Origin of the sequence: Rhizobium sp. SG570 (assembly GCF_012275345.1) — a bacterium.
GTDB classification, from domain to species: Bacteria; Pseudomonadota; Alphaproteobacteria; order Rhizobiales; family Rhizobiaceae; genus Rhizobium; species Rhizobium lusitanum.
In genome coordinates this window covers 1-115343 of sequence record NZ_JAAZQI010000020.1, presented here as the reverse complement: position 1 = coordinate 115343, position 115343 = coordinate 1, and the positions used below count along the sequence as shown (strand labels likewise).

The following is a 115343-nucleotide window of genomic DNA, read 5'->3' as shown; positions in this document are numbered from 1 at the left end:
TAGTTCTTCATGGTGATCTTCCTCCGCCGTCCCGGCCAAAAATCCGCGCCCGCGCCGGAGCTTGATACTCCAGCGCATGCGCTTATTCGGGCAATCGTCCGCTCCGCGCTCAGATATCGAGCGTACTGTCACGCTCCCACTGCGTGAAATGCGAGCAGTAGGCGTTCCATTCCTGATGCTTGAGCTTCAGATAGGCAGCGGAAAACTCGGAGCCGATCGCCTCCTTCAGGCCCTCGTCCTCATCGTAGGCCCGCAGCGCATCGAGCAGATTGAGCGGCAGGCGCGGCGCATCCTTCACCAGGTGACCCTCCGCATACATGTCGATATTGTGATGCGGGCCGGGATCGGCCTTGTTGCGCAAACCGTCGAGGCCGGCCGCGATGATGATCGCCTGGAGCAGATAGGGATTGACCGCCCCATCGGGCAGGCGCAGTTCGAAACGGCCAGGACCGGGCACACGCACCATGTGAGTGCGGTTGTTGCCGGTCCAGGTCACCGTGTTCGGCGACCATGTAGCGCCCGATGTCGTGCGCGGCGCGTTGATGCGCTTGTAGGAATTGACTGTCGGATTGGTGATGGCCGCCAGCGACGAGGCGTGCTTCATGATGCCGCCGAGGAAGTGCCTGCCTTCGGTCGAAAGACCGAATTCCGCCTCCCTGTCGGCGAAGACGTTGGTCTTGCCGTCATTGCTCCACACGGAAACATGGCAGTGGCAGCCATTGCCTGTGAGACCCTTGAAGGGCTTAGGCATGAAGGTGGCGCGCAGTCCGTGCTTCTCGGCGACCGACTTGACCATGAACTTGAAGAAGGAGTGCTTGTCGGCGGTCTTCAAGGCATCGTCGAACTCCCAGTTCATCTCGAACTGGCCGTTGGCGTCCTCGTGGTCGTTTTGATAAGCACCCCAGCCGAGTTCCAGCATGTAGTCGCAGATCTCGGCGATGACGTCGTAACGGCGCATGACGGCCTGCTGGTCGTAGCAGGGCTTTTCGGCGGTGTCGTATTCATCCGAAATCTTCGAGCCATCGGCGGTGATCAGGAAGAATTCGGCTTCGACACCGGTCTTGACCCGCTTGCCTTGGGCTTCAGCCTGCTTGACGAGCTTCTTCAGCACGTTGCGCGGCGCCTGGGCGACCAACTCGCCTTCCATCATGCAATCGGCCGCGACCCAGGCAACATCCTTCTTCCATGGGAGCTGGATAACGGAGGACGCGTCCGGCACGGCGAAAAGATCGGGATGGGCAGGCGTCATATCGAGCCAGGTGGCGAAGCCGGCAAAACCGGCGCCCTCTTCCTGCATGCCGGCGATCGCCTGCGCCGGCACCAGCTTGGCGCGTTGGCCGGAAAAAAGATCGGTATAGCTGATCATGAAATATTTGATGCCTTTGTCTTTCGCAAAAGCAGCAAGGTCCAGTGTCATTCTCGTTCCCCTTTGGATTTCTCAGAGACACTTCGGTTTATGCGTGAAGCCGCCGGGCTCTTCGGCCCGGTCGGAAATTCAATAGCCTCCCTTGCCCGGATACCAATTCGTGCCGGCAAGTGGAATTTGCGCCATGGCGGCCGCTTCCATCGTCAACGCGCACAGATCTTCCGGTTCCAGATTATGCAGATGGTTCTTGCCGCAGGCGCGCGCGATCGTCTGCGCTTCGAGCGTCATGACCTTGAGATAATTGGCAAGACGACGGCCCGCCGCGACCGGGTCGAGCCGCGCGGCGAGCTCCGGATCCTGCGTAGTAATGCCGGCCGGATCCTTGCCTTCATGCCAGTCGTCATAGGCACCGGCAGTCGTGCCGAGCTTCTGATATTCTTCCTCCCAGCGCGGATCGTTATCGCCGAGCGCAACCAGCGCTGCCGTGCCGATGGCAACCGCATCGGCGCCAAGCGCCAGTGCTTTCGCGACGTCCGCGCCGGAGCGAATACCGCCGGAGATGATCAGTTGCACCTTGCGGTGCATGCCAAGATCCTGCAGTGCCTGGACGGCCGGGCGAATGCAGGCAAGTGTGGGCATACCGACATTTTCGATGAAGACGTCCTGGGTCGCGGCCGTGCCGCCCTGCATGCCGTCAAGGACGACGACGTCGGCGCCGGCCTTCACGGCCAAAGCCGTATCGTAATAGGGACGCGCACCACCAACCTTCACATAGATCGGCTTTTCCCAGTCGGTGATCTCGCGCAGCTCCATGAGCTTGATTTCAAGATCGTCAGGACCGGTCCAGTCCGGATGACGGCAGGCCGAGCGCTGGTCGATGCCTTTCGGCAGATTGCGCATGTGAGCGACGCGGTCCGAAATCTTCTGGCCGAGCAGCATGCCGCCGCCGCCGGGCTTTGCGCCCTGGCCAACCACCACTTCGATCGCATCGGCGCGGCGCAAATCCTTCGGATTCATGCCGTAGCGCGAAGGGAGATATTGATAGACGAGGGTTTGCGAATGGCCGCGTTCCTCATCCGTCATGCCGCCATCGCCGGTCGTAGTCGACGTGCCCGCAAGCGTGGCGCCGCGGCCGAGCGCTTCCTTGGCATTGCCGGACAAGGCGCCGAAGCTCATGCCTGCAATGGTGATCGGGGTCTTGAGAGTGATGGGCTTCTTGGCAAAGCGGCTGCCGAGAACGACTGTCGTATCGCATTTCTCGCGATAGCCTTCGAGCGGATAGCGGGAGATCGACGCACCGAGGAAGAGAAGATCGTCGAAATGCGGCACCTTGCGCTTCGTGCCGGCGCCGCGAATGTCGTAGATGCCGGTCGCCGCCGCACGGCGGATTTCGGCCAGGGTATGGTCGTCGAAGGTTGCTGATTTGCGTGGCGGCGTAAAAGGATTGTGATAGCTCATGATGTCTCTTTCGCCTCAATACGCGTCGGCATTGTCGATGTTGAAATTATAGAGTTTGCGCGCCGATCCGTAACGCTTGAACTCTTCCGGCCTGACACCGCTGACGCCTGCCTTGTCGAGAAGCTCGGCAAGCTTCTCGAGATGCTCCTGGCGCATTTCCTTTTCGATGCAGTCCGAGCCGAGGCTCTTGACCGAGCCGCGAACGAAAAGTTTTGCCTCATAGAGGCTGTCGCCCAACGCATCGCCCGCATCGCCGAGCACGACAAGGTGGCCTGATTGACCCATGAAGGCGGACATATGGCCGATATTGCCGTGCACGACGATATCGATGCCCTTCATCGAGATGCCGCAACGCGACGCCGCGTTGCCCTTGATGACCAGGAGGCCCCCCTGGCCGGTCGCCCCTGCATATTGGCTCGCATCGCCTTCGATGACAACGGTGCCCGACATCATGTTCTCAGCGACACCCGGTCCGGCGGAGCCATGCACCGTGACGTTGCCGCCATCGTTCATGCCGGCGCAATAATAGCCGACGGAACCCTTGATATCGACGGTGACGGGAGCATCGATGCCGACGGCCACCGCGTGATGGCCTCGCGGATTGACGACTTCGAAGGCAGTATCATTGGCACCAGCTGCAAGGCTGTGAAGCATGCTGTTAAATTCGCGCAGCGAGGTAACGGATAGATCGAAAACTGGCATGAAAGAACTCTCTCGATTGCGCCAAGACTGGATTAGGCGGCCTTTTCGTGATCCCAGAAATAGACGGTGGCCGGTTCGGGTTCCCAGATGCGGGCATCCTCGATGCCAGGCAGGTTTACGAGCGCACGATATTCGGAGCCGAAAGCAACATACCGATCGGTTTCGGCCATGACTGCCGGCTTGCAGGCGATGGGATCGCGAACGACGCCGAAGCCAGACTTCGTTCCCACAACGAAAGTAAAGAAACCGTCGAGATCGCTGAGCGCGCCGGTCAGCGCCTCGCCGAGATCCTTGCCCTTGGCCATCTCGGCCGTCAGATAAGCGGCGGCGACTTCGGTGTCGTTCTGCGTCTCGAAGGTCATGCCCTCACGCACGAGTTCGCGGCGCAGGTTGTTGTGGTTCGACAGCGACCCGTTGTGGACCAGACATTGATCGGAGCCGGTCGAGAACGGATGGGCGCCCAGCGTCGTAACCGCCGATTCCGTCGCCATACGGGTATGGCCGATGCCATGCGTTCCGGACATGGAGGAGACGCCGAAACGGGAGATGACGTCCTTCGGCAGGCCGGTCTCCTTGTAGATCTCGATGGCATCGCCGCTGCTCATCACCCGGACATCGGGGCGCAGCGTCGCGAGCGCCGCCCGGCCCTCGTCGAGCTTATCCTTCGCGAGCGTGATGACAGCATGAGTGCTTTTGACCTCGACCGACACCGGCGCATCCAGCGCGCGCCTCAGATCATGCTCGAGGTCGTCGAAGTCCTTTGCCGGGCTGGCCGATTGGATCGTAATCTTCGCCTTGTTGCCGTTGGCGCCGCCGTAAATCGCGATGCCGGCGCTATCTGGCCCGCGATCGGTCATCGTGACAAGCATGGACGAAAGAAGCGAGCCGAGCTCCGGCTCGAGGCTTTTGTCTTTCAGGAAGAGACCCACAATTCCGCACATGATCAGACCCTCCATTTCGCGTCTGCAAAATGGCTATCAGGTCTGTTTTCAGATTTCAACCCAAAAGAATATTTTTTTCTTTTAAGGCAAGTTATTCGGTCTTGCCGCGCTGTGGATAGCTGATAATCGACAGGTATTTGCTCGGCAGTTTCACCAGGACTTCCGGGCCGTGCGGCGCGTCGGCGTCAAAGAACAGGCTATCGCCGGGCTGCATCGGGAAGAGTTGGTCGCCATGGCGATAGATCACCTCGCCTTCGAGCATATAGAGGAATTCCATGCCCTCGTGCTGGAAGGTCGGGAAGACATCGGAATCGGCCGTCAGCGTGATGAGATAGGGCTCGACGATGACGCCGCTGGAATTGTTGTCGATATGGCCGAGCAGATTATATTGATGGCCGGCGCGCGTGCCGCGTCGTTCAAGCTCTATGCCCTGCCCCGCCTTGACGAAGACCGCATTGCGCGGCTCCTCGTAGCGGCGAAAGAAGGCCGTCAGCGGCACGCCAAGCGCACGCGACAGCGATTGCAGTGTCGTCAGCGATGGCGAGATGTTGCCGTTTTCGATCTTCGAGAGCATGCCAAGCGAAATACCGGTGGCCGCGGCCAGGTCCGTCACCGTGATGCCGAGCTTCTTACGATAGGCGCGCACCTCGTGGCCGATCGCCATTTCGAGATTGTTGACCTTCGGCTCGCGAACCGCATGCGGATCCTGCACGAACGCTGGTCGCGTGCCATGCGGATGGTCCTCGCTCGACGTCTTGTTCGGCTTGGTCTTCATTCACGATCCTTTTCCGGTCTTGCCCTGCTGCATCAACTCTATCTTCCCAGTGAAATTTTCTCAACTACGACGAAAACTACGACCGGCGCGTTTCGCTTGGGGCCATATCGTAAAGGTTGCGATAGGCTCGGGAGAAATGAGCGCCGCTGGAAAAGCCGGTGGCAACAGCGATTTCGGAAATGGACAAGGGGCTTTGCTCGAGCAGCCGCCGGGCATGCTGGAGCCTGATACGGCGATATTGATCGAGGAATGTCGAGGCGAGATGCGCGGCAAAAAGCCGATCGAGATGGCGCGGCGTCACGCCGGCGATCCGCGCCATGGCTGCGCGATCCAACGGCATCTCGATCGTCTCCTCCATCTTCTCGAGCACGCTTAGAAGACCGGGATGGTGGACACCATAGCGCTCGGCGAGTGAACCGCGTTGCGGCGCTGCTGGTCCGCCGACTTCCGTGTGGAGATACCAGTCGCTCACACGGCGGGCGAAGTCCGGTCCCATGCGCTCGGAGATCAGCACATGCATCATATCGAGCGGCGCGACGCCACCGCCGCAAGTAATGCGGTTGCCGTCGACGACGAAGCGGGCCTGGCGCGGCGACAGCGTCGGAAAAGACTCGAGCAGCGCCGGCGCATGCTCCCAATGGATGGTGAAGTCGCGGTCCGCCAAAAGCCCGGCTGCGGCGAGCAAATAGGGGCCGCCGGATATGCCGCCGATACGCACTCCTTCGCGCGCCAATTGCCTTAGACAGGCCAAAACCGTTGGATAATGCCAATCTCGCGGCGATCCACCCGCGCAGACAAAGACTGTCCCAAGCCCGGAGCCACGGCCCGGAAGCGGTGCGGCTGGGACGGGCACACCGGCCGACGACAACGCAGGTGCGCCATCAGGTGAGAATGCCGACAGCCGATAGATCTCGCGCCCGGCCAACAGATTGGCGGCGCGCAGCGGCTCGCTCGCCGAGGCATAGGACATCAGCGCGAATCCCGGGATCAGGATGAAGCCGATATGCTGGACGTTTTTCGCGTCGATCGAAGACATGTCCTATTTCTATCGAAATATGTCCCGATTGGGCAAGTCACCATTTCCCGCTCTGTCATCATGAGCGCAATTCCACTTGGATCCATCCATGCGCTATTCCGCTCTCTCCATTTTCCTCAACGGTCTTCGCGGCAATGCCGGCTGGGCTCCAGCCTGGCGTCAGCCCGAACCCAAGCCGCATTATGACGTCATCATCGTCGGTGGTGGCGGCCATGGGCTGGCGACGGCCTATTACCTTGCCAAGACCTTCGGCATCACCAATGTCGCCGTGCTGGAAAAGGGCTATCTCGGCTCCGGCAATATCGGCCGCAACACGACGATCATCCGGTCCAACTACCTGCTGCCCGGCAACAACCCCTTCTACGAGCTGTCGATGAAGCTCTGGGAAGGGCTGGAGCAGGATTTCAATTTCAACGCGATGGTTTCGCAGCGCGGTGTGCTCAATCTCTTTCATTCCGACGCGCAGCGGGATGCCTATACGCGGCGCGGCAACGCCATGCGCCTGCATGGCGTCGATGCCGAATTCCTCGATCGGGAGGCCGTGCGCAAGAAGCTGCCGTTCCTCGATTTCGACAATGCCCGCTTTCCGATCATGGGCGGCCTGCTGCAACCACGCGGCGGTACGGTGCGCCACGATGCGGTTGCCTGGGGTTATGCTCGCGGCGCCGATAGCCGTGGGGTCGACATCATCACCGGCTGCGAGGTAACCGGCATCCGCAGCGAGAATGGCCGCGTCGCCGGCGTCGAAACCACCAAGGGCTTCATTGGCTGCGGCAAGCTGGCGCTGGCGGCGGCCGGCAACTCCACCGTCGTCGCCGACATGGCCGGCCTGCGCCTGCCCATCGAAAGCCATGTGCTTCAGGCTTTCGTCTCCGAAGGCTTGAAGCCGTTCATCGACACGGTCGTCACCTTCGGTGCCGGGCATTTCTACGTATCGCAGTCGGACAAGGGCGGCCTCGTCTTCGGCGGCGATATCGACGGTTACAATTCCTATGCGCAGCGCGGCAATCTCGCGACTGTCGAGCATGTCGCGGAGGCCGGCGTCGCCTTGATACCGTCGCTGACGCGCGTGCGCTACCTGCGCACATGGGGCGGCGTCATGGACATGAGCATGGACGGCTCGCCGATCATCGACCGCACCCATATCGACAATCTCTATCTGAACGCCGGCTGGTGCTATGGCGGCTTCAAGGCCACACCGGCCTCCGGCTACTGCTACGCCCATCTGATCGCCCGCAACGAGCCGCATGAAACGGCGCGGGAACTGCGGCTCGACCGTTTCCGGCGCGGCTATCAGCTCGATGAAAAGGGCGTTGGCGCCCAGCCCAACTTGCATTGAGGACGTGACGAGATGGCAAGCCTGATTTCCTGCCCTCACTGCGGCATTCGCCCCAAAGAGGAATTTACCATCAAGGGTGATGCGAACCTCGGTCGTCCCGCGCCGGATGCCGTTTCCGACGCCTGGTACGACTACGTCTATCTGCGTGACAACCCGAAAGGACGACACAAGGAATATTGGCACCATTCCTCCGGCTGCCGCCGCTGGTTGATCGTCGAGCGCGACACGGTCACGCACAAGGTCCATGGCGTGAGCGACGCAGCGCTCGCCAAGCTCGGAGATCCGGCATGACCAGCTTCCGCCTTTCTTCCGGCGGCCGGATCGACCGCTCCAAGAGCATCCGTTTCAGCTTCGACGGCACGGAGCTGACGGGCCACCCCGGCGATACGCTTGCCTCCGCCCTGCTCGCCAACGGCATTCAACTCGTGGGCCGCAGCTTTAAATATCATCGGCCGCGCGGCATCCTGACGGCGGGCGCGGCCGAGCCTAACGCCCTTGTGACAACAGGCACGGGCGGGCGCACGGAAGCCAATAGCCGTGCCACGATGGTCGAGCTCCATGATGGGCTGATCGCGCGCAGCCAGAACCGCTGGCCCTCGCTCGGCTTCGATATCGGCGCCGTCAACGGGCTGCTGTCGCCCTTCCTAAGCGCCGGCTTCTACTACAAGACATTCATGTGGCCCGCTGCCTTCTGGGAGAAGGTCTACGAACCATTGATCCGCAAGGCCGCCGGCCTCGGCAAGGCTTCCTACGAAACCGACCCTGATTCCTATGAGAAATGCTGGGCGCATTGCGACCTGCTGGTTATCGGCGCAGGTCCGACGGGGCTTGCCGCCGCATTGACGGCGGGGCGTGCCGGCGCACGCGTGTTGCTGGCCGACGAAGGCTTTGCCCTTGGCGGCAGCCTGCTTGCCGATCAAGAGTCGCCACTAGGTGACTTTCTGACGGAACTCGAAAGCCTGCCGAATGTCCAATGCCTGCCGCGCACGACCATCATCGGCTGGTACGACGACAACGTCTTCGGCGCCGTCGAACGTGTGCAGAAGCACGTCGCAGCGCCCGATGCGCGCCGGCCGGTCGAACGCTTTTGGCGCATCATCGCCAAACAGGCCATTCTTGCTACCGGCGCGGAAGAGCGGCCGCTCGTCTTCGGCGGCAACGACATTCCGGGTGTCATGATGGCAGGCGCCATGCGCAGCTATCTGAACCGTCAGGCGGTCGCGCCGGGCAACAGGACCGTTGTCTTCACCACGAACCGGTCAGGCTACCAGACGGCGGCCGATCTTGAGGCCGCCGGCGTCGAGGTCGCCGCCATCGTCGACAGTCGCTCCAAAGCCAGCGAAACTTGGAACGGTAAAGCTCCGATAGTCTCCGACGCCCGCATCATCGATGCGCATGGCGGCAAGCAGCTGCGCCGCGTGACCGTAGCCACTGCCTCGGGCACACAACATATCGAGGCCGATGCACTTGCCATGTCGGGCGGCTGGAGCCCGATCATTCATCTCGCCTGCCATCGCGGCGGAAGACCGGTATGGTCCGACAGGCATGCAGCCTTCCTTGCCCCGGAAAGGCAGGAAGGACTGCTCATTGCGGGCTCGGCTGCCGGTCTTGCCTCGACCGAGGCTTGCCTTGGTGATGGTGCGCGCAAGGCAGCTGAGGCACTCGAGGCGATCGGCTTTGCCAAGGCGGAGCCGGCCTTCAAGCTTGGGGAAGACGTACAGGCAGCCGCCTCGCCGCTGTGGTCCGTCAAAGGTGCCAAGGGCAAGGCCTTCGTCGATTACCAGAACGACGTACACCTTAAAGATCTCGGCCTTGCGGTGCGCGAGGGTTATGGGCATGTCGAGCTTGCCAAACGCTATACGACCAACGGCATGGCGACCGACCAGGGCAAGCTTTCCAATATCAATGCCATCGGCATCCTTGCCGAGGCCCGCGGGGTTTCACCCGCCGAGGTCGGCACCACGACATTCCGGCCCTTCTACACGCCGGTTTCCTTCGGCGCGCTCACCGGCGCATCGCGCGGCAAGCACTTCCAGCCCGCGCGCAAGTCGCCGCTGCATGGCTGGGCAAAGAAGAATGGTGCCGTCTTTGTCGAGACCGGGCTCTGGTATCGCTCCTCCTGGTTCCCCCGCGAGGGTGAAAAGACCTGGCGAGAAAGCGTCGACCGCGAGGTGCTGAATATCCGGAAGAATGCCGGCATCTGCGATGTCTCGACGCTCGGCAAGATCGAGATCTTCGGCAAGGACGCGGCGGCCTTCCTCGACCGCATCTATTGCAACGGTTTTGCCAAGCTGCCCGTCGGCAAGGCGCGCTATGGCATCATGCTGCGCGAAGACGGCATGATCTATGATGATGGCACCACCAGCCGCCTCGGCGACGAGCATTTCTTCATGACGACGACGACGGCGCTTGCCGCCGGCGTGCTGACCCATCTGGAATTCTGCGCTCAGACGCTCTGGCCCGAGCTTGAGGTCTACTTTGCCTCCTCGACGGATCAATGGGCGCAGATGGCGGTCGCAGGCCCGAAATCCCGTGCGATCCTCGCCGAGATCGTTGATGAAGACATCTCGGATGCAGCCTTCGCTTTCATGAGTGCGCGCGCAGTCACGCTGTTCGGCGGCAAGCTCGAAGGCCGGCTTTTTCGCATCTCGTTTTCGGGCGAGCTCGCCTATGAGCTCGCTGTGCCTGCGGCCTACGGCGAGTTTGTCGCCGATGCCGTCATGCAGGCCGGGCAGCAATACGATATCTGCCCCTATGGTGCCGAGGCGCTCGGCGTCATGCGCATCGAAAAGGGTCATGTCACCCATGCCGAGATCAACGGCACGGTTACGCCGGGGGATCTCGGTTTTGCCCGCATGGTTTCGCCGACGAAGGCCGATTTCATCGGCAAGGCCATGCTCGCACGCGAGGGCCTGCAGGCGGCCGATCGGCCCCGCCTCGTCGGCGTCAAGCCGCTCAATCCGGCGACAAGCTTCCGCACCGGCGCCCATATTTTGGCGGAGGGCGCGGCCGCAACGCTGGAAAACGATCAGGGCTATGTCACGTCGAGCGCCTTTTCGCCGAGCCTCGGCCATACGATCGGCCTCGCGCTGGTCAAGAACGGGCCGGAGCGGATCGGCGAAAAGGTCTTGGTCTGGAACGGCCTTCGAAACGAATTTACCGAGGGGCAGCTCTGCAGCCCGGTCTTCATCGATCCTGAAAACGAGAAGCTCCATGCCTGACCTTCCCCGAAAAAAGCCGGTTCTTGCCGGCAAGGCCGCCTTGCAAGGTTCGGACATCCGGCTCGAAGCCCTGCCTGAGGGTCATCTGCTGCATGTGATGGGAGCAACGACGACCGAAGGTCTCGAGGCACATCTTTCTGCTGCAGGCATCAAGGACAGCGCTGTGCGTCCTGCCGGATATCGACAATGGTTCATTGCCGGCAACAACGTGCTTCCCAACGCCCTTGTGTGGGATTTTTCCAATGCCCTTGCCGGTAGCGCCTTCGTCTCGGACCAGCGCCATGGCCGCGTCCGCGTCGGCGTCTCCGGTCTGCGTGCCGCCGAATTGCTGAGCAAAGGCACGGCTGTCGACCTTCATCCGGCCACCTTCCCGCAAGGGCGGACAGCCATGACGCTCTTCGGCCATATATCGCTGCAGGTCGCACGTCCCGGTGCTGACGAGTTCGAGCTGACGGTGCTGCGCAGCTTTGCGGAATCTCTCTACGAAGAGCTTGAGGCGCTGGCACTATCGCTGGGTGCCGCGCGCGTTGCATCCTGAACCATCGGGTATCGAAAACGCACCGGCTATACGCCAGAGACATCAGGCGCTGGCGGCCGTTTTCAGCAATCTTTCGGCGGCCAGGTTAAGGCATTCTTCAAACGCAGTTAGATCGAGAAAGAGCCGATCCGGCGCCACCTTCCGCGTAATGACCGCACCGTTGCGCGCCGCGATGCCACCATCAAGCATCAGATTGTCGGCCATATCGAAATTTTCCAGCGCGAAGCCATCAGGCCCGCGATGGCGGCCGTCGGGACCGAGGCGGACTTCCCCGCCATAGAGGCCGCTGACCCGCTCGAAATGATTCTCGGTGCAGTTGGAAAAGGCAAATGCCGGGCAGCCGCGGGCGCACATGAAGCCCAACTCGAACGCGGTGCCGATGTCGGCCGCAACGCCGCGAAACGGCGTCAGATTGGCAATGATCAGATCGGCGCTCGACATCAGGCTCTCGTTGATGGCGCTGATGGCGAGACCGCGTTGATGCCTCGTTTCGGTTTCCGGGACGGCCAGATCGCCGGGCGAGACAGGGGTAAAGCCATAGCTGCGCGCCAAGGCAATCTTGTGGTCGAGGACTTCCCGCGCATTGGGGAGGAACACCTCAGGACCTGCCAAATATGCTCTCAATGCTTTGCCTTTCCGACAAAATGTTGCACCACGGAAGCTGCGGAACCATATGAGGCATATGACCGATTCAACGCTCTTGCGCCATAGCGAAACGCGCGGCTTGCAAAATCGCGAAATGCGCGCGAGTGCCGTTCCCGACCAATGGCAAGGCGCGTATATTCGCACTTCGAAGCGGGGCGTTGAGACAGCCGATGACAGGCGACAGAATTTGTGGGGTAAAAGAAATGCAATCTTCCATTGCGGCAATTGCCGGCTCGGAAAATGACGACCGTGGCAGCTGGCCGACGAAACAAAGCAAAATACTCGATTGGTTGATGAATGACGTTCGTGAGCAGCGCTTCATCGACAATATTCTCGTCGAGCTGTGCGAGAAGATGCGGGCAATTGGGATTCCGGTTGCGCGATCGACGATGCATTTCAGAACGATGCATCCGCAATGGCTCGGCGCGCGGATCCTCTGGCGCACCGGCATGAAAGAAGGCGATATCGCCACGTTCAGCTACGGTGTCGAGAATACGCCGCAGTTTCTGGCAAGCCCCATCAACGAGATCTTCAACGGCGCAATCGAGGTCCGGCAAAATCTCGAGGTTTCCGACAAGGATCAGTTCGTCTACCCGCTGTATAAGGAGCTATATGCGGAAAGGTTGACCGACTATATTGCCTGGCCGATCTATCACACGCTCGGCAAGCGCCATATCGTCACTTTCGCCTCGGATGCACCGGGCGGCTTCACCGATGAGCACATCACCTTCCTGAAGGATTTGCTCCCTGCGCTGACGATGGTGACCGAGATCCGGCTGAAGAACATCATGGCCCGCACGCTTTTGCGCACCTATGTCGGCCCGCATGCCAGCGAGCAGATCCTAGCCGGCGCAACGACGCGCGGCAGCGGCGCCACGGTCGGAGCGGCCATTCTGATCTGCGATCTTCGCGACTTCACGACCATTTCGGACATGTGGCCGCGAGACGACGTCATCGAGCTGCTCAACGGCTATTTCGACGCTATGGTCGAGCCGATCGAAAAACACGGCGGCGAGATCCTCAAATTCATGGGCGACGGGCTGCTGGCCATATTCCCGCTGAGCGACCCCAACGCCTGCCACAATCTCCTCCTGTCAATCCGCGAGGCGCAGGAAGCGGTGACAACCCTCAACGAGGAAAACCGCAAGCAGGGCCGCGAGGTGCTCCGCTACGGCGTCGGCGTGCATGTCGGCGACGTGATGTATGGCAATATCGGCTCGCGCACCCGCCTCGATTTCACGGTCATCGGCCCGGCCGTGAACATCGCTTCGCGCCTGGAAACGCTGACCAAGGAAGTGAAGCGGCCGGTGCTCCTATCCAAGGCATTCGTCGAGATGGCCGGCTGCCAGCGCGATATGGAAAGCCTCGGCGCCTTCCCGCTCAAGGGCCTCGGCGAACCGGTCGATGTCTTTGCTTTCACCGCAAAAGAGAAGTTGCTGCAGGATGCATGATCGACGGAGAGCCGGGGTTCCTCCCTCTCACGCGGCCGATTTGACGCGGCGCGATTCAGTCGGTTGCAAAACGTGAAAGGTCAAAGGGCTGCCGCTGCCGATACAGTTCCCTATATTGTGAAACGGATCATGACGATAGCCGCCTTATTTTTGGGATCGTTCTGCGATTACAAACGTTAAGTAAGGGTTGATTCTATCGGCTCGACCGGAGGGTGCCTGTCACCCATAAATACTCTGACAAGGAGAAAACAGATGAGAGAAATTCTGACACTGGCGTTTTCAGCCGCATCGTTGATCGTCGCCGGCGCGGCGGTAGCGCGCGCGGCAGACCTGCCGACGAGCTATCGCGAGGAGGAACCCGATCAGCGCAATGGCGTCAAGATCGGCTATCTCGATTGCGAAATCGGCGGCGGCGTCGGTTATGTGCTCGGCTCGGCCAAGGAGGTGGATTGCACCTTCCACTCGACCGTCGGAAGTAAGCGCGTGGAGCATTACAGCGGTGCGATCAGGAAGATGGGGGTCGACCTTGGTTTCACGACTCGCAGCCGGCTCGTCTGGCTCGTCTTCGCTCCGACAGCCGGCTATCATCACGGCTCTCTGAGCGGCCTTTATCAGGGTGCCACCGTTGAAGCGACCCTCGGCGCCGGCGTCGGCACGAACATCCTTGTTGGTGGTACTTCCGGCTCGATCCATCTTCAGACGGTGAGCGTGACGGGCCAGCTCGGCCTGAACGTCGCCGCTACCGGGACTTCGGTAACGCTGACCTCGACCGAGTGAGGTTTTAGGCCGCTGCGAAGCGGCACGAGTTCTATGGCCGCCCTTCCATAATGTTAGGGCGGCCTCTTTTTGTTGATGACCTTGCCGCCAAAGAAATTGCTCGTTGGCTCGTCTGTCGACAACCATCGTCAACGCTCAATCAACAAAGCCCGTTTCTTTTCAAGGGCCTCTGCCCTTATCCTCCTGTTATCTGTCGTCACCGTTCCGCCCCGAAATGGATTAACGGCGATCCGGTATATGGCTATAGCTATTCAATGCAGAAGAACAATTGGAGCCAAGCTCATGACCGATACTGTCACCGATCGCTTCCTTCGCTACGTCGTCATCGACACGCAATCGGACCCGACTTCGGGCACCCAGCCCTCGACTGAGAAGCAGAAAAACCTCGGGCGTATCCTTGTCGAGGAATTGCTGGCGATCGGCCTCGGTGACGCGCATCTGGACGAGCACGGCTATGTCTATGCGACCATTCCGTCCAATGTCGACAAGCCGGTTCCGGTGATCTGCTTCTGCTCCCACATGGATACCGCGCCCGATTTCACCGGCACCAACGTCAAGCCTCAGATCCTGCGGAATTATAGCGGCGGCGATATTCGGCTCGCGGGCGATCCGCAGCAAATCATCCGTGTCGACGACCACCCTGCCTTGCGCGATCAGGTCGGCAACGACATCATAACCTCGGATGGCACGACCCTGCTTGGCGCCGACGACAAGGCCGGCCTCGCCGAGATCGTGGCGGCAGCTCAATATCTCGTCGACAACCCTGATGTGCGCCACGGCACCATCAAGCTCCTGTTTACGACCGACGAGGAGATCGGCCGCGGCGTCGACAAGGTGGATCTCAAGAAGCTCGGGGCACAGTTTGCCTATACGGTCGATGGCGAAACCGCTGGACATATAGAGGACGAAACCTTTTCGGCGGATGGCGTCGAAGTCACCATCCAGGGTGTTGCCATCCATCCGGGCTTTGCCAAGGGAAAGATGGAGAATGCCATCAAGATTGCCGGCGCGATCATCGACAGGCTGCCGAAGGACGTAGCGCCTGAAACGACGGCGGGCCGAGAGGGCTTCATTCACCCGACAGGCGTGACCGGCTCGATGGAGAAAGCGTCACTCGGTTTCATCATCCGTGATTTCAATGATGCCGGTCTGGCCGTGAAAGAGGCGATGCTGGAACAGATCGTCAAGGACGTGATGACAGCCTTTCCCGGCTCCTCCCACACATTCACGGTCAAGCATCAATACCGCAACATGAAGACGATTCTCGATCGGCACCCGCAGATCGTCGACAATGCCGTGGAAGCGATCCGCCGGGCCGGGATGACCCCGGTGCGCGGCAGTATTCGCGGCGGCACGGACGGTTCAAGGCTCTCGTTCATGGGGTTGCCTTGCGCCAATATCTTCGCCGGCGGCCATGCCTTTCATTCCCCGCTTGAATGGGTCAGCCGGCAGGACATGGAAAAAGGCGCAAAGACGCTTGTCGAACTGGCTAAAGTCTGGGCGGAGCGTAGCTAAGCCGGTTCAGACAGGTAAAGTCAGCTCAGAAGAGCGCCCGTTGCCTCAGAAACAAGGCCCCAGGCGCTGGCATTTGTCGCAGACGACCGTGAGATTCACCAGCCGATGCTGGCGACATCATCGATTGCCCGCCTACCTCGGCGAAGCACGGCGCCAGGCGCGTCGGCCGCCTGGCTCAGCAGGTAGCGCGCGCCAGCCAGCGGACGAAACCCGACCCTCTCCTCCACAACAGGAGGCCGCTCATCGTTCACCAGCGGCTGTTCGGTCTGGGCGTATTCCGGCTCTCCCGCGATCAACGGATCTCGCGTTTCGCATTGCGGCAAGCAACGGTCGAAACGCTCGACGCCGCCCGACGATGCGACCTTGGTCTTCGCAATACCGGCGTGGGATGCGACCCGCTTTGCCGTAACGGCAGCTTTTTCCGCCGAGGCAAGCGGCGACGGCGATGGGATCGGTACGGACATCGTTTGTCGTGCCGGGCTCGCATCGACCACGACCTGCGGCCCGCTCATCGCGACGTGTTCCAGGGGTTTGGCACTGCTGATCGCGATCACGCCGCTATCGTCGACGAACCGCATGGCTCGATCGGTCGGAGCGGTTTGAACGATGAGGTAGAGGGCACCGACCACCGTGCCGCATACAGCAAGCCCGGAGCCTAGTCTCCGCGTCATCTCGCTTTGGCCATTCCACCAACTTGCAGGCTGCGTACCCATCGACAGCTCCTTTGGACAGAGATTCCAGAGGCCAATTCACACGAGAACTGTGGCGCAGCTTTTGTCGAAACATGGCTAATTGCGGACCTTTTGCAAAGAAATGTTGACGGACCAGAACCTTCGTTCATCAGGAGACGCGGTTTGTCGGTGGGCAGCGCCCGTCGGCGATGGGCCGAAAGAAGATGATGATGCAAGGCTGCATCATTAAGCTTTATCTTTAAAGTTAATCGGGAATGTCGCAAGACAAGCAAATGGTCTTGTGATTTTAATAATTCGTGGCTGGGCTGAGCCACGATTCCATCTCGAATTCGAAGATAAGATATTATTGTGCGCATGGTATTTACCGCAAAAGAACTTGGTCGCGATGAGCATTTTCTATCGGCCATATTGCAGAGCGCACACGAGCTCATGGCCATTTACAGCGAGAATCCCCGGATAGCGTCGATTATGGCTGCGCAACAGCGATGGCTCATGGCTCATTCGGGCTTTTCTCTTTCTCTCGGCTATCCGGATGAACCGACGCCTGGGCTATATGGCAGCCGGTTCGTCGACTTTGCCGTGAAGCACGGCATTGCCAGCCGCAATACTGCCGCGGCCTTCCTCAAGGAGATGCTGGCCTATAAATTCATCCAGCCGGTGCCGCAGAGTTCGGACCGCCGCATCACGCTGCTGGAGCCGACGGAGCTGACGCGCGAATATATGATGCGATGGATCCATACCCATCTCGTCGTGCTGGATACGCTCGACGGCGGGGACCGGATGGCCCAGGTCGCTATCAATCCGGAGGCTATATGGCGCATGCATCCGATCATCGCCAAGCGGATCATGGATAGTGACATTCTCCGCAATCCCGGCGTTACGTTCAGCCTGTTCAACTGGGCGACATCGGGCGGCGTCGTGATGGACTATCTCATCTCGCGCATCACCTCGGTCGATTTTGCGGCCGACAAGATCCTCATCGGTCCCCTTTCCATGAAGGTGATGCAGAGCCAGTTCATGATTTCCAGAACTCACCTGAAGCGCCTGTTCAAACGGGCGGCGGAATTCGGCAGCGTTGGATGGGCCGGCGCGCCGGGAAAGAGCAGCTTCTGGCTGTCCCACACCTTCGTGTCGGAATATTGGAACTATCAGGCCGAGAAATATGCGATGATCGATGCGGTGAGCGCGGCGGTGCTCAATACACCCGACCGTCTCGACGAAAGATCGCATGCAACCTCGACGCTGACCGCCTGACGCAGGCCTCCAGGGTGCACGTTGCCGGCCGCAGCGGTAACCGCCGACTTGCCCGCCGGGACACGTGACGTCTACTTTGAGGTATTCATCAACACAGCTCAAGCTCTGACTGTCTATGGTCGCGTGTCGCCCCAGACAACGCCGTTACCGGGAACCTATACCGACACAGTGGTCGTCACACTCACCTACTGATACGAAATGCGATATGTCGACGGACCCTCGCGGCTCCCTCATGCCGCATCTGCGCCGCCTGCGCTGCGCCGGCTGGTTCCAACCGTCGATACGGCCGCCGCCGTCTCAGGCATATCGGAGGAACAAACCATATTGCGGCCGCTTCGCTTGGCTTGATAGAGTCGCCTGTCCGCCACGCCCGCCAGTTCCTCCCAAGCCCCTAAAGCGCATTCTGCTCGCCAGCCGACGCCAAAGCTGGCGGTGGCGCGCAACCCATGCTCTTCGCTGATGACGGCGTGGGCCAAGGTCGCGCGCAGCCGCTCCGCTGTTGCCTGAGCGACTGCCTCGGTCGCGTCGCCCAATATAATGATGAATTCCTCGCCGCCATAGCGCGCAAACAGATCCCCGGGGCGCAGACATGGGCTCAATATCTGAGCCGTCCTTTGAAGCACGACGTCGCCGACGGCATGGCCGTACCGATCATTGATCGACTTGAAATGGTCGATGTCGAACATGACGATGCCGAAACCACGGAATCCGGATCGCGGAGCAGCGAGCAATTCCTCGACTGCTTCACTGAGCGCTCTGCGATTAAGCAGACCGGTCAGCGCATCCGTCTGAGAGAGACGCTTCAATTCCTCCGTCATCGATTTGCGCTCCATCTCCAGATGTCGCTTGAAACGCTGCTGCTCCCGCAGAATGTTCAGCCGCAGGAACATCTCGCGCACTTCCCGACCGGCGTGCGGCATCGCTTCGGGCTCCGATAGGTCGCCGGCAGCGATATCGTCAATCTGCCGTATGGCGGCAAGCATCGGCTGGAACAGGGATCGCCTGAGCGCATAGGCCAATCCGGCAACCACCGATATCGCCGTTACGGCCAAGAGCGCCGATATCAGCATGGCTCTCAAGGCCTTCTGCTGTGATTCCTCCAACGACGTCAGCGCGGTCTCTTCGATGAGTTCACGCAACGTCTCCGTCGATTTCATCCCCGGAACATATTTTTGAGTGAACTCCCCCGCCGTTGGCGGGTTGCCTCCATTCAGCTCAAAAGCAACCTGCTGCGCATAGGGCAAGGATCCGGCAAAGTAATTCACCGTCACTTGATCCAGCAGTTGCGCGATAGCCTGGGAATGCAGCGTTGATGGAGCATAGGTCTTCAACAGCGCATTCACTTCAAAAAGGCGGTTCAACTCATTGTCGAACTCCGCCCGGTAGTGCGAGCGGGCCTGCCCTTGCGAGGCGAGCATCATGACTACATAGGATCCCAATCTTCCGGCGCGTTCTCTGAGCGTTCCGGCCATCGAAGTCAGCATGACTTCGGCCCCGGTCTGCGGCGCCTGAGCGATAATCGAACGTCCCGCTACGTCACGGTAATCCTGCGCCCGGTCCGCCGCCCGGAACATCGTCTGTATCGCCTCGGCTATTTGTGTCCCACTCCGCTCGTCGCGCGGAATGGCCGCGACCGCATCGACGGCTTTTCGGCCTGCTTCCAATTGCGCCTTGACGGCCATGAATGCGCTGCTCATTTCCGGCGACGCATCTATCTCCGTCCGGAAGATCGTCTCGATCTTGGCGATATCAACGTCGGTGTCGCCACGGCTCGCTTTCAACGCGGCGGCAAATTGCGGCTGCTGTTCCTCGGAGGCGCCCATAAGGCTGTTCGCCGGCCCCCGCTCCTTCGATATCGTGGCAGCCGCACGCAAGGCGGCATCGAAGCGCTTGAACTCCGTCACCCCGCGCTTGTAGTGGATGTAATCCGACAAGCTAAAGGCAATCGTCGAGCCGGCCATCATCAAGCAAACCATGATAACGGCTATGGCGCCGTTCCACTGTAGCTGTTGAATTCTAAGCCGCGACAATAAGTGCACTCCACCGAGAACCGTTTGATCGAGAATAAACTGCAACTGGTAGAATTTTCGTTTAAGGCACAGAAATGAAATATTTCTCACGAGCTGATGACGAGGTTACGCAAATTGTCAGCCAGTCACGATAGCCTTATGTTTATGCACAACAAAGAGAGGTTTTCGGCGTCATTGGCGCGGCGAAGAACGGCCAAAAAAAGTAGTCGACACCGACAAGGCGATGCGGGCAATCGTACAAAGCGCGAGCGATCGCCGCTGCTTTGTACGACGTGAGTTTTGCCGGGGTCTCTCCCATAGAAGGGAGTTCGCCCGCCTATGGGCCTCCCTTATCGCCCCAGAACTGGGTCGGTGGCTCGAATGCTTATTTGCTGGCGAGCAGGTTCAGCTTGTAGATCTGCGGCGGCTCGGCAAAGAGATCTCCCGCCTGTACTTTTTCCATCAAAGCGGCCGCTACTTTGCCGTCGAGATGGGCCTGCCGGCCCGCTTCATTGTCGAACGTGTCGAAAATGGCGAACTTTCCGGGGCCTTCTTCGATCGCATACCAGCTTGCCGTACCGGGTTCCGCGAGGACCAAAGGCAATGCCGATCGCAGAAAATCGGCAACCTCGGCCTCCTTGCCGGGCTTGGCCTTCAGCGGAACATACAGTGCAAGTTTGCTCATGACCCACCACCTTTCATGTGCGGATGATGTCTCGGATAACGTCAACCAACGTCGGGCGATAGGAACTGTTCCCGATCAGGCAGACCAGAAAGCGATCATCTCTTCAAAGGAAGGTGACCGAAACCGATATCGCGGAGATAAAACTAGTTCTGCACGAATGCCGCCGGCATAAGATTTGCGCGGGCCGAGTAATGTGGTTGTCCGACAACATGCGATATCACCAGCGCGTAGACCAGAATAGAACCGATGACGATGGCAATGCCGTTCACGGGCAGGTTCTTCTTCGACGCCGCGCAGGGCGGGATATCCGGGACATTCGCGCGAGAAGGTCGTCTCCCAGATGTTTCCGCCGTCGTGAAGGGAAGCATCAACTCCTTTTCTATGCGGGCCTGCGCATCGATTTGCTTGCCATATCTCGTCGTGGGCCTGAACTGGATGACTTCGCCCATTTTTCACGCGGTCCCTTTTGCCGCTTGCGGCTATTGGCCATTATTCTCCTGGTTATCGTCAGCATCGCATAGTCGATGCGCACGATGACCTTTTCAGGCCGTTGCTACGATCCTGATCATGGGTAAGTTATACTCCAACAGGACCATGGAAGCGATATCGTTGCGCAAGAAAGCCAGCTGTTTGCGCCATCCTTTCGCAATGTGTGATTAAATCGCCTTGCCGCCTGACGATGGAAAAGATCGGCATATTGCGCGTGGAAGATGGGGATTTTGACGACATCACCGTGCCGGAAGGACATATCCTGCGGCCGTATGTGCTCTACCGCATCGATCACCCTGTCAGCTTGAGCCCGTGATCGGCACCCGCCGCACAAAGCGGGCGCCGAAAGACTGGGCTTAGCGAAGCTCGATGATGGCGCAGCCATAGGCCTCGAGCGACAGAGTGCCGGATACCGACTTGCCGTCATCGAGAAGATTGATTCCGGCCGGGACTTCACTCAGCTCAGCGCGCTGATCGAGGTAATTCTGCAGGAAGAGCAGCCGCCGGTCGTCGTTCTGGCGCATCGTCACTTCGACTCCCTCGGGCAGATCGCCGACGAGCGGCCCGATACCGGCTTCCGCAAAGGTCTTGTCGGCCAGGGCATCGATCAGCTCCGGCGTCAGGTAGGTGCCGAGATAGAACACCCTGCCCTTGCCGACCCGACGCAAGCTCGCCATTGGCTGGCCTTCGGCATAACGGTTCGACCATGTCGCCACGACCTCGACATCGTCGGCGACCGTCAGGTTCTCATAGAAATGAGCCGCATCGATCTCACGATTGCCGAAGGTGAAGCGACGAACGCGCCGATGGGATTCCGCCGGGCGATTAGGCGGGATGACCAGGCCGCCCGACCGGGACATGACGTCGAAAAGACCCTTGGCACCGGGCGCTGCCAGCCGGCCGAAATCCTCCACCTTGACGCCCGTCAGCCGTGTCAGCGACGAACCCGGTGCTGTCTCACGGATGACATGGTTGTTTTCGTCGCGCGTGCCGGTGCGCGCGCCGATGACGACCGTGCCGCCATCTCGGGCAAAGGCTTCGAGCCGCTCGGTCCAGCCGTCTTTCCACATTACCCAATGCGGCACATAGAGCAGCTTCAGCCGAGAGAGATCATCCTCCGGGTGAATGAAGCCGCAGGCAATGCCGCGGTCATAGCAATATTGATGCAACTGAATTGCATCGTCCTGCGGGCTGGGCAGGCCGATCGAATAGGTCTTGTGCGCCTCCTGATTGTCGAAATCCGAGCCGGCGATGCCGACATCCATGCGCACATGGGTTCCGAGGATCTTGTCCTTGAGAGCGGTCATCTCGGTCGCGAAGCGTTTTGCCTCGTCGTAACGGTGGCGCGGCACATCATCGTGGTCGATGAGGCCCATCCAGTAGATTTCCGCGCCGAAATGCGCAGGCCGCCAGCGGAAGAACAGCAGGCCATCGGCGCCGCGCGCAACCGACGACATGGCCATGCGCCGCATTTCGCCAGGCTCCGGCGTCAGCGTGCAGAAACCGGGCTGGCTTCCGAAGCCGGATTGCTGTTCAGGAACGATGTAATTGCCGGAGAATCCGCGGCAGATATCGAGGTGGAGCGCCTGCACCTTGGCGTGGTTGCCGATGCGCTGAAACTCATCGTAGAGCATCGGATAGATGTCATAGCCGACGAAATCGAGATCGGTGGAGAACTGGCCGCGGAAGTCGATATCGCGAAGGCCGCCGAGATTGTGGAAGATGAACCATTCCGCCTTGGTGGCGCGCAGGATTTCCACCTGATCGTGCTGGAAACGCGCCGTCGCGAAGGCGAGGAAGCGGTGATAGTCCTGCACATGTCCTGGGCTCGGGAAGGTCGGGCCGAACTCGATGGGAAGCACGACCTGACCGAAATCGTCATAGGCCGTCGCCCAGAAATCGCCGCCCCAGGCGAAATTGAGCTTGTCGATCGTCCCGTATTTATCGGCGAGAAAGGCCTGGAACTCCGAAAGTGTCGCCGGGGAGAAGGATTCCGGCATGCTGGTATTCAGCTCATTGTCGGTCTGCCAGCCAATGACATGCGGATTGTCCCGATAGTGCTCCGCCATCGCCTTGGTAATGCGCTTGCTGTGCTCGCGGAACACCGGGCTTGCGGTATCGGCATGCTGGCGCGAGCCATGGCTCATCGTCCGGCCGTTGCCATCGACGCGAAGGATTTCGGGATGGGCGGCCGTCAGCCAGCGCGGCGGCGTCGCCGTCGGGGTGCACACGATGGTGTCGATGCCATGACGCGCCAGCACGGCGATTGCACGGTCGAAAAGATCGAAATCGAAGGTGCCGAGCTTTGGCTCGAAGAGATGCCATGCGAACTCACCGAGACGCGCGACATTGAAGCCGGCCTCGGCCATGCGCTTGGCATCGCGCTCCCAATAGCTCTCGTCGACATGTTCCGGATAATGCGGCGCGCCCACAAGAAACCTGTCGGTCTTGATGGTCCGCCATACGGAAAGGTCGTTCTTACTGCTCTTCACTGACACGGTATCAGGCTCCTGAACTGTTATTTGTCGAGAATTGGCTTGCGGACGGTGATGGTCCGCTCGTCCTGGGTGGAAAACAGGTAGATCTCGCGCGGGTCGATGCTGAGGCTGACCGATGCATCGGCATTGATGCCGGCGACATGGCCAACCTGCACGGTGATGTTGCCGGTGCCGCTTTCGGAACTGACACATTGCAGCTCGCCGGCATCGATATAGAGGATGGTCTCGCGACCCAGATGCTCGACAAGACCGACACGGCCGGCAATCGCCGCACCGGCCGGCCGAGCATCCGCGACCGCGATATTCTCCGGCCGGATGCCGAGCGTCAGCTTTGCACCCTTCTCGACCGACGAACCGGCCGCCAGTTCGACGGCGACGGGCGCCAGACCCAGGGCGGAAACCGTAACCGAATTTCCTGTGACCCGATCGACTGTGACGGGGAAGAAGTTCATCCGCGGCGCACCAAGGAAGCCGGCGACGAAGAGATTGATCGGATTGCGGTAGAGTTCGAGCGGCGAGCCCACCTGCTCGATGATGCCGCGATTGAGAACGACGATGCGGCTTGCCATCGTCATCGCCTCGACCTGGTCATGCGTCACATAGACCATGGTCGCGCCGAGTTCGGCGTGCAGGCCGCTCAACTCGACGCGCATCTGCGTGCGAAGCGCTGCATCGAGATTGGACAGCGGCTCGTCGAACAGGAAGACGTCGGGCGAGCGAGTGATGGCGCGGCCGATCGCGACGCGCTGGCGCTGGCCGCCGGAAAGCTGTTTCGGTCGCTTGTCGAGCTGATCGGTTATCCTGAGGATCTTCGCGGCGCGTGCCACGGCCGCATCGATCTCCGCCTTCGGCCTTTTTGCCATGCGCAGACCGAAACCCATATTCTCGGCGACCGTCATATGCGGGTAGAGCGCGTAGGACTGGAACACCATGGCGATGCCGCGATCACCGGGCTCGGCCGTGCTGACATCGCGGCCGTTGATCATGATCTGGCCGGAAGAGATCGTTTCCAGCCCGGCGATCGACTTCAGCAGCGTGGACTTGCCGCAGCCTGATGGCCCGACCATGACGATGAATTCACCCTGCTCGACCGAGAGATCGATGCCGCGCAGCGCATGATAAGCGCCGTAATTCTTGTTGACGTGACGAAGTTCGAGACTGGTCATGCTTCAGGGCTCTCAAGGAATGGATTGGCATGAGGAACGGCGTCGGGGATGGCGGACAGATCGCTCATCCCTTCACCGCGCCCATGGTGAGACCGGCGATGAAATGCCGCTGCATGAGGAAGAACATCACGACCGGAGGCACGGCAACGACGATCGTGCCCGCCGAAATCAGGTTCCAGGCCGAAACCCATTCGCCGCGCAGATTGGCAAGCCCAGCCGTCACCGGCTTCACCGTATCGCTGACCGTCAGCACCACGGCCCAGAAATAGTCGTTCCAGACGAAGGTGAAGATCAGGATGGCGAGGGCGGCCAGTGCCGGCCGCACCAGGGGTACCACCACGTGAACAAGCGTCTGGAACGGCGTCGCGCCCTCCGCCCTCGCCGCCTGGAACAACTCGTCCGGCAGAGCGGCGATGAAGTTGCGCATGAACAGCGTCGCAAAGCCCGTCTGGAAGGCGATGTGGAAAATGACCAGCGCTGCCGTGGTGTCGTAGAGGCCGATACGCACCATCAGGTCGCGCACGGGGATCATCATGATCTGATAGGGCAGGAAATTGCCGCCGACGAACAGGGCAAAGACCAGCATGTTGCCGCGAAAGCGATAGCGCGCCAGGACGAAGCCGGCGAGCGTGCTCAGGATCAGCACGCCGATGACGGCGGGTATGGTGATTGTCAGGCTATTGAGGAAATAGCGCGCCATCGGTGTCTGGGTGAAGACGGAGGTGTAGTTATCCACCAGGCCGAATTGCGTCGGCCAGCCCCAGAGATTGCCGCCCATCACATCCTGCGTCGAGCGGAACGACGTCAGGATGATGGCAAAGAGCGGGCACAGCCAGAGGATCAGGATGGCGAGCACGGCGATGAAATAGAAGCGGCGACGCCAGATGGCATCTTCAGGGATCGGGCGCGGATACATCAGGCCCCTCTTTCTTCGATGCGAATGATGCGCGTGAGATACCAGACGATGAACACCGCCATGATCACGAACAGGACCGAGGCGATGGCCGCGCCATAGCCGAAGCGATAGGAGAAGATCGACTGTTCGAACATCTGGTAGGCCAGCACTTCGGAGGAGCCGAAGGGGCCGCCCTGCGTCATGACCGAGACCATGTCGAAGGATCGAAGCGCGCCGACGACGGTGACCGCAATGGCGATGAAGGTGACCTGTGTCAGCTGCGGCAGGACGATATGGCGCAACATGTTCCAGCCTCTTGCACCGTCGACCCGTCCGGCTCCGATCAACTCCTCGCTGAGGCTGTTGAGACCGGCGAGATAGAGCACCATGCAGAAGGCGATCTGCGGCCAGAGCGCTGCGATGACGATCGCAAAGGTGACGAAGTGCTCGTCGGAGAGAACCGCCGGCGCGGCCGCGCCGAAAAAGCCGAAGATCAGGGCGAGCAATCCGAGTTGCGGTGTATAGACCCAGGTAAAGACGACGCCGACGGCGACCGAGGCGAGCACCAGCGGAATGAAGAAGAGCGACTTCATCAGCCGCATGCCGCGGATCTTCTGATTGACGAGCAGTGCGATCGCCAGCCCGATGGGCGGCGCCGCCATGAACATGACCAGCCAGATCACATTGTTCTTCAGCGAGACGTAGAATTGCGGGTCGTTGAACAGCTCGACATAATTGCCGAAGCCGATCCAGACCATCGGGCTGAAGCCGTCCCAATCATGCAGGCTGATCCAGAGGCTTTCCACAGCCGACCACAGGATCACGACGGAGAAGAGAACGGCCGCGGGCAAAATCAGCAAAGTCGGGGTGAGCCACCAGCGATGGCGGCGCCAGAACGTCATCATTTTGTCCTCTTTCGGTATGGGGAGGCGGAGCAACGGCCCCGCCTCCCGGTCGCTGGGAGGAAGGCTAGATCTTGTAGATACGCTTACGCGTACCCTCGAGCCGCTGCAGAATGGCGTTGCGCCGTTCGGGCTTTGCCATGAATTCCTGGAAGCCGACGAGCCCGGCCTGGGCCATGTCGGGATCGCTGTCGCGGTCGTAATATTGCGATGTGCCCTGCACCGTCTTCAGGGCCTCGACTGCGGCATTGACCAGCGGGTCCTTGCTTGGCGGCAGGTCGTTGCGCGGCGGCACGTTGCCGCCGGGTACCAGATAAGGGCCGAGATTTTCGGGGCGATAGAAATAGGCGAGGAACTCGCGCGCGCCCTGCTTGTTCTTGGCATTAGCCGGGATATGCACCGAATTCAGCGAAAATTCCTCGAAACGACCGACCTTCGCATCGATTGTCGGGAACGGCGCGAATGCGAGCTGATCGAGATCCTCCTTCGGAAAGGTGGAGCGCACGAAAGCGCCGAGATTCATCATGCCCGCCTTCTTCTGCGACAGCAGAGCACCCGCCTCCTGCCAGCCGAACGAGGTGTTGTTCGGCGTGAAGAAATCCTGCTTGATCAGGGTCTCCCAATTGTCGAATACCGGCTTCAGCGCCGGGTCGAGATAGCTCATCTCGCCATTCATCAGCGCCATGTGCTTGTCGAGACCGTTGATGCGCAGGTTCATCTGGTCGAACCAACCGGCCGCCGGCCACAATTCCTTTGTGCCCATGGCGATCGGCGTCAGGTTGGCGCTCTTGCACTTGGCGCCGAAAGCCAGGAAATCATCCCAACTCGCCGGAACCGTCGCTCCAAGCTGACTAAAGACATCCTTGCGGTAGAACATGCCCCAAAGCGTTCCGCCGGTCGGCAGCCCATACTGCTTGCCGTCGACGGTAACTGAGCCCGCGGCGGGGCCGAGCACGTCCTTGTATTTCTCCTTTTCGAAGAGATCGGAGATATCATCGAACAGGCCGCGCTTGACGAAGGCGCGCATGCGGTTTCCCGAAAACCAGAAGCAGATATCGGGCGCGCCGGCGACCAGATAGTTGCGGATCGCCGTTTTGTGCGCCTCGTGATCCATGTTGTTGACCACGACCTTGACGCCGGCCTGCTTGCCGAAATCGTCGGCGATCTTGCGCAGGATCGCCAATGCATCGGCGTTGTTTTCGTCCGAAATGATGTTGACGTCCTGTGCCTGCGCGATGGCGGGCATCGGAAAACCGGTGAGCGCCGCGACGGACGCCGCCCCTGCACCCTTCAAAAAGACACGCCGGCTCGCCGGCCTTCCAAGCAAATTGAAAGTCATTTGAAACTCCTCCCGTTGTGATGTCCACCCTCACCCCTGCTCAGCCAGCCGTACGAACACGCGGCGGGCGCCCCTCCTGCCCTCCCACGCACGGTCGCAACAAACCTGCCGCGGCAATGCATTTGCATCGCCCGGAACTTTCGGTTCGAGAAACCTTGTCCTATTGCTGACTTCTTCGTGCTTGCGCACGAGCCGGATGTTGATCGACGGGTGAAGTTATGCATAAGTCTGAAACGGACGCAATAATTAATTTACAAAATTAAGAAAGAGAAATCGTGAAACTGAAAGGCGACCAGAGCACGTCGCGAGCCCTGAACCGGCGGCTCATCCTGAACCTTCTGAGGCAGGAGGGGCCGAAAAGCCGCGCCGAAATAGCGACGATCACCGGTCTTAGCCCGGCCGCCGTCACCTTCGTCATTGCCGATCTGATCGAGGAAGGACACGTCACCGAAGGCAAGGCGGTGGCCGGGCTTTCGGGCCGGCGGCCCATACCCGTCGAGATCAACTACACCAACGGGTTGGCGATCGGCTTCAAGCTGATGGTCGGCTCGGTGGAATGCGTCGTGACCGATCTGGCAACCAACCCGCTTGCCTCCTGTCGACTGACCCTTATCGATAACGAGCCGGAGAATGTAGCGAAGACGCTGGCCGAAGCCGTGCCCATGCTCGTTGAAGCCGCAGGGCGCCCGCAAGCGCGACTGGCAGGAGTCGGTATTTCCGTGCCCGGTGTCATCGACAACGGTCAGGCCATCTGCGTGCGCAGCTTTCGTTTCAAATGGAACAACGTGCCCCTCGCATCGATGGTGGCGCAAAGGGTCAAGGTGCCTGTCTGGCTCGAGGACGATACGAACGCCTATGCCATCGCCCAACAGCTTTTTGGCCTCGGGCGGCAATATCGCGATATGGCCGTCCTCGCCATCGGTGTCGGCATCAGCTGCGCGCTGATCGTCGATGGAAAGCTCTACCGGGGTGCCCATGGCGCGGCCGGTAAATTCGGCCACACCTTGCATGAGGAGAACGGGCGGCTTTGCGAATGCGGCAAGCGCGGTTGCCTGATGGCCTATTATTCGGAGCCTGCCATGCTGCGCACCTGGCGCGAGGCGACCAGGCGTGACGACAGCCAAAACCTCTCCGATATGCTGGAGGCAGCCAGAGCCGGCGATGCAGAGGTCAGCAGGATCCTTGGCGAGGCAGGTGCCGGGATCGGCAAGGCGCTTGCCAACCTCGTCAACATCACCGACCCCGAGGTGATCGTTGTTGGGGGCGAGGCGGTTTCATTCGGCGATGCTCTTTTCGACCCTCTGAAATCAAGCATGGCTGCCCGCACTTTTTTTGCCTCACCGCCGCTGCTGCCCGATTGGGAAGACAATTCCTGGGCACGTGGTGCAGCAGCCCTCGTCACTCAGAAATTCTTCGACTTCGAGACATCAGGCGGGACGATGGGGAGCAGTGACGCTGATACGACCACGTCGGCGGCATAGAAAACGGTGATCGCCGCCATGCTTGCTGGCAACAGAAAGCGAGCACGCACCCCCAACGGTTCGGTCTTGCATCGCCTGCCCTTTCACGCGACAAACGCCAGATGAGCGCCCCTACAGTCCATCCCTTCGCCTTCGACCCGACCTACGGCATGCAGCTAAAGCAGTTGCTGGCCATCATGCCGCCGGAGGCGCCTGTTGGTTTCGACGATTTCTGGCGGAAGCGCTACAGCGCGGCGATTGCCGTCGATCCGCAACCGAAGCTTCGCCGCAGTAAACTGCGCCACGACAACTGGCACGTCTTCAACATCAGCTACACGTCGACAGGCTCGTTTCAAATCAACGGCTGGCTTCTCATTCCCCGCCAAGGCCGGGTGCGGCGCGGCCTTGTCGTCGGACATGGCTACGGCGGGAGAGACCAGCCCGATCTTGATCTGCCGCTGGAGGAGACAGCGGTGCTGTTCCCCTGTTTCCGCGGCCTGTCCCTCAGTGCCTGCCCGCAACTTCCACCGGATGCGGCCGAACACGTCCTCAGCGGTATCGAAAATCGCGATACCTACGTTATCGGCGGCTGCGTCGAAGATCTCTGGCTCGCCGTATCGACACTTGAGACACTCTATCCCTGGATTGCCGGTCAAATCGGCTACAGCGGTATCAGCTTCGGCGGCGGCATCGGGGCTCTGGCAATTCCCTTCGATGCGCGCATCGACAGCGGCCATCTGGTCGTCCCGACCTTCGGGCATCGGCAGCTTTGGCTGACGCTGCCAACGGTCGGCAGCGCCCAGTCCGTCCAGGCCTATCAGGAGAAGCATGGAAGCGTGTTCGAGACTTTGCGTTTCTTCGATGCAGCGATCGCTGCAAGCCGCATCAAAGTGCCGATGCTCGTAGCCCCTGCCCTTTTCGATCCCGCCGTGGCGCCACCCTGCCAGTTCGCCGTCGCAAATGCGCTACAGAAATTTAACGAAATCTTCATTCTGGATGCCGGCCATTTCGACTATGCTGGCATGGACGAGCAGAATGCGCGTCTGCGTGACAAGGTGGGGCGACTTTTCAAGGTGTCATGAACCGGGAATATCTGCGCTGGTACAGCCCACGGCTGGATCGAGACATGGAGCTGCTGGTCTTCGGCCATGCCGGCGCCAAAGTGCTGATGTTTCCCACGAGGGATGGACGTTTCTGGCAATATGAGCAGATCGGGATCGTTGCCAGCCTTGCGGAAAAATTGAACGCCGGACATCTGCAGCTCTACTGCATCGAAGGGCTCGCCAAGGAAACCTTCTATGGTTCCCATCGGCATCCGGCCGAGCGCATCCGCCGGCATGGGGCTTACGAGGACTATATACTGAACGAAGTTCTGCCGCTTATGGCGCAAAAGAACCCGCATGAATGCACTATCGTCCATGGCTGCAGCCTCGGCGCCTTCCAGGCTGCCAGCCTGGTCTTCCGCTACCCTCACCTCTTCCGCAAGCTCGTCGCTTTTTCCGGTCGTTATGACCTGACGATGCAAATCGAATCCTTCGGCGATCTGTTCGACGGCTATTATGACGACGACATCTACTTTCATACGCCGACGCATTTCCTGCCGGGGCTGAATTGTGATTGGCAGCTGGAAAAGCTGCGACAGGTCGATATCGTCTTGACGATCGGCGATGCCGACCCTTTCCTGGACAACAATCGCCATTTGAGCCGGCTTCTGGCTGACAAGCAGGTCAGCCATCGATTGCATGTCTGGGACGGACGCGCGCACCGTGCCGGCGCGTGGCGCCGGATGGCACCGCTCTACATTTGAGCACGGCCCCAAGGCTTGATCAGCAATTGCTGTGAATGAACCTAGATCAGACCAACGGGGATGGGTCTGATCACCTTGCGCGCGCCATAGTCACGCTCATGCGATTTGCGGTGCTGTTGCTCGTGGCTTGTGGAGAAGTCGATAAGAATGCGCTCCACCATGCCATCCGGATAGGTTCCGGTGTCGTCGGTCTCTACCTCCGACTGTGCAGTGACGATCTTCAAATTCATCTCGATTCCTCCGGCTTGGCACGGAAACCCTTGATTCCATGGTTTGTTCCACTAGTATCCGCACAATTGTTAAAAAATTAACTACGTCCGTTAATCAAATCGGGCGCTGCGGTATCGACCTTGAACGGCTCGCCGGATTGGAACATTGTTGCAATCTTGGCGTTCAATCTCCAACTGGATTGGAGGGCTTGATGTATCGATCCAAATCGCCCAGCACACGGCGCCGGTTGCAGCCGCCAATGCAATTCTCATCGACTTCGACCTCTTTCGGTTCCAGATCCTGTTAGGGATTCCGGCCGCGCCTTTGCATGCCTTCGATCAATCACTGTCAAATCGGCGGATAGACTGGAGCAGATCATGGCCATTCTCATAACATCGATCATTCTGTCGCTTATCGGGCTCGCGCTCGGCGGCGGCGGGCTTTGGCTTGTGCTGCTCGGCGGCAGCTTCTTCTACCTTCTCGCCGGCCTCGCCTTTCTCGCGACGGCGATTTTGCTCTCCATGCGCAAGGCGGCCGCGCTCTGGCTCTATGCGATTTTCGTAATCGCCGCGCTTGGCTGGGCCATATGGGAGGTGGGGTTCGACTGGTGGCAGCTCGGTCCGCGCGGCGGACTCATCATCCTGATCGGACTATGGCTGCTGACACCATGGATCCGGCGCCCACTGGGGTTTCGCAGCCTTGATGGTGTCCACTATGGGGCCAATCCCTGGCCGCTCGCGATACCCCTGATCATCGCCGTTCTCATTGCAGTTTATTCCATGACGACCAACCCTCACGACCTCTCAGCCGATCTGCCAACGACGGTGGTGGCGAACGCTCCCATGGGAGGCAATGGGCCGAATGGCGAATGGCATCAATATGGCCGCACATCTTTCGGCCAGCGCTATTCGCCGCTCGACCAGATCAATGCGCAGAATGTCGCCACCCTCAAGGAAGTGTGGCGTTACCAGACCGGCGACGTGAAACGCCCGGACGATATTGGCGAGACAACCTATCAGGTCACGCCGCTCAAGGTCGGCGACACGTTGTTCCTGTGCACGCCGCACAGCCTGGCGATTGCGATCGATGCCAAGGACGGCAAGGAAAAATGGCGTTACGATGCGAATGCCGGGATGAACCCCAATCGCCAGCATCAGACCTGCCGCGGCGTCTCCTATTATCACGACAAGACCGTCACCGCCGGAGCGCCTTGCGCAGACCGCGTCTACCTGCCGACCTCCGACGCCCGGCTGATCGCCCTTGACACAGCCAATGGCAAGGTCTGCCCGAGCTTCGCCGATCAGGGCACGCTCCATCTCGAAACCGGCATGAAATACAATCCGGCCGGTTACTACTATTCAACATCGCCGCCCGTCATCGTCGCAGACAAGATCATCATCGGCGGCGCGGTCAACGACAACTATTCGACGCAGGAGCAATCCGGCGTCATCCGCGCCTTCGACGCCAGGACCGGCGCACTGCTCTGGAACTGGGATTCGGGCAACCCCGACCAAACGGCACCCTTGCCCGCCGGGCAGACCTATACCACCAATTCGCCGAACAGCTGGTCGATCTCCAGTGCCGACGAAGCGCTCGGCATGGTCTATATCCCGCTTGGCAACCAAACGCCCGATCAGCTGGGCATGGGACGCAGCGCCAATGTCGAGCGCTTCTCCTCATCGATGGTCGCGCTGGACATCAACACGGGCCAGCTCAAATGGGTGCAACAATTCGTCCATCACGATCTCTGGGACATGGACGTACCGGCGCAGCCCGTGCTCTTCGACCTGACAAAGGCCGATGGCTCCGTGGTCCCCGCGCTCGTCGCCTCGACCAAACAGGGCGATCTATACGTCCTTGATCGTCGCACTGGCGCTGCGATCATTCCCTTTAAGGAAATCCCGGCGCCTGGCGGCACCATTCCGGAGGATCACGCTTCTCCAACGCAGCCGATCTCGGATCTGACCTTTTCGCCGCCCCCGCTGCAGGAAAAAGATATGTGGGGCGTCTCGCTGTTCGATCAGCTTGCCTGCCGCATTTCCTTCCATCGACATCAGTATGAAGGTCGATACACGCCCCCGTCGCTGCGTGGCTCCATCATCTATCCCGGCAATTTCGGCACTTTCAACTGGGGCAGCGTCGCCGTCGACCCGGAACGCCAAATCATGTTCGGCATGCCGACGTACCTGGCCTTCACGTCGCGGCTCGTGCCGCGCGCCGAGATCCCGCCGAAGGGAGCGGGGGACAAGGGCAGCGAGCAGGGCTTGAACCGCAACGAAGGCTCTCCTTACGGCGTCTATATGGGGCCGTTTCTCGGGCCACTCGGCATTCCCTGCCAGGCGCCGCCCTGGGGCTACGTCGCCGGCGTCGACCTGAAGACCGGCAAGATCGCCTACAAGCACAAGAACGGCACCATCTACGACATGACGCCGCTGCCGCTGCCCATCAAGGTCGGCGTTCCCGGTATCGGCGGACCGATCGTCACCAAGGGCGGCGTTGCTTTCCTGGCTGCGGCCGTGGACGATTATCTGCGGGCCTACGACGTGACAAGCGGCAAGCAGCTCTGGCAGGCGCGCCTGCCGGCGGGCGGCCAGGCAACGCCGATGACCTACACCGCCAGCGACAATAAACAATATGTCGTCATGGTGGCCGGTGGTCATGGCTCCGTCGGCACCAAGCCGGGCGACTACGTCATCGGCTACACCCTGCCATGAGTTGACCTTGAAACGGGCGGGCCTGCTCGCCCCCTTTCACCTGAAGCTTGCAGTCAGTTCTTCGAAGAGCGGACGCGGCTCGACGTGCCATTGCCTTCGGAACTCGCAGGGGGCTCCTCCCAGCCGAAGACGCTGCGGCCGCCATAGGACGAAGATCTGTCGAATTCGCCGACGATGATCTCCTTGAGATCGGGTCCGGTGATATATCGCTCCAGAACTCGGGACTGATCGTCCAGGCGCTTCAGCGCAGCCAGTTCTTCGTCGCGCCCAAGACGCCCCTTCTTCACCGCGGATTTCATCACGCTGATCGTCTCGTCATAGACCTTCAACGGAACTGGAAAAGGATGCCGATCCTTGCCGCCATGGGCGAGCGAAAAGCGTGCCGGATCGGAGAAGCGGCACGGTGCGCCATGAACGACTTCGGCGACCATCGCCAACGCCTTCACCGTCCGTGCGCCAACGCCAGGCGTCAACAGCAGCTCCTCGAAATCCACTGGACCGCGATCGGCAGCCGCCGCGAGATTTCCATGCAAACGCCGCATGTTCACATCCTCCTGACGCACGTCGTGATGTGCGGGCATGATGAGATGCGGCAACATCGGTTGCGCATCGTGTTTTCTACTTACTGGAGCTTGTCCTTCCAGCGCATTGAATTCACGGATAATTTTATCTGGACCCAGTGAAGTGAGGAGATCCAGTTGCCCATTGCGGGAGCGCTCGGCGCGACGATCGGCAAGATTGATGATCTCACCCTGCTCCCTTCCCTCGATTGCCGTATGGGAAGAATCGAGAAAGCTCGTTAGCCCCTCGGACAGCCAGTGATACCGGCGCGCCTGGCGCCGATCGCCGTTCATTCCCTGCTGGACAACAACCCATTTGCCGTCGTCCGCCACGATGAACCCGTGCAGATAGAGATCAAAGCCATCCTGCAAGGCCGCACTGTCGACTTTTGCAATCAATCGACTGGTGGTGGCAAGTGATGTGCCGTCGATGCCGACGCGATCGCCGATATCAACCAATTCACCCGGCGTCTTCCGTGAATGCGAGCCGCGGCCGCCGCAGACATGGATCCCAAGCTCGCCGGAAAGCGGTGTCAGGCCGCGTTTCAACGCGCCGAGGACGCTGGTCGTGATGCCGGAGGAATGCCAGTCCATGCCCATGACAGCGCCAAAGGACTGGAACCAGAAGGGATTGGCGAGCCGACGGAACAGCTCATCGCGTCCGTAATGCTGCACGATCGCCTCGGTGATCACAGCGCCCAGGCGCGTCATCCGGTCTCCCAGCCAGCGCGGCACGCGGCCGCCATGCAAGGGAAGATCAGCCTTTCCAGTTCTGTGTGCCAAGTTCATCACCCACGATCTTCGGAAAGCTGAATGTAGTGCGAACGGCCGATTTGCGCCATCCGCACCGCATTTTATCGAGCCTCACCGGATCCGGGACCGCCTTGCCCGACGAGCGTCAATCGTGGGCGGGATCTTCCCCTGATTATTGACAGTCAGATGGCACTCAAGAGCGACTGCGTAGCAGATAGGAGCGCATTGCCGTAATGCCTTCATCGATATTGACGCGGCCGAAACCTATGCGGAATCGATCGTTCGGCGTCGGGTTGATATCCGAGCGGTAAAGGCTGGCGGGCAACAGCAGCACGCCGGACCGTTCCACCAGATCATGCGCAAAATTCTCCACGCCGTCCGTCCCCTTGTAGCGCGGATAGCAGACGCAGCCGCCATCGGGCGTGTACCAATCGAACAGATGCTCGAACTCGGCAAACAGCGCCTTCAACTTTACCAGATTGGAAGCGATCAGCCGGTTGTTGCGGTCGAGGATTCTGTCGGCATTGAGCAGGGCGATTTTCGCCAGGCTTTCGCTCGGGCCGGCATTGCAGATGGAGAGATAGTGTTTCATCCGCTCCATCTTCAAAATCACGCCGTGATCGCGGCAGGCGATCCAGCCGATGCGCAGGCCCGGCAGTCCATAGGCTTTCGACATCACGCCCAGCGACAGGCCCCGCTCATAGGCGTCGGCCGCCGCCGGCAATACCGGTTTGCCTTCGACGGTCAGGCCGCGATAGACTTCGTCGCTGAAGAGCCAGATGCCATGCCGGCGGCAGAGATCCACCAGCGCATCGAACCGCTCCCTTTCAAGGACCTTGCCTGTGGGATTGTGCGGGAAATTGATCGAAATCAGCTTGGTATTCGGCCGGATTGCCGCGCTGACCGCGTCGATATCGAGCGACCAGCCGTCCTGCGGATCAAGCGCCACGGCAGAGACGTCACAGATGCTCAACGGTATCGTTTCGGACGATTGGTAGTTGGGTGTCACGACGATCGCATGGTCGCCCTTTTCGAGAAGCGCATGCATGGCGATGTAGATGGCCTCCTCCGCTCCGGCGAAGCAAAGGATATCCGCTCGCTGCATCTGCAGATACAGGCCGGCGATGATGTCGCGCAGTGCCGGATCACCGAAGGTCTCCGTATAGCCAAGCCATAGGTTCTCATGAGTTTGTCGCTGCTCCGGCGTCGCCATATCAAGCAGCTCCGCCATCGTCATACTCTGCGCGTCGGAGGCAGTCATGTGATAGCGCGCGCTGAACTCCCACTTCGAAAAATAGGTCTCGAGCTTGAAATCTGGCAGCAGCGGCATGGTGCATTTCTCCGACATCTATGGTGATCGGTACCGATTGGCACCAACTCCCTACGGCCGCAAAACTAGAAGCGAGTTGACAAATTGTCAAATACAGAGTTTTTGTCTATTCCCGTAGCCGGAGCGCAGCGATGCCAGGAAAGACAGCCTCGAACATGCACGGATCGACTGGAAACGAGGACATTATGGTCTTCGCGCCCATTGCCGAGGCGGTGGCGACCTTGCTCAAGCCACATGCAGAAGTCGTCATCCACGATCTGAGAACGCAGACGATCGCCTATATCGCCAACAACCTGTCGCGGCGCGAAGTCGGCGGCTCGTCGCTTGCAGAGTTGAAAGATATTGGGTCTTTGGGCGCAGATGTCATCGGTCCTTATCGGAAGACGAATTTCGACGGGCGCCAACTCAAGTCCATCACCTCAGTGCTGCGGAACACGGCCGGCGAGCCGTTCGGACTGCTATGCATCAATTTCGATATAGCACCGATCGAAGCGGCACGGGACGCGCTGAACCTCCTGGCGGCATTTCAGGGTGCCGGGGCGCAGCCATCCGCGCTTTTCCGCGCCGATTGGCAGGAGACGGTCAACGCCGCGATCGCGGATTTTCTCGGTGAACGGGGGCTGGCCGCCTCCGCACTCGCCAGGGAAGACCACGCCGCCCTCGTCGAGATGCTGGAACAGGAGGGCTACTTTTCCATCCGCAATCTGGTCCCCTATCTCGCCCGGTTGCTCGGCATTTCACGGGCAACCGTCTACAAGCATCTGCGCGAGGCTCGTCAGAAGGAGCTGCAGACGACGAACGCCGCCTAAGGGCTCGGTGGCCAAACGGTGATGGCGAACTCAGGCCGATGCGGAGATCGGAGCAAAATCGCTCATCGCGCCAGAAAAGGACTTCGGTAGGGGCGAGGCATAGGAGCTGCGTTTGCTGGTTGAGAGGCCGAGCGAAACGAGCGCTTCGGCCTGTTTGACCGCCGCGGCCACGCCGTCCACCACCGGGACGCCGTAGATCTCCTGCAATTCCCGCGCAAGATCCGTCATGCCGGCACAGCCGAGCACGATCGCCTCCGCGCCGTCATCGGTGAGCGCGCGTTCGATTTCCGCCCGCAATTTTCCGATCGCGCCGGAAGACGCATTCTCAAGTTCCAGAACCGGGATATCGGAAGCGCGCACCCTGGCGCGACCACCCATGCCATAACGCTGGACGAGGTTATCGATCAGGATCCGCGAACGCTCGAGCGTGGTCACCACGCTGAATCGTTGCGCCAGGAAAGCAGCCGTTGCGACGGCTGATTCGCAGAGCCCGACAACCGGAACATCGCAAAACATGCGTGCCGCCTCGAGGCCGGTATCATCGAAACAGCAGATGATCGCGGCATCGTAGCCTGCGGCCTGCCGTTCCTTCAGTTCGCGCAGCAGGCCGGGCACGGCAAGGGCTCCATCATAATAGCCTTCGATGGAGGCCGGCCCCATCTGCGAGGTGGCGGCGATGATTTCGGTGCCAGAGGCTGCGACCGCGCGGGCCGCTATCGCCGCCTTTTCGGTCATGGAGGCGGTCGTATTCGGATTGATAAGCAATAGGCGCATGATCTCAGCTCTTCTTGGCCTGACGGCGGCCAAGCATGGTCATAATTGCGAGCGCCAGGAGAATGATGGTGAAGGAGAAGAGCGTCGTCACCGTTCCGAGCGCATAGAGCACCGGCGTCGTGACGTTCGTCGTCATCCCGTAGATTTCGAGGGGCAAAGTGTTGTAGGTGCCCGACGTCATCAAAGTACGGGCGAATTCGTCATAGGACAGCGTGAAGCCGAACAGGCCGACGCCGATCAGGCTCGGCGCGATCATCGGCAGCACGACATGGCGGAAGGTCTGCCACGACGTGGCGCCCAGGTCCCGCGCAGCTTCTTCATATGCTGGCGAGAAGCGGTTGAAGACGGCGAACATGATCAGCACGCCGAAGGGCAAGGTCCAGGTCAGATGCGCGCCGAAGGCCGAGGAATACCAGGCGGGTGCAAGACCGCCCTGCTGGAAGACCACGCCGATGCCGAGCGAGATGATGATCGACGGCACCACGAGGCTTGCGACCGTGGCATAGAACAGAAACGTCGATCCGCGGAACCGGCGGCGAAAAGCAAGGCCTGCCAACAGCGAGACGACGACGGTCACGATCATCACCATGATGCCGAGGATCAGGGATCGCTGGAAGGAGGCGCCGAAATCGCCGACCGCCTGCTTCTCGAAGAGATTGGCGAACCAATGCAGCGACACGCCGTTCAACGGAAAGGTCAGGCCGCCGTCTGGACCCTGGAAGGACAGGATGACGATCGCCGACAGCGGGCCGTAAAGGAACAGCACGAAAATGGTGAAGAAGATCGCCAGGACATAAAATTCCAGGCTGCGCTTTTCGTGGTTCATCTCAAAGCTCCTTGCGGATATCGACGATGCGCAGGATGGCGGCAACCATCAGCAGCACGACGACGAGCAGCACCACGGCATTGGCGGCCGCGGCCGGATATTGCAGCAGCGACATCTGGTTCTTCATCATCAGGGCGATGGACGCGCTCTGGCCGCCGGACATCACCTGCACGGTCGAAAAATCCGCCATGACGAGGGTGACGACGAAGATGCTGCCGATCGCCATGCCGGGCTTGGCAAGCGGGATCACCACGTTCCAGAGCACCTGCCATCCGCTGGCGCCGGCGTCGCGAGCGGCCTCGAACAGCGAGCGATCGATGCGCATCAGCGTGTTGAAGATCGGCGTCACCATGAACAGCGTATAGAGGTGCACCATGGCCAGCACGACGGCGAAATCCGAATAGAGCAGCCATTCGATCGGCTTTGGAATGAGGCCCATCTCGATCAGCGTCGAATTGACCAGCCCGTTGCGCCCAAGCACCGGGATCCACGAGATCATGCGGATGATGTTCGATGTCATGAACGGCACGGTGCAGACGAGAAAGAGGATCATCTGGGTCGATGTGCGGCGGATGTGGAAGGCGAGGAAATACGCGACCCAGAAGCCGATGAATAGTGTCAGACCCCAGACAATGACAGTGAATTTCAATGTGTTGAGGTAGGTTTTCCAAGTAACCCATGAACCCAGCGTGTCGGTGTAGTTCGTGGTCAGGAAGGCGGGATAGAGGCCGGCGAAATCATAGTCCCAGAAACTGACCACGCCGATCATCGCGATCGGCAACAGGAAGAAGAAGCCGAGGATCAGAAAGAGCGGCGTTGCCTGGAGATAGGAAACGAGCCTCAGGGGCACGCGAAAGCTGCGCCCTGATTTTGCTGTTGCTTGGTCCGTTTCTGATGAAGCGATCGTCGCCATGGCCCGGTTTCTCCGTTAGCGGCTTCCTCCCCCCAACTTGGGCGGGGAGAGGATTTAATGGGTAGAGGCGGTACCGATTAGGCCGCGATGAATTCGTTCCAGCGGCGGACCATGTAGCGGTCTTCGTCCATGACCGAGTTCCAGCAAGCAACCGCGCCCATGCGGGCCTCGAAGGAGCCGCCGTCGCGAACGGCACCGGCCTTCTCCATGACCTTGCCTTCCGGAGAAAGGATATCGCCCTGCGCCGGCTTGCCTTCGATCCAGTAGCCCCATTCGTCGGCCGACATGAAGCCCTTGGCGGTTTCCATGCAGGCGGAATAGTAGCCCTGGCGGTTGAGGTAGCCGCCGACCCAGCCGGACGTGTACCAGTTGATGTATTCATAGGCGGCGTCGAGCTGGGCGCCCTTCAGATGCGAGGCGAGGCCGAGACCGCCGCCCCAGGCGCGATAGCCTTCCTTGAGCGGCTGGAAGGTGCAGGCGATGCCCTTCGAGCGAACGGCAGCGACAGCCGGCGACCACATCGACTGGATGACGACTTCGCCTGAGGCCATCAGGTTGACGCTTTCGTCGAAGGACTTCCAGAAGGCGCGGAACTGGCCTTCACCCTTGGTCTTGATCAGGAAATCGATCGTCTTGTCGATTTCCGCCTTCGTCATGTTGCCCTTGTTGGCATATTTGATCTTGCCGGCGGCTTCCATGATCATTGCGGCATCCATGATGCCGATCGACGGGATGTTGAGGATGGCGGTCTTGCCCTTGAAGGCCGGATCGAGAATATCGGCCCAGCTGGTGATCGGACGGCCTGTCAGGTCGGGACGAATGCCGAGCGTGTCGGCGTTATAGATGGTCGGAACCATCGTCATCCACTGCGTCGGCTCCTTGGCGAATTTCTTGGAACCCTGGCCTTCGACGAAGCCGACCGTGTGCGGCGCCGTGCCCTGAGCGATGACGCTGTCCGGCTTCAGCTTGCCGTTGATAAAGAGCGGTACGATCTTGTCGTAATATTTCAGCTTCTTGACATCCATCGGCTGCAGTACGCCGACCGGGAACACCTTCTTGGCGATCCAGTATTCGATGTCGGCGATGTCATAGCTGTTCGGCTGCGTGACGGCGCGCTGGGCGGCAGCGTCGGAATCGGTCGCGGTCATTTCCAGCGTGATGCCGAGATCAGCCTTGCACTTCTCGGCGATGGCATTGATGTTCGAAACGCCGGTGCCGAACTGGCGCAGCGTGATGTTCGACTGTGCCCAGATGGTCGGAAAGCCGGTGATGAGGCCGGAGCCTGCGATGGCGCCGGCGGCAGCAGCGCCGGTCTTCAGCAATGAACGGCGGGAAATGCCCTTTGCTGCCTTGGTAGTCTTCGTTTCAGTGGTCATGTCAGTTCCCCTTTTGTGATGCTCAGGATTCATGCGGAAATGCGACCGAGGAGGATGGCATCCTCCATGCCCCAACTCAGAGAGACGGCATCGCCGACCGATAGGAATTTGGCGGCGCTATCGTCGTTGCTTGCGATAACGGTGAAATCGTCGCTGCCGGCGCCGATGACGGTGATCTTCACCGTCGCGCCGCGGTATTCGATGTTGGAGACGACGCCATTGAAGCCGAGGCCCTTTTCGGCGGATTGCGAAAGGCGGACGCGATCGGTGCGGATACCGAAGTCGACCGGCTCTCCGACCTGGCGACCGGCGCCCCGCACGGAAAAGCTTTGTCCTTCCGGCGCGGTCATGGTGATGATGCCGTCATCGCTCGCCGTCACCCGGCCGGACAGCACATTGTGGTCGCCCATGAAGCGCGCAACGAAGGCAGTCGCAGGACGTTCGAAAACCTCTCGCGGCGAAGCCGCCTGCTCGATGCGGCCGTCGTTCATGATGACCATGATGTCGGCGAGCGCCATCGCCTCTTCCTGGCTGTGCGTGACATGGACAAAGGTGATGCCCAGCGTCTTCTGCAGCTTTTTCAGCTCGGCGCGCATGCGGATCTTCAGGAACGGATCGAGCGCCGACAAGGGCTCGTCCAGCAGCAACGCCTCGGGATCGGTGATCAGGGCGCGAGCGAGCGCCACGCGCTGTTGCTGGCCGCCCGAAAGCTGGGCCGGACGGCGGGTCGCATAGGCTTCCATCTGCATGAGCTTCAGCATTTCGAGCGCCTTGGCGCGACGCTCCTCCTTGGCGACACCTTTCATCTTCAGGCTGAAGGCGACGTTGTCGATGAGATCGAGATGCGGAAACAGCGCGTAGGACTGGAACATCATCGCCGTGCCGCGCTTGGCAGGCGGAAAATCGGTGACGACGATATTTCCCAGCCGGACATCGCCCGACGAAATGCTTTCATGCCCCGCGATCATGCGCAGGGTCGATGTCTTGCCGCAGCCGGACGGGCCGAGAAAGCAGCAATAGGACCCTGCCGGTATTTTGAGGCTGATCGCATGCACCGCCGTCGTCGTACCGTAGACCTTCGAAACGGACGCTATATCTATCTCTGCCGCTTTCGACATCATCTTCCCCTTTTGTCTCGGAAAGACAGTGCATCAATCGTGCCAGTTTTGCTGCGCCGCACTAACTGTTTGCGATCTTTGTATTTTTATAGAGATCTAAAATAAACACACTTCACGAGGCAATCGACCGTCTGCACATGAAATAGGCTATTGTCCTCGATAAGTGCAGATAATTGTATACGATTTGACTTTATTTATGCATCAAATTCCGTTTAACTTTTGCAGCAAACCGCGATATCATTTCTCCGATAATCAGGTATGCGATTTCATGAATTCTCAAGCAGACGCGCTGCAGGCGCCCGGCGACTCCACGGAAAACGGTGCACAACAGATCCGCGATGCCCTTCGCGAGGCAATCGTCGAGCGCAGGCTCTCGCCCGGTACGAAACTATCCGAGAGCGATGTGGGTAGCCTGTTCAATGTCAGCCGCACACTGGCGCGCGCCGCCCTGCAGGCTCTTTCCTATGAGGGTCTCGTCAGCGTCGAGAAGAACAGAGGTGCCTTTGTCGCCTACCCTTCCCCCGATGAGGCCAGACAGATCTTCGCGGCCCGCCGTCTGGTGGAGCCCGGCATTCTCAAATCTGCGGCCGAACGTATCACGCCGGCTCAGCTCAAGCACCTGAGGCAGCTCCTCTTAGAAGAAGGGCGGCTGATGAGCGAGCGTGGTCAATCCGCTCGTCGCGCCGAGATCAAGGCATCAGGCGATTTCCATCTGATGCTGGCTTCGATTTCCGGCAACCTCATCATGCAGCGTTTCATGGAAGAGCTGGTCGCGCGCTCCTCGCTGGTGATCGCACTCTACGGCCAGTCGAGCGCCTCGAGCTGTGGCCATGCTGAACATGGCGACATTATCACCGCGCTCGAGCGCAAGGATATCGATACGGCCTGCCATCTGATGCTTCATCATATCGCGCATATCGAAGCCGATCTCGATCTGCGCGAGCGCAAGAGTTTTGGCCTGAAGGAAGCCTTCGAGCGCTAAGGGGTCGCCCATATCGGTGCGGCACCCGAACGATTGAGTTTCAGCAGTGAAGGAGAAAGATTTGAGCGCGATCGAGACGCTTTTTACCCGAGCCAAGCTCGCCGACGGCGCGATAAAGGACATCGGCGTTACTGACGGACGCATCGTTTCGATCGAGCCGGCAGGATCGGCAGTCACAGCGGGCGAGATCGTCGAACTCGAAGGCGCGTTGGTCGTTCCCGGTTTTGTCGAGGGACATATCCATCTCGATACAAGTTTTTATGGCGACGCCTGGATACCGCATAAGCCCTGCACCAATGGCTTCGACGTCCACGAACGCGTCGCATTTCAGGCTGAGAACATGGCGCAGGCAGCGCCCATGGACGTGCGGGCGAGGAACCAGCTCGACCTCTGCATCGCCAATGGCAGCACGCATATGCGTAGCCATGTCATGGTCGACGGCTCCGTTGGGCTGAAATCGCTCGAAACCGTGCTCGCCGTGCGTGAGGAATATCGCGGACTGATCGATATCCAGCTTGTCGCCTTCCCGCAAAGCGGCATTCTGAAGAGCCCCGGCACGCCGCAACTCATGGACGAAGCGGTCGCGATGGGTGCCGACCTCGTCGGCGGCCTTGATCCGGCAAGCTTCGACCGCGATGTCGAGAAGCATCTCGACGTCATTTTCGGTATTGCCGAAAAGCATGGCGTCGATGTCGATATTCACCTCCATGATGGCGGCACGCTCGGCCTGTTCACCATCGAGCAGATCTGCGCCCGCACGCGCGCCCTTTCCATGGGCGGACATGTCGCCGTCAGCCACGCCTACGGGCTCGGTGATCTCTCAAGCGAGGCGGCAAAGTGCGCCGCCACTCTCATTGCCGAGAGCGGCGTTTCCATCATGACCAATGCGCCGGGCAATCACGCCTTCCCGCCAGTCGCCGTACTTCGCGCAGCAGGCGTTACCGTCTTCAGCGGCAGCGACAACATTCGTGACTCCTGGTGGCCCTATGGCGATGGCGATATGCTCGGACGCGCGATGATGATCGGCTATCGCTCCGGCTTCTATACCGATGACGAGCTGAGGGCCGCCTTCGACATCGTTACCGAAAGCGGTGCCAAGGCGCTACGCCTTGAAGACTATGGCTTGCGCGTCGGCGCGAAAGCCGATTTTGTGACGTTGAAGGCCGAGCATGTGCCCGAGGCGGTCGTCGCGGTTCCGAAAGGGCGTTCCGTTTACAAGGCCGGCAAGCTCATCGCCAGAGACGGTGCCGTCCTGCGGAACTGACAAAGCACCGGCATTCAGCTTACGAAAATAAGGTAGCCCGATGCTCGACCTGGTGATTTCCAATGTTCGTATCGCCAACCGCGAGGGCTGCTTCGACGTCGGCATCAGGGACGGCAGGATTGCCGCAATCGAACATGCCTTGGCAACCGATGCACCGCGGCAGGATATGTGCGGCTGCCTCGCCTTTGGCGGCTTCGTCGATAGCCATATCCATCTCGACAAGGCCTGCATTCTCGATCGCTGCCTGATATGCGAGGGAACGCTGGAGGAAGCGGTCCGTGAGACTGCCAAAGCAAAAGCCGGCTTCACAACCGAGGACGTCTACGCACGCGCGGCCCGTGTCGTCGAAAATGCCATCCTGAACGGTACGACAGCGATGCGGACCTTCGTGGAGGTCGATCCTCGTGCCGGCTTTCGTTCGCTGGATGCGATCAGGCAGATCAGGCGCTCCTATGCCTGGGCGATCGATATTCAGATCTGTGCGTTTGCCCAGGAGGGCCTTACGAACGAGCCTCAAACGACGGACATGCTGGATCGCGCGCTCACCGACGGGGCGGATCTCATCGGCGGCTGTCCCTACACCGATCCCGATCCCCAGGCTCATATCACCAGGATTTTCGATCTGGCCGAGCGTCATGGTGTCGACGTCGATTTCCATCTCGATTTCGATCTCAATCCGTCAGGCTCCGCGATCCCGGCGGTCGTGGCGGAAACCAAGCGGCGGGGCTATGGCGGCCGTGTTTCCATCGGCCATGCCACGAAGCTTTCGGCCATGTCGACACAGGCGGCCGGCGAGCTTGCCGCGCGTCTTGCCGATGCCGGGATAGCCGTGACGGTGCTACCAGCAACGGATCTCTTCCTGCTCGGCCGTGACAGGGATCATCTTATCCCGCGCGGCCTCGCTCCGGCGATGCTGCTTACGGCCAACGGCGTCACCGTGACGGCGGCGACAAACAATGTTCTCAATCCCTTCACTCCTTACGGCGACGCCTCGCTTGGCCGCATGGCCAATCTCTTCGCCAATGTGGCGCAACTCTCGCGGGATGAAGATATCGGCAGGGCATTCGACATGGTTACGGCCAATGCCGCCCGCCTGATGCGACGCAACTATGGTCTGGAACCGGGCGCACCCGCGGATATAGTAGTAGCGGACGCTGCCGATCCACTATCGATGATCCGAGAAATCCGCCAGCCCATAGCCGGCTGGAAGAACGGCAAGCAAACGTTCGTACGGCCGCAGCCGCGCCTGTTGCCTCCTGCAAGCTAGGCCACGAATGGGGCCTCACCCGCCTATCGCTTCAACTCCCGCTCGAATTTCTCGATCTGCTGCAAGACCCATGGATCGTCGGCGGAATACTGAATCGTCTCGGCCTCCAGCCGCCGCTGGCGACGACGCTTAATCCAGTCGATGAAAGCGAGAAGCAGCCGCATGCGTATATCCAAGTCTTCAATATCTGCGAGGCCCGACAACCAGGCGTAAGCCGCAAGGAAGCCGGGCCTCGACAACCGCAAGGCGTTGCGGCAACTATCTATTTGCCCGCGCCTAAATGAACGGTAGCTGAACACATTTACACGGAAAGATGGTTTTCTTCTCGGCCTTCGCATCCATAGGGAAGCTTGACGAGCTACAACCCATGCTCTGAAGAAGCCAAAAGCAGCCGGCATCGGCGACATGGTTCAGGGATGAAAAGCTTTTTTATGCGAGCGTACCGCTATCGCCCAATCTGACCTAGCCGAGCAGAATGACCACCGCTAAACAACGCCACGTCGCTTCCGATTTCCCCGGAGCGGCACAAGCTTGGCCTCGCCTTTGCGAGGCCTTTTTCTTTTTGGCAGAGATGTTGCTACCGGCGCGGCTCGCCGCCCGGTGCATAGACCGTGTCCTGTTCGAAACGGAAGACGGCGCCGCAGCGGCAACGCATCATATGCTTGCGCGGGTCGGGCGACGGCCGTTCGGTGGAGAAGCCGCGGGGCATCTCATCGATCTTGAAATCGCGGCTGGGTGCCCGACGGTTGTCGGTCTCGGAAACCTCGGCAAAACCGGCGTGCCCGCATCTCGCACATTCCAGCTTCCGTGAATATCGATCTCGCGCGGCCATTCTCTTCCAACTCGGGGACTCACATTGGGCCCTTTCTATCAGCGCTATCAGCGCTCTTGAAGACCGCGCGATCTCGCTGTCCCGCCTTCTTCCCATCGATCCGCTCAATCTTGATGCCGAACACAGAAAAATTCGGCTCGCCGGAAAAAGAGATTGACCTGATGGCAGATGTCAGACCAATTTATCGACCCATGATCAGGACGATGCTCACACCCCTTCCCTCCATCGACCGGACGCAGCAAGTCATCGACGCGCTGTCGACCTTCATCGAGTCGTCGAAACTCCGGGCGGGCGACCGGTTGCCCACGGAGCGCGAGTTGATGGCGGCGCTTTCCGTTGGGCGCTCGACCATCCGGGAGGTGCTCACCTATTTCCAGGCTCTGGGCGTGATGGAAACCCGCAAGGGCAGCGGCACCTATCTGCTGAAGCCTGTTTCCAAGGGCACCATCCACATGCCCCTGTCACTCGACCCCCCGCATCTGCGCGATGCGCTGCTGCAGACGCTGGAGGTTCGTCGCGGCATCGAATGCGAGGCCGGCATGGTGGCGGCCAGGAAACGCACCGCCGAGGACATCGTCATCATCGAGCAGAAGCTCAACGAGATGGAACGCGTCCACATGGCCAAGGGCACGTCCGGGCCTGAGGATCTCGCCTTTCACCTGGCAGTCTACGACGCCACGCACAATCCGTTGTTCAAGCAACTGCTCGAACAGATGCGCGAAACCTTCGAGCGCTTCTGGTCTCATCCATTCGACCGGCAGGACTTCGCCCGCCGATCCTTTCCCTTTCACCGCACCCTGTTCAACGCGATCGTCGACCAGGATCCCGAAGCGGCGCGCGCCGAAACACTGAGAATTCTCGACGTCGTCGAGGAAGACATCAAGGAAATGTCCAAATGACTGACGGGCTAGAGCCGTTCGATCTTGCGTCCCTCATAACAGCCCACGACGAAGGCAATTTCGCCGAGGCCGTGGTGCCACCGATCTTTCAGACATCGTTGTTCACCTTCTCCAGCTATGACGAGATGATCGCCTCCTATCGCGGCGAGAAGGTGCGGCCGATCTATACGCGCGGCCTCAACCCGACCGTGCGTATGTTCGAGGAAATGCTGGCTAAGCTCGAAGGCGGCGAGGATGCGCTCGGATTCGCAAGCGGCATGGCCGCAATCTCGTCCGCCGTGCTGAGCTTCGTCGAGCCGGGCGACCGGATCGTGGCGGTCAAGCATGTCTATCCCGATGCCTTCCGTCTCTTCGGCACGGTTCTGAAGCGCATGAAGGTCGAAGTGACCTATGTCGACGGCCGCGATGAGGAAGCCGTCGCTAAGGCCCTGCCCGGCGCCAAGGTCTTCTATATGGAGAGCCCGACGAGCTGGGTCATGCAAGCGCACGATGTCGGCGCTCTCGCAGCCCTTGCCAAGAAGCACGGCGTCGTCTCGATGATCGACAACAGCTGGGCCACTCCCTATTTCCAGCAGCCCTTGAAGCTCGGCGTCGATCTCGTCATCCATTCCGCCTCCAAATATCTTGGCGGCCACAGCGATGTGGTGGCGGGTGTGGTGGCCGGCTCGAAGGAGATGATCGCGCGGCTGAAAGCCGAAGCCTATCCCTATCTCGGCGGCAAGCTCTCGCCCTTCGATGCCTGGCTCCTGATCCGCGGCCTTCGCACCCTGCCGATCCGCATGAAGGCACATGAAGCCGCGGCGATGACGATTGCCAAGCGGCTGCAGGAACTCGACGTCGTCGAGCAGGTCTGCCATCCGGGCCTTGCCAATCGGTTGCCTTCCGGCCTCAACGGCACGTCTGGCCTGTTTTCCTTCATCTTCCGTGAAGGCGTGGATATCCGCACCTTCGCCGACCGTCTCAGGCTCTTCAAACTGGGCGTGAGCTGGGGCGGGCATGAGAGCCTGATCGTGCCTGGCGAAGTCGTGCTGCAGCAAAAGGCGCAGCCGAATTCCGCCCACACATTCGGCATCAATCCACGCTCCGTGCGGCTCCATATCGGCCTCGAAGGAACCGAGGCGCTGTGGAGAGAACTCGAGGAGGCGATCGCCGCCGCCTCGTGACGTCAGCAACCCAAAAGGAAAACCTAAAAAGGGGGAACCAAGCATGAAAAGACTGATAACCGCAGCACTCTTCACCGCCATGATGGCCGGCACGGCCTTTGCCGACACGACGCTGAAGCTCGTCGAAGTGATCACCAGCCCGGAGCGCACCGAGACGCTGAAGTCGATCGTCGCCCAGTTCGAAGCAGCCAATCCCGGCACCAAGGTCGATATCATCTCGCTGCCCTGGAACGAAGCCTTCCAGAAGTTCGCGACCATGGTCTCTGCCGGCGACACGCCCGACGTCATGGAAATGCCGGACACCTGGCTTTCGCTCTATGGTAACAACGGCATGCTCGAAAGCCTTGAACCTTACCTGGCGAAGTGGGACCACACGAAGGAACTGACGCCGCGCGCACTCCAGCTCGGCCGCGACGTGAAGAACACCGCCTACATGCTGCCCTACGGCTTCTACCTGCGCGCCATGTTCTACAACAAGAAGCTTCTGAAGGACGCCGGCGTCAGCGAGCCGCCGAAGACGTTGGACGATTTCGTCAAGGCTTCCGAAGCGGTTTCGAAGCTGCCGGGCAAATATGGCTACTGCATGCGCGGCGGGCCGGGCGGCCTGAACGGCTGGATGATCTTTGCCGCCTCCATGGCCGGCGACAACAGATACTTCAAGGATGACGGCACCTCGACGATGAACAGCCCGGGCTGGGCCAAGGGCATCGAATGGATGGTCGATCTCTACAAGAAGGGCCTGGCGCCGAAGGATAGCGTCAACTGGGGCTTCAACGAAGTCGTTGCCGGCTTCTATTCCGGCACCTGCGCCTTCCTCGACCAGGATCCGGATGCCCTGATCGCCGTCGCCGAGCGCATGAAAAAGGATGATTTCGGCGTTGCGCCGCTGCCGAAGGGACCGGATGGAAAATCCTTCCCGACCATCGGCTATGGCGGCTGGTCGATGTTCTCCACCAGCCAGAACAAGGATCTCTCCTGGAAGCTGATCGCAACGCTCGAGGGGCCGGAAGGCAACCTCGCCTGGAACAAGAAGATCGGCGCCCTGCCGGCCTATACGGCGGCGGAGAAGGATCCCTTCTATGCGGGTGACCAGTTCAAGGGCTGGTTCCAGGAACTGGCCGACAAGGACACCGTTCCGACAGTGATGCCGACCTACCTTGAGGAATTCGCCTTCTTCAAGGATTCGCTCGCCATCAAGACCTCGCAGCAGGCGCTGCTCGGCGATATCTCCGCGAAGGATCTTGCCGATCAGTGGGCAGACTATCTGACCAAGGCGCAGCAGAAGTTCCTTGCCAAGAAATAATCCACATATCCGGCGGCGGAGCGATCCGCCGCCGCTCTTGCCCACCTGAAACAGACGGCGTCCGAACGCCGCGAACGGGAACTCTTGCAGATGACTTCGATCACCGACACGCTCGACAGGCGTCACGACCAAAGGCCGTGGCTGAAACGCCTCGCCGACGCCTCGGAGCCTTATCTCTACAGCGCCCCTGCCCTCATCCTCATCATAGCCGTGATGCTGGTGCCGCTGGCGATCGGCATTTCCTACGCATTTCGCGATATCCAATTGCTCAATCCATTTTCGGGCGGCTTCATCGGCCTGCAGCACTTCCGCGACCTCTCCAAGGATGCAGCCTTCTACGGCGCGCTGAAGAACACGCTGTGGTGGACCGGCGCATCCGTCGTGCTGCAATTCGTCTTCGGGCTGATCCTCGCCCTTTTGCTCGACAAGCCCTTCCTCGGCAGGTCGATCGTGCAGGCGCTGGTGTTTCTGCCCTGGGCGGTTCCCTCGTTCCTGGCCGGCCTCAACTGGTCATGGCTATTCAATCCCGTCATCGGCCCGATCCCGCATTGGCTTTACGCCATGGGGTTGATGAGCGAGCCGGGTAACATTCTTTCCGATCCGCACTATGCGATGTGGGGTCCGATCATCGCCAATGTCTGGTGGGGCATCCCCTTCTTTGCGATCACGCTGCTGGCCGCGCTTCAGGCAATCCCGCGCGATCTCTATGAAGCGGCCTCCATCGATGGCGCCGGCTGGTTCGAGCGCTTCCGCTCTATCACGCTTCCCTTCCTCGCGCCGACCATCGCCATCACGGTACTCCTGCGTACGGTCTGGGTTTCCAACTTCGCCGACCTGATCGTCGTCATGACGGGCGGCGGACCGGCCGACCGCACGCAGATCGTCGCGAGCTACATCTTCACGCAGGCCTTCAGGCGGCTGGACTTCGGTTATGCCTCGGCCATCGCGTTGGTGCTGCTGGTCCTGCTGCTTGCCTATTCCATGCTGATCATCCTGCTGCGGCAGACCCTGCTGAACAAGGATTGAGCCATGAGACGATCCGTTCTCCCGACTATCGCGCATCGCCTGGCGATCCTCTGCTACGTCGTCTTCGCGCTCTTCCCGCTCTTCTGGCTGCTGAAGGTCTCAGTGACGCCGAACGACCTGCTCTATACGGAAGGGGTACGCATGTGGCCCTCGCGCACGACATGGGAACACTATGCTTTCGTGCTGCAGCACAGCGACTTCCCGACATTCTTCAAGAACAGCCTGATCGTCTCGGGCTCGACGGCGATTGCGGTGACCATCTGCGCTTCGCTGTCCGGCTATGCGCTCTCGCGCTTCAACTTCCGCGCCAAGTACTGGATCGTGGCGCTGATGCTGCTCACCCAGATGTTTCCGCTGGTCATGCTGGTGGCGCCGATCTTCAAGATCCTGACGCCGCTGCATCTGACAAATAGTCTCACCGGCCTCGTCGTCGTCTACACGGCCTTCAACGTGCCCTTCGCCACCTTCCTGATGCAGTCCTTCTTCGACGGCATTCCGAAGGATCTGGAAGAGGCTGCCATGATCGACGGCGCGACCCAGTTTATCGCCTTCCGGCAGATCATCCTGCCGCTGACACTGCCCGGCATCGCCGCGACGCTCGGTTTCGTCTTCACGGCCGCCTGGAGCGAGCTGCTCTTCGCGCTCATGCTGATCAACGGCAATCAGGCCGCGACCTTCCCGATCGGGCTTCTCACCTTCGTCTCGAAATTCTCGGTGGATTTCGGGCAGATGATGGCAGCGGGCGTCATGGCGCTCATTCCGGCCGCACTCTTCTTCCTGCTCATCCAACGCTATCTCGTGCAGGGCCTGACGGCCGGCGCGGTCAAGGGTTAGTCACATGGCATCGATCGATATCCAGAACGTCAAGAAGGCCTACGGCCATGTGCAGGTGCTGCACGACATCGATCTGAGGATCAAGGATGGGGAGTTCGTCGTCCTCGTCGGCCCATCGGGATGCGGCAAGTCGACCCTGCTCAGAATGATCGCCGGCCTGGAGGACATCAGCGGCGGCGAGATCCGTATCGCCGAGAAGCGCGTCAACGAGCTGCATCCGAAGGACCGTGATATCGCCATGGTCTTCCAGTCCTACGCGCTCTATCCGCATATGAATGTCGCCGGCAACATGAGCTACAGCCTGCGACTTCGGAAGATGGCGAAGGAGAGTATCGCGAAAGCGGTCGCGGCAGCTGCCGCGAAGCTCGGCCTCGATCCCCTGCTTGAGCGCCGCCCGAAGGCGCTTTCCGGCGGCCAGCGTCAGCGCGTCGCCATGGGGCGCGCCATCGTGCGCCAGCCGAAAGCCTTCCTCTTCGACGAGCCGCTGTCGAACCTCGACGCCCGTCTGCGCGAACAGATGCGGGCCGAAATCAAGAAATTGCATGGCGACCTGAAAGCGACATCGATCTACGTCACCCACGACCAGATCGAGGCGATGACGCTGGCGGACCGGATTGTCGCCATGCATGGCGGGGTGGTCCAGCAGGTCGGGAGCCCCCTTGAGCTCTACGACCGCCCCGCCAACCTCTTCGTTGCCGGCTTCATCGGCTCACCCGGCATGAATTTTCTCGATGCGACCTATGAAACGGGCAGCGTGAAGCTGAAGGACGGCACCGTCGTGGCGCTACCGGCGCCGCTAAACTTGCGGTCAGGCGTCAGGGCGACCCTCGGCATCCGGCCTGAGCATGTCGTCCTCTCCTCGGATCAGTCCAATATGGCCGCCAATGTCGAGCTTCTCGAGCCTACGGGTTTCGGCATCATCCTGCACCTTTCGCTGCATGGCCTGCCGTTCAAGGTGTTCACGCTGGATCGCAGTGCGTTGAGCGCCGGTACCCAGGTGAATGTCGCCTTTCCGCCGCAGCATCTGCACGTCTTCGATGAAGAGGGAAAAAGGGCGACCTAAGCGACGACTTTTTTCCTCGCCGGAGCCAAATCGCGCAAACCGATAGAACTTTGACGCGCGCGCGGCTATCTTCTAATGTCGCAGAAGTTTCATTCAAGTACGACACTATGCTCTTCCTTAAATAGACCAGGGAGGATGTCATGCCGCTTAACAATTACGCCGTGCTCAAAGGCAGACCCATCAACAATCGCCTGGCGACCGGCTCGAGCCCGCATTATCAGGTGCTCGTTTCGGAAAATGGAACGCTGTATCGCATCGCGGTCAATGTGCGTTCGCAGGACGGAAGCGAGGTCGAGTTCCTCGTGCGGGACCGCTTTGAACATCCAATCACGGCACAGCTGGCCGGACTGCCGGAAGGATTGCACCCGACGCCCAGCCAACCCGGTGGCGTCGCGCTCGATTTCATTCGCGGCAATCTCATGCAGCCCTGGGAACTGAAACCGCTTCCGATTTCGGCGGCAGGCCCCGACAACGATCTCAACGAAAAGATCGATAGTTACATTCAGCGCGCCATGTCGGACGAACAGGCGATGATCTATGCCTTTGGCGAGACCTGGGGACCGGAAAACAACAAGGCGGATCAATATTTCGGCTTCAAACCCGGCCGCGGCATTCATGACATCCATTTCAATCAGGGCAATCCGAGCGGAAAATACGCCTCTCAGAACGGTCCATGGCAGGACGGCGGCCTGATACTGGAGTTTCCTCGCGAGCAGCAATGGGTCGCGATCTTCATGAAATTCCAGACGCAGGCGTGGCATTCGGACGACACGGACGGGTCCGTCATCGTCGCGCCGAGCCGGGATCATCCGAACCTGCCGCATGCGCCGGTCGACCGTGATGCCATCCCGACCTTCGATGTACCGGACGGGCTGGTGCGCATCATCGCCGCCTATGTCAACGACGTTAAGACGCCCGAACGCGAAACGGTCACGCTGCTGAATACCGCCGATGTGCCCGTCGATCTCACCGGCTGGCAAATCAAGGACAAACAGAAGAACGCGATGCCGCTCGCAGGCTCGATTGCTGCCGGCGCGACGCAGGTTGTCGAGATCCACCCTCCCGTTGCACTCTCAAACAAGGGCGGGATCATCACCCTGCTCAATGCGCAGGGCATCAAGGTCCACGGTGTCTCCTATACCAAGGATCAGGCAAAGCAGCCGGGACGTACCATTCCGTTCCAGGCGTGAGTACGGCTCATACGTTCTTCAGGCATTTCCCGGCACTAGTTCCCTTCGTAGCGCCGGGGTCGCCTGCCATCAGGAAAATGGTTCGGTTGGCCCCTTGGACGGCTGGGTGAACCAACGCGGACCATCCGCCGTCATGTGGATATGGTCCTCGAGCCGGATACCGAATTTCTGCGGAAAGACGATCATCGGCTCGTTCGAGAAGCACATGCCGGCAGCAAGCGTCGTCGCATTGCCGCGCACGATATAGGGCTCCTCATGGATTTCCAGCCCGAGGCCGTGGCCGGCGCGGTGCGGCAGTCCTGGCAGCTTATAGTCCGGCCCCAGGGAATATCTGGCAAGCACGGCACGAGCAGCATCATCCAGACTTGAGCAGGCTGCGCCCAGCTTTGCGGCATCGAAAACGGCCTGCTGCGCTTCGCGCTCGATCGCCCAGGCCTGTTCGAAGGCGCTGTCGCCTGTCTTCAGCTTGTAGGTTCGCGTCAGGTCGGAGTGATAGCCGTCGATGCGGCAGCCGGTGTCCACGAGAATGACATCGTCTTCGCCGAGCGTCTGGTCACCATTGGCGCCATGCGGGAGTGACGTTGCCTCGCCAAAGGACACGATGCAGAAAGTCGAGCCGCCATGGGCGCCCGCCTCCCGATGCCGCCGGTCGATGAATTCCACCACCTCCGAGGCGCGGATTCCCGGCTTGAGCAAGGCATGCGCTTGCTTGTGCACATCGAGCGTCAGGTTCATCGCATAGTGAATGAGCGCGATCTCAGCAGGCGATTTGATCCGGCGAAGGCTATTGATGATCGGCCCGCCGTTCGTCAGCCTTTCAGTCCCGAGCTTGGCCGCCAGAGCGTGATAGAAGAAAAGCGGCATGCTGTCGTCGAGTGCCAGAACACCGGCATCGCCGAGCAGACGTGCGATCAGCGCGGCACTGCTTTCCTCCTCCTGCCATTCGAGAATTTCGGCAGGCAGGCGCGGCAAGGTTTCGACGCGGCTGCGCTCGAAGCCGGGGACGATGTAATAAAGCTCGGTCGGCGTGACCAACGCTCCGAGGAACCGTTCGCTCGCATGCCAGACAAGCCCGGTGAAATAGCGCAGGCTCTCGCTCGGTCCGATCAGCATGCCGGCCAGGCCTTGTGCATCGAGTAGCCGGCGAAGCCTTGAAAGGCGCTCCTGCCTTTCCTCCTGGGTGATCCGGGGTACGGGATGCTGCCACGACATGTCTTCAACTCTCCTCAATGATCCCAGGCGAATGCGCTTTGGTGCCATACACAATGATATCGACACTAGCGACCCTGTATGCAAAATGTCGACAGATAAAATACAGTCATTACCGGCCGCTTGCGTGGCCGGCTTTCAGCCCAGTTTGACCGCCACTGGCCTATCCATGTCACGGGCGACATAATCCTGGATCTGTCGGACGATCTGGGCGGCGTGATCGATCGCGAGCCTATCGGCCTGCTCGACATCGCCGGCCTCGATCGCGGCGATCATCTCTTCATGCTCATCGACATATTGACGCGGCAGGCGGTCATCGAAGGTGGAATAATAGAGCCGCAGGATGCGTCGCCCTTCGTCGAGCAGGCGCGTGAAAAATGTCGTGTAATAGGGGTTGCCGGCGAGCTCGGCGATGGCGACGTGAAACTCGCGGTTCGCCTCGATCATCGCAAAGGCATCGCGCGCAAGCACGGCGTCGGCGAAATCCTTCTGATGGGCGCGAATGGTTCGCATGATGGCTGCATCGCGTCTCTGCGCCGCGCCACGCGTCGTCACCCGATACATCAGCGTGAGCGCCTCGAAATAGGTGGGAAGGCCGGCGAAATCGATCGTGGCGACGATGGTGTTCCTGTTCGGAAGCGTCGTTACCAGTCCGTCGGCGGCAAGGCGAAGCAGCGCCTCGCGCACCGGCGTCCTCGACATGCCGAAACGCTCCGAAAGCCGCACCTCGTCGAGCGGGCTTCCTGGCTCGAGAGCCATGGACAATATCTCCCGCCGCAGCGTCACATAGACGCTCTGCGTGCCGGACCCCCGCACCCGCACATTTTCCGCATCACTCTGCATTCGGATACCCCTCGCAGCCAAGGCTCCAATATTGCCTTTTCACATGCCCCGGCAAGGCCGGCCACCACTTGTTAAACTTTCATGCCACGCTTCTTGAGCTTTGTCGACAGTTTGTATATAAGACCTTCATCTCCAATGAGGATCGAACGATGACGACAGGATGGAAGGGCGTATTTCCCGCCGTAACGACGCAATTCAAGGAAGATCTTTCCGTTGATATCCCCGAAACGCAGCGCGTTCAGGACGCGCTCGTCAACGATGGCGTCAACGGCTTGATCGTCATGGGAACATGCGGCGAGAACAATTCGCTCGACCCCGAGGAAAAGCGCACCATCCTCAAGGCCGCCGTCGAGGTGGTCAACGGTCGGGTGCCTGTGGTCACGGGCGTCTCCGAACTCGATACGCGCCGGGCCGTCGCCTACGCCCGCGATGCCGAGAAGCTCGGCGCCGACGGCCTGATGCTGCTGCCGGCAATGGTCTATGTGCCGAAGCCTGAAGAACTGATCGCGCATTTCCGCGCTGTTGCGCAAGCGACCTCCCTGCCGATCATGCTCTACAACAATCCGCCCGCCTACCGCGTCAACATCGGCGCCGATGTGCTGCAGGCGCTTGCCGACGTGCCGAACATCAAGGCCGTCAAGGAGAGCGCGCCGGATCCGCGCCGCTTCACGGATCTCATTAATGCTTTCGGTGATCGCTTTGATATCTTTGCAGGTTTGGACGATGTCGCGCTTGAGGGCCTGATGCTCGGCGCCAAGGGCTGGGTCTCCGGCCTGACGAGCGCCTTCCCGCAGGAATCGGTGCAACTGGTTGCCGCCGCCGAGCGTGGCGATTGGCAGGAAGCACGCAAGATCTATCGCTGGTTCATGCCGCTCCTGCATCTCGATGCCGAGCATGATCTCGTGCAGTCCATCAAGCTTGCCGAGCAGATCATGGGCCGTGGCTCGGAGCGCGTCCGTATGCCGCGCCTGCCGCTTTCCGGAGCCCGTCGCGCCGAGGTTACCGCGATGGTCGAAAAGGCAGCAGCCACCCGCCCGTCGAAGGTTCGTACCGCCGCCTGATTTTAAACGCCGGCGACCGCTGCGACAGCGGTTGCCGGCTGCCTCCCCCTGCGGCGAAACGATCGGCCCTGTTCGATCGCTAAATTATCTGACAGCGCGGACGCCGCGGGAGTGGTTGACTGCCTCCATCGAAACCAACGGTGGAGGATCACCATGCAAAGCCCCAGCATCACAATTTCATCCGCGCGCATTCGTGTCGGCCTTAAGGTTCGGCGCACGCCCCTCTCTGCCATTGCAGCCGTCGCGCGGTTGCTGATGCACAAGATGAATGAACGGCGCAATCGAAACGCACTTCTGGAGCTCTCCGACGATCAGCTGAAGGATATCGGGCTTTCGCGCGGTCAAGCGGGAAGCGACGTTCATGTTTACAGCCGCTACTAAAAAGCCGGCGCGAGATGTGTTAGGCTCGGGCAGCGGAGCCCTACGGCTCGATGGGGATTGCGGTATGTCACAAATTTCGACGGCTCTGCTGCTGAAGACGAAAACCGTCATGATCCGCGATGTCGTCTGCAATGGCGAATGCCGCCACAAGAGCGACGAGGAATGCGCTCACAAGACAAGCCTCGTCTACCCCTATCGTGGCGTCTTCAAGCGGCATGTCGGCCAGAATGACGTTGTCGCCGAGGCCAATCAGGTCATCTTCTTCAACGGCGGACAAGATTACAGGATCAGCCACCCGGTCGAGGGTGGCGATTCCTGTCTCGATCTGGCGATCGATGAGGCTGTACTCCAAGAGCTTGCGCCGAAGGAACAGGTGCAGGCCGGCGAAGGCGTCGTCTTCCGCCGCCAACGCCGTCGCGTCGACCCGCGCGCGCAGGCGCTCGTCGCCCTTCTTCGCCACGGCCTGAGCCGCAACATAGCCGAAAGCCTCGAGGGCGAGACCTTGGCTCTGACCCTGGTGCGCCGCTCGCTCGGCGAGCGCACCTCACATGCGGCCGGTGCCAGCTTCGGCCGGCAGAAGCTTGTCGATCGGGCGAAGCTCGTCCTGTCTTCCGATCTCGCCCGGCGATGGACGCTCGCAGAGATCGCCAAGGAGGTCGGTGTCTCGCCGGTTTACCTCACGCAGGTCTTCCAGCAGGTCGAAGCCATGCCGCTCTATCGCTATCAATTGCGGCTGCGGCTGGCCCGCGCGCTCGACCTTCTTGGCCGGTACGACGACCTGACCATGCTCGGCCTCGATCTCGGCTTTTCCAGCCACAGCCATTTCAGCGCCGCCTTCAAGCAGACCTATGGCGTGACACCCGCGGAGTTTCAGCGTTCCGCGCAGCTGAAACCGAAGCGCTACATCAATCGCTAAAGATTCCGACAGCGCCGATAGGGCCAACGGTGCTCTCATGACCCTGCCCCGATCGGGGGATCATTCAGGAAAGGGTTATGAGATGAAGAGAACCACATGCGCCGCCTGCGACTGCGAATTGGGTGCAGAGACCATCAAGGTCAACCTCGGCGGCAAGTCGGTCGAGGTCTGCTGCGAGGAGTGCGCCGCCGCACTCAGGGAAGCCGATCAGTCAACCTCGGCTGCGTCGAGCAGCAAGGAATAGAGACGGGACCGAAGCGGCTCGAGCCGCGCTTTCATCGGGCCATTATCATGGAAAGAGCCGCGCCCAAGGCGCGGCTCTTTCCATGATGATTTAAAGGAGAATATGAGCACCAGGGCGTGAGGGACCGCAGATTTCGCCCTTCTGCGTGTCCTCCCCAGGAAAGTGGTAAAGAATTGTTGCCACGGCGCTCCCAGCAAACTTCGTTCGCAACATTCCTTCGCCAGGAAACATTCGGAAATATCGGGACCTATTGCATTCATACGGCCTCGCTAGCCTCAGCATCAGTAAATCGTAATGAAGGTACTGATCATGAGGCAACGACACATCGTCGCAACTTTGTTGATAACAGCCATCGGCGGCATTGCCGTTTCCGCGCTCGCCGCCGAGCCGGCTGCCACGCCCGACACGCAGAAGCCCCCAGGCATCGAGGCGGCGCAACCCATGCCGGGCCGCATGGTGCCGGGCGGTTGGCCCTGCCCGGGCCCGCATCCCGAAGGGCCGATGATGGCCTTCGGCGCCGGCATGCCCATGCCGCCAAACGAGCCGCCCGGCGGCTTCCATCATGGGCAGGATCCGGCTCTCGAGCTTGCGGGCAAGCTGTCGGCCATGGAAACGCTGATCGGCATTCACAGCGCCCAGCTCGATGCCTGGCGGGACTACACCAGCGCGCTGTCGGATTTTCTGGCTTTTCCGAAACATCGTCCACCCGGCCCGCCGCTCCCGGATGACGCTGCTGCGTCGCAGCCCGATCAAGACGCCGACAAGCAGAAGGAACTCTTTGGCGAACTCGTCGCCGATCACGCGCTGGATCGCGCCGCCAAGGCCACCATCCTCAAAGGCAAGGCCGTCGCCCTGCGCAACGTCCTGACTGCCGATCAACTTGCAAAGCTTGAGGATGCGGAACGATCCCTCGTTCCAGGCCCTCACGCGTTCCGCTGATAGACGATCGAGGATTCGACCAGGGAACATCCGACTGCATAGTCACAACAGACCATTTCCTCTCCGCCTCCAACCGATCGAGATTCCCCCCGGACGCCCTCGTCGATTGGAAGGAGCGGCCCCTCAAAGGGCCGAATGGTCCGGGAACGCCCCGCCCGGCGTTCCCGGACCAATGACGCGTGAGCTTCATCGTCCCTTCCCGCAGAAGGAAAGCCGATTGCCTCCTCAAACGCTCCGCCTCCCGTCCGAGCCAGAACCGAGGCCGGCGCACATAATCCATAAACAGGGATAGAGATCTTGCTGATATGTTCGCCTTCAAACACAGGGTTGTCGAATATTGCTGCTGCCATCGCACTCGCCGTGACGTTGACAAGCTGTGTCGTTGGCCCGGACTACCGGACGCCTGGCCTTGCCGTGCCGTCGCACTGGGGCAGCAAGGCCGGAACCAAGCCTGCGAAGGCGCCGCAATTGTCCCAATGGTGGAAGCAGCTCAAGGACCCAACGCTCGATGCACTGATCGAGGAGGCGATAGCCGGCAATCTCGACGTCGCGACGGCCAAGGCAAAGATCCGCGAAGCGCGCGCCACCTATCGCGAGCAGAGAGGCGCTTTGCTGCCGACAGCCGAGGGAACCGCATCGGCAACCCGCACGCGCACATCAGCCGCGGCAGGCGGCGCGACCGATGCTACCTTCTCCACGTTATATGATGGAGGTTTCGACGCCAGCTGGGAGCTCGATCTCTTCGGTGGCAACAAGCGCGCAGCCGAAGCGGCAAAATATGGCGTCGATGCAGCCGACGAGGAGTTGCGCGACACGATGCTGACCCTTATCGGCGATGTCGCTTCCTATTATGTGCAGGCACGCGAATATCAGGCGCTGCGCGATCTGGCCAAGCGCACCGCCGTCTCGCAGCGCAAGAGCGCCGCCCTTACCCATGCCGAATATCTGGCGGGCAGTGCCACCGCTGTCGACACCGCCAAGGCGGACGCTCTGGCGAGCAGCACCGAAGCCGATATTCCGGCCTACGAAATCTCCTACGCCCAAGCTGTTCATCGTCTCGGCGTACTGCTGGGTAGGCCGCCGGCGGCACTTGAGGAGAGGCTCAAGGCCAGCGCTCCCATTCCCAGCCCCAAGATGAGCGTCTCGACGGGCATTCCCGCCGATATCCTCGTCTCGCGACCCGACGTCCGGCTGGCCGAACGGCAACTTGCGCAATATACGGCCAAGATCGGCCAGGCCGAGGCCAATCGCTATCCATCCATCTCGCTGACGGGCGACATCTCCTCGTCCGCCGCCAGCGTCGGCGACCTCGCCAAGAGATCCTCCATCGGATGGTCGCTCGGTCCTTCGCTGACCGTGCCGATCTTCCAGGGCGGCCAGCTCAAGGCGGCGGTCGACGTCGCCAAGGCCGAGCGCGATCAATATTTCATCGCCTACCAATCAGCCGTGCTTTCGGCGATGGAAGACGTCGAGAATGCCGTCGTATCGCTCACCCAGGAGCGATTGAAATACGGCAAGCTCGTCTCCTCCAGCAGCTCCTACAACCGTGCCTCGGATTTGTCGCGTACACTCAACAAGGCTGGCGTTACCGACTTTCTCGACGTGCTCGACGCCGAACGCTCGCTCTACAGCGCCGAGGAAGCCGTCATTCAGAGTCGTGCATCGATCGCCACCGACTATATCTCGCTCAACAAGGCGCTCGGCGGCGGCTGGGACGGCGATGTCGACGTCTCCAAACCCGCGGTGGTCGATACCGACACCGGTCCACATTTGACGATGGCCAAATAATCACATGCTGAACACCCTAGACCGAGAAGCACCGGCGACCATCAATCCGAAACGCGCCGCGGAAGCAGTCCCTGCGAGATCCCCCTCACGCCGAGGCTTCAAACCGATGCGGCTGGCATTTGTGATTTTGCTCCTGCTCGCCGCTATTGGCCTCATCCTCTTCTGGTACGGCTTTTTCGACCGGCAGACATCATCCGCCATTACAGCGCCGGTGACACGCGGCGATGTCGAGGAAGCCGTGCTTGCCTCCGGCACGTTCAAGCCAGTCAAGCTGGTCGCAGTCGGCGCGCAGGTCTCGGGGCGCATTACCGCGCTCGATGTGAAGCTCGGCGATGCCGTGAAGAAGGACACATTGATCGCCGAGATCGACTCGACGACGCAGAGCAACGACCTCAAAATCGCGCAGGCCTCGCTTGCCAACGTCAGGGCGCAGCGTCAGGAGAGCGAGGCCGACCTTGCCAATGCGCAGCTGACCCTCATCCGCCAGCAGACCGTCTTTCGCAACCAGGCCGGCTCCAAGGCCGATCTGGACAGCGCGGAAGCCAGCGTTAAGAAGATCACGGCGCAGATCGCCGCTCTCGATGCGCAGATCACCTCGTCGGAGGTAGCGGTGGAAACGGCGCAGGCCAACCTCTCCTATACGCGCATCACCGCGCCGATGGACGGCACCGTGCTCGCGATCGTCAATCAGCAGGGCCAGACGGTGAATGCGGCGCAATCGGCGCCGACCATCGTCATTCTCGGACAACTCGATACAATGATCGTTCGTACCGAGATATCGGAAGCCGATGTCGTCAAGGTCAAGGTCGGGCAGCCGGTCTATTTCACCATTCTCGGCGATCCCGGCACCCGCTACGACGCCGTGCTGCAATCGATCGAACCGGCGCCGGAATCGATCACCAGCGACACCAGCGTCACATCCTCTTCCACCACGACATCGTCTAGCAGCAGCACGACGTCATCCTCGGCGTCTTCGGCGATCTACTACAACGGCGTCTTCGCCGTGCCGAACCACGACAATCATTTCCGCACCTATATGTCCGCCGAAGTGCACATCGTCCTCGGCCAGGCCAGGAGCGTGCTGACCATTCCATCCTCCGCGCTCGGTGCAAGGCTGGCCGACGGTTCCTACAGCGTTCAGGTCGTCGATCAAAATGGCAAGCAGAATTCCAGAAAGGTTATGGTCGGCCTCAACAACAATGTCACGGCCGAGATCCAGTCCGGCCTGTCGGAGGGCGAGAGCGTCGTGATCGGCGAGGCCATCGCCGCGACGACGAAGAACAGCAACAATGGTGGGCCGCCGCCGATGGGGTTCTGAACCATGGCTTTTCCGATCATAGAACTGCAGGGCGTGCGCCGGGAATACCAGTCGGGCGAGCGCACCATCGCCGTATTGCAGGACATCGATCTGTCCATCGACGAAGGTGAGATGGTGGCTATCGTCGGCCCTTCCGGTTCCGGCAAATCGACATTGATGAACATTATCGGCCTGCTCGATCGCCCGACCGACGGAACCTATGCGATCGCCGGCGCGCAGACGCATCGCCTCGACAACGACGCGCTTTCCAGGCTGCGGCGAGAGCATTTCGGCTTCATCTTCCAGCGCTACCATCTGCTTTCGGAGTTGACCGCGATCGGCAATATCGAAGTGCCGGCAATCTATGCCGGGCAACCGGGCGAGGCGAGACGGGTGCGCGCGGCCGCACTTCTCGAACGCCTGGGCATGGCCGAAAGGGCAGGACATCGGCCAGGCCAGCTTTCCGGTGGCCAGCAGCAGCGCGTCTCGATAGCGCGCGCGCTGATGAACAACGGCAATGTCATTCTCGCCGACGAGCCGACCGGGGCGCTGGATCGACAAAGCGGCGAAGAGGTACTGCGCATCCTTGGCGAGCTGCACGCCGAAGGCCATACGGTCGTCATCGTCACCCACGACATGAATGTGGCCGCCCGCGCCGATCGCATCATCGAGATCTCCGATGGCCGGATCGTTGCCGATAGGCGCACGCGGGAGGAAACTCCCCGGCCTCGCACAGCGGTCGCCAAGGCCGGTTTCGGCAAATCCAGCTGGCGCGAAATGTCTGGCCGACTGGCCGAAGCCTTTTTCATGGCGATGCTTGCACTTAGGGCCCACCGGCTGCGCACCTTCCTCACAATGCTCGGCATCATCATCGGTATCGCCTCGGTCGTCAGCGTCATCGCGCTTGGCGAGGGATCGCAGCGCAAGGTCCTGGCAAACATCAACAGCCTTGGCACGAACACGCTGGAGATTTTCCCCGGCAAAAGCTTCGGCGATATGCGGTCGGGGCGCATAAAGACCCTGGTCGTCGCGGACGCCGACGCGCTGGCGAAGCTCACTTATGTCGCAGCCGTCACACCGACTGTCTCGACGAGCAGTACCGTGCGCTTCGGCTCAACGGAAGCAAATGCGCTGATCAACGGCGTTGGTGACGCCTATTTTACGGTGAAGGGATCAAAACTGGTCGCCGGCCGTCTGTTTGACGCTGACGGTATCAGGCGCATGGCGCAGGACGCCGTGATCGATCAGAACACCGCAACGACGCTGTTTACCGACAAAGGTCTCGACCCGATCGGGCAGACGATCTTCGTCGGCAAGGTGCCTGTGCGTGTCATCGGCGTCATTGCCTCCCAACAGGGCGGCTTCGGCTCCAGCGATAATCTTTCCGTCTATCTGCCCTATACCGGCGTGCAGGCGCGCTTCCTCGGCGATATGTCGCTGCGCAGCGTCACCGTACGCGTCGTGGACGATATCGAAAGCTCAACAGCCGAAGCGGCCGTGACGCAGTTCCTGGAGCGCCGCCACGGCACCAAGGATTTCTTCATTCTCAATACCGACGATATCCGCCAGACGATCACCACCACGACCAGGACAATGACCCTCCTCGTCTCGGCGATCGCCGTCATCTCGCTGCTTGTCGGCGGCATCGGCGTCATGAACATCATGCTCGTCTCGGTATCCGAGCGTATCGCGGAGATCGGCGTGCGCATGGCCGTCGGCGCAAGGCGCCAGGACATCCTGCAGCAGTTCCTGATCGAGGCCGTGCTGGTCTGCCTCCTCGGCGGCGCTTTCGGCATTGCCACAGCGCTCGGCTTCGGCGCCGCCTTCAATCATTTCGCGTCCAATTTCACATTGGTTTTTTCGGCGAGCTCGATCCTTCTCGCCTTCACGTGTTCGTGCGCCATCGGCCTCACCTTCGGGTACCTGCCGGCACGCAACGCCTCGCGGCTCGATCCGGTCGCAGCGCTTTCAAGAGACTGATTATCAAGGGAAATTTTAGGGGTGCCCTCGGAGATAATCCGGCTTCGCCATTCGTGTTGGGGGCGTCATGGCGAAGCCGGTATGCGGGGCGATCAAAGCCTGCTCGAGCCAGGCTTGTGATCGACTGTGATACTACATCAGTCCGCGGCTCGAACATTTCTGAATGTTTCTGAAAGGAGGCATTTTCGAGAAATTTAGTGTCTCGGCTTTGCCAAAGGGCCGGCTTTATTTGGTAAGTTCTGTAACCTTATTATAATACTATCGTCCATTGAAACTTCCGAAAGTCTTACGCAAGTAAATCTTGTTTTTCTGCGAAACGCCAGTCGCAATTCGGCACTCGGTTCGAAAATGCGACCGAGTTGTGCCCACCGCGAAAACTTGGGCGAACGGACATGGCTTAATTCGCGGATTTACCGTCGGCGCTCTTAAATGAAACTACCTGCTCAAGCCCCGTAGGCTGCCGGTTTCGCACGGTGATTTCGCCGTCGAAGCGGGTGACGATCTCATGGGCAATGGCCATGCCGAGACCGGCGCCGGGAAAGGATCTTTGTCTTGCTATGTCGATGCGGAAGAAAGGCTCGAACACCTGATTGAGCCGCTCCTCGGGGATGCCGGGACCGGTATCGATAATTCTGACCACCGCCTTGTTGCCGAGATGCGTCACGGTGACCGTTGCCGATTGGCCATGCGTGGCGGCATTGATGAGCAGATTCCGCAATGCCCTGGTGACCGCCAGCGGCCCCGCAGAGATCAGCGCAGGTTCCAGCTCGCCGCTTTTGACATTCATGTGGATCGCCTGAAGCTCCTCGACGATTTCCTCTACGGCCGTATCGAGCCTAACGCGCTCCAGGCTGTCCTTGGAAATCTCTTCCCTCACCAGGCCAATCGCGCTGTCGGCGATCCTGTCGAGCTCCTCGAGATCGGCGAGCCATTTGCGCCGCTCTTCATCGTCCTGGATGAACTCCGCCCGCAGACGCATCCGCGTCATCGGCGTCCTCAGATCATGCCCGGCAGCCGCCACGAGCCGCATCCGGCTTTCCGTGGAGGCCTTCACTCGGGCCGACAGGCCGTTGAGCGCCTGTGCGGTGACCCGAATTTCACCCGGACCGGTTTCCGGTATATGTGGGAGCGTGCCATCCGGGTTGACTTCGGCCACGGCCCGCTCCAGCAGGCGAAGCGGTTTCATGATCTTCGAAGCCGCGAAGATGGAAACCAGCACGCTGCCGATGATGATAAGGCCGAGCCATCCGACAAGAATCTTCCAGCCTCCCGGCGGTGGACCATGTTGCGGCATCGGCGTGACGAGCCAGCTGCCGTCGGAGAGCTTCAGCGACGCAATCATCTCGCCGGTCGATTGGCGCGATATGATCGCCTCGCGCATGCTGGAAATCCGAAGCAGCGCCTCGACCAGAAAGCGGGACAATTCTTCATCGCGCGGACCGTCGGCAGGCTTGGGAGCGACAATCAACCCCGCCGCGGCAGCCATGGCCCGGTCCTTCTCGGCAAAGGCGGCCAGAACGGCGAGTTGCCGTGCCTCCGGCTCGATCATCATGTCCGGCCTGGGTCCCCGCATGACAAGGCTTGCCACGAAAGACGATGAAATGACGACCAGAACGATAGCCGTCAGCAGGAGCAGCGCCAGACGCGCACCGAGGGATTTCATGGATCGCCCTTGACCGCCGTCACCGGTACGACGAGCTGATAGCCGCCATTGCGGACCGTTCGGAAGACCGGCTCCTCAGCGGTTTCGCCGAGCTTCCGGCGCAGCCGGCTCATCAGGACATCGATCGAGCGGTCGGCGGGATCGCGATCACGCCCCTGCGTCAGGTCGAGCAGCTGATCACGCGACAAAAGCCGCCCCGCCCGCTCGAGGAAGGTCTTGAGCAGATCGAATTCGGCGCCGGTCAGCGGGATCACTTCGCCATTCTCCCTGGTCACCCGGCGGAGCTGCGGATCAAGGGTCATATCAGCGAAAAGATACCGCCTTTGTTCAGGCTCGGAAGACATGTCCTCGTTGGTACGACGCAACACGGCACGAATGCGGGCAGCCAGCTCACGCGGATTGAACGGCTTGCCGAGATAATCGTCAGCGCCGATCTCGAGGCCGAGAATCCGGTCTATATCCTCCTTTAAGGCCGTCAGCAGAATGACCGGAACGCGCGGGCGCCTGTTGCGCAGGTCGCGGCAGAGATCGAGACCTGATCCGTCCGGCAGCATGACATCCAGAACAAGCAGATCGGGGGAGCGCCGATTGAGGGAATCATTGCAGCCGCGGAGGTCGCTTGCCGTCGACACGCGAAAGCCCTGCTCCTCGAGATACCGGCTCAGCAGCGAGCGAATCTCGTGGTCGTCATCGACGATTAAAATATCCGGTGCGGCGATAACAGTCATGGGCTTCATTCCGTTTCTCAACTCTTATACGAACTATCAACTCCATGAAAAGACGGGTTTTGCGGCGCCAATACGGAATTTCTCGCGCCGGAAATGTTGGTTTACAAAATTCCCGACAATAGAAATGTTCAGCAACAAAATCGCATTCATGACGGGGGAAAACGCCTCCGGTGAGATCATCCGCACAGCATACCACGGTTCGAAAAAGTACGATCGGCCGATAGTCACGGCAATGCGCGCTGGATCGGCGGGATCCTGGGCTCAAGGCATCACGCCGCGCGCAGCCATTCGACACTCCAGGCCGAAAGCCGCCCTTCGATGGCGCCGCTGTCCATCATGATCCGAATTTCGATAGGCGCACGCGGATTGGTGACTTCGACGGGCACTGCCGCTTCGAAAGAGCCGGTACCCTGCGGGCAGACGCGCAGCTTGCCAAGCAATTCCGCAGCATGAACTTCCACGGTGAAAATCTGGCCGTGGCAATCCTCGTCGACATCGAAGAAGAATTTGGCGTTCCAGCGGCCGGTCGGCAGATGAAGCTAGGGGCCACAGATCAGGCAACGCGCGCGCCCGGTCGCGACCAATGGCGAACTGGTCGGCATCGCTGTCTGCTAGCCGAAGAGCATAAAATCGAACGATTTCAGGAAACGGTTGGCGACCATCTCGATCGCACGCGCACCGAACTTGCGAAGCGCCGAACTGCACATGAACAAGGCCTTCAACGAGAACAGTCGCAGCGGCCTTCGAAATAGTCGAAGGGCGCACCCGTCAAGGTGCGCCCTGCTATCAAACTATGAAAAAAGTTGAAGGTGGAACCTGCAATGCAGCGGCTATTCGCCGAAGTTTTGCCGGATCAGCCTCAGCGCCAGCCTCTATTTCGACAATTTCCTCGCTCGTAAGCCCACAGGTTTCGGAGAGATCACCGATCGTGTAACCGATGGTTTCGCGAGACTGTCGAACGGCATCGGCGATTTCTTGATGGGGAACTGTAGAAGCCTTTGAACTATCGAGATTGTTCGGAGTAATGGACATGAAATTTCTCCTTCCAAAGTCCGCCGGCAAATCAAGTGCCGGGTGAAGGCGGCTGTTGCAGCCAAGCAGCATCTCGGCCTAAACACGCGGCCGAATGCTCGCTCAATATAGGCATCAATGCGGCACTGGCAAGCGTGGAAGCGCATAGCTGCCAATCCCACAGATCTCGGCTCGTCTGACGCCCTGGAAGGATGATCGGGAGCGTCACACGCTATGGTCACAGCCCGACCGGGTATGCAGCCGATCGACCGGCAATCCTCGCCGCTGCCGAGGTCCGTTCCGGCGGGCAAATTCGCCGAGGAGGTGACTTACCCCAGCGCCTGGCTGGCCAAACCGTAGGTCAGCGGCTTTCCATCGGCAGGCGGACGCCCGTCCCCGTGCAGCCAGACCTGTCGCAGCGACATGCTCGTGACGGTGTCGTGGATCGCAAGTCCGGATCGCATGAGAAATTGCGGGAATGGACCGGTCTGCTGGCGGGTATCGAGGCGCAGGAAGCCGCCGGCGCGTTCGGCGACATACGGTCGAACAACGGCAATCGCCTCTTCGTCGCCCATCGCCACCACGGGGCCGATCACATGGCCGCGCCCGAAGCGGCGACAGAGCGCAAAGGCCACCATATTGTCACCCTGGACAAGCGCCAATCCCTCCGAGATGGCGATGAGACGTTGCAACAGGAGCGTGCGGTCCGCGCCATAGGCGGCCAGATCCAATGCAGCGACCTCTGCCAGGTCGGCCTCGACGATCGGGCGCAGTCGCGTGCCCGGCGGCAAAAGCTCGGCAGGCGGCGCGATTGCCTCGCCTTGGCACTGGTAGACGACCTGCTCGGCATTAAAACCGAGAGACTGATAGAGCCGCTTGGAGGAGCGCGTCGCGTTCAGTCCAAGTGGGCGCGAGCCGGTCTGCGCGATGATATGATCCATCATCCAGCGCCCCGTTCCCAGCGTCTGCAAACGCGGCGAGGTGATCACCATGCCGATGGTGGCGAAATACGGCCCGAAGTCGAAAAGCATGGCGGAGCCGAGCACACGACCGATCGAATCATGCGCCACGATCCCTTGACCCAGCTCGCGGACGATCTGCCAATCCTCCGCTCGATGCGGCCAGCTTACCGACAGCGACAGAGCATGCAGGGCATCGACATCGGCCTTTGCGATATCCCCCATGGTCAGCTCAAACGATTCCAGTTGGATCGAACTGGAATTAGTCATGACACTCCCCCATTCTCGCAGGCACATTAGAGGTGACCCGAATTGCTGCCGGGCTCGGTTTGAATTCACAATTTGCAGGCAACACTGCCTGTATCGGTTGTAGCGTCGCTTACACAACAGAATGCGCTTGAGAGCCCCACAAATACGGAAGATTCCACCAAAGCTGCAACACTTTCAGCAGCCGGTGACATTGCGGCATATTATGTTGATGAAAGCCATCTTTGCGGCGTGGCTACGGGCAAATCAGGATATTCCAGTGATTGAAATGACTCCGGATCAGATTCTTGAACGGCTGGTGGCCTTTCCATCCGTCGTCGGCACGCCGAACCAGGCGATCGTCGGCTGGATTGCGGACTATCTCGAGCAGGCCGGCGCGCGCGTCACCCTGCTCGCCGGGCCGGAAGGTGATCGCTCCAATCTGTTCGCCACCGTCGGCCCGGCCGATAAGCCGGGCTATCTGCTTTCCGGCCACATGGATGTCGTGCCCGCGGGCGAACCGGGCTGGACAAGCGATCCATTTTCGCTGCGGCGCGACGGCGAAAGGCTGACGGGACGCGGTACCAGCGACATGAAGGGCTTTCTCGCCTGTGCGGTCGGCGCGCTGCCGGCAATCGCACGGCGACCGCTCGATCGCCCCCTGCATCTGGCGTTTTCCTATGATGAGGAGGCCGGATGCCGCGGCGTGCCGCACATGATCGCCAGGCTTCCCGATCTCTGCGCTCCGCCCTTGGGATGCATCATCGGCGAGCCGAGCGGCATGCGCGCCATTCGTGCCCATAAGGGCAAGGCGGCAGCCAGAGCCGCGATCGGCGGCCGCGCCGGTCATTCCTCGCGCCCGGATCTCGGCCTCAATGCCATCCACGCGATGGCAGAAATTCTCGACCAAGCCGTCACGACCGCCAGGCGTCTGACAAAGGGACCGTTCGACGAAAATTTCGAACCGCCCTATTCCTCCTTGCAGGTCGGCACCATCCACGGCGGGCAGGCCGTCAACATCATTCCTGATCAATGCACGATCGAGTTGGAGGCCCGCGCTATCGAAGGCGTCGACCCGGTCGGTCTGCTCGCCGAAGTCGAAGCTTGTCTTACCACTTTGATGGATCGCGGCTTTACCGCCGGTTGGGAGGTGCTCAGCAGCTATCCCGCACTGTCGCTGGCCGCCGATGCACCTCTGGCCGGGCTGATGGAAGAGCTGACCGGACAGACGCCGCTTGCCGCCGTCAGCTACGGCACGGAGGCCGGCCTCTATCAGGCCGCAGGCATGCCCGCCATTATCTGCGGCCCGGGCGACATCGGCCGCGCGCATAAGGCCAATGAGTTCATCGAACTCGCTGAGCTCACGGCCTGCGTGCGGATGATCGAAGCGCTCGGGAATCGTCTGGTTCTGTAGGCCATCACGATTGCATCGCAAGACCGCAAAAATCCGCATCGTTATGCGGTCACGCGGCCCTATTTCGATGCATCCTGCCGTGAAGGGCACGGCAAGCTGGCTCAAGCAAACCCGAAGGAAAGCCATGGCCTTCTTATTCAATTCCGATGCCGAACGGGCCAAAATCTTCAAGGCCGCTTTCGCGCGCGAGCTGCCGGGCCTTCCTTTCATCACCGATGCTGAAAGCATCGACCCGGACGCTATCAAATATCTGATCACCTGGACTGCACCCGCCGACCTTGACCGTTATCGCAATCTGGAAATCCTGTTTTCCATCGGCGCCGGCGTCGACCAGTTCTCCCTTTCGGCCCTGCCCGAAAAGGTCAAGCTCGTGCGCATGGTCGAAGACGGCATCACCCGGATGATGCAGGAGTATGTAACGCTCGGAGTGCTCGCTATACATCGCGATCTTCCAGGCTATATCGAACAGCAGAGAGCGCAGAAATGGGCCGCCCGGCCCGTGCGCCAGGCGTCCGACCGGCGTGTCGGCGTGCTTGGCCTCGGCAATCTCGGCCTTGCCGTTCTTGAGCGCCTGTGCCCCTTCGGCTTCCCGCTTCGCGGCTGGAGCCGCTCTCCACGCAGTATCGAAGGGGTCACCTGCTATCACGGGGCCGATCAGTTGCCGGAGTTCCTGGCAGGCACCGATATCCTTGTCTGCCTTCTGCCGCTGACACCCGAAACGCAAGGCATCCTCAACGCCGATCTCTTTGCTGCCCTGCCGCCGGGGGCGGGCCTCGTGCACGCTGGTCGCGGCCCGCAACTCGATGCGGCAGCCCTGATCCGCGCGCTCGACGACGGTCATCTCTGCGGCGCTATCCTGGATGTCACCGACCCCGAACCGCTGCCGGCCGGGCATCCACTCTGGCATCACCCCAGGATCATTCTGACGCCACATGTCGCCAGCGTCACGCAGCCCGAGACTGCCGCAAATGCCGTCATCGCCAACATCCGCCGCCACGAGAGCGGGCTAGAGCCCATCGGCCTCGTCGACCGCAGCCGCGGCTACTGATCACCTCTGAAAGGAACCGCATGTCCCTGCTGAAAGCCATCGATCCGGCGCCGACATTCGAGCCGAAGCAATCCAAGGCCCTCCCCGAGCGGCTGATTTCGGGCGATCCGTCCTTCAAGACCTGGGCGCAGGACAGCGCCCGCGACGGAACGGTCAATACCGGCATATGGGAAGCGACGCCGGGTGAGACCCGCTCGATCAAGGGAGAGACTTTCGAATTCTGCCATATCCTGCAGGGCGTTATCGAACTGACCGAGGACGGCGGCGCGCCGGTTACCTACCGCGCCGGCGACAGCTTCGTCATGAAACCGGGCTTCAAAGGCGTCTGGCGGACGATCGAGACCGTCCGCAAAATCTATGTCACCGTGACCGGATGACACGCGTTGCGGATCTTCCCGTTCTTGAAGCCGAACGAACCGTGCAGCTTCGCTGCGTGGCGCACTTTCAGGCACCAAATCTTGCGCTGAAACATCGGGGACAAACGGGATATTCCGTCGCGACATCGCGGACGCACGACCGAAACTGCCACGGCACAGCCGCTAGACTTGCCGGAACCGCTGGCAAGGAAACACCATGACCCTCAGTTTCGACCCAGACTCCCTCGATCTTCCGAGCGGACATTTCATCGGCGGCCGCTATGTCGCAGCAAGCGGTGGCATAGACGTCCACCGGCCTTCGGATGGCGTCGCTTTCGCGCAATGCCCGATCGCGGGAAAGGACATAGTCGATCAGGCCGTGGACGCGGCCAATCAGGCCCTCAGGACAAGCGGCTGGGCCAGCCTTCGGCCGCGCGAGCGGACCAAGGCTTTGGTGCGATGGGCCGACCTCATCGAGGAAGAAGCTGTCACATTGGCGCGTCTGGAGGCCATATCCTCGACCCGGCCGGTCGGGCAGCTCATCGCCGGCGACATTGCCGTAACAGCCGAGCAGATCCGCTTCTTCGCGGAATTCGCCGACAAGGAAGGCAGCGATCTCGTACCGACCGACGGCAACAGCCTCGGCATGATCATGACGGAACCCTATGGTGTCGTCGGCGCGATCACGCCCTGGAATTTTCCGATTTCCATGGCGGGCTGGAAGATCGGGCCGGCACTTGCGGCCGGCAATGCCATCGTGCTGAAGCCATCCGAGATGACGCCTTTTTCGACGCTCCATATGGCCGAGCTTTCGGTGCGCGCCGGCATCCCCGCCGGCCTGATCAACATCGTGCTCGGCGACGGCCCGACGACGGGGGCTGCGATGACGGGCCATCCCCGCATCGGCAAGATCAGCTTCACCGGTTCGACCGCCGCAGGGTCGGCGATCATGGAGAATATCGCCCGCACGGGCATCAAGCCGATGACATTGGAGCTCGGCGGCAAGAGCCCGCAACTCGTCTTTGCCGATGCGGATATCGCGCTGGCAGCCGAAGCGATCGCCCGCAACATCCTTGCCAATGCCGGCCAGGCCTGCGTGGCCGGATCGCGGCTGATTGCCGAGCGCAGCATCGCCGCGCCGCTGGCCGAAGCGATCCTCGAGCATATGTCCAGGATCAAGCCGGGGCCGACCTGGGACGAGAACAGCCTCTACTCGCCCATCATCTCGGAACGCCAGATCGGACGTATCGACCGGATCGTCCAGGCCGCGATCGATGCCGGCGCGGAGTGCCTGACCGGTGGAACGCAATTGGATCGACCCGGCTATTTCTACGCGCCGACTCTGCTTGCAAGTGTCGATCAGGCCTCCCCCGCCGTCACGGAAGAAATCTTCGGCCCGGTGCTGACCTTGCAGACCTTCGAGGAGGAGGAAGAGGCTCTCGAGCTTGCCGATCACCCGATCTACGGACTTGCGGCGGGTCTCTTCACACGCGATCTTTCCCGCGCCATTCGCGTCACGCGCCGCCTGCAGGCCGGCACCGTCTGGGTCAATCGCTACGGGCGTTCGCGCGACCATATTCTGCCGACGGGCGGCTACAAGAGTTCCGGCATCGGCAAGGATCTCGGCCGCGACGCCTATCTTGCCAACCGCCGCAGCAAGTCCGTGCTGATCAACATCTGAGGAACCGACCATGAAGACCTACAGGATCGCGCTTATCCCTGGCGACGGTATCGGCAAGGATGTTATCGACGCGGCATGGCAAGTCTTGGAGAGAGTGGCCGATAAGACGGGCTTCGGGCTGGAGCCGACGAGCTTTCCCTGGTCCTGCGCCTACTACAAGGAAACCGGGGCAATGATGCCTGCCGACGGAATCGCGACGCTGCGCGGTTTCGACGCCATCCTGCTTGGCGCGGTCGGCTGGCCGGCCGAAGTGCCTGACTCCGTCTCGCTGCATGGCCTTCTTCTGCCGATCCGCAAGGCCTTCGAGCAATATGCCAATATCCGCCCTCACCGGCTGCTGCAGGGGGTCGAAGGGCCGTTGAAAGCCAAAGACTTCGACATTCTTTGCATCCGCGAGAATACCGAGGGCGAATATTCCGGCGCGGGTGGCCGCGTGCATCAGGGCACGGCGAACGAAGTCGCCGTCGAAACCTCGATCTTCACCCGCACGGGCGTGGAGCGCATCCTGCGCTTCGGCTTCGAGCAGGCGCGCATGCGGCGCGGCAAGCTCGCCTCCGTCACCAAGTCGAATGCGCAGAAATATTCCATGGTGTTCTGGGACGAGATTACTGCCAAGGTCGCGGCCGACTATCCCGACGTCGCTGTCACCAGCTACCATATCGACGCCATGGCGGCGCGCATGGTGATGGCGCCGGAAAGCCTTGACGTCGTCGTCGCCTCCAATCTGTTCGGCGACATCCTGACGGACCTCGGGGCCGCGATCCAGGGCGGGCTCGGCTTTGCCGCCTCCGCTAATCTCAACCCGGACCGAACAGCGCCGTCGATGTTCGAGCCCGTGCATGGCTCCGCCCCGGATATCGCCCATCTCGGCATCGCCAATCCGATCGCCGCCATCTGGTCGGCCGCCATGATGCTGGAGCATCTCGGCGAGAAGACTGCCGCCGACGCGATCATGGATGCCATCGCGGCGGCGACTGCGGCCGGCATCGGCACGGCTCCAGGCAAAGACAAGACCGACACCATTACCAAGGCCGTGCTGAACGCACTTAGCTGAACGACAAGGACGCAAGACATGATCGATCTCAAGGACAAGAGTCTGTTTCGCCAGCAGGGTCTGATCGGCGGAACCTGGCTGGATGCTGCCTCCGGCAAGACCGTCGATGTCATCGACCCGGCCTCGCAGACGGCTGTGGGTACCGTTCCCGATATGGGCGAAACCGAGACGCGGGCGGCGATCGAAGCCGCCAATGCAGCCTTTCCCGCCTGGCGCGCGAAAACCCATGCCGAGCGGGCGCAACTGCTCGAAGCCTGGCACGATCTGATGATCGAGAACTGCGACGATCTCGGGCTGCTGCTGACAAGCGAACAGGGCAAACCGCTCGCCGAGGCACGCGGTGAAATCCGCTACGGCGCGTCTTTCGTCAAATGGTTCGCCGAGGAAGCTCGCCGCATCGGCGGCAGCACCATCCCCTCGCCGACGCCAGATCGGCGGATCATCGTGTTGAAGGAGCCCGTTGGTGTCTGCGGCATCATCACGCCGTGGAATTTTCCGAACGCGATGATCACCCGCAAAGTCGCACCCGCCCTTGCCGCCGGCTGCACTGTCGTCATCAAGCCATCCGACTTCACGCCCTATTCGGCGCTGGCGCTTGGCGTGCTCGCCGAACGCGCCGGCATCCCCGCCGGCGTCATCAACATCGTCACTGGAATGCCAACAGAGATCGGCAACGAGCTGATGCGCAACGAGATAGTGCGCAAGATCTCCTTTACCGGCTCGACCCGTGTCGGCGCCCTGTTGATGCGGGGCGCGGCCGACAGCATCAAGCGCCTCAGCCTCGAACTCGGCGGCAATGCGCCGTTCATCGTCTTCGACGATGCCGATCTCGACCTTGCCGTCGAGGGCGCAATCGCCTCGAAATTCCGCAATGGCGGCCAGACCTGCGTCTGCTCCAACCGCATTCTGGTGCAGGACAAGGTCTATGACGTCTTTGCCGAAAAGCTTTCCGCCCGCGTTTCCGCCATGAAGGTCGGCCCCGGTACGCAAACGGGAATCGACATCGGGCCGATGATCAATGCAGCGGCCATCGACAAGATCGAGCGCCATGTCAGCGATGCCGTCGAGAAGGGTGCGACGATCATCGCCAAGGCTTCAAATCTGCCGGAGGGCCGCCAATACGCCGCTCCCATCGTCCTGTCGGGTGCCACCACCAACATGCTGCTGGCAAGCGAAGAGACCTTCGGCCCGGTGGCGCCGCTCTTCCGCTTCACGACCGACGAAGAGGCGATCGCCATCGCCAACGGCACGCCGTTCGGCCTTGCTGCCTATTTCTATACGCAAGGGCTCAAGCGTTCCTGGGCCATCGGCGAGGCACTGGAATTCGGCATGATCGGGCTGAATACGGGCGCGATCTCGACGGAAGTGGCCCCGTTCGGCGGCGTCAAGCAATCCGGTCTCGGACGCGAAGGCTCGCAGGCCGGCATAGAGGAATATCTTGAGATGAAGACCTTCCACATCGGCGGGCTTGCCTGAAAGTCGCCCCCAAGCCGACTTGCGGCACGGACATCGTTGCAGCTTTCTTGGCGACAGGAATTCACGCAGGCTTCGTGAGAAGGCCCCCGGCCAAGGCATGGAATGTCTCGATGGCCTTCGGCAGCACATGCTGCGGATCGTCGCTGGCGGCGACCCAGAGAGCTGCATTGAGCGCAGCGCCGCTGAGAAGCCGGGCGGCCGCCTCCGCGTCGACCGGCTTGAGGACCCTTTGGGCGATCAGACGCTCCACTGTCCGTCTGGTTGCTTGAAGACAGCTGCTTTGACTGGGCCACTTTGACGGATCACCCAATACTGCAGGTCCATCGAGCAGAACGATGCGTTGGACCTCCGGAACGAGCGCCATCTCGATATAAGCAGCGCCTTCGGCGAGCAGGCCCTTCCAATCATCGCCTGCTCGAACGCCGATCTCTTGGGCGCGTAACGCCATCTCCGAGTCGATCTGATCGACGACCGCCGCCAGAAGCCCCCGCTTGTCACCGAAATTATGGTAAAGCGCGCCCCGTGTCAGACCGACCTCGGCGGTCAGCTCGTCCATGGAAGCGGCCGAATACCCTTTTTCGGCGAAGGCCTTTCGTGCGGCCACGATCAACTTGGCCCGGTTCTCTTCCATCGTCTTGACGCGTCGCTTCGCCATCTTGCCCTCGATTTCATATACGCGTCGTATATTAATTTGACATACGGTGCGTATATCGGCTATTTCAGATACGCAACGTATATCAGATGATCCGACAGCGTGTGAAGCTCCCGGATCGCGCTGCGCTCACCGACAGCCCGTCAACGTCTATGAAGAGAGATCGGAAATGACCAAGCGCGAAGCAATCTTCCCTGCCAACCGGCACGCCCTTTACGAGGAACACGGCTATTCGGCCGCCATCCGATCCGCTGACCTGCTTTTCGTGTCAGGACAGGTCGGCAGTCGTTCCGATGGAACGCCCGAACCTGATTTCCAACTCCAGGTCCAGTTGGCTTTCGAAAACCTTAAGGCAACGCTGAATGCGGCAGGCTGCACGCTCGATGATATCGTTGATATAACGACGTTCCATACCGATCCTGAAAACCAGTTCCCAACGATCATGGCCGTCAAACAGAAGATTTTCAGCGCGCCGCCCTATCCGAACTGGACCGCGATCGGCGTGAACTGGCTTGCCGGCTTCGACTTCGAGATCAAGGTCATTGCCCGCATCCCTTCAAAGGCGTGATTCCGGCAATCCTCGACTATTGAAAGCGGTCGAGGGTCTTGTAGTACATGCCGACGAGCGGCAGGAACCAGGGCTTGCCGAAATGCCCGGGAACGGCAGGCCATTCCAGCCCCTTGACCGGGTTGCGATCCGTCTTGCCCAGGATGGCGTCGGCTATGATCATGCCCATATGCGTCGCCATCTGCGCCCCATGGCCTGAATAGCCCATCGCATACCACAATCCGTCGACGTAGCCGGCGCGCGGGAACCGATCCTTGGTCATATCTACCAGGCCGCCCCAGCAATAATCGATCTCGACCTTGGCGAGATGCGGAAAGATCTCGGCAAGGCTGGCGCGCAGGATTTCGCCGCTCTTGGCATCCGACTGCTGATCGGAGGTCGCCGAGAACCTGGCCCTGCCGCCGAAGATGAGCCGGTTGTCTGGCGCAAGCCGGAAATAATTGCCGATATTGAGCGAGGTGACGCAGGTGCGGTTGCCCGGCATGGTCGCGGCAACCTCCGCCTCCGTCAGGGGTCGGGTGGCGATGATGAAACTGCCGACGGGCACGATCCGCCGGCGAAAATAGCCGAAGATCCCCGGGGTATAGGCGCCGGTCGCGAGCAGGACATTGTCAGCCGTAAGCTTGCCGCGCACCGTCGTCAACTCGTGCTTATTGCCGTTGATTCGCCTGTCGATCACCGCCGCATTTTCATAGACCACCGCTCCATGGCGGACAGCCGCCTCTGCAAGCCCGACTGCGTAGCGCCCCATATGCATCATGGCGCTCTTCTTCGACAGCATCGCGCCGTGAAACGAAGCCGATCCGATTTCGGCCTTCAGGTCGCTTGACGTCAGGAGCGCCGTATCCGGATCGATCTCGCGGTGAACCGCCTCGAAATTTCTGGCGATACCTTCGAAATGAGCCGGCTTCGACGCAAGCTTGAGCTTGCCGGCACGGCGGAAATTGCACTCGATCGCCTCTTCCTTGACGATCCGCTCGACCGTATCGACAGCATCGTCGAAGGCTCGATAAAGCGCCTTGGCCCGCTCAACCCCGAGCTCCGCCTTGGCAGCAATGAAGCTGTGAGCGATGCCGTTGTTGAGATGACCACCATTGCGGCCGGAGGCGCCTGAACCGACCGTGTTCGCCTCCAGTACGACCACCTTGGCGCTGGCCTTGGCGAGCTGCCGTGCCGCGCCCAAGCCGGTAAAGCCGCCGCCGATCACCGCGACATCATAATGACCTTCGATCGGCGCTGCACTCTGGCCGGCAAAACGCGGCGCGGTATCGTGCCAGTAGGACTTGAACTGCATTGCCGTCTCCCGTCAGAGCCCGAGAACGCCGGGCAGGCCGGAAATGTCCTTGATCTCGGCGTATTCATAATAAGGGTTTGCGGGCTCATGGCCACGATTGACCCAGACCTTGTGCTTGATGCCGAGATCATAAGCCGACATCAGATCGTAGCGGAAAGAGGAAGAGCAATGCATCACGTCCTCCGGATTGCAGCCAAGCATGTCGAACATGTATTCGAAGGCTTTGAAGCGCGGCTTGTAGGCATTGGCCTGCTGTGCCGTGAAAACTGCGTGGAACGGCGCGCCGAGCTTTTCGACATTGTGCATGATCTGCTCGTTCATGGCGTTCGACAGGATGACGAGCGGAATTTCCTTGGCGACCTTCGCAAGACCGGCCGGCACATCCGGATGCGGACCCCAGCTCGGAACGGTCTCGTAGATTGAGCGGGCATCTTCGGCGTGGAAGGCGACCCCGTTCCTGCGGCAGGTACGCTCGACGGCATTATGGATTACTTCATTATAAGGCTTCCAGTCACCGAGAATTTCGTCCAGCCGGTAGGCGGCGAAGTTCTTGATGAACCGCGCCATGCGCGGCTGATCGAGCTGCTCGCCATAGATCTTCTGGGCCGCCTCGGCCATCTGGAAGTTCGTCAGAGTGCCGTAGCAGTCGAAGGTAATGTATTTTGGCCGGAACGTCGTCATGTCCTTGATCCCTTGCAGAATGCCGTGCTGGCGCTGATCTCGCCCCATCATAGGCAGCCTTTCCCCATCGGTTCACCGCATTTGCGCCGTCGGGAAGCAGAATGTTCTGTATGCTTGTCCTGCTTTGGCAGAGAGTTGCGCGCCTGATGCCTCCAGGCACCGTCATCTCGCCCGGTCGCGCCGCGTTGCCGGCATAAGATGCGGCGGGCGTATCGACGGACGGTGAAAGATACCGCTGCGGCTTCGTCGTCAGGACGATCTTCTTTCCTTGTCGGTCTATCAAAGAGATAAAGCAACAGACGGGAGAAAAGGCCTGTGCAGGCATCCGCGATCGACGTTCGCCCCCTCGGCCAATCCCATCTCCCATCAGCCCTTGCCCTGTCGCGCCAGGCGAGGTGGCCGCACCGGCTCGAAGAGTGGCAAATGCTGCTCGAACTCAGCAGCGGCCTCGTGGCGATCGAAAATGAGAAAGTGGTCGCGACGATCTTCGTCACGCCCTACGGCGCCGACGTCGCGACGATCAACATGGTCATTGTCGACGAGGCCATGCGTGGGCGCGGCATCGGTCGGCGCATCATGCAGGCTGCTCTTGAGATCGTCGGAACCCGCGAGTGCCGGCTCGTCGCAACCGCCGAAGGCCTTCCGCTTTATCAAAGTCTCGGCTTCGAGAGGACAGGCGAGATCGTCCAGCATCAGGGGCCGTTGCGGGCCTGTATCGCGGCCGGGGCGGTCGATCGTGCGACGTCGGCCGACTTCGACCACATCGTCGCTCTCGATCGTCTCGCCTATGGCGCGGACCGCACGGCGCTGCTGCAGGCATTGTTCCACACCGGTCGTCTCGCCGTCTTGCGCAAGACCGACGGCCTGCGCGGATATGCGGCGTTACGCGCCTTCGGGCGCGGCGAGCTCTGCGGCCCGGTCGTCGCGGAAACGGCGGCGGATGCCGAGGATCTGCTGAGCTTCCTGTTTGCGGCCCGACCCGGTGTCTTCATGCGCGTCGATACCGGGGCAGAAACCGGCCTTGCTCCATTTTTGCTCGAACACGGCCTTGCCCATGTCGGCGGCGGCATTGCCATGCGCCGCGCCGCATCACCCGCTCCGTCAAACATTTCAAGCGTTCACACATTTGCCCTGGCGAGCCAAGCCCTGGGCTGAAGAGAGATATCATGCTGAGCAATTCCCTTGTCGAACTCGATCGCGCCCACCTCGTCCATCCGGTCGCCTCCTATCGCGGCCACGAGCGAGCCGGTGTGCGGGTCCTGAAATCCGCCAAAGGCGCTACCGTCACCGACGCGACGGGGCATCAGATGATCGACGGCTTCGCCGGTCTGTGGTGCGTCAACGCCGGATATGGCCATGAGAGCATCGTGGAGGCTGCCGCCCGCCAGATGCGCGAACTGCCCTATGCCACCGGCTATTTCAGCCTCGGCTCGGAGCCGGCCATCCGGCTTGCCGCCGAGCTGGCCGACCGGGCGCCGGGCGATCTCAACCACGTCTACTTCACGCTCGGAGGCTCGGACGCCGTCGACAGCACAATCCGTTTCATCCGCTACTATTACCATTCGCTCGGCAAACCGGCGAAGGATCAGTTCATCTCGCTTGAGCAGGGCTATCATGGTTCCTCGACGGTGGGTGCCGGGCTAACGGCGCTGCCGATCTTCCATGCCGGTTTCGGTGTGCCGCTCGACTGGCAGCACAAGATTCCGACGCACTATGCCTATCGCAATCCCGTCGGCAGCGATCCGCAGGCGATCATCGCCGCCTCCGTCGCCGCTCTGCGCGCCAAGGTCGAGGAGATCGGCGCCGACCGGGCGGCAGCCTTCTATGTCGAGCCGATCCAGGGCTCCGGCGGCGTGCTCGTACCGCCGCCCGGCTGGATGAAGGCGATGCGTGACGTCTGCACCGAGCTCGACATCCTCTTCGTCGCCGATGAAGTGATCACCGGCTTCGGCCGCACCGGGCCGCTCTTTGCCTGCTCCGATGAAGACATCGTCCCCGACCTGATGACAACAGCCAAGGGTCTTACCTCCGGCTATGTACCGATGGGCGCCGTCTTCCTGTCGGAGCGCGTTTACCAGACGATCGCCGATGGTGCCGGGTCCGCGGCCATCGGCCATGGCTACACCTATTCCGCCCATCCCGTCAGCGCAGCGGTCGGCCTCGAAGTTCTGCGCCTCTATGAAAACGGCTTGCTGGAAAACGGCGTCAAGGCGGGCGCTCGCCTGATGGCCGGCCTGCACGAGCTAGCCGCGCATCCACTGGTCGGCGATGTACGCGGGCGCGGCATGCTGGCCGCCATCGAACTGGTCGTCGACAAGGAGCGCAAGACGCCGCTGCCCGCGGCCGCCGATCCCTCGCGCCGTATATTCGATCGTGCCTGGGACAATGGACTTGTCATCCGCGCCTTCGGCAACGGCGTGCTCGGCTATGCGCCGCCGCTCTGCTGCACCGATGCGGAAATCGACGCGATCATCGATCGTACGCGCAGGACGCTCGATCAGACGCTGGAAGATCCGGACGTTCGCGCGGCTCTTGCTTGAGCGCGGCGGCCGAAATACCGCTTTGCGCCCATATTCGCAATTTTGTGCCGCCACAGCTCCGCCATTCAGAGACTCCGGCAGGCCTTAACTGCGAAACTGGACGTGCTGCCACCCTCAGAGCCTAAAAAACGCGGATTTTGAGGAGATAGAACAGAACAAGCGGCAAGATCGGAACAGCATTTTCTTCTGCATTCAGTCGCGCGATCGAAATTGATGGCGCTCATTCGAGGACAGATACTTGGCCAAGAGCTTAGCGGATTTCAAATATTTCACCTTCGATGTCGTCGGAACGCTGATCGACTTCGAGGGCGGCATCAAGGAGTGTCTGGCTGGGATCGCTGAAGAGGCAGGTGTCTCCGTCGATGGCGAAGAGGCGTTGGCACTCTATCGCGCTGCGCGCTATTCCGGCGACGCCGGTCTTTTCCCCGATGATCTGGTCCGCGTCTATATGGTCATTGCGCCGAAGCTCGGCTTGCCTGCCGAAGTGAAATTCGGTGAACGGCTGCGCGATTCCGCTGGCAATTGGAAAGGCTTTGCCGACAGTGCCGATGCGCTCCGCCGTCTGTCCAAGCGCTATCGGCTGATTGCCATGACGAATGCCCGCCGCTGGGCCTTCGAACATTTCTCCAAGGAACTCGGCAATCCGTTCTATGCGGCATTCACCGCTGATGACACCGGCACGGAAAAACCCGATCCGGCCTTCTTCGAGCAGGTCTTCGCCTTCGTCGGCAAGGAGCAGGCCTCGAAGGACGACATTCTGCACGTCGCCCAAAGCCAGTATCACGATATCGGCATATCCCGCCAACTCGGCATGACCAATTGCTGGATCGAGCGACGCCATGCCCAGAAGGGCTATGGCGGCACCATCGAACCTCAGGAATTCACAAAGCCCGATTATCATTTCACCTCCATGGCAGGACTTGCCGAAGCAGCGGAGGCAAGCAAGGCCGCCTGACGGAGTAACGACCCGATACTGAGCCCGCCAAAGACGGGACGACAACTCAACTTCAACAAAAAGGGGAACGCAATGAACGACAAGATCACGAATTGGACCAGCGCAGACGATGCCATGGTCGAAAATGCCATCCGCCGTGGCGCAACTCGCCGCGATCTCCTGCAAATGCTGCTCGCGGGCGGCATCGCCGCTGCGGCCGGCGGGGCGATCTTCGGTCGAGCCTCCGCCGCCTTCGCAGCAACCCCGGTCTCGGGCGGTTCGCTGAAGGCGGCCGGCTGGTCGTCCTCGACCGCCGACACGCTCGATCCGGCCAAGGCATCGCTGTCGACGGACTATGTCCGCTGTTGTGCCTTCTACAATCGCCTCTCCTTCCTCGACAAGAATGGCGTCACGCAGATGGAACTCGCCGAAAGCATCGAAAGCGCCGATGCCAAGGTCTGGACCGTCAAGCTGCGCAAGGGCGTGACCTTCCACAGCGGCAAGACCCTGTCTTCGGCCGACGTCGTCTATTCGCTGAAGCGCCATCTCGATCCGGCCGTCGGCTCGAAGGTCAATGCCATCGCCAAGCAGATGACAGGCTTCAAGGCTGTCGATCCGCTGACCGTCGAGATCACGCTCGTCAATCCGAATGCCGACCTCCCGACAATCCTTGCCATCCATCACTTCATGATCATTGCCGACGGCACGACGGATTTCAGCAAGGCCAATGGCACGGGCGCTTTCGTCTGCGAGACTTTCCAGCCGGGCGTCCGCTCCGTCGCTGTCAAGAACAAGAACTACTGGAAGCAAGGCGGCCCGCACCTCGATTCCTTCGAGTTCTTCGGGATCGAGGACGATTCCGCGCGCGTCAACGCACTCATGTCGGGCGACATCCAGCTTGCCGCTTCCATCAACCCGCGCTCAATGCGGCTCCTGGACGGCCAAACGGGCGTGACGTTGTCGAAGACCACCTCCGGCAACTACACCGACCTCAACATGCGCCTCGACATGAACCCGGGCAGCAACAAGGACTTCGTTACCGGCGTCAAGTATCTGCTGAACCGCGAAGCGATCCAGAAGTCGGCCTTGCGCGGCCTCGCCGAAATCGGCAACGACCAGCCCGTGCCGCCATCCAGCATCTATCACAATGCCGATCTGAAGCCGAAGGCCTTCGATCCTGAAAAGGCGAAGTTCCACTTTCAGAAGTCGGGCCTCTTCGGCCAGTCCATCCCCGTTGTCGCCTCTGATGCAGCAACCTCTTCCATCGACATGGCGATGGTGTTGCAGCAGGCCGGCGCGGATATCGGCATGAAGTTCGATGTTCAGCGTGTGCCCTCCGACGGATACTGGTCGAACTACTGGCTGAAGGCGCCGATGCATTTCGGCAATATCAATCCGCGTCCGACACCGGATATCCTGTTCTCCCTGCTCTATTCCTCCGATGCTCCGTGGAACGAGAGCCAGTACAAGTCCGCCAAGTTCGATAGCATGCTCATTGAGGCGCGCGGCTCGCTTGACCAGGCCAAGCGCAAGGCGATCTATGGCGAAATGCAGGTGATGATTGCCGAAGATGCGGGCACCGCTATCCCGGCCTATATCTCCAACGTCGACGCGATCTCCTCGAAGCTGCATGGGCTGGAAGCCAATCCGCTCGGCGGCATGATGGGTTACGCCTTTGCGGAATATGTCTGGCTCGATGCCTGATCCCTGCCTTCGTACCCGGCCGGTGGTGCTTCGGCGCCGCTTGTCGGGTACAATGCCGGGAAACTGGCACATCCGCTCTCGCGATGGGGATCCGTCATGAACCGCCACGTTCTTTATCTCGTGTTCGGCCGTGTGCTCGTGGCCCTCGTCACGCTGCTCATCGTCTCGTTCACGGTGTTTGCGGCAACATCGATGCTACCGGGCGACGTTGCGCAGATCCTGCTCGGCCAGGCTGCCACTCCTGAAGCAGTCGCCGGTCTTCGCGCCGCCATGCATCTGAACGATCCGGCCATCCTGCGTTTCGTCCGCTGGCTTGCTGGCCTCGCCACCGGCGATCTCGGCATTTCCTATGCCAACAACATGCCGATCGCCGATCTGATCGGCTCGCGGCTCGGAAACTCCTTGAAACTCGCGGCGGCGACCACGCTGTTTTCCGTGCCGATCGCGCTCACCCTCGGCATTACGGCGGCGATGCTGCGCGGCTCGCTCTACGACCGCATCGTCACCATCATTTCGATCGGCGTCATCTCCGTGCCGGAATTCATGGTCGCCACCTCGGCCGTATTGATCTTCGCCGTCTATCTCAAATGGCTGCCGGCACTTGCCTTCGCCAACGAGATCCATTCCTTCGGGCAGATGCTGCGCGTCTTCGCGATGCCTGTAATCACGTTGAGTTTCGTCATATCGGCGCAGATGATCCGCATGACGCGTGCCGCCGTCATCGAGACGCTGAACACGCCCTATGTCGAAATGGCGCTGCTGAAGGGGGCGTCGCGCCGGCGCATGGTGCTGAAACATGCCTTGCCGAATGCACTGGGACCGATCGTCAACGCGGTGGCGCTGTCGCTCTCCTATCTGCTGGGCGGCGTCATCATCGTTGAAACCATCTTCAACTATCCGGGCATCGCCAAGCTGATGGTCGATGCCGTCGCCACGCGCGACCTGCCGCTGATCCAGACCTGCGCGATGATCTTCTGCGTGGTCTATCTCCTGTTGATCACCATCGCCGACATCATCGCCATCATGTCCAATCCGAGGTTGCGCTGATCATGGCCCTTACCGCCTTCACTCCCCGCAAGCTCGGCTTTCGCTTCAACATCGTCGGCATGCTCGGCTTTGCAGTCATTCTGCTATGGGCATTGGTGGCGATCTTTGCACCGCTGATCATCCCCTATTCGATCGGCGATATCGTCGACTTCGATTATTTCGGACCGATATCGGCCAAGTTCTGGCTCGGAACGGATTATCTCGGCCGGGATATCCTGTCGCGTATTCTCATGGGTGCGCGCTACACGGTGGGCATCTCGCTTGCCGCCGTTTGCGTCTCCTGCGTCTCCGGCGTCGCGCTCGGCATGATCGCGGCCGTCATCGGCGGCTGGTTCGACAGCGTGCTCAGCCGCTTTCTCGATGCTTTGAATTCGATCCCGAGCAAGCTGTTCGGCCTCGTCGTCGTGGCTGGTGTCGGCTCCTCGATCCCGGTACTGATCCTGACGCTCGCCGTCATCTACACGCCAGGCGCCTATCGCTTTGCCCGCGCGCTGTCCGTCAACATCAACACCATGGATTTCATTACGGTGGCCCGTGCGCGCGGCGAAGGTACGCTCTATCTCATTCGTTCCGAAATCCTGCCGAATATTCTGGGGCCGGTCATGGCCGATCTCGGCCTGCGCTTCGTGTTCATCGTGCTGCTCCTGTCCGGCCTCTCCTTCCTCGGCCTCGGTGTGCAGCCGCCGAATGCCGATTGGGGTGCGCTGGTGCGTGAAAACATCGGCGGCCTGCCCTTCGGCGCGCCTGCGGTGATCTTTCCGAGCATCGCGATCGCCAGCCTGACGATCAGCGTCAACCTGCTGATCGATAACCTTCCCCAGAAAATCCGGGACCGGAGCAATTGATGGCCAAACTCGTCGAAATCCGCAACCTGAAGGTCGAGGCCAAGACCGATTCCGGCCGTCGCGTCGAGATCATCCGCGGCGTCAGCTTCGATATTCAGGAAGGCGAGATCGTCGCCCTGATCGGCGAAAGCGGCTCCGGCAAGACGACGATCGCCCTGACCCTGATGGGCTACGCTCGCCCTGGATGCCGGATCAGCGGCGGCGAGGTGCTGCTTGCAGGTAAGGACATGCCGAGCCTGTCCGAAAAAGCCAGAGCGAAGATCCGTGGCACGGAGGTTGCCTACATACCGCAAAGTGCCGCGGCCGCCTTCAATCCGGCTCAGACCATCATGGAACAGGTGATCGAGATCACCCGCATTCATGATCTCATGCCGGTCGAAGACGCGAAAGCACGCGCCGTCGAGCTTTTCAAGGCGCTCAGCCTGCCCAATCCGGAGACGATCGGCGCGCGCTACCCGCACCAGGTATCCGGCGGGCAGTTGCAGCGGCTATCGGCGGCAATGGCGCTGATCGGCAATCCGAAGCTCGTGATCTTCGACGAGCCAACGACTGCGCTCGATGTGACGACACAGATCGAAGTGCTCAAGGCTTTCAAATCGGTCATGAAGACCGGTGGCATCGCCGGTGTCTACGTATCGCATGATCTCGCGGTCGTCGCGCAGGTCGCCGACAGGATCGTCGTGCTGAAGGGCGGCGAAATCCAGGAAATCGGCACGACCGAGCAGATCCTTTCCTCGCCCTCCCATCCCTACACGCGGGAACTCCTGGCCGCGTTTGAGCCCAAGCTCTACGCCTCGCCGGCGCAGGCAACCGCCGACAAGACGCCCGCCCTGCTCGAGGTCACGGATATCGTGGCGGGATACGGCCCGATCCAGCCGAACGGCCTGCCGACGGCGGTCGCGCTCAAATCCGTGAGCGTCAGGCTGGAAGCCGGCCACAATCTCGGCATCATCGGCGAATCCGGCTGCGGAAAGTCGACGCTTGCCCGCGTCATCGCCGGGATACTGCCGCCGGTCTCGGGAGATATCGTCTTCGACGGCAAACAGCTCGCCGCCGACGCCAGGTATCGCCGGCGCGAAGAGTTGCGCAGGCTGCAGATCGTCTTCCAGTTCGCGGACACAGCGCTCAATCCGGCCAAATCGATCGGAGATATTCTTGGTCGGCCGCTTGCCTTCTATGGCAACCCAAGCGCCAGGCAGCGCGAAGCCCGCATCGAGCAGCTGCTCGACATGGTGCATCTGCCGGCAGCCATCAAACACCGCCGTCCGGCCGAACTGTCAGGCGGTCAGAAGCAGCGCGTCAATCTGGCCCGCGCCTTGGCGGCCGAGCCGAAGATCATTCTCTGCGATGAGATCACCTCGGCCCTCGATACGGTCGTGGCGGCCGCCATCATCGATCTCCTCAAGGAGCTGCAGCGCGAGCTCGGCCTGTCCTATGTCTTCATCAGCCATGATCTTTCGACCGTGCAGGCGATCTGCGACGAGATCATCGTGATGTATGCGGGCGAGAAGATCGAGCAGCTTTCCTCCGCCGATCTCGCCGGCGGCGCCAAGCACCCCTATTCGAAATTGCTGTTCTCCTCGGTGCCGAAGCTCGACACGGGCTGGCTCGACGGCCTGCAGCAGGACGACGAGTTGATCCGGGCTTTCGCTAGCCGCTGAGATTTGCGAGTTAGACTAACGGCTCAACGCCGGTCAGACCGGAAACAGGCTTGTTAGCGGCATATGCGCCTTGACGATCGGCGATTTCAGCACGACGAAGCTGAAATATTTGTCGATGCCGATCTCCATATCGATCAGCCGCTCCATCGTCGTCTGGTATTCGGCAATGCCGGCGGTAACGAATTTCACCAGATAGTCGTAACCGCCGGAAACCAGATGGCATTCCACCACCGAATCCACCTTCTCGACCGCCGCCAGAAAGCGGGCGAAATCGATCTGGCGATGGTTCTTCAGCGTCACTTCCGTAAAGACGGTCAGTGTCTGCCCGAGCTTGGCGATGTTGATCTGGGCGGAATAGCCGGAGATATAGCCCTCGGACTGCAGCTTCTTGACCCGCATCAGGCAGGGGCTGGGCGAGAGATTGACCAGCTCGGCCAGTTCGACATTGGTGATACGGCCGTTCTTCTGCAGTTCGTAGAGGATCTTGATATCGATCCGGTCGAGTTTCATCGGCACGCTCCGGTTTGCGGATGGCAGAATGGCTGCCTTGCGGAATAATCTTTCGTCATTTTAGGCCGAAAGCCTCGCTTAGCAAGCGGAATCGGGCATGTATACCTCGATATAACGACGTGAAATCCGTGCTTTAACAGAAGAATTCGTAGTCTTGGCACTGCACAGAAGGAAATGCTGTCTGATTGCGATCTGCAGCATTTGCGGACGAAAAGCTCGATTACAATGCTGGTCTGCGAACGGAGATTGCCATGCCCGCCCCCCTTTTTCACATCGAGACCACACCGACACTGCCCGAGACGGCGGATGCGGTGGTCATCGGCGGCGGCATCGTCGGCGTCTTCTCCGCCTATTACCTTGCACGCCGCGGCATGAAAGTCGCACTTGTCGAGAAGGGACGGATCGGCGCGGAACAATCCAGCCGGAACTGGGGCTGGTGCCGGCAGCAGAACCGGGATGCCCGCGAGCTGCCGATGGCGACCAAGAGCCTGGCGCTTTGGGACGCATTCGCTGAAGAGAGCGGCGAGGACGCCGGCTTTCGCCGCTGCGGCCTGCTCTATCTCAGCGACAATGATGCGGAACTGGCCGGCTGGGCACGCTGGGGCGAGTTTGCCCGTGGCGTCGGCGTCACCACCCATATGCTTGACAGCAAGAAAGCCAGCGAATTCGGCGCGGCGACCGGCAAGGCCTGGAAAGGCGGCGTCTTTTCGCCGACCGACGGCACCGCCGATCCCTCCCGCGCCGCGCCCGTTGTCGCCCGCGCCATCATGGCGCTCGGCGGCAGCGTGCATCAGATGTGCGCGGCCCGTGGTCTGGAAACCACAGGTGGCCGCGTCAGCGCCGTGGTCACGGAAGCGGGGATCATCCGCACCGAAACCGTCGTCATGGCGGGCGGAGCCTGGGCATCGTCCTTCTGCCGACAGCTGGGGGTTCGTTTTCCGCAGGCGGCCATCCGATCCTCGATCCTGTCCGTCGCGCCCGGAGCCAAGAGCCTTCCGGCAGCCCTCCATACGGCCGCCGTCTCGGCGACGAGACGAAGCGACGGCGGCTATACGCTCGCCATCAGCGGCAAGGCCCGTGTCGACCCCACCTTGCAGCAGCTTCGCTTTGCCCGCTATTTCGTGCCGATGTTCGCCCGTCGCTGGAAAAGCCTGGCGCCGGGAGGCATGGAGGGATTGAAGGGCGGCCACGAGACCCTTTCGCACTGGCGGCTCGATCGGCCGACGCCGATGGAGCGCAACCGCATCCTCGATCCGCGCCCCGACCGCAAGCAGATCGACCTGACGCTTGCGCGGGCACGCACACTTCTTCCCTCCCTGGTTCATGCCCCCGTTTCGGCCGCATGGGCCGGCTATATCGACAGCACGCCGGATGGCGTGCCCGCGATCGGCGAGATAGCTGCAATCCCCGGCCTGATCCTGGCGGCAGGCTTCAGCGGCCATGGTTTCGGAATTGGCCCCGGTGCCGGACACCTTGTTGCCGACCTCGTTACGGGTGCGACGCCGATCGTCGACCCCAAGCCCTATTATCCGGATCGCCTGAACCGCTCCGCCTGGGGAAAAGTTGCCGATTTCTGACGGGCGGCGAGCCTCAGCCTGAGGGATAGGCGCATTTCTCGCGCCAGGCGACGGGCGTCATATCGGTGACGCGGCGAAACTCGCGGTTGAAATTCGATTTGGTCTGGAAGCCGGCCTCAAGCATGACTTCGGTCACCGGCCGATCGGTTTCAACAAGAAGACGGCAGGCCTCGGCAATGCGGTAGTCGTTGACATATTGCGAGACGTTCTTGGCCATCCGGCGATTGATGGCGCCCGAGATGCGGCGAGACGGTATGCCGGCTCTGCGGGCAAGGCGCTCGAGATTGAGATTGGCGTCGCGATAAAGCTTCTTCTCACCCATCAGCGCCTCGATGCGGGTAATCGTTTCTGCGTCTTCCGCCGTATCCGGAACCGGCGCAACGTCGACAATATCTCTCACGGTCGAATTCCGGCTGGCCGCGGCTGCTGCCATGCCGAGCATGAACAGGCCGAGAAGATTGGCGATGCTGAGGATCTTGCCGACATGAGCGCCCTGGGTCCATTCGAAATCGAACATGACAAGCGCGTCGATCCCCGCCGAAAAGCTCAGCGTCGCCGCGGCAAAGACGAAGGCTCGATGGGTCGGCTGAGCCGTCTCGAAGGAAGCAAGCGGCAGTACGTCGGGGCCGGCGCGCATCAGCCAGAGCAAGGCGCTGGCATAGCCGAGATAGATCAGGATCATCGCGATATCGATCGCCTCGGGCCAGATAATGATCAGCAGCGCGATGATCGCAGGCGGGAAACCATAGAGACCGATGCGCTCGGACCAGCGGCGCGGGCCAGCGGCACCGAGGTGCATGACACCTGCGACAACCAGTGACGGCATGATCGTCGCGAGCGCAAGCGTCAGGCGGCCGACGACCGGCAGATCGTAACCCCAGCGCAAGCCGACAAGGACCGACTGCACGCAGCAGAGTGCCAGCAGCACGAGGAAAGGTCGGTTGGTGGCCATGCCGTCATCCCGCCGCAGCATTGCCAGAAGCAGCAGCAGAAGCAGCAACGCGACGACGAACGGCAACGGCACGAACAGCATGAGACCCCTTCCACGATCAATCGTGATCGGCCGCACTATGACGTGACTCGCGACCTCAGGCGATCCAGATCGCGATCCGGGACGTCCTGAATCGTGATCGAGGTCGCATCCGCTGCCTTGAACGGCGATGTTGGCGACGAAACCCGCTGGAGACCGCGATGAGCGCCGACGCAAACATGGCTACCCGACTTCGTTCCCTGGCAATCGATCGCCCCGACAGCCCGCCCGCCGGCGCTGCGGCAAGCCGACGGCTCGCAATCCGCAGCCTCATTCTGGCGAGCGCGATCGCGATACCGGCAGCCATCGTCTGCCTGCCATCGAAGCTCGCCATCGATACACCAGTAAAGTACTCGTCTTCGATCGCGACCAGTTCCGTATCGCCTGCGACGGCAGACACATCATCGCGGAATGAAGACACCGTCGCAGCCGTACCCATCGCCAGCCTTCCCCAGGCCGTGATCGGCTCCGGCTATGTCGTTGCTGGGCGCATGATCACCTTGCGGCCCGAGGTTGGCGGCAAGGTCGTCTCCCTGCCACTGGATGTCGGGGATCATTTCATTGCCGGCCAAGTCATTGCAGGGCTCGATACGACGACGAGCGAGATCGAGCTGAAGATCTCAAGGTCACAGGCCGCCGCTGCTGTCATTGCCGTGCAGCGCAACCAGATTTCGCTCGCAAAGGCGCAAAGGACCCTGGCACGCACCAAGCAACTCGCCGATCGCGGCGCGGCGTCCCAGAGCAACCTCGACACGGACGAACTCGCCGTTCTGCAGTTATCCAATGATCTCGACAGCACAAGACAGGCAGCCGAGACCGCGCGGCTTCAGGTGGAGAGGCAGGAAAACACCATATCGCTCCATCGCATCGTCGCTCCTTTCGATGGCGTGATCGTCGCCCGGTTGGCTGGTCTTGGAGACATGGTCGCCTCGGGGACGGACGGCGGCGGGCCCAGAGATGGCATTGCGACGCTTCTCGATCCGGCTTCGCTGGCCATCGACGTCGATATCGCCCAATCCAACGCCGCACGCATTGAGGCTGGCCAGGCTGCGATCGCCGTTCTCGACGCCTTTCCCGACCGGCAATTCAAGATGCGCGTGACAACGATCGTACCCGTTGCGTCGATGCAGAAAGGCACCGTGACCGCGCGTCTCGAATTCCTGACGGCGCCTTCGGGCGTGCTGCCGAACATGGCGGCGAAAGTGACGCTGAACCCACCGAGCCTTCAGGCGAAGGCCGAGGAGAAAGGAAACTGAGATGGACGGCATTTTGATCAGCAACGTGCGCAAGGATTACCGGCTCGGGCGCAACACCGTGACGATCTTTTCCGATCTGACCATGACGATTGCGCCGGGCGATTTCGTCGCCATCGTCGGACCGTCCGGGTCGGGAAAATCGACACTGTTGAATCTGATCGGCGGCATCGATCGCCCGGACCAAGGCGAGATCGATTTCGAACATGCCCGCCTCAGCCGGATGAGCGAAAGTGCTTTGGCGAGATGGCGCGCGGCCAATGTCGGCTTCGTGTTTCAGTTCTACAATCTGATGCCGATGCTGACGGCGGAACAGAATGTCGAGCTGCCGCTGCTGTTGACGAGCCTCAGTGCGCGCCAGCGTCGCGAACGGGTCGAGACGCTTCTGTCCATGCTCGGCCTTGCCGACCGGCGACGGCATCTGCCTTCGGAGCTTTCAGGCGGCCAACAGCAGCGCGTCGGCATCGCCCGCGCACTGGCAAGCGACCCGAAACTTTTGCTCTGCGACGAGCCGACGGGCGATCTCGATCGTGAATCCGCCGACGAGGTGCTCGCCATGCTGCGCATTCTCAATACCGAGCTTGGCAAGACGATCGTCATGGTGACGCATGACGACGCCGCCGCCCGTTCTGCCCGGCGTCAACTGCGGCTGGACAAGGGCAAATTCATCGAAGCGGAGGCTGCGTAACCGCCATGCATCGCTTGACGTTCATTCGCCGCGGCATGACGCGCAGACCGGTGCGCAGCGCGCTGCTGATCACCAGCATCGCCATCGCCTTCTTCATTTATCTCGTGCTGACGAGCTTCGAGCGTGGCTTCCTTGGCGGCGAGGTCGAGTCCGAGCGGCTCGTCGTCAGCAACAAGATCGGGGATGCCCTACCCCTGCCGATCAGCTATTACGACAAGATCCTCGCCCTGCCTGGGATTGCCAGCGCAACCTATATGGCACGCAGCCGCGCAACCTATCGCACCCCAAGCAATTTCCTGGGGCTGACGGCGGTGGAACCCGACAGTTTCCCCGCCTTCATCGGCGACGAGTACGATATCTCCGCCGAGACTCTCGCCCGCTTCCGCCAAACCCGCAACGGCGTCATTGCCGGGCGAAGCATCGCCACCCAGGAAGGCTGGGTGGTCGGGCAGAAAATCACGCTGAACACGTCAAGTTTCTTCAGGGCCGATGGCAGTTCGGACTTCGAGTTCGAGATTGCCGGCATATTGGATGGCCGAAAATCCGCCGATACGCATTTTGTGATGGCGCGCTACGACTACATCAATTCGGAGCGCAGCGTCGATCGCGATACCGTCAGCAACTTCGGCGTCCTGCCAAGGAGCGGCGCGCATGCCGACGACGTCATCAAAGCAGTCGATACGCTCTTTGCCAATTCCGCCTATCAGACCCGGACGCGAACCGAGGCTGAATTCATGAGGGATTTCATCGCGCAGTTTGCCGATATAGCGACCATCGTGCGGCTGGTGGTCGGCGTCGCTTTCGTCACCATTCTGATGATCGTCGCCAATACCATGGTCTTCGCTATTCGCGAGCGAACGAAAGAAATCGGCCTGTTAAAGGTGCTGGGCTTCTCGCGCCGCTTCATTCTCGGCAATGTGCTCGCCGAGACATTCAGTCTGTTTGCAGCCGGCCTTGGCCTTGCGGTCTGCCTTGCCTATGCCGCGATCATCCTGCTGCGGGAGCCGCTGCACACGGTCGTGCCGGACATGTCGCTTGCCCCTGCAACCGTGCTGCAGGCCATCGGCCTATCCGCCGTTCTGGCGGCAGCGACTGCCGCAATACCGGCTTACGGCGCCATGCGAGTGCCTCCCCACGCAGCCCTGAGAGAGAAGTGACGACGATGACGACTATCATCAACCAGATCCTTGCCCTTACCGCATCCAATCTGAAATCGCTCCATCGCCGCAAATGGATGTCGTTGTCCCTGGTGTTTTCGGTCGCAATGGTCGTGACCGTTCTGCTCGGTTTCCTGGCAATGTCGAACGGCTTCCGGCTATCCCTCATGCAGGCAGGTTCCCCGGACATCGCCATCGGCCTTGGCAAGGGTGCCGCAACGGAGCTCGGGAGCCGGATCGACATCTCGCAACTTCACTATCTGGACGGTGCAGGCGGTTTCGCGACCAATGCCAAAGGCGTGGCGCTGATATCGCCGGAAATGGTCGTGCCCGTCGATATCCAGCAAAAATCCGGTGTTTCTTCCGCCACGTTGTCCCTGCGCGGCATCGGTCCATTTGGCCTCGATGTGCGACCGAACGTGCGCATCGTCGGCGGCCGCACATTCACACCCGGCACCAGCGAGATCGTTGTCGGCCGCCGGCTCAGTCTCGATTACAAGGGGCTCGACATCGGCGAGAAACTGACGCTCGGCACATCGAAATGGACGGTCGTCGGCATCTTCGACGCGGGCGGATCTGCTTTCGAATCCGAAATGCTGGGCGACCTTGGCGTGGTCCAGACGCTGTTCGACCGGCCCAACCAGATTCAGAGCATCCGTGTGAAACTCGCTTCGCCGCAGGCCTTGCCCGCCCTGCAATCCACGGCGGCCGGCATGCCGCAGATCGCATTGACGCTGCGCTCCGAGCAGGACTATTTCGCAGCGCTCGCCGAACGCACGTCGAAGCTCATCCTTTTGCTCGGCTGGCCGCTCGCCGTCATAATGGCTGTGGGCGCTGCGGTTGGCGCTATGACCACCATGTCCAGCTCCGTGTCGGATCGCAGCACCCAGATTGCCACGGCGCGGGCGATCGGCTTCAGCCGGCGTGCCGCCTTTGCCAGCACCTGGATCGAAGCGATGATCCTGACTGCGCTGGGCTGCCTGAGCGGCATCGCCATTTCCTATCTCGTGCTCAACGGTTGGAGCGCATCGACGATGAGCCTCGATCGCACGCAGATCGGATTCCAGCTGATCCTTTCGCCTCCCCTCATTGGCAAGGCCGCAGTGCTGGCGCTGGCCATCGGCGCGATCGGCGGCGCCGTTCCCGCCATCGCCGCCACTCGGATCCCCTTGCGATTGGCGATGAGCGGCAGAACATGAACCGCAATGCGAGCACACCGCTCGGCTATCTCTTTGCCTTTGCCTTGGATATTTTTCGTTCGGCTGCGAGTAGAAGGCCCTTGAGTTCCGGTTCGCGCACACGGCTCGCCGCTTCGATGAAGGAAACCCATTCGCTGCGGCGCTGGCCACGTTCGGGAAAGTCCTGGAAAATCTGTGCGACCTCGAGCAGATGCAGCTCGACCACGCAAGGAACGTCCTTGCCGTCGTCAAGCTGCTTTACATAGGTGAAATAGCCGAAAGGCTTCTTCTTTACCTTTCCGCGCACGCCGGCTTCCTCAAACGCCTCGATGGCCGCTACCTCATGCGGCTTCTTGCCCTTGATCGGCCAGCCTTTGGGAACAACCCAACGGCCACTTTCGCGGCTGGTGACGACCAGGACTTCCGGTGCATCGCGCTCGGCAGACTTTCTGTAGCAGATGGCTGCATATTGCTCATAGGCGCGGCCGCGAAACAGCGCATCGGTATGGGAGGCGAGTTCGGACAGAAAGCTCCCCGAACGCTTCAAGGCTTTTTCCTGCGCTGAGATGGAAGATGCCATGCCCTCGGCTACCCGTAATAATGCCGCCCGAAGCAAGGCCGGCCCAAAGCCGGTCGGCGCGCGCTCACAAAGATTTTCTGCGACACGCTGCTCTCCTGTCCTGCATGCGACTCTGCCGAAATTCCCAACTCTCAACCCCATGCTGTGAGCCGTTGGCGTGACAGTTTTATGAAGATGGCTGTTAATTGATATGGCGAGCCGTGCAGCGATCGTCGGTCTGCGCCTGGTGTGACAATGCGGCCACGCAAACTGAAAACGGCCCCGTGAAGGAGCCGTTTTGCATTGTGGAGGATTGGCAAAAGCCTATTCGGCCGCCTGCAGCGCCGGCACCTCGATCTCTTCACTCAATTGCCCGGCCATGGCCGCGGCGAACTTCGTTTGATCGAGCTCGTTCTCCCAGCGGGCAACGACGATGGTGGCCACCGCGTTGCCGACGAAGTTGGTCAGCGCGCGGCATTCCGACATGAAGCGGTCGATGCCGAGGATCAGGGCCATGCCGGCGATCGGAACCGAAGGCACGACTGCAAGCGTGGCGGCAAGTGTGATGAAGCCCGCACCGGTAATGCCGGCCGCACCCTTCGAGCTCAGCATGGCCACGAGCAACAGCAGGATTTGGTCACCAAGCGCCAGCGGCGTATCGGTCGCCTGCGCAATGAAGAGCGCCGCCAGCGTCATGTAGATGTTGGTGCCGTCGAGATTGAAGGAATAACCCGTCGGAATGACGAGGCCGACGACGGAGCGCTTGCAGCCCGCGCGTTCCATCTTGTTCATCAGGCCGGGCAATGCGGCTTCCGACGAGGAAGTACCAAGCACCAGCAGCAGCTCTTCCTTGATATAGCGGATGAGCGCCAGGATCGAGAAGCCGTTGTAGCGTGCGACGGCGCCGAGCACGACGAGCACGAAAAAGATGGACGTCAGATAGAAGGTGCCGATCAGGAACGCCAGGTTGGCGATCGCGCCGATACCGTATTTGCCGATCGTAAAGGCCATGGCACCGAAGGCACCGATGGGAGCGAACTTCATCAGCAGCGCAACCATGCGGAAGATCGGCGTGGTCAGTGCCTGCAGGAAGTCGGTAACCGGGCGGCCGCGTTCGCCGGCGGCACCGAGCGCGATACCGAAGACCACCGAGAAGAACAGCACCTGGAGAATATCGCCCTTGGCAAAGGCGCCGACGATCGTATCCGGGATGATGTTCATCAGGAAGCCGACGACCGAGGCATCATGGGCCTGCGCCGCATAATTGGTAACGGCCTTGGTATCCAGGGTTGCAGGATTGATGTGCATGCCAGCACCCGGCTGCACGACGTTGGCAACGATGAGGCCGACGATAAGCGCCAAAGTCGAGAAGGTCAGGAAGTAGATGAACGCCTTGCCGACGACACGACCGAACTTCTTCAGGTCCGACATACCGGCGATACCGGTCGTGACCGTGAGGAAAATAACGGGCGCAATGACCATGCGCACCAGCTTGATGAAGGCATCGCCGAGCGGCTGCAGCGATGTGCCGAGCTGCGGATAATAATGGCCGAGCAGGATGCCAGCAGCAATGGCGGTCAGAACCTGCACATAAAGATGCCGGTAAAAGGGAAGTTTCGCGCGCGTTTCGGCGGCAGCGATGGGAGCAATCATGATGTCCTCCTTTAAGCCCAACCGATTTCTCGGCCCTCCGGGCGACGACTAGAATTCAACAGCCTCCGACTGTTAGGCTTTTCACTGCAACGAGCGTGCCAAATGGGAGGACCAGAAGTAACTATTTGATTTTTCAAGATTTAAGAATCCGCCGCGATAACACCCCTCACAACATGTGCGAAAATCCGCACATCTCGAATTGCGGCGCGCGCGAAATCGTGCACAATATGAGGAATGCTGCAGCGCCCGACCACGGAACGATTTCTGACGCCAGAGCAACTTGGCCGCCGCTCCCGCCGGGTCTGGTTTGTCTTTGCGTTCTTATGCGCAGCCGTCATCGCAGCCGCCTTGTACGGCGCCGGCTTCTACGGCCGCCTCTCCGCCATCGAGACTTTGCAGAGGCAAGGACATACGGATGCGAACCTCAAAGTGGCTCTCTTGCGGGCGGTGCTTGAGCGACCCCGTGCGCTGCCCCTATTGTTGGCCGACGATCAGCAGGTGCGCGATGCGCTTGCCGGGCGACAGGCCGATGATGTCGCCGCCCTTGACCGCAAACTGGAAAGCCTGGTCTCTGGAACGAGCGCCGCGGTTCTCTATGTCACCGGCCGAGATGGCGTCGCGATGGCCTCCAGCAACTGGCGAGAGCCGCTGAGCTTCGTCGGCAACGACTATTCGTTCCGAGACTACTTCCGCAAAGCCATGGAGACGGGAACTGCGGAACACTACGCGCTTGGCAACGTCAGCAATCGTCCCGGCCTCTATATCTCCCGGCGCGTCGGTGACGCCGATTCCGCGCTCGGCGTCGTCGTGGTCAAGATGGAGTTCGACCAGCTGGAGGCTGATTGGAGCGAGACCGGACGCCCGGCCTATGTCACCGACGAGCGTGGCGTCGTCCTGATTACCAGCCTGCCCTCCTGGCGTTTCATGACGACAGCACCATTTTCGCGTGAAGAGGCCGCGACCATTCGCAAGAGCCTGCAATTCGGCGCAGCGCCCCTTTCGCCGCTGCCGATCAGCCGTCCGCAAGCAGTAGGGCCGGATGCGGCCATTGTACGCGCCGTTTTGCCCGGCAGCAGCGCCGCCGAGTATCTGCGGCTGACGACCACGATCCCATCGACACCCTGGCAGCTCGGCTATCTGATCCCGACCGATCAGGCGGTCGCATCCTCCGTAAGGGAGACACGCTTTCTCACCTTGACCGTCCTGCTGCCGATCCTGGCGTTCGCCGCTTTTCTCCTGCGCCGCCGCGACGTCTCCGCCATGCAGATCGCCGTCAACAGAATCGCCCGCGAGGAGTTGGAGCGGCGCGTTCTGGAGCGCACCGAGGATCTCAGTCGCGCCCGCGACCGTCTGGAAGCGGAAATTGCCGACCATCGTGCAACGGAGGCGAAGCTCCAGGGCGTGCAACAGGATCTCGTGCAGGCCAACCGTCTCGCCATTCTCGGCCAGGTCGCAGCCGGCGTCGCCCATGAGATCAACCAGCCGGTCGCGACGATCCGCGCTTACGCGGAGAATGCACATATCTTCCTCGACAGGCAGCAGACCGCGCCGGTCAAGGATAATCTGTCCGCCATCGCGGCGCTGACGGAGCGCATCGGCGCCATCACCGAAGAGCTCAAGGCATTTGGCCGCAAGGGCAGGACCGCGCCGGAGCCGGTGGACCTGAGAATCGCGATCGAAGGTGCGGTCATATTGCTGCGAAGCCGGTTCGCCGGCCATCTCGATGCTCTGAAGATCGAGCTGCCGCCGGTGGGGCTCACCGTCGTTGGCACGCGGATCCGGCTGGAGCAAGTCCTGATCAACCTCTTTCAGAATGCCCTGGAAGCCCTCGAGGGCCAAGATCGGGCAAAAGTCGAGGTCTCGGTGCATGAGACATCCGATGATGTCGAAATTGTCGTCTCTGACAACGGCCCTGGCATTCCAGCGGCAATCCTCGACTCGCTGTTTACGCCGTTCAATACCTCGAAGGAAAAGGGTCTGGGCCTCGGCCTCGTCATTTCCAAGGATATCGTCGTCGACTATGGCGGCCACATCGAGGTCGAAAGCAACGCTGACGGCACCCGTTTCACCATCCATTTGCGCAGGGCCACGACATGAACGACAGTTCCCCGGTCTTTCTCATCGACGATGACAAGGATCTGTTGAAAGCGACGAAACAGACGCTTGAGCTCGCGGGCTTTGCCGTTTCCGCTTTCGCGGCAGCAGGCGATGCCCTCGCCGCCCTCGATCCCGGCTTCGCCGGGGTCGTCGTTTCCGATATCCGCATGCCACAGATGGATGGGCAGGAGCTCTTCGCCCGCATCAGGGAGCGCGACGCCGATCTCCCGGTTATCCTGGTGACCGGTCACGGCGACATTCCGATGGCGGTGCAGGCGATCCAGGACGGCGCCTACGATTTCATCGCCAAACCCTTCGCCACGGACCGGCTGGTGCAGAGCGTGCGGCGCGCGGCCGAAAAGCGCCGGCTCGTGCTGGAAAACCGCTCGCTCCGTCTCGCCGCCGAGCAGGCGCAGGGCGATCTGCCGCTGATCGGCCAGACCCCGGCCATCGAACGCCTGCGACATACATTACGGCAGATTGCCGATACGGATGTCGATGTGCTCGTGACAGGCGAAACGGGGAGCGGCAAGGAAGTCGTGGCAAGCCTGCTGCATCGCTGGAGCCGCCGCGCGAAGGGCAATTTCGTCGCGCTCAATTGCGGTGCCTTGCCCGAAACCGTGATCGAGAGCGAACTCTTCGGTCACGAGCCGGGCGCATTCACCGGCGCGCAGAAGAAGCGCGTCGGACGTATCGAGCATGCAAGCTCGGGAACGCTGTTTCTCGACGAGATCGAGAGCATGCCGCCGGCGATACAGGTGCAGATGCTGCGTGTGCTTGAAATGCGCGAGGTGACCCCGCTCGGCACGAACGAGGTGCGCCCCGTCGACCTGCGCGTGGTGGCGGCGGCGAAAGTCGATCTCGGTGATCCCAGCCAGCGCGGTGATTTTCGCGAAGATCTCTATTATCGCCTCAACGTCGTCACCCTCTCCATTCCGCCACTGCGCGAGCGGCGTGACGATATCCCCCTGCTGTTCGGCTATTTCGCGGAGCGTGCCGCCAGCCGCTTCAAACGCGATGCGCCGGTCATTTCCGCCGCCGTGCGCCGCCATTTGCAGCAGCATGATTGGCCGGGAAACGTTCGCGAGCTGGCGCATTTCGCGGAACGTTTCGTGCTCGGCCTCGAGACGACGGCAATGCCGAAATCGGGCGACGCGCCTGCCACGGATTCCGGACTATCGCTGCCCACCCGGGTCGAGCGCTATGAGGCGGAACTCATTCGCGAGACGCTGTCGCAAAACAATGGCGACGTCCGCCGCACCATCGAAGCGCTCGGCATCCCCAGAAAGACCTTCTACGACAAGCTGCAGCGGCACGGCATCGTCAGGGGCGAATTCGCCGGCTTTGATGGGGATGACCGGCGGAGCTCATAGGCCGCCTGGCGGATGACAGGCTATGCGCTTGCGACCCGCATCGGCGCAACATCGGGCTCACCCGATTGCCGGGCCGCCATGTCGGCCGTTCGATCGAGAACCGTCATCGCCTCGGCAATCAAGCCGGCAAGCGCTTCGGTACTTTCGCAGGCCGCGACGATCAGCGGCGCACTCAGGCAGATTCTAAGCGCACTTGCCGGCATATCGCCAAAATCGGCACAACGAACGGGTTGACCGAGGCGCACCGCCGCCGACCCGCCCTGCTCGACGGCCAAGCCCTTGTAGACATCAGCGGTTTCCGTTGCCGTCAACAGGCCTTCATGGTGAGGATGGCACAGGTAGAAGGAGAAAATCGAAGGGATCTCATCCCAACGAAGAACCGACGTTTCGCCCCACAGATGGCTCCGATCCAACGGCCGGCTGTCCAGGAGTTCGAAGGAAGGATCGCTCCTGAGCCGGATGGTTACCGCTCCGGCGAAGGCAGAGAGAACCGCAATCACCTTCTCCTCGGGAAGACCGGCAAAGCGTTCGAGCTCGAAAAGGGCCGCCTTCCAGCGCAACAATAGACCGAAGTTGGCGCGATCCGGCAGCGATTCGCGTGCTGCCCAGCCTTCCGGCCACTCCGCCTTGCCGCAATAGTCTGCAAGTGCCGCCGGCACGGTGCGATGCCTGAAACGCTCCGAGATTGCCGGCGGGCACAATAGCGCGCCGCTGAAAATCGGCCCGGCCAGGAATTTCGAACCCGTCACCGCCACCATGAAATCACGGGCGAGATAGGCACGAATCGTTGCCGCCGACAGCCGGAACTGGCAGGCATCGATCATGATGTCGAGCACGGCGCCGAAACGCTCCTTCAGGCGCAGGACCGTTTCCAGGCTCGGCGCCAGCAAGCTGGTTTTCGACACGTCCGTCACGACAAGCAGGCACCGGAGGCCGGCCGCGCGGGCAAGCTCGATCAGCCCCCGCAGTTCCTCCTCGACCTCCTCGTCCGTGCGCAGGGAGCCGTCCTTGTTGCGGACGGCTACGGTCGTATTCCGCGTCGCCTCGCCGAGCTGCAGCTCCTCGCCCTTGGCGACGGCCCGTTCACTGCTGACACGGTTCATGAAATGCCGTCCGGACGAGGCAGTCATCACGCCGCTGCCCGTTTCGTTGCCCATCAGCGTGATCGTCATCAGCGCGCGGTCATCCTCGCGCGCCAGAAGTGCCGCGGCAAAGAGATGGATGTCAGTGCCCGAAGTCGCCAATATTGCATCGACGCGCGCCTGCCCCGCAGCCTGATTGAGGTCGAGCAGACGCAGCAGATCATGGCGAACCCTGCCAATCTCGCGCTCATAGATCTCCGTGGCCGAAGCACTTTCCATTTCGCGCGGCAGGTCGGCATAGTAGGCGCCGACCGTGGAAAACGCTGCGGCAGAAATGGTCGAGGCCGTTGACGAGCCGAAGGCGAGGTCGCGCGGACGAGGCGACGGGCCATGGCCATACATATTGAGGCCGGTAGCCTCATCGCAATCCAACCGCTCGTCGCCGCCCGAGATCAGACTTCTTAGAAGAGCCTCCTCTCCTTTGCCCGATCGCTGCAACGGCGCGCCTGCGGCCACGTTCCTGTCCAGGGCACGGTCGTCAACGATTTGCGGCATGGAGAAGCATTCCTCTGGCATCCTGTTCGGAACGCTTTGCATGGGTGCATCGCGCTCAAGTCTGCCGACAGAACCCTGCCAGCAGCCGCACATTAGGCCAAACAAGATGGAGCGAGGCTGACTTGCCGGGCATAATCACCCGGCATTCAGGACCGAACAAAACAAAAAACTCGCGGCTTTTGGGCCGCGAGCTCATGACGATCGAAAGTAAATGGAATGTCAGCCGGCGGGCGCGATCTTGTCCTGCGTCTTCGTGTCGAAATCGCTGGCGTCATGGCGCTCGCGCAGCTGTTCGGAAGGATCGCCGGACATGCGGTTGACCATGCGCCCGCGCTTGACGGTCGGTCGTGCGAATATCTGCTCCGCCCAACGCTGGACGTTCTTGTAATCCTGCACCTGCAGGAATTCGGCTGCTCCGTACTGCCAGCCCTTGGCCAGGCCGCCATACCATGGCCAGATTGCCATATCCGCGATCGTGTATTCGCTGCCGGCAATATATTCGCTTTCGGCCAGACGACGGTCGAGCACATCGAGTTCGCGCTTCACTTCCATGGCGAAACGATCGATCGCATATTCGATCTTCGTCGGAGCATAGGCGTAGAAATGGCCGAAACCGCCGCCGAGATAGGGCGCGCTGCCCATCTGCCAAAACAGCCAGGAGAAACATTCGGCTCGAGCCGGCTGTTCGGTCGGCAGGAAGGCGCCGAACTTTTCGGCGAGATAGGTCAGGATCGACGCCGATTCGAAGACGCGGATCGGCTTGGGGCCACTGCGGTCGAGCAAGGCGGGGATCTTCGAATTGGGATTGACCTCCACGAAACCGCTGCCGAACTGGTCGCCCTCGCCGATCTTGATCAGCCAGGCATCATATTCAGCGCCGCTATGACCAAGCGCCAGCAGCTCTTCGAGCATGATGGTGACCTTCACGCCATTCGGCGTTCCGAGCGAATAAAGCTGGAGGGGATGACGACCCACCGGCAATTCCTTTTCGTGGGTCGGCCCCGCGATCGGACGGTTGATATTGGCGAACTGGCCGCCATTCGCCTTGTTCCAGGTCCAGACTTTCGGCGGCGTGTATTCGGCAGAACCGGTCATGGGCATCCTCTCGTTTTCAGTGAATCGAATTGAGCGTGGTCATCGATGTAGCGCGCTACTTCTGTCGCACATAGTAGCGGCTGTTCATTTTTACGAGAGGAGCACGAGCTGCTTTTTGGATGGCCCTGGATAAAACGAAAAAAGCCTGCCGCGGGAGGAGGTGCGGCAGGCTTTCGACAATAAATGAACAGCGCACGGGAGGAGGAGTGGCGCTGTTCGCGCAGACGACCTTGGGAGGAGGAGTAGGGCGCCTGCAAAGCGAAGGGATGCGGGAGGAGGTGCATCGCTTCGATGAAAATCATAATACCTGGCTTTTGCTCACTTCATAGGCATTTATTTGCAAGGCAGTTATGCGCTATGCGAAAAGCGGAAAGCTCGACCGCATAACATTTCGGCATACAAAACAGTGACAGCCGTCATGCGGACAAAACAAAAGCGCCTGCTCGGGAGGAAGCAGGCGCTGGCAACATGCAGATTGCAGATCAGCGTTTCGAGCCGTTAGCCCGCGATGGCTGCACGGGCAACATTGCGGATTTCGCCGCGATCGATACCCAGGTCATGCAGTTCGCGCGTGGACATGCGGCCCAATTCGGCGACCGTCTGACGGTACTTGCGCCAGTTGTTGAAAGAGCGTGCTACGTTCATGATGATCCCCTTTCCTCGGGCATTCGAAGCTGAGCTGCCGTCCTTGGCGCTCCATTCGCTTCGATGAGAAACATATAGTGGAAGCCCCTCGCCTTTTGCAGCGCCAAGGCTTCACTGCACCCATGCATGAAGTGCATGGGTTGATGCAGAACCTGCAAGGCTGTTCCGGCACGGCCCCCAATGTCTTTGCGATTTATTGATGACAGGGCAGCCTTTGTCTGCGAAAACAACGGCATTGAGAGACAGGGGCGTCTGCTATCCGGCAGGCTGAGAAGCACCCTTTGAACCTGAACCAGATCATGCTGGCGGAGGGAGTCGCTCGGGGTTCTGCAACATCCTATGCCGCCCCTCGCGTCTCGCCCGCCCGAAAGGGGCGATATGCAAGACCAAACCACTGCCGGCACTCTGTTCGGCGCCATGCGGGCGAATCCGCCGCTGGTGCAGTGCATCACCAATTTCGTCGCGATGAACATCGCCGCCAACGTGATGCTTGCCGCCGGCGCATCGCCGGCCATGGTCCATGCCGAGGAAGAAGCGGCCGAGTTCGCCGCCATCTCCGCCGCGCTGACGATCAATATCGGCACGCTGTCGGCCGAATGGCTTGTCGGCATGCTGTCGGCCGCGCAATCGGCAAGACAGGCCGGCAGGCCCTGGGTGCTCGATCCGGTCGCTCACTATGCGACCGCATTCCGGCGCAGGGCAGTCGCGCAATTGCTGGACCTGCAGCCGACGGTCATTCGCGGCAACGCGTCCGAGATCATCGCGCTCGCAGGAGGCGTCAGTCGCGGCCAGGGCGTCGATAGCCGCGATCCCGTCGAGTTGGCCGAGCAATCGGCCAGGCAACTCGCCGAACGGCATGGATGCGTGGTTGCCGTGACCGGTGTCACCGATTTCGTGACCGATGGCCACAAGGCGCGACGCATAGAAGGCGGATCGCCGCTGATGCCGCAGGTCACGGCCCTCGGCTGCTCGCTGACCTGCCTGGTCGGGGCCTTTGTGGCGACTGCGCCCGATAATCCCTTCGATGCGACGGCGGCGGCCCTTGCCGTCTTTGCCCTTGCCGGGGAACAAGCGGGAACCGTCGCCGATGGGCCTGGCTCCTTTTCCTGGCGCTTCCTCGACGCGCTGGCCGCCCTCGATGCGGAAGCGCTTACCGCCAAAGCGAGGATCATGCTCGCATGAAAAACTTCGACCTTTCGCTTTATCTCGTTCTCGATCCGATACTCTGTGCGGATTTCGGCATGGTCGAGACAGCCCGTGCGGCGGTCGCCGGCGGTGCGACCATCGTGCAACTGCGTGACAAGCATGCTTCAACCGCAGCCATGATCGAGACCGGCCTTGCCCTCAAGCGGGCGCTGGCCGGAAGCAACGCCCGCCTCATCGTCAATGACGATGTCGAGGCCGCCATCGCCATCGGCGCCGATGGCCTGCATATCGGGCAGGAAGATCTGGATGCCGGCACCGCCCGCCGTATGATTGGGCCGGAGATGATCCTCGGTCTCTCGGTGGAGACGGAAGCTCTGGCCTCGGCCGTCGATGCCGAGATCGTCGACTATGTTGGTGTCGGCCCCGTCTTTGCCACGCCGACCAAGCCCGACCACAAGCAGCCGATCGGCTTTGACGGCCTTGCCCGCATCATCAGGCTCTGCCCGGTTCCTGTCGTCGCCATCGGCGGTCTCAAGGCCGAACACACAGCCGATGTCCTGTCGGCCGGAGCGGACGGACTGGCCGTCGTCTCGGCAATCTGCGGGAAGGCCGATCCCATAGCCGCCACAGCCCTTATCGCCGAAGCCGTCAAGGAGGCGCGCAGATGATCCGCAACGTCCTCTCCATCGCCGGCTCCGATCCTTCCGGCGGCGCCGGTATCCAGGCCGATCTCAAGGCCTTTTCGGCACGCGGCGTCTATGGAATGGCTGTCTTGACGGCATTGACTGCCCAGAACACGCAAGGCGTTTCCGGCGTCCATCCGGTGCCACCGCAATTTGTCGCCGATCAGATCGAAACCATCTTTGCCGATATACGCGTCGATGCCGTCAAGATCGGCATGATCGCGAATGCTGGGATCGCCGAAGCCGTTGCCGACATTCTGGCGCGACATCGCGATGTTCCCATCGTGCTCGACCCGGTGATGATCGCCAAGGGCGGTGCCGCCCTGCTTGCAGCGGATGCCGTTGACGTGCTCACCCGACGGCTGTTGCCGCTGGCGACGGTGCTGACGCCGAACCTGCCGGAGGCGGCTGCCCTACTGCATGAAGCCGAGGCGAAAAGCCGCGAAGACATGGCGCGTCAGGCGCACGCTCTCGCCGATCTCGGCACGGCGGCAGTCCTCGTGAAGGGCGGCCATCTCGAAGGTGATGAAAGTCCGGACATATTGGCAAGCGCTGACACCCTCACCTGGTTCGAAGCCGAGCGGTTACCAACGAAGAACACGCATGGAACCGGCTGCACGCTGTCCAGCGCAATTGCGGCCGAGATCGCTAAGGGCTTGCCGCTGCCGCAAGCCGTTGCCTCCGCCAAACGGTACCTCGCAGGCGCGGTTACAGCCGCAGGGCAGCTTTCGGTCGGCAGCGGCCATGGCCCTGTCCAGCATTTCTACGCACTTTGGTCTGACATGGAAGGAATATCGAAGTGAACCTGCCCCTCAACGAACAAGTCGTCATCGTCTCTGGCGCCGGACGCGGTTTCGGCGCCGCGATCGCAGCAGCCTTTGCCCGCGAAGGTGCCAAAGTTGCCGTCAACTACCGCACCAGCCGGGAGCCGGCGGAGGTGCTTGCAGCACGGCTTGGCGACCATGCAAAGGCGTTTCGGGCCGACATCCGCAGCCTCGACGAAACAAAGCAGCTCGTGGCAGACGTGACGGCCCATTTCGGAGCCCCGACCACGATCGTCCACAATGCGCTCGCCGATTTCAGCTTCAATGGCGACGTGCGTTCGAAGTTGGACGCACTGAGTTGGGCCGAAATGGCAACGCAGCTCGAAACCGCTCTGCAGGGTGCACTCAACCTGATACAGGCGGCGCGGCCGGCGATGGCGGCGGCGGGCTTTGGCCGCATCGTCACGATCGGCACCAACCTCTTCCAGAATCCGGTCGTGCCCTATCACGATTACACGGCGGCCAAGGCGGCGCTGCTGTCGCTGACGCGGACGGCCGCCGCCGAATTTGGCCCGCTCGGAATTACCGTCAACATGGTCTCCGGCGGCTTGCTGCGCACCACGGATGCCAGCAGCGCCACGCCCGAAGCGGTCTTCGACATCATCGCAGCGAACACGCCGCTGCGCCGTGTCACTACGCCTGAGGAAGCTGCCGACACGGTTCTATTCTTCGCAAGCCCCTGGGCGCGCGCCGTCACCGGACAGAACCTGATCGTCGATGGCGGGCTCGTCTTCGGATAATGATCAGCAGCAAAGCGGCGCGCCGGCCGGCGATCAGAACTCCACTTCCAGTTCGATGATCTCGTCCGGCTCAGCCACGGCCCCTTCGGTCCACTCCCGCATCAGCGGCCAGGCAAGCACTGTCTCGACATAAGCGGCCAGTCTCGGTTCCAGCTCCACCGCATAGGTGCGGAAGCGCGTACAGACCGGCGCATACATCGCATCGGCGACGGTCGGCGCCTTTCCGAACAACCAGGGACCGCCGCTTGCGTCGAGGCAGTCTGTCCAGATCGTCTTCACCCGCTCCACATCGGGGCGTGCGCCCGAAAATATCTTGAAGCTCGCATGCCGCGCCTTGAGATTCATCGGCAGGGCCGAGCGCAGATTATGGAAGCCGGAGTGCATCTCGCCCGAGACGGAGCGGCAGAGAGCACGGGCAACCCGCTCAGTGGGCCATAGTCCCGCCTTCGGAGCGATTTCGCTCAGATAGTCCGCGATCGCCAGCGTGTCCCACACGGTGACATCCTCATGGGTCAGTCGCGGCACGAGAACCGATGGCGATAGAAGAAGAAGCTCCTGGCGGGCCTCATCGTTCATTTCCACCAGCATTTCGGTGAAATCCAGGCCGGCCATGCGGCATAGCAGCCAGCCACGCAGCGACCAGGAGGAATAGTTCTTCGAGGAAATCGTCAGTGTCGCCTGCGTCATCGCGATCCAATCCGTGCCGGACAAATAATGGTCTGCCATAACAATCTTCTCGCATAGCGCGGCATATTGCACTAGCTTTTTTGCACTGCCGCATTTCTCTGGCAGTGCGGGAGACGTCGGCCATGCTCTATCAAGCCTATCAATTCCAGGATGATCTCATTGCGCCCCTGCGCGATCTGGCGCGGCGCCTGCAAATATTCTCCGCGCCGATGTTCTGGGGACCGGCTGGCGAGATGGCGCAGCACTTTTCTGCCGCGCTGGAAATGATCTCCCGCTACGAGATCACCCACAAGCGGCCCGACTTTGCCATCGACGTCGTCAGGGTGGGAAATCGCGACGTACCCATCACCATTGAAACCACGCTCGATCTGCCCTTCGGCAAGCTTCTGCGCTTTGCCGCCGATATCGATACACCGCGACCGAGGATCCTCGTGGTCGCGCCGCTTTCCGGGCATTTCTCCACGCTCCTGCGCGGCACGGTGAAAACCCTGCTTCGCGACCACGATGTCTACATAACCGACTGGGCGAACGCCCGCGATGTGCCCGTCTCCGCCGGACTTTTCGGCATGGACGATTATGTGGACTACATCATCCGCTTCCTGGAGAAGATCGGCCCGGGCGGGCACGTCCTTGCCGTGTGTCAGCCCTGCGTGCAGGTACTGGCGGCGGTTGCCGTCATGTCGGAAGACGGGCATCCGGCGACGCCTCGGACCATGACCTTGATGGCCGGTCCGATCGATCCGCGCGAAAGCCCGACCGAGGTCAACGAGCTTGCCGTGTCCAAGTCGCTCGCCTGGTTCGAAAATTCGCTCATCAGCAATGTGCCGTGGCGCTATTCGGGCGGCGGCCGACGTGTCTATCCTGGCTTCCTGCAGCTCGTTGCCTTCATGGCCATGAACATGCAGCGCCATCAGGACGCCCATCGCAAGCTCTACGAGCATCTGGCCAAGGGCGAGACGGCCGAAGCCGCCAAGATCAAGACCTTTTATGACGAGTATTTTGCCGTACTCGACATGACCGAGGAATTCTATATCGAGACCATCGACCGGGTGTTCCAGAAAGCCGAGCTGGCGACGGGAGATTTTACCTATCGTGGCCAAAAGGTCGATCCCGGCATGATCCGCAAGACGGCTCTTTTAACGGTCGAGGGCGGACGCGACGACATCTGCGCCCTCGGCCAGACCTCGGCCGCACACGATCTCTGTCGATCGCTGCGGCCGCATCTGAAACGGCACCATCTTCAGGCCAATGTCGGACACTACGGTGTATTCAACGGCCGCCGCTGGGAAACGGAAATCTATCCCATCGTCCGGAACATGATCCTCGCGATGGAATAGCGCAGCCGCTCAAGCCCAACCCAGGGTCAGAACGCCGAAGAGAATGACGACGCCCAGCACGATGCGGTAGATCACGAAGGGCCAGGTGGAGAAGCGTTCCAGGAAGCGCATCAAGCCCCAGATCGCCACGAAGGACGAGATGCTGCCGACAATAAGCCCGACGAGCAGCACCGACCACGCCTCCATTGGAATATGAGCCTTGTAGAGCGTGAACAGCTCCTTCAGCCCGGCAAGAGCGATGGCGGGAAGTCCGAGCAGGAATGAAAACCGCGCCGCTTCGTCGCGCTTCAGGCCAAGGAAGAGTGCGCCCGTCAGCGTCGAGCCCGAACGAGAGACCCCGGGAACGAGGGCGCCGACCTGAGTGATGCCGACGAACAGGGCATCCATCAGGGTCATCTGTTCCATGTCCTTCGTATGTCGGCTGTAGAGTTCCGCGACGGCCAGAAGAATGCCCATGACGAGACAGGCGAGACCGATGACCCAGAGGCTGCGAAACGACGTGCCGCAGGCATTGAGCGAAGACGATAGCAGCAGGCCGGCAATGACGATCGGGATCGTGGCGATGATGATGGCAATCGCAAGCCGCATCGCGGGCGAGCGCCAATCTCTCTGCCTGATGGCATCGAGCGATCCGAAGGTGACATAGCGGACATCGCTCCAGAAATAGGAGATGATCGCCGCCAGCGCGGCAAGCTGCATCGCCGCCGAGAACGCCGAACCCGGATCCTGCCAGCCAAGCAAGGCCGGCACCAGGCGCATGTGGGCCGTGGAGGAGACCGGCAGCAGCTCCGTCAGCCCCTGCACAACGCCCAGAAAAGCTATTTTGGCATAACCCAGGGCGACGAAGCCCGTGTCCACGCCCTGCGTACAAACATCAGCCACGTTTCGATATCCTCAGTTCTTAAGTGGGGGGCTTAGCGCCGGAAGGGCGCGATGAACTTTGCTGCGAAACAGTTTTCCGACGCGTTATCGGTGGCACATGTCGAATGCATTACCGATCTCGCGCTCAGAATCGAGGCGACGATAGTCGGGCAGGCTGAACCCTATCTGAAATTATCAGCTTTATTTTCCAAAGTCTGATGGAATTCTAGCTATCGTCCTCGGGCAGCGACTGCATGTAGCGGATGATGCCATAAAACACGACGCAAAGGACGACGGCGCCGATCACATGATGAAGACCATGCAGAATGTTGTGATGATGCCTGACCAGCAGGGAAAGCAGATTATAAAAAGCTATGGCGAGCACCGTCATGACGGGAGCCAGGACAAGCGCCATGTTCCGATGAATAAAATTGATCATCACACACCTCTTCTACATTTCGGCAGATACTACGAAGATTGAGGAAAAATTGCGACAAATATACGGGCCCACACGAACCGTAAATGGCGGGCGTCCTGAAGAAAAAGCGCCTATTTGGTATAAAGGGCGCGCGACCGCTCCAGATGCTTCAATACCGCCGCCTCCGCGCCGTCCGCATCGTTTTCGGCGAGCCGTCCAAGGATTTCCTCGTGCTCGACCAGGGTGAACTTTTCCTTGCCCGTCCAGATCAGCATGTCCGTATGGTAGGTCTTCAGCCAGGCCAGCATGGCTTCGCTGACGGCTGCGAAAATCGGGTTGCCGGAAATCTGCGCGATGCGCGTATGGAACTGCATGTCGGCTGAAATGAACTCCTCGGCATGACCGAGAAAGGCGCGCTGCCGTTCGATGATCTCCTGGAGATCGGCAATATCCTTTTCGGTTGCGCGCACCGCTGCCTCGCGCGCCATGCCGCGCTCGAAGAAAATGCGGGCGCTCTTCAAATGCTCCAGCGAATCCGTCGATTGCGACAGCATGATTTTCGCCGTCAGATCGACCTGCCGGAAGAGTGACTTGGCGGTGAGTTGGAGCACTTTTGCCCGCTCACCATGGGAAATGTTCACCAACCCCATATTGGCAAGTGCCTGCATCGCCTCGCGGATCGCCGGACGCCCAACGCCGAAACGCTCCATAAGGACGCGCTCGGATGGCATTTCGTCGCCCGGCTTGAGTTCTCCCGATGTAATCAACCGTTCAAGCCGATCAAATACTTCGTCGGACAGCTTTCGACGTACAATTTGTTCTACTGGCTGGCCCATGGAACCCCGCTTGCTCAAAGCTTTTCTTTCCTTATGCATTTTTGCCTGCCGTCGAGAAAGCCCATACGGAACAGCCTGCCGGCTAACGAGCAAAAAAAACGTTGCAGAAGTTGGGATACTCATTATACCACTTCACCAGTTTACGCCACGCGAAAATCGTCGGCGAAAGGAGCAGTCAGTCCCTATGACCATCACCATCACCTACCGTATCGAAACGTCAGGCAGCATCGAGGCGATGGCCCGCAAGATTGCCAGCGATCAATCGACCGGCACGTTCGTGGCGGTGCCTGGCGAGACGGAAGAGCTCAAATCGCGGGTGGCCGCCCGCGTCACGGCGATCCGCCCGCTTGCCGACGCCGAGCGACCGACATGGCCGGAAGCTGCCGAAGGTCACGGCCGCATCCGCCGTGCCGATGTCGATATCGCCTTTCCGCTCGATGCGATCGGCACCGATCTTTCAGCGTTGATGACCATCACCATCGGCGGCGTCTACTCGATCAAGGGCATGACCGGCATCCGCGTCGTCGACATGAAGCTGCCGCAAGCCTTTCGCGACGCTCATCCAGGCCCGCAATTCGGCGTTGCCGGCAGCCTGCGGCTGACCGGCGTCAGCGGTCGTCCGATCATCGGCACCATCGTCAAGCCGGCACTCGGCCTGCGGCCGAAGGAAACGGCTGACCTGGTCGCCGAATTGATCGGCTCGGGCGTCGATTTCATCAAGGACGACGAGAAGCTGATGAGCCCCGCCTACTCGCCGCTAAAAGAGCGCGTCGGGGCGATCATGCCGCTCATCCTCGATCACGAGCAGAAGACCGGCAAGAAGGTGATGTACGCCTTCGGCATTTCGCACGCCGATCCTGACGAGATGATGCGCAACCATGATCTCGTGCTGAAGGCCGGCGGCAATTGCGCCGTTGTCAACATCAATTCCATCGGCTTCGGAGGCATGAGCTTCCTGCGCAAGCGCTCCGGCCTGGTGCTGCACGCGCATCGCAACGGCTGGGACGTCTTGACCCGGCACCCCGGCGCCGGCATGGATTTCAAGGTCTATCAGCAGTTCTGGCGTCTGCTCGGCGTCGACCAGTTCCAGATCAATGGCATCAGGGTCAAATATTGGGAGCCCGACGACAGTTTCGTCGAATCCTTCAAGGCCATCAGCACGCCGCTCTTCGATCCATCCGACTGTCCGCTCCCTGTGGCGGGTTCCGGTCAGTGGGGAGGCCAGGCTCCGGAGACCTATCGGCGCACCGGCCGGACCACGGATCTTCTCTATCTTTGCGGCGGTGGCATTGTCAGCCATCCGTTCGGGCCTGCGGCCGGCGTCAGGGCCATCCAGCAGGCCTGGCAGGCAGCTGTTGCTGACATCCCGCTTGATGATTACGCCAAGAACCATCCGGAGCTTGCCGCCTCGATCGCAAAATTCAGTGACGGCAAGGACGCCTGACAGCAATGCCCAATCTTCTTCTCAGCTATTATGGCGACGACTTCACCGGCTCGACCGATGTCATGGAGGCGCTTGCTTCCAACGGTGTCCCGACCGTGCTGTTTCTCGGCATTCCGAGCGCAGCCATGCTGGAGCGTTTCAAGGATTGCCGCGCCATCGGTGTCGCAGGCACCAGCCGCAGCGAGACGCCGGAATGGATGGACGAGCATCTGACGCCGGCGTTCGCATGGCTGAAAAGCCAGGGCGCCGGGATCTGCCACTACAAGGTCTGCTCAACCTTCGATTCCAGCCCGAAGGTCGGGAATATCGGCAGGGCGATCGAGATCGGAAAGATGCTCTTCAACCAGCCTGTCGTACCGGTCATCGTTGGCGCGCCGCAGCTCAAACGCTATACAGCCTTCGGTCACCTCTTTGCCGCCTATCAAGGCCGGGTCTTCCGCATCGACCGCCATCCGGTGATGAGCCGGCATCCGGTCACGCCGATGGACGAGGCCGATCTTACCGTGCATCTGAGCAAGCAGACCTCCCTCCCCGTCAGCCTTGCTGATCTCGCTACCATCGTGGCGGCAGACGCGGACGAGCGGATCGACAGGCTTGTGAAGGGAGATGACGGCATCCTCCTCATGGATGTTGACAGCACGGAAACGCAGGCAGCCGCAGGCCGTCAGCTATGGCGCCTTAAAAACAAGGGCGGCTCCTTCGTCGCCGGCTCCTCAGGCGTCGAATATGCCCTTCTGAACGCCTGGCGCGACGAAGGATTGATCGGACCGAAGCCAGACTTCCAGCAGCCTGGCAAAGTCGAACGTCTCGCGGTCGTCTCCGGCAGCGTATCGCCGACGACCGAACGCCAGATCCGCCGCGCGGTGGCCGACGGCTTCGACGGTATCGACGTCGATCCGCTTGAGCTGGTCGGCGAAGACGCCGAACGCGCCCTAGAGAAGGCAGCCAATGCCGGCATTGCGAGCCTGAAGGAAGGCCGCAGCGTCATTCTCCATACGGCACTTGGCCCCTCGGCCGACCGGGGTGGCGATATCGATCGAATTCCCGGCGCGCGGCACCGCCTCGGGCAGGCCCTCGGCATTCTTCTACGGCGGCTGATCGAACAGGAAGGTCTCGGCCGTGCCGTCATCGCCGGCGGCGATACGTCAAGCCACGCATTGCAAGAACTGCGCGTCGATGCACTGACCACCTTGCTGCCATTGCCGCAGACGCCGGGATCGCCGCTCTGCACGGCGCACGGCAACCACGCACCGACCAACGGTCTGCAGATCGCACTCAAGGGCGGCCAAGTCGGAACCGATGATTACTTTGCGCAGATCCGCGATGGGAGAAGCTCGTAGCCCGCATGCCATTTTTTGACTTAGCCAATGGCATACTCATTGACTCATCATACCACTTACGATACCACGCCTTGAAAGCAAACGAGGTATTATCATGACTGCAATTGCTCTTTTCGGCGCGGGCGGCAAAATGGGCTACCGGCTCGCCAAGAATCTGAAAGGCTCGCGTTTCGACGTGCGCCACGTCGA

Annotated in this window: 110 protein-coding genes, 1 pseudogene and 1 riboswitch (1 of these 112 running past the window's edge); of the genes and pseudogenes, 63 read left to right on the top strand and 48 right to left on the bottom strand. The window is 60.8% G+C overall.

From position 1 onward, the window contains the following. The 7 genes from purU to FHT28_RS29730 all read right to left on the bottom strand — a co-directional run. Positions 1-11, bottom strand: partial view of a formyltetrahydrofolate deformylase gene (gene purU / locus FHT28_RS29760; RefSeq protein ID WP_168598173.1) — the 5' end (the start) only. It extends 874 nt beyond the left edge of the window; 11 of the gene's 885 nt are visible here — the first part of the coding sequence; the start codon lies at positions 9-11; its stop codon lies off the left edge, out of view. Positions 12-109: 98 nt separating this feature from the next. Continuing rightward, on the bottom strand, positions 110-1417 hold the full coding sequence (glnT, locus tag FHT28_RS29755; RefSeq protein WP_047640661.1) for a type III glutamate--ammonia ligase: 1308 nt from the start codon (positions 1415-1417) through the stop codon (positions 110-112). A gap of 78 nt (positions 1418-1495) precedes the next feature. Next, entirely contained in the window at positions 1496-2824 is a 1329-nt protein-coding gene (locus tag FHT28_RS29750) for an FMN-binding glutamate synthase family protein (protein ID WP_037197545.1), read from the bottom strand. Positions 2825-2839: 15 nt separating this feature from the next. After that, positions 2840-3526, bottom strand: coding sequence for a GXGXG domain-containing protein (locus tag FHT28_RS29745; RefSeq protein WP_037197544.1), 687 nt, complete (start codon positions 3524-3526; stop codon positions 2840-2842). A 32-nt stretch (positions 3527-3558) separates the two neighbouring features. Beyond that, positions 3559-4467 (bottom strand): glutamine amidotransferase family protein, encoded by a 909-nt coding sequence (locus tag FHT28_RS29740; RefSeq protein ID WP_037197576.1) that lies wholly within the window; start codon positions 4465-4467, stop codon positions 3559-3561. A gap of 91 nt (positions 4468-4558) precedes the next feature. After that, positions 4559-5242 (bottom strand): helix-turn-helix domain-containing protein, encoded by a 684-nt coding sequence (locus FHT28_RS29735; RefSeq protein WP_037197542.1) that lies wholly within the window; start codon positions 5240-5242, stop codon positions 4559-4561. Between the two features lie 76 nt (positions 5243-5318). After that, positions 5319-6278, bottom strand: coding sequence for a GlxA family transcriptional regulator (locus tag FHT28_RS29730; RefSeq protein ID WP_168598172.1), 960 nt, complete (start codon positions 6276-6278; stop codon positions 5319-5321). A gap of 88 nt (positions 6279-6366) precedes the next feature. On the opposite strand from FHT28_RS29730, the gene FHT28_RS29725 reads away from it, so the two are divergent. From FHT28_RS29725 to FHT28_RS29710, 4 genes are read left to right on the top strand one after another with little or no spacing between them, the layout of a single operon-like run. After that, positions 6367-7617 carry a sarcosine oxidase subunit beta family protein gene (locus tag FHT28_RS29725; protein WP_168598171.1) on the top strand — a complete coding sequence of 417 codons (1251 nt, stop codon included), beginning with the start codon at positions 6367-6369 and terminating at the stop codon, positions 7615-7617. Positions 7618-7629: 12 nt separating this feature from the next. Beyond that, on the top strand, positions 7630-7908 hold the full coding sequence (locus FHT28_RS29720) for a sarcosine oxidase subunit delta (protein ID WP_168598170.1): 279 nt from the start codon (positions 7630-7632) through the stop codon (positions 7906-7908). Then, positions 7905-10838: a sarcosine oxidase subunit alpha gene (locus tag FHT28_RS29715; protein ID WP_168598169.1), complete on the top strand. Its 2934-nt coding sequence runs from the start codon at positions 7905-7907 to the stop codon at positions 10836-10838. The genes FHT28_RS29720 and FHT28_RS29715 overlap by 4 nt, the downstream gene beginning before the upstream one ends. Continuing rightward, entirely contained in the window at positions 10831-11376 is a 546-nt protein-coding gene (locus FHT28_RS29710; protein WP_168598168.1) for a sarcosine oxidase subunit gamma family protein, read from the top strand. Before FHT28_RS29715 ends, FHT28_RS29710 begins: the two co-directional genes overlap by 8 nt. 42 nt (positions 11377-11418) lie before the next feature. Here the strand turns inward: FHT28_RS29710 and FHT28_RS29705 are convergent, their stop codons facing one another. Continuing rightward, positions 11419-12000 (bottom strand): nucleoside 2-deoxyribosyltransferase, encoded by a 582-nt coding sequence (locus FHT28_RS29705; RefSeq protein WP_037197530.1) that lies wholly within the window; start codon positions 11998-12000, stop codon positions 11419-11421. 224 nt (positions 12001-12224) lie between these two features. Between FHT28_RS29705 and FHT28_RS29700 the strand changes: the two genes are divergently transcribed. From FHT28_RS29700 to pepT, 3 genes are all read left to right on the top strand, one after another. Beyond that, a complete protein-coding gene (locus tag FHT28_RS29700; protein WP_037197529.1) occupies positions 12225-13472 on the top strand; it encodes an adenylate/guanylate cyclase domain-containing protein in 1248 nt (415 codons plus the stop codon). 252 nt (positions 13473-13724) lie between these two features. After that, entirely contained in the window at positions 13725-14249 is a 525-nt protein-coding gene (locus tag FHT28_RS29695) for a DUF992 domain-containing protein (RefSeq protein ID WP_168598167.1), read from the top strand. Positions 14250-14531: 282 nt separating this feature from the next. Then, positions 14532-15764, top strand: a complete 1233-nt coding sequence (gene pepT / locus FHT28_RS29690; protein WP_168598166.1) for a peptidase T — start codon at positions 14532-14534, stop codon at positions 15762-15764. Positions 15765-15859: 95 nt separating this feature from the next. Here the strand turns inward: pepT and FHT28_RS29685 are convergent, their stop codons facing one another. After that, entirely contained in the window at positions 15860-16477 is a 618-nt protein-coding gene (locus tag FHT28_RS29685; protein WP_168598165.1) for a hypothetical protein, read from the bottom strand. Between the two features lie 333 nt (positions 16478-16810). Between FHT28_RS29685 and FHT28_RS29680 the strand changes: the two genes are divergently transcribed. Together FHT28_RS29680 and FHT28_RS29675 are read left to right on the top strand one after the other, a co-directional pair. Continuing rightward, positions 16811-17710, top strand: a complete 900-nt coding sequence (locus FHT28_RS29680; RefSeq protein ID WP_037197523.1) for a hypothetical protein — start codon at positions 16811-16813, stop codon at positions 17708-17710. A 21-nt stretch (positions 17711-17731) separates the two neighbouring features. Then, positions 17732-17902 carry a spore coat protein U domain-containing protein gene (locus tag FHT28_RS29675; protein WP_280518153.1) on the top strand — a complete coding sequence of 57 codons (171 nt, stop codon included), beginning with the start codon at positions 17732-17734 and terminating at the stop codon, positions 17900-17902. A 38-nt stretch (positions 17903-17940) separates the two neighbouring features. Here FHT28_RS29675 and FHT28_RS29670 read toward each other — a convergent pair whose 3' ends face one another. From FHT28_RS29670 to FHT28_RS29660, 3 genes are all read right to left on the bottom strand, one after another. Then, a complete protein-coding gene (locus FHT28_RS29670; protein WP_168598164.1) occupies positions 17941-19674 on the bottom strand; it encodes a GGDEF domain-containing protein in 1734 nt (577 codons plus the stop codon). A gap of 430 nt (positions 19675-20104) precedes the next feature. Continuing rightward, entirely contained in the window at positions 20105-20404 is a 300-nt protein-coding gene (locus tag FHT28_RS29665) for an antibiotic biosynthesis monooxygenase (protein WP_037197522.1), read from the bottom strand. 143 nt (positions 20405-20547) lie between these two features. Next, positions 20548-20853 carry a hypothetical protein gene (locus FHT28_RS29660; protein WP_113102284.1) on the bottom strand — a complete coding sequence of 102 codons (306 nt, stop codon included), beginning with the start codon at positions 20851-20853 and terminating at the stop codon, positions 20548-20550. A gap of 230 nt (positions 20854-21083) precedes the next feature. On the opposite strand from FHT28_RS29660, the gene FHT28_RS36745 reads away from it, so the two are divergent. After that, a complete protein-coding gene (locus FHT28_RS36745; protein ID WP_280518154.1) occupies positions 21084-21209 on the top strand; it encodes a hypothetical protein in 126 nt (41 codons plus the stop codon). A 40-nt stretch (positions 21210-21249) separates the two neighbouring features. On the opposite strand, the gene FHT28_RS29650 is transcribed toward FHT28_RS36745, so the two are convergent. From FHT28_RS29650 to FHT28_RS29630, 5 genes are all read right to left on the bottom strand, one after another. Beyond that, a complete protein-coding gene (locus tag FHT28_RS29650) occupies positions 21250-23391 on the bottom strand; it encodes a beta-galactosidase (protein WP_348645037.1) in 2142 nt (713 codons plus the stop codon). Positions 23392-23411: 20 nt separating this feature from the next. Next, entirely contained in the window at positions 23412-24557 is a 1146-nt protein-coding gene (locus FHT28_RS29645) for an ABC transporter ATP-binding protein (RefSeq protein ID WP_168598163.1), read from the bottom strand. A gap of 64 nt (positions 24558-24621) precedes the next feature. Then, positions 24622-25473, bottom strand: coding sequence for a carbohydrate ABC transporter permease (locus tag FHT28_RS29640; RefSeq protein WP_037197517.1), 852 nt, complete (start codon positions 25471-25473; stop codon positions 24622-24624). After that, positions 25473-26357 (bottom strand): sugar ABC transporter permease, encoded by an 885-nt coding sequence (locus tag FHT28_RS29635; protein ID WP_037197516.1) that lies wholly within the window; start codon positions 26355-26357, stop codon positions 25473-25475. The genes FHT28_RS29640 and FHT28_RS29635 overlap by 1 nt, the downstream gene beginning before the upstream one ends. A 64-nt stretch (positions 26358-26421) precedes the next feature. Then, a complete protein-coding gene (locus tag FHT28_RS29630; RefSeq protein WP_168598162.1) occupies positions 26422-27693 on the bottom strand; it encodes an ABC transporter substrate-binding protein in 1272 nt (423 codons plus the stop codon). A gap of 275 nt (positions 27694-27968) precedes the next feature. Between FHT28_RS29630 and FHT28_RS29625 the strand changes: the two genes are divergently transcribed. The 3 genes from FHT28_RS29625 (at position 27969) to FHT28_RS29615 (ending at position 30960) form a co-directional block, all read left to right on the top strand. Then, the gene (locus FHT28_RS29625; protein WP_047560136.1) at positions 27969-29174 is read left to right on the top strand and encodes an ROK family transcriptional regulator; all 1206 of its coding nucleotides are present in this window, start codon (positions 27969-27971) and stop codon (positions 29172-29174) included. Between the two features lie 101 nt (positions 29175-29275). Further along, positions 29276-30235 carry an acetylxylan esterase gene (locus tag FHT28_RS29620; protein WP_168598161.1) on the top strand — a complete coding sequence of 320 codons (960 nt, stop codon included), beginning with the start codon at positions 29276-29278 and terminating at the stop codon, positions 30233-30235. Next, the gene (locus tag FHT28_RS29615; RefSeq protein ID WP_168598160.1) at positions 30232-30960 is read left to right on the top strand and encodes an alpha/beta hydrolase-fold protein; all 729 of its coding nucleotides are present in this window, start codon (positions 30232-30234) and stop codon (positions 30958-30960) included. Before FHT28_RS29620 ends, FHT28_RS29615 begins: the two co-directional genes overlap by 4 nt. Before the next feature lie 41 nt (positions 30961-31001). On the opposite strand, the gene FHT28_RS29610 is transcribed toward FHT28_RS29615, so the two are convergent. Next, entirely contained in the window at positions 31002-31190 is a 189-nt protein-coding gene (locus FHT28_RS29610; protein ID WP_037197510.1) for a hypothetical protein, read from the bottom strand. Between the two features lie 357 nt (positions 31191-31547). On the opposite strand from FHT28_RS29610, the gene FHT28_RS29605 reads away from it, so the two are divergent. Continuing rightward, the gene (locus FHT28_RS29605; protein WP_168598159.1) at positions 31548-33884 is read left to right on the top strand and encodes a glucose/quinate/shikimate family membrane-bound PQQ-dependent dehydrogenase; all 2337 of its coding nucleotides are present in this window, start codon (positions 31548-31550) and stop codon (positions 33882-33884) included. Positions 33885-33937: 53 nt separating this feature from the next. Here the strand turns inward: FHT28_RS29605 and FHT28_RS29600 are convergent, their stop codons facing one another. Together FHT28_RS29600 and FHT28_RS29595 are read right to left on the bottom strand one after the other, a co-directional pair. Beyond that, complete coding sequence (locus FHT28_RS29600; RefSeq protein ID WP_168598158.1) at positions 33938-35227, bottom strand: DUF763 domain-containing protein; 1290 nt, start codon at positions 35225-35227, stop codon at positions 33938-33940. Positions 35228-35390: 163 nt separating this feature from the next. Continuing rightward, positions 35391-36527, bottom strand: coding sequence for an aminotransferase class I/II-fold pyridoxal phosphate-dependent enzyme (locus tag FHT28_RS29595; protein ID WP_168598157.1), 1137 nt, complete (start codon positions 36525-36527; stop codon positions 35391-35393). Positions 36528-36658: 131 nt separating this feature from the next. Between FHT28_RS29595 and FHT28_RS29590 the strand changes: the two genes are divergently transcribed. Beyond that, a complete protein-coding gene (locus FHT28_RS29590) occupies positions 36659-37336 on the top strand; it encodes a PAS domain-containing protein (protein ID WP_168598156.1) in 678 nt (225 codons plus the stop codon). A 30-nt stretch (positions 37337-37366) separates the two neighbouring features. On the opposite strand, the gene FHT28_RS29585 is transcribed toward FHT28_RS29590, so the two are convergent. From FHT28_RS29585 to FHT28_RS29565, 5 genes are all read right to left on the bottom strand, one after another. Next, positions 37367-38110, bottom strand: coding sequence for an aspartate/glutamate racemase family protein (locus FHT28_RS29585; RefSeq protein ID WP_047560145.1), 744 nt, complete (start codon positions 38108-38110; stop codon positions 37367-37369). 4 nt (positions 38111-38114) lie between these two features. Further along, the gene (locus tag FHT28_RS29580) at positions 38115-38936 is read right to left on the bottom strand and encodes an ABC transporter permease (protein ID WP_047560148.1); all 822 of its coding nucleotides are present in this window, start codon (positions 38934-38936) and stop codon (positions 38115-38117) included. A 1-nt stretch (position 38937) separates the two neighbouring features. Further along, on the bottom strand, positions 38938-39849 hold the full coding sequence (locus FHT28_RS29575) for an ABC transporter permease (RefSeq protein ID WP_168598155.1): 912 nt from the start codon (positions 39847-39849) through the stop codon (positions 38938-38940). Between the two features lie 77 nt (positions 39850-39926). Next, a complete protein-coding gene (locus tag FHT28_RS29570) occupies positions 39927-41225 on the bottom strand; it encodes a PotD/PotF family extracellular solute-binding protein (protein WP_037197500.1) in 1299 nt (432 codons plus the stop codon). 29 nt (positions 41226-41254) lie between these two features. After that, a complete protein-coding gene (locus tag FHT28_RS29565) occupies positions 41255-42343 on the bottom strand; it encodes an ABC transporter ATP-binding protein (RefSeq protein ID WP_037197499.1) in 1089 nt (362 codons plus the stop codon). Between the two features lie 268 nt (positions 42344-42611). On the opposite strand from FHT28_RS29565, the gene FHT28_RS29560 reads away from it, so the two are divergent. From FHT28_RS29560 to FHT28_RS29550, 3 genes are all read left to right on the top strand, one after another. Then, positions 42612-43325, top strand: coding sequence for a GntR family transcriptional regulator (locus tag FHT28_RS29560; RefSeq protein ID WP_168598154.1), 714 nt, complete (start codon positions 42612-42614; stop codon positions 43323-43325). Positions 43326-43386: 61 nt separating this feature from the next. Next, positions 43387-44589: an amidohydrolase family protein gene (locus tag FHT28_RS29555; RefSeq protein ID WP_168598153.1), complete on the top strand. Its 1203-nt coding sequence runs from the start codon at positions 43387-43389 to the stop codon at positions 44587-44589. A gap of 40 nt (positions 44590-44629) precedes the next feature. Then, positions 44630-45856, top strand: a complete 1227-nt coding sequence (locus tag FHT28_RS29550; protein WP_168598152.1) for an amidohydrolase family protein — start codon at positions 44630-44632, stop codon at positions 45854-45856. A gap of 23 nt (positions 45857-45879) precedes the next feature. Here FHT28_RS29550 and FHT28_RS29545 read toward each other — a convergent pair whose 3' ends face one another. Both FHT28_RS29545 and FHT28_RS29540 read right to left on the bottom strand, forming a co-directional pair. Next, positions 45880-46020: a hypothetical protein gene (locus tag FHT28_RS29545; protein ID WP_168598151.1), complete on the bottom strand. Its 141-nt coding sequence runs from the start codon at positions 46018-46020 to the stop codon at positions 45880-45882. 413 nt (positions 46021-46433) lie between these two features. Further along, positions 46434-46688: a hypothetical protein gene (locus tag FHT28_RS29540; protein ID WP_037197495.1), complete on the bottom strand. Its 255-nt coding sequence runs from the start codon at positions 46686-46688 to the stop codon at positions 46434-46436. 161 nt (positions 46689-46849) lie between these two features. On the opposite strand from FHT28_RS29540, the gene FHT28_RS29535 reads away from it, so the two are divergent. From FHT28_RS29535 to FHT28_RS29505, 7 genes are all read left to right on the top strand, one after another. Beyond that, positions 46850-47587: a FadR/GntR family transcriptional regulator gene (locus tag FHT28_RS29535; RefSeq protein WP_210255906.1), complete on the top strand. Its 738-nt coding sequence runs from the start codon at positions 46850-46852 to the stop codon at positions 47585-47587. Then, the gene (locus FHT28_RS29530; protein ID WP_037197493.1) at positions 47584-48750 is read left to right on the top strand and encodes a PLP-dependent transferase; all 1167 of its coding nucleotides are present in this window, start codon (positions 47584-47586) and stop codon (positions 48748-48750) included. Before FHT28_RS29535 ends, FHT28_RS29530 begins: the two co-directional genes overlap by 4 nt. Before the next feature lie 43 nt (positions 48751-48793). Next, entirely contained in the window at positions 48794-50053 is a 1260-nt protein-coding gene (locus FHT28_RS29525) for a sugar ABC transporter substrate-binding protein (protein ID WP_113102278.1), read from the top strand. A gap of 90 nt (positions 50054-50143) precedes the next feature. Next, entirely contained in the window at positions 50144-51079 is a 936-nt protein-coding gene (locus FHT28_RS29520; protein WP_113102277.1) for a sugar ABC transporter permease, read from the top strand. 3 nt (positions 51080-51082) lie between these two features. Next, a complete protein-coding gene (locus FHT28_RS29515) occupies positions 51083-51913 on the top strand; it encodes a carbohydrate ABC transporter permease (RefSeq protein WP_168598149.1) in 831 nt (276 codons plus the stop codon). A gap of 4 nt (positions 51914-51917) precedes the next feature. Continuing rightward, the gene (ugpC, locus tag FHT28_RS29510; RefSeq protein ID WP_168598148.1) at positions 51918-52976 is read left to right on the top strand and encodes a sn-glycerol-3-phosphate ABC transporter ATP-binding protein UgpC; all 1059 of its coding nucleotides are present in this window, start codon (positions 51918-51920) and stop codon (positions 52974-52976) included. Positions 52977-53116: 140 nt separating this feature from the next. Next, positions 53117-54166 (top strand): DUF2278 family protein, encoded by a 1050-nt coding sequence (locus FHT28_RS29505; protein ID WP_168598147.1) that lies wholly within the window; start codon positions 53117-53119, stop codon positions 54164-54166. Positions 54167-54235: 69 nt separating this feature from the next. Here FHT28_RS29505 and FHT28_RS29500 read toward each other — a convergent pair whose 3' ends face one another. Then, a complete protein-coding gene (locus FHT28_RS29500; RefSeq protein ID WP_168598146.1) occupies positions 54236-55378 on the bottom strand; it encodes a Xaa-Pro peptidase family protein in 1143 nt (380 codons plus the stop codon). 135 nt (positions 55379-55513) lie between these two features. Next, entirely contained in the window at positions 55514-56218 is a 705-nt protein-coding gene (locus tag FHT28_RS29495; protein ID WP_047640675.1) for a GntR family transcriptional regulator, read from the bottom strand. A 149-nt stretch (positions 56219-56367) separates the two neighbouring features. On the opposite strand from FHT28_RS29495, the gene FHT28_RS29490 reads away from it, so the two are divergent. From FHT28_RS29490 to FHT28_RS29455, 8 genes are all read left to right on the top strand, one after another. Then, positions 56368-57279: a dihydrodipicolinate synthase family protein gene (locus FHT28_RS29490; protein ID WP_037197482.1), complete on the top strand. Its 912-nt coding sequence runs from the start codon at positions 56368-56370 to the stop codon at positions 57277-57279. Positions 57280-57432: 153 nt separating this feature from the next. Beyond that, positions 57433-57660, top strand: coding sequence for a DUF1127 domain-containing protein (locus tag FHT28_RS29485; RefSeq protein WP_037197481.1), 228 nt, complete (start codon positions 57433-57435; stop codon positions 57658-57660). Positions 57661-57724: 64 nt separating this feature from the next. Next, entirely contained in the window at positions 57725-58576 is an 852-nt protein-coding gene (locus FHT28_RS29480) for an AraC family transcriptional regulator (RefSeq protein ID WP_168598145.1), read from the top strand. An 82-nt stretch (positions 58577-58658) separates the two neighbouring features. Beyond that, positions 58659-58820, top strand: coding sequence for a hypothetical protein (locus FHT28_RS29475; protein WP_168598144.1), 162 nt, complete (start codon positions 58659-58661; stop codon positions 58818-58820). A gap of 309 nt (positions 58821-59129) precedes the next feature. Next, positions 59130-59759 (top strand): hypothetical protein, encoded by a 630-nt coding sequence (locus FHT28_RS29470; protein WP_168598143.1) that lies wholly within the window; start codon positions 59130-59132, stop codon positions 59757-59759. 327 nt (positions 59760-60086) lie between these two features. After that, on the top strand, positions 60087-61547 hold the full coding sequence (locus FHT28_RS29465; RefSeq protein ID WP_168598175.1) for an efflux transporter outer membrane subunit: 1461 nt from the start codon (positions 60087-60089) through the stop codon (positions 61545-61547). 106 nt (positions 61548-61653) lie between these two features. Then, complete coding sequence (locus FHT28_RS29460) at positions 61654-62865, top strand: efflux RND transporter periplasmic adaptor subunit (protein ID WP_168598142.1); 1212 nt, start codon at positions 61654-61656, stop codon at positions 62863-62865. Between the two features lie 3 nt (positions 62866-62868). After that, entirely contained in the window at positions 62869-64824 is a 1956-nt protein-coding gene (locus tag FHT28_RS29455) for a MacB family efflux pump subunit (protein WP_168598141.1), read from the top strand. 397 nt (positions 64825-65221) lie between these two features. Here FHT28_RS29455 and FHT28_RS29450 read toward each other — a convergent pair whose 3' ends face one another. The 5 genes from FHT28_RS29450 to FHT28_RS29430 all read right to left on the bottom strand — a co-directional run bounded on the left by FHT28_RS29450 (position 65222) and on the right by FHT28_RS29430 (position 69455). Continuing rightward, positions 65222-66487 carry an ATP-binding protein gene (locus tag FHT28_RS29450; protein WP_037197476.1) on the bottom strand — a complete coding sequence of 422 codons (1266 nt, stop codon included), beginning with the start codon at positions 66485-66487 and terminating at the stop codon, positions 65222-65224. Next, positions 66484-67215 (bottom strand): response regulator transcription factor, encoded by a 732-nt coding sequence (locus tag FHT28_RS29445; RefSeq protein ID WP_037197569.1) that lies wholly within the window; start codon positions 67213-67215, stop codon positions 66484-66486. Before FHT28_RS29445 ends, FHT28_RS29450 begins: the two co-directional genes overlap by 4 nt. A 269-nt stretch (positions 67216-67484) precedes the next feature. Then, complete coding sequence (locus tag FHT28_RS35920) at positions 67485-67676, bottom strand: hypothetical protein (protein ID WP_047640682.1); 192 nt, start codon at positions 67674-67676, stop codon at positions 67485-67487. Between the two features lie 325 nt (positions 67677-68001). Next, entirely contained in the window at positions 68002-68247 is a 246-nt protein-coding gene (locus FHT28_RS29435) for a helix-turn-helix transcriptional regulator (protein WP_080760624.1), read from the bottom strand. 308 nt (positions 68248-68555) lie between these two features. Then, a complete protein-coding gene (locus FHT28_RS29430) occupies positions 68556-69455 on the bottom strand; it encodes a GNAT family N-acetyltransferase (protein ID WP_168598140.1) in 900 nt (299 codons plus the stop codon). Between the two features lie 265 nt (positions 69456-69720). Between FHT28_RS29430 and argE the strand changes: the two genes are divergently transcribed. The 6 genes from argE to FHT28_RS29400 all read left to right on the top strand — a co-directional run bounded on the left by argE (position 69721) and on the right by FHT28_RS29400 (position 76460). Continuing rightward, positions 69721-70845 carry an acetylornithine deacetylase gene (argE, locus tag FHT28_RS29425; protein ID WP_168598174.1) on the top strand — a complete coding sequence of 375 codons (1125 nt, stop codon included), beginning with the start codon at positions 69721-69723 and terminating at the stop codon, positions 70843-70845. A gap of 124 nt (positions 70846-70969) precedes the next feature. Continuing rightward, positions 70970-71893, top strand: a complete 924-nt coding sequence (locus FHT28_RS29420; RefSeq protein WP_168598139.1) for a glyoxylate/hydroxypyruvate reductase A — start codon at positions 70970-70972, stop codon at positions 71891-71893. Between the two features lie 20 nt (positions 71894-71913). After that, positions 71914-72270: a cupin domain-containing protein gene (locus tag FHT28_RS29415; protein WP_168598138.1), complete on the top strand. Its 357-nt coding sequence runs from the start codon at positions 71914-71916 to the stop codon at positions 72268-72270. Positions 72271-72466: 196 nt separating this feature from the next. Next, positions 72467-73930, top strand: coding sequence for an aldehyde dehydrogenase family protein (locus tag FHT28_RS29410; RefSeq protein ID WP_168598137.1), 1464 nt, complete (start codon positions 72467-72469; stop codon positions 73928-73930). Between the two features lie 10 nt (positions 73931-73940). Continuing rightward, the gene (locus FHT28_RS29405) at positions 73941-74984 is read left to right on the top strand and encodes a tartrate dehydrogenase (protein ID WP_168598136.1); all 1044 of its coding nucleotides are present in this window, start codon (positions 73941-73943) and stop codon (positions 74982-74984) included. An 18-nt stretch (positions 74985-75002) separates the two neighbouring features. Then, a complete protein-coding gene (locus FHT28_RS29400) occupies positions 75003-76460 on the top strand; it encodes an NAD-dependent succinate-semialdehyde dehydrogenase (protein ID WP_037197467.1) in 1458 nt (485 codons plus the stop codon). 61 nt (positions 76461-76521) lie between these two features. Here the strand turns inward: FHT28_RS29400 and FHT28_RS29395 are convergent, their stop codons facing one another. Next, positions 76522-77115, bottom strand: a complete 594-nt coding sequence (locus tag FHT28_RS29395) for a TetR/AcrR family transcriptional regulator (RefSeq protein ID WP_168598135.1) — start codon at positions 77113-77115, stop codon at positions 76522-76524. Between the two features lie 166 nt (positions 77116-77281). Here FHT28_RS29395 and FHT28_RS29390 point away from each other — a divergent pair, with 166 nt between their 5' ends. After that, positions 77282-77680 carry a RidA family protein gene (locus FHT28_RS29390; protein ID WP_168598134.1) on the top strand — a complete coding sequence of 133 codons (399 nt, stop codon included), beginning with the start codon at positions 77282-77284 and terminating at the stop codon, positions 77678-77680. Positions 77681-77696: 16 nt separating this feature from the next. Here the strand turns inward: FHT28_RS29390 and FHT28_RS29385 are convergent, their stop codons facing one another. Further along, positions 77697-78974: an FAD-binding oxidoreductase gene (locus FHT28_RS29385; RefSeq protein WP_168598133.1), complete on the bottom strand. Its 1278-nt coding sequence runs from the start codon at positions 78972-78974 to the stop codon at positions 77697-77699. Between the two features lie 12 nt (positions 78975-78986). Beyond that, positions 78987-79655 (bottom strand): haloacid dehalogenase type II, encoded by a 669-nt coding sequence (locus FHT28_RS29380; RefSeq protein WP_037197565.1) that lies wholly within the window; start codon positions 79653-79655, stop codon positions 78987-78989. Positions 79656-79970: 315 nt separating this feature from the next. Here FHT28_RS29380 and FHT28_RS29375 point away from each other — a divergent pair, with 315 nt between their 5' ends. The 7 genes from FHT28_RS29375 to FHT28_RS29345 all read left to right on the top strand — a co-directional run bounded on the left by FHT28_RS29375 (position 79971) and on the right by FHT28_RS29345 (position 88386). Continuing rightward, positions 79971-80810 (top strand): GNAT family N-acetyltransferase, encoded by an 840-nt coding sequence (locus tag FHT28_RS29375; RefSeq protein WP_168598132.1) that lies wholly within the window; start codon positions 79971-79973, stop codon positions 80808-80810. Positions 80811-80821: 11 nt separating this feature from the next. Next, positions 80822-82195, top strand: coding sequence for an aspartate aminotransferase family protein (locus tag FHT28_RS29370; RefSeq protein WP_168598131.1), 1374 nt, complete (start codon positions 80822-80824; stop codon positions 82193-82195). Between the two features lie 238 nt (positions 82196-82433). Continuing rightward, positions 82434-83150 (top strand): HAD-IA family hydrolase, encoded by a 717-nt coding sequence (locus tag FHT28_RS29365; RefSeq protein WP_168598130.1) that lies wholly within the window; start codon positions 82434-82436, stop codon positions 83148-83150. Positions 83151-83222: 72 nt separating this feature from the next. Continuing rightward, a complete protein-coding gene (locus tag FHT28_RS29360) occupies positions 83223-84833 on the top strand; it encodes an ABC transporter substrate-binding protein (protein WP_047560207.1) in 1611 nt (536 codons plus the stop codon). A 96-nt stretch (positions 84834-84929) separates the two neighbouring features. After that, on the top strand, positions 84930-85880 hold the full coding sequence (locus FHT28_RS29355; RefSeq protein WP_037197456.1) for an ABC transporter permease: 951 nt from the start codon (positions 84930-84932) through the stop codon (positions 85878-85880). A 2-nt stretch (positions 85881-85882) separates the two neighbouring features. Beyond that, positions 85883-86725, top strand: a complete 843-nt coding sequence (locus tag FHT28_RS29350; protein ID WP_047560210.1) for an ABC transporter permease — start codon at positions 85883-85885, stop codon at positions 86723-86725. Further along, positions 86725-88386 (top strand): ABC transporter ATP-binding protein, encoded by a 1662-nt coding sequence (locus FHT28_RS29345; RefSeq protein ID WP_168598129.1) that lies wholly within the window; start codon positions 86725-86727, stop codon positions 88384-88386. Before FHT28_RS29350 ends, FHT28_RS29345 begins: the two co-directional genes overlap by 1 nt. A gap of 33 nt (positions 88387-88419) precedes the next feature. On the opposite strand, the gene FHT28_RS29340 is transcribed toward FHT28_RS29345, so the two are convergent. Continuing rightward, a complete protein-coding gene (locus FHT28_RS29340; protein WP_034510479.1) occupies positions 88420-88896 on the bottom strand; it encodes an Lrp/AsnC family transcriptional regulator in 477 nt (158 codons plus the stop codon). 251 nt (positions 88897-89147) lie between these two features. Between FHT28_RS29340 and FHT28_RS29335 the strand changes: the two genes are divergently transcribed. Continuing rightward, positions 89148-90473, top strand: a complete 1326-nt coding sequence (locus tag FHT28_RS29335; protein ID WP_168598128.1) for an FAD-binding oxidoreductase — start codon at positions 89148-89150, stop codon at positions 90471-90473. A gap of 13 nt (positions 90474-90486) precedes the next feature. Here FHT28_RS29335 and FHT28_RS29330 read toward each other — a convergent pair whose 3' ends face one another. After that, positions 90487-91506: an AraC family transcriptional regulator gene (locus FHT28_RS29330; protein ID WP_112442674.1), complete on the bottom strand. Its 1020-nt coding sequence runs from the start codon at positions 91504-91506 to the stop codon at positions 90487-90489. A gap of 158 nt (positions 91507-91664) precedes the next feature. Between FHT28_RS29330 and FHT28_RS29325 the strand changes: the two genes are divergently transcribed. Genes FHT28_RS29325 through FHT28_RS29310 form a run of 4 tightly spaced genes read left to right on the top strand, consistent with a single transcriptional unit; the run spans position 91665 to position 95800 of the window. Beyond that, positions 91665-92759: an efflux RND transporter periplasmic adaptor subunit gene (locus FHT28_RS29325; RefSeq protein ID WP_168598127.1), complete on the top strand. Its 1095-nt coding sequence runs from the start codon at positions 91665-91667 to the stop codon at positions 92757-92759. A gap of 1 nt (position 92760) precedes the next feature. Continuing rightward, positions 92761-93444 (top strand): ABC transporter ATP-binding protein, encoded by a 684-nt coding sequence (locus FHT28_RS29320; RefSeq protein ID WP_047560225.1) that lies wholly within the window; start codon positions 92761-92763, stop codon positions 93442-93444. A 5-nt stretch (positions 93445-93449) separates the two neighbouring features. Further along, on the top strand, positions 93450-94601 hold the full coding sequence (locus tag FHT28_RS29315; protein ID WP_168598126.1) for an FtsX-like permease family protein: 1152 nt from the start codon (positions 93450-93452) through the stop codon (positions 94599-94601). Between the two features lie 5 nt (positions 94602-94606). Continuing rightward, positions 94607-95800: an FtsX-like permease family protein gene (locus FHT28_RS29310; RefSeq protein ID WP_168598125.1), complete on the top strand. Its 1194-nt coding sequence runs from the start codon at positions 94607-94609 to the stop codon at positions 95798-95800. A 25-nt stretch (positions 95801-95825) separates the two neighbouring features. On the opposite strand, the gene FHT28_RS29305 is transcribed toward FHT28_RS29310, so the two are convergent. After that, the gene (locus FHT28_RS29305; RefSeq protein ID WP_312865301.1) at positions 95826-96326 is read right to left on the bottom strand and encodes an NUDIX hydrolase; all 501 of its coding nucleotides are present in this window, start codon (positions 96324-96326) and stop codon (positions 95826-95828) included. 336 nt (positions 96327-96662) lie between these two features. Then, positions 96663-97991 carry a dicarboxylate/amino acid:cation symporter gene (locus FHT28_RS29300; protein WP_037197446.1) on the bottom strand — a complete coding sequence of 443 codons (1329 nt, stop codon included), beginning with the start codon at positions 97989-97991 and terminating at the stop codon, positions 96663-96665. Positions 97992-98225: 234 nt separating this feature from the next. On the opposite strand from FHT28_RS29300, the gene FHT28_RS29295 reads away from it, so the two are divergent. Both FHT28_RS29295 and FHT28_RS29290 read left to right on the top strand, forming a co-directional pair. Continuing rightward, positions 98226-100088 (top strand): sensor histidine kinase, encoded by a 1863-nt coding sequence (locus tag FHT28_RS29295; protein ID WP_168598124.1) that lies wholly within the window; start codon positions 98226-98228, stop codon positions 100086-100088. After that, positions 100085-101461, top strand: coding sequence for a sigma-54 dependent transcriptional regulator (locus FHT28_RS29290; protein WP_168598123.1), 1377 nt, complete (start codon positions 100085-100087; stop codon positions 101459-101461). Before FHT28_RS29295 ends, FHT28_RS29290 begins: the two co-directional genes overlap by 4 nt. Positions 101462-101481: 20 nt before the next feature. Here FHT28_RS29290 and FHT28_RS29285 read toward each other — a convergent pair whose 3' ends face one another. From FHT28_RS29285 to FHT28_RS29275, 3 genes are all read right to left on the bottom strand, one after another. Beyond that, positions 101482-103098, bottom strand: coding sequence for a hypothetical protein (locus FHT28_RS29285; protein ID WP_168598122.1), 1617 nt, complete (start codon positions 103096-103098; stop codon positions 101482-101484). Between the two features lie 219 nt (positions 103099-103317). Then, positions 103318-104193 (bottom strand): glutathione-dependent disulfide-bond oxidoreductase, encoded by an 876-nt coding sequence (gene yghU / locus FHT28_RS29280; protein ID WP_037197562.1) that lies wholly within the window; start codon positions 104191-104193, stop codon positions 103318-103320. A 498-nt stretch (positions 104194-104691) separates the two neighbouring features. Continuing rightward, positions 104692-104838: a DUF1127 domain-containing protein gene (locus FHT28_RS29275; RefSeq protein WP_077468184.1), complete on the bottom strand. Its 147-nt coding sequence runs from the start codon at positions 104836-104838 to the stop codon at positions 104692-104694. A gap of 234 nt (positions 104839-105072) precedes the next feature. Continuing rightward, a riboswitch (TPP riboswitch) is annotated at positions 105073-105169 on the top strand. 47 nt (positions 105170-105216) lie between these two features. Between FHT28_RS29275 and thiM the strand changes: the two genes are divergently transcribed. Genes thiM through FHT28_RS29255 form a run of 4 tightly spaced genes read left to right on the top strand, consistent with a single transcriptional unit; the run spans position 105217 to position 108231 of the window. Beyond that, positions 105217-106020, top strand: coding sequence for a hydroxyethylthiazole kinase (thiM, locus tag FHT28_RS29270; RefSeq protein ID WP_168598121.1), 804 nt, complete (start codon positions 105217-105219; stop codon positions 106018-106020). Then, positions 106017-106652 (top strand): thiamine phosphate synthase, encoded by a 636-nt coding sequence (gene thiE, locus FHT28_RS29265; protein ID WP_168598120.1) that lies wholly within the window; start codon positions 106017-106019, stop codon positions 106650-106652. Before thiM ends, thiE begins: the two co-directional genes overlap by 4 nt. Then, positions 106649-107470 carry a bifunctional hydroxymethylpyrimidine kinase/phosphomethylpyrimidine kinase gene (gene thiD / locus FHT28_RS29260; RefSeq protein WP_047640809.1) on the top strand — a complete coding sequence of 274 codons (822 nt, stop codon included), beginning with the start codon at positions 106649-106651 and terminating at the stop codon, positions 107468-107470. Before thiE ends, thiD begins: the two co-directional genes overlap by 4 nt. Then, complete coding sequence (locus tag FHT28_RS29255) at positions 107467-108231, top strand: 3-oxoacyl-ACP reductase (protein ID WP_168598119.1); 765 nt, start codon at positions 107467-107469, stop codon at positions 108229-108231. Before thiD ends, FHT28_RS29255 begins: the two co-directional genes overlap by 4 nt. Positions 108232-108264: 33 nt before the next feature. On the opposite strand, the gene FHT28_RS29250 is transcribed toward FHT28_RS29255, so the two are convergent. Next, positions 108265-108918, bottom strand: a complete 654-nt coding sequence (locus FHT28_RS29250) for a glutathione S-transferase (protein ID WP_037197561.1) — start codon at positions 108916-108918, stop codon at positions 108265-108267. A 122-nt stretch (positions 108919-109040) separates the two neighbouring features. Here FHT28_RS29250 and phaZ point away from each other — a divergent pair, with 122 nt between their 5' ends. Next, positions 109041-110255, top strand: coding sequence for a polyhydroxyalkanoate depolymerase (phaZ, locus tag FHT28_RS29245; protein WP_047560247.1), 1215 nt, complete (start codon positions 109041-109043; stop codon positions 110253-110255). A gap of 9 nt (positions 110256-110264) precedes the next feature. Here the strand turns inward: phaZ and FHT28_RS29240 are convergent, their stop codons facing one another. After that, entirely contained in the window at positions 110265-111137 is an 873-nt protein-coding gene (locus FHT28_RS29240) for an undecaprenyl-diphosphate phosphatase (protein ID WP_037197435.1), read from the bottom strand. A 51-nt stretch (positions 111138-111188) separates the two neighbouring features. Between FHT28_RS29240 and FHT28_RS29235 the strand changes: the two genes are divergently transcribed. Next, positions 111189-111335, top strand: coding sequence for a hypothetical protein (locus FHT28_RS29235; protein ID WP_156143649.1), 147 nt, complete (start codon positions 111189-111191; stop codon positions 111333-111335). Positions 111336-111342: 7 nt separating this feature from the next. Here FHT28_RS29235 and FHT28_RS29230 read toward each other — a convergent pair whose 3' ends face one another. Continuing rightward, the gene (locus FHT28_RS29230) at positions 111343-111555 is read right to left on the bottom strand and encodes a hypothetical protein (protein ID WP_047640813.1); all 213 of its coding nucleotides are present in this window, start codon (positions 111553-111555) and stop codon (positions 111343-111345) included. A 110-nt stretch (positions 111556-111665) separates the two neighbouring features. Continuing rightward, entirely contained in the window at positions 111666-112370 is a 705-nt protein-coding gene (locus FHT28_RS29225) for a transcriptional regulator NanR (RefSeq protein ID WP_037197433.1), read from the bottom strand. Between the two features lie 184 nt (positions 112371-112554). Here FHT28_RS29225 and oiaX point away from each other — a divergent pair, with 184 nt between their 5' ends. The 3 genes and pseudogenes from oiaX to FHT28_RS29210 all read left to right on the top strand — a co-directional run. Further along, entirely contained in the window at positions 112555-113814 is a 1260-nt protein-coding gene (gene oiaX, locus FHT28_RS29220; RefSeq protein ID WP_168598118.1) for a 3-oxo-isoapionate-4-phosphate decarboxylase OiaX, read from the top strand. A 5-nt stretch (positions 113815-113819) separates the two neighbouring features. Continuing rightward, positions 113820-115154 (top strand): four-carbon acid sugar kinase family protein, encoded by a 1335-nt coding sequence (locus FHT28_RS29215; protein WP_168598117.1) that lies wholly within the window; start codon positions 113820-113822, stop codon positions 115152-115154. A gap of 94 nt (positions 115155-115248) precedes the next feature. Beyond that, positions 115249-115343: pseudogene (locus FHT28_RS29210) on the top strand (semialdehyde dehydrogenase); the annotation flags it as partial.

Bases quoted from the DNA above. Each gene is read 5' to 3' on its own strand.
- FHT28_RS29290 (WP_168598123.1), top strand. From the start codon at position 100,085: ATGAACGACAGTTCCCCGGTCTTTCTCATCGACGATGACAAGGATCTG.
- FHT28_RS29485 (WP_037197481.1), top strand. From the start codon at position 57,433: ATGCAAAGCCCCAGCATCACAATTTCATCCGCGCGCATTCGTGTCGGC.
- FHT28_RS29295 (WP_168598124.1), top strand. From the start codon at position 98,226: ATGCTGCAGCGCCCGACCACGGAACGATTTCTGACGCCAGAGCAACTT.
- FHT28_RS29360 (WP_047560207.1), top strand. From the start codon at position 83,223: ATGAACGACAAGATCACGAATTGGACCAGCGCAGACGATGCCATGGTC.
- FHT28_RS29340 (WP_034510479.1), bottom strand. From the start codon at position 88,896: ATGAAACTCGACCGGATCGATATCAAGATCCTCTACGAACTGCAGAAG.
- FHT28_RS29350 (WP_047560210.1), top strand. From the start codon at position 85,883: ATGGCCCTTACCGCCTTCACTCCCCGCAAGCTCGGCTTTCGCTTCAAC.
- FHT28_RS29720 (WP_168598170.1), top strand. From the start codon at position 7,630: ATGGCAAGCCTGATTTCCTGCCCTCACTGCGGCATTCGCCCCAAAGAG.
- FHT28_RS29700 (WP_037197529.1), top strand. From the start codon at position 12,225: ATGCAATCTTCCATTGCGGCAATTGCCGGCTCGGAAAATGACGACCGT.
- FHT28_RS36745 (WP_280518154.1), top strand. From the start codon at position 21,084: ATGGAAAAGATCGGCATATTGCGCGTGGAAGATGGGGATTTTGACGAC.
- FHT28_RS29670 (WP_168598164.1), bottom strand. From the start codon at position 19,674: ATGATGGCCGGCTCGACGATTGCCTTTAGCTTGTCGGATTACATCCAC.
- FHT28_RS29355 (WP_037197456.1), top strand. From the start codon at position 84,930: ATGAACCGCCACGTTCTTTATCTCGTGTTCGGCCGTGTGCTCGTGGCC.
- FHT28_RS29435 (WP_080760624.1), bottom strand. From the start codon at position 68,247: ATGTCCATTACTCCGAACAATCTCGATAGTTCAAAGGCTTCTACAGTT.
- FHT28_RS29580 (WP_047560148.1), bottom strand. From the start codon at position 38,936: ATGAACCACGAAAAGCGCAGCCTGGAATTTTATGTCCTGGCGATCTTC.
- FHT28_RS29515 (WP_168598149.1), top strand. From the start codon at position 51,083: ATGAGACGATCCGTTCTCCCGACTATCGCGCATCGCCTGGCGATCCTC.
- glnT (WP_047640661.1), bottom strand. From the start codon at position 1,417: ATGACACTGGACCTTGCTGCTTTTGCGAAAGACAAAGGCATCAAATAT.
- FHT28_RS29660 (WP_113102284.1), bottom strand. From the start codon at position 20,853: ATGGGCGAAGTCATCCAGTTCAGGCCCACGACGAGATATGGCAAGCAA.
- FHT28_RS29430 (WP_168598140.1), bottom strand. From the start codon at position 69,455: ATGACTAATTCCAGTTCGATCCAACTGGAATCGTTTGAGCTGACCATG.
- FHT28_RS29410 (WP_168598137.1), top strand. From the start codon at position 72,467: ATGACCCTCAGTTTCGACCCAGACTCCCTCGATCTTCCGAGCGGACAT.
- thiM (WP_168598121.1), top strand. From the start codon at position 105,217: ATGCAAGACCAAACCACTGCCGGCACTCTGTTCGGCGCCATGCGGGCG.
- FHT28_RS29310 (WP_168598125.1), top strand. From the start codon at position 94,607: ATGACGACTATCATCAACCAGATCCTTGCCCTTACCGCATCCAATCTG.
- FHT28_RS29385 (WP_168598133.1), bottom strand. From the start codon at position 78,974: ATGCAGTTCAAGTCCTACTGGCACGATACCGCGCCGCGTTTTGCCGGC.
- FHT28_RS29370 (WP_168598131.1), top strand. From the start codon at position 80,822: ATGCTGAGCAATTCCCTTGTCGAACTCGATCGCGCCCACCTCGTCCAT.
- FHT28_RS29320 (WP_047560225.1), top strand. From the start codon at position 92,761: ATGGACGGCATTTTGATCAGCAACGTGCGCAAGGATTACCGGCTCGGG.
- FHT28_RS29710 (WP_168598168.1), top strand. From the start codon at position 10,831: ATGCCTGACCTTCCCCGAAAAAAGCCGGTTCTTGCCGGCAAGGCCGCC.
- FHT28_RS29620 (WP_168598161.1), top strand. From the start codon at position 29,276: ATGAGCGCCCCTACAGTCCATCCCTTCGCCTTCGACCCGACCTACGGC.
- FHT28_RS29715 (WP_168598169.1), top strand. From the start codon at position 7,905: ATGACCAGCTTCCGCCTTTCTTCCGGCGGCCGGATCGACCGCTCCAAG.
- phaZ (WP_047560247.1), top strand. From the start codon at position 109,041: ATGCTCTATCAAGCCTATCAATTCCAGGATGATCTCATTGCGCCCCTG.
- ugpC (WP_168598148.1), top strand. From the start codon at position 51,918: ATGGCATCGATCGATATCCAGAACGTCAAGAAGGCCTACGGCCATGTG.
- FHT28_RS29610 (WP_037197510.1), bottom strand. From the start codon at position 31,190: ATGAATTTGAAGATCGTCACTGCACAGTCGGAGGTAGAGACCGACGAC.
- FHT28_RS29505 (WP_168598147.1), top strand. From the start codon at position 53,117: ATGCCGCTTAACAATTACGCCGTGCTCAAAGGCAGACCCATCAACAAT.
- FHT28_RS29445 (WP_037197569.1), bottom strand. From the start codon at position 67,215: ATGACTGTTATCGCCGCACCGGATATTTTAATCGTCGATGACGACCAC.
- FHT28_RS29215 (WP_168598117.1), top strand. From the start codon at position 113,820: ATGCCCAATCTTCTTCTCAGCTATTATGGCGACGACTTCACCGGCTCG.
- FHT28_RS29345 (WP_168598129.1), top strand. From the start codon at position 86,725: ATGGCCAAACTCGTCGAAATCCGCAACCTGAAGGTCGAGGCCAAGACC.
- FHT28_RS29740 (WP_037197576.1), bottom strand. From the start codon at position 4,467: ATGTGCGGAATTGTGGGTCTCTTCCTGAAAGACAAAAGCCTCGAGCCG.
- FHT28_RS29475 (WP_168598144.1), top strand. From the start codon at position 58,659: ATGAAGAGAACCACATGCGCCGCCTGCGACTGCGAATTGGGTGCAGAG.
- FHT28_RS29395 (WP_168598135.1), bottom strand. From the start codon at position 77,115: ATGGCGAAGCGACGCGTCAAGACGATGGAAGAGAACCGGGCCAAGTTG.
- FHT28_RS29590 (WP_168598156.1), top strand. From the start codon at position 36,659: ATGCCAGGAAAGACAGCCTCGAACATGCACGGATCGACTGGAAACGAG.
- yghU (WP_037197562.1), bottom strand. From the start codon at position 104,193: ATGACCGGTTCTGCCGAATACACGCCGCCGAAAGTCTGGACCTGGAAC.
- FHT28_RS29595 (WP_168598157.1), bottom strand. From the start codon at position 36,527: ATGCCGCTGCTGCCAGATTTCAAGCTCGAGACCTATTTTTCGAAGTGG.
- FHT28_RS29585 (WP_047560145.1), bottom strand. From the start codon at position 38,110: ATGCGCCTATTGCTTATCAATCCGAATACGACCGCCTCCATGACCGAA.
- FHT28_RS29285 (WP_168598122.1), bottom strand. From the start codon at position 103,098: ATGCCGCAAATCGTTGACGACCGTGCCCTGGACAGGAACGTGGCCGCA.
- FHT28_RS29520 (WP_113102277.1), top strand. From the start codon at position 50,144: ATGACTTCGATCACCGACACGCTCGACAGGCGTCACGACCAAAGGCCG.
- FHT28_RS29745 (WP_037197544.1), bottom strand. From the start codon at position 3,526: ATGCCAGTTTTCGATCTATCCGTTACCTCGCTGCGCGAATTTAACAGC.
- FHT28_RS29495 (WP_047640675.1), bottom strand. From the start codon at position 56,218: ATGCAGAGTGATGCGGAAAATGTGCGGGTGCGGGGGTCCGGCACGCAG.
- argE (WP_168598174.1), top strand. From the start codon at position 69,721: ATGACTCCGGATCAGATTCTTGAACGGCTGGTGGCCTTTCCATCCGTC.
- FHT28_RS29645 (WP_168598163.1), bottom strand. From the start codon at position 24,557: ATGACCAGTCTCGAACTTCGTCACGTCAACAAGAATTACGGCGCTTAT.
- FHT28_RS29695 (WP_168598167.1), top strand. From the start codon at position 13,725: ATGAGAGAAATTCTGACACTGGCGTTTTCAGCCGCATCGTTGATCGTC.
- FHT28_RS29390 (WP_168598134.1), top strand. From the start codon at position 77,282: ATGACCAAGCGCGAAGCAATCTTCCCTGCCAACCGGCACGCCCTTTAC.
- FHT28_RS29480 (WP_168598145.1), top strand. From the start codon at position 57,725: ATGTCACAAATTTCGACGGCTCTGCTGCTGAAGACGAAAACCGTCATG.
- FHT28_RS29525 (WP_113102278.1), top strand. From the start codon at position 48,794: ATGAAAAGACTGATAACCGCAGCACTCTTCACCGCCATGATGGCCGGC.
- FHT28_RS29530 (WP_037197493.1), top strand. From the start codon at position 47,584: ATGACTGACGGGCTAGAGCCGTTCGATCTTGCGTCCCTCATAACAGCC.
- FHT28_RS29640 (WP_037197517.1), bottom strand. From the start codon at position 25,473: ATGTATCCGCGCCCGATCCCTGAAGATGCCATCTGGCGTCGCCGCTTC.
- FHT28_RS29540 (WP_037197495.1), bottom strand. From the start codon at position 46,688: ATGGCCGCGCGAGATCGATATTCACGGAAGCTGGAATGTGCGAGATGC.
- FHT28_RS29315 (WP_168598126.1), top strand. From the start codon at position 93,450: ATGCATCGCTTGACGTTCATTCGCCGCGGCATGACGCGCAGACCGGTG.
- FHT28_RS29235 (WP_156143649.1), top strand. From the start codon at position 111,189: ATGAACTTTGCTGCGAAACAGTTTTCCGACGCGTTATCGGTGGCACAT.
- FHT28_RS29420 (WP_168598139.1), top strand. From the start codon at position 70,970: ATGGCCTTCTTATTCAATTCCGATGCCGAACGGGCCAAAATCTTCAAG.
- FHT28_RS29575 (WP_168598155.1), bottom strand. From the start codon at position 39,849: ATGGCGACGATCGCTTCATCAGAAACGGACCAAGCAACAGCAAAATCA.
- FHT28_RS29335 (WP_168598128.1), top strand. From the start codon at position 89,148: ATGCCCGCCCCCCTTTTTCACATCGAGACCACACCGACACTGCCCGAG.
- FHT28_RS29570 (WP_037197500.1), bottom strand. From the start codon at position 41,225: ATGACCACTGAAACGAAGACTACCAAGGCAGCAAAGGGCATTTCCCGC.
- FHT28_RS29250 (WP_037197561.1), bottom strand. From the start codon at position 108,918: ATGACGCAGGCGACACTGACGATTTCCTCGAAGAACTATTCCTCCTGG.
- FHT28_RS29380 (WP_037197565.1), bottom strand. From the start codon at position 79,655: ATGACGACGTTCCGGCCAAAATACATTACCTTCGACTGCTACGGCACT.
- FHT28_RS29450 (WP_037197476.1), bottom strand. From the start codon at position 66,487: ATGAAATCCCTCGGTGCGCGTCTGGCGCTGCTCCTGCTGACGGCTATC.
- oiaX (WP_168598118.1), top strand. From the start codon at position 112,555: ATGACCATCACCATCACCTACCGTATCGAAACGTCAGGCAGCATCGAG.
- FHT28_RS29630 (WP_168598162.1), bottom strand. From the start codon at position 27,693: ATGACTTTCAATTTGCTTGGAAGGCCGGCGAGCCGGCGTGTCTTTTTG.
- FHT28_RS29325 (WP_168598127.1), top strand. From the start codon at position 91,665: ATGAGCGCCGACGCAAACATGGCTACCCGACTTCGTTCCCTGGCAATC.
- FHT28_RS29605 (WP_168598159.1), top strand. From the start codon at position 31,548: ATGGCCATTCTCATAACATCGATCATTCTGTCGCTTATCGGGCTCGCG.
- FHT28_RS29685 (WP_168598165.1), bottom strand. From the start codon at position 16,477: ATGGGTACGCAGCCTGCAAGTTGGTGGAATGGCCAAAGCGAGATGACG.
- FHT28_RS29750 (WP_037197545.1), bottom strand. From the start codon at position 2,824: ATGAGCTATCACAATCCTTTTACGCCGCCACGCAAATCAGCAACCTTC.
- FHT28_RS29730 (WP_168598172.1), bottom strand. From the start codon at position 6,278: ATGTCTTCGATCGACGCGAAAAACGTCCAGCATATCGGCTTCATCCTG.
- FHT28_RS29635 (WP_037197516.1), bottom strand. From the start codon at position 26,357: ATGATGACGTTCTGGCGCCGCCATCGCTGGTGGCTCACCCCGACTTTG.
- thiD (WP_047640809.1), top strand. From the start codon at position 106,649: ATGATCCGCAACGTCCTCTCCATCGCCGGCTCCGATCCTTCCGGCGGC.
- FHT28_RS29735 (WP_037197542.1), bottom strand. From the start codon at position 5,242: ATGAAGACCAAGCCGAACAAGACGTCGAGCGAGGACCATCCGCATGGC.
- FHT28_RS29680 (WP_037197523.1), top strand. From the start codon at position 16,811: ATGGTATTTACCGCAAAAGAACTTGGTCGCGATGAGCATTTTCTATCG.
- thiE (WP_168598120.1), top strand. From the start codon at position 106,017: ATGAAAAACTTCGACCTTTCGCTTTATCTCGTTCTCGATCCGATACTC.
- FHT28_RS29470 (WP_168598143.1), top strand. From the start codon at position 59,130: ATGAGGCAACGACACATCGTCGCAACTTTGTTGATAACAGCCATCGGC.
- FHT28_RS29300 (WP_037197446.1), bottom strand. From the start codon at position 97,991: ATGATTGCTCCCATCGCTGCCGCCGAAACGCGCGCGAAACTTCCCTTT.
- FHT28_RS29565 (WP_037197499.1), bottom strand. From the start codon at position 42,343: ATGTCGAAAGCGGCAGAGATAGATATAGCGTCCGTTTCGAAGGTCTAC.
- FHT28_RS29330 (WP_112442674.1), bottom strand. From the start codon at position 91,506: ATGCTGTTCGTGCCGTTGCCGTTCGTCGTCGCGTTGCTGCTTCTGCTG.
- FHT28_RS29560 (WP_168598154.1), top strand. From the start codon at position 42,612: ATGAATTCTCAAGCAGACGCGCTGCAGGCGCCCGGCGACTCCACGGAA.
- FHT28_RS29230 (WP_047640813.1), bottom strand. From the start codon at position 111,555: ATGATCAATTTTATTCATCGGAACATGGCGCTTGTCCTGGCTCCCGTC.
- FHT28_RS29615 (WP_168598160.1), top strand. From the start codon at position 30,232: ATGAACCGGGAATATCTGCGCTGGTACAGCCCACGGCTGGATCGAGAC.
- FHT28_RS29535 (WP_210255906.1), top strand. From the start codon at position 46,850: ATGGCAGATGTCAGACCAATTTATCGACCCATGATCAGGACGATGCTC.
- FHT28_RS29545 (WP_168598151.1), bottom strand. From the start codon at position 46,020: ATGCGGCTGCTTCTCGCTTTCATCGACTGGATTAAGCGTCGTCGCCAG.
- FHT28_RS29665 (WP_037197522.1), bottom strand. From the start codon at position 20,404: ATGAGCAAACTTGCACTGTATGTTCCGCTGAAGGCCAAGCCCGGCAAG.
- FHT28_RS29490 (WP_037197482.1), top strand. From the start codon at position 56,368: ATGACGACAGGATGGAAGGGCGTATTTCCCGCCGTAACGACGCAATTC.
- FHT28_RS29275 (WP_077468184.1), bottom strand. From the start codon at position 104,838: ATGAACGTAGCACGCTCTTTCAACAACTGGCGCAAGTACCGTCAGACG.
- FHT28_RS29415 (WP_168598138.1), top strand. From the start codon at position 71,914: ATGTCCCTGCTGAAAGCCATCGATCCGGCGCCGACATTCGAGCCGAAG.
- FHT28_RS29460 (WP_168598142.1), top strand. From the start codon at position 61,654: ATGCGGCTGGCATTTGTGATTTTGCTCCTGCTCGCCGCTATTGGCCTC.
- FHT28_RS29550 (WP_168598152.1), top strand. From the start codon at position 44,630: ATGCTCGACCTGGTGATTTCCAATGTTCGTATCGCCAACCGCGAGGGC.
- pepT (WP_168598166.1), top strand. From the start codon at position 14,532: ATGACCGATACTGTCACCGATCGCTTCCTTCGCTACGTCGTCATCGAC.
- FHT28_RS29225 (WP_037197433.1), bottom strand. From the start codon at position 112,370: ATGGGCCAGCCAGTAGAACAAATTGTACGTCGAAAGCTGTCCGACGAA.
- FHT28_RS29400 (WP_037197467.1), top strand. From the start codon at position 75,003: ATGATCGATCTCAAGGACAAGAGTCTGTTTCGCCAGCAGGGTCTGATC.
- FHT28_RS29455 (WP_168598141.1), top strand. From the start codon at position 62,869: ATGGCTTTTCCGATCATAGAACTGCAGGGCGTGCGCCGGGAATACCAG.
- FHT28_RS29500 (WP_168598146.1), bottom strand. From the start codon at position 55,378: ATGTCGTGGCAGCATCCCGTACCCCGGATCACCCAGGAGGAAAGGCAG.
- FHT28_RS29725 (WP_168598171.1), top strand. From the start codon at position 6,367: ATGCGCTATTCCGCTCTCTCCATTTTCCTCAACGGTCTTCGCGGCAAT.
- FHT28_RS29405 (WP_168598136.1), top strand. From the start codon at position 73,941: ATGAAGACCTACAGGATCGCGCTTATCCCTGGCGACGGTATCGGCAAG.